This window comes from Halobaculum rubrum, assembly GCF_019880225.1.
Taxonomy (GTDB): Archaea; Halobacteriota; Halobacteria; order Halobacteriales; family Haloferacaceae; genus Halobaculum; species Halobaculum rubrum.
Genome location: NZ_CP082284.1, coordinates 2,627,275 through 2,740,459 on the forward strand (window position 1 = coordinate 2,627,275; position 113,185 = coordinate 2,740,459).

General features: G+C 67.7%; 112 protein-coding genes, 1 tRNA gene and 2 pseudogenes (2 of these 115 running past the window's edge). 50 read left to right on the forward strand and 65 right to left on the reverse strand.

Annotated elements, in window-relative coordinates:
• Positions 1-784: the 5' end (the start) of a long-chain-fatty-acid--CoA ligase gene (locus tag K6T25_RS13420; RefSeq protein ID WP_222914933.1), read on the reverse strand. 797 nt of this gene lie to the left of the window's left edge; only the first 784 of its 1,581 coding nucleotides appear in the window; the start codon lies at positions 782-784; its stop codon lies off the left edge, out of view.
• 279 nt (positions 785-1,063) lie between these two features.
• On the opposite strand from K6T25_RS13420, the gene K6T25_RS13425 reads away from it, so the two are divergent.
• Both K6T25_RS13425 and K6T25_RS13430 read left to right on the forward strand, forming a co-directional pair.
• Positions 1,064-2,230 (forward strand): thiolase C-terminal domain-containing protein, encoded by a 1,167-nt coding sequence (locus K6T25_RS13425; protein WP_222914934.1) that lies wholly within the window; start codon positions 1,064-1,066, stop codon positions 2,228-2,230.
• Positions 2,231-2,250: 20 nt separating this feature from the next.
• Positions 2,251-2,721 carry a Zn-ribbon domain-containing OB-fold protein gene (locus K6T25_RS13430; protein WP_222914936.1) on the forward strand — a complete coding sequence of 157 codons (471 nt, stop codon included), beginning with the start codon at positions 2,251-2,253 and terminating at the stop codon, positions 2,719-2,721.
• Positions 2,722-3,082: 361 nt separating this feature from the next.
• Here K6T25_RS13430 and K6T25_RS13435 read toward each other — a convergent pair whose 3' ends face one another.
• Together K6T25_RS13435 and K6T25_RS15820 are read right to left on the reverse strand one after the other, a co-directional pair.
• The gene (locus tag K6T25_RS13435) at positions 3,083-3,577 is read right to left on the reverse strand and encodes a hypothetical protein (RefSeq protein ID WP_222918097.1); all 495 of its coding nucleotides are present in this window, start codon (positions 3,575-3,577) and stop codon (positions 3,083-3,085) included.
• Complete coding sequence (locus K6T25_RS15820) at positions 3,528-3,767, reverse strand: redoxin domain-containing protein (protein WP_225917750.1); 240 nt, start codon at positions 3,765-3,767, stop codon at positions 3,528-3,530. The genes K6T25_RS13435 and K6T25_RS15820 overlap by 50 nt, the downstream gene beginning before the upstream one ends.
• A gap of 1,207 nt (positions 3,768-4,974) precedes the next feature.
• On the opposite strand from K6T25_RS15820, the gene K6T25_RS15825 reads away from it, so the two are divergent.
• Entirely contained in the window at positions 4,975-5,124 is a 150-nt protein-coding gene (locus K6T25_RS15825) for a DUF7563 family protein (protein WP_425600872.1), read from the forward strand.
• 10 nt (positions 5,125-5,134) lie between these two features.
• Here K6T25_RS15825 and K6T25_RS13445 read toward each other — a convergent pair whose 3' ends face one another.
• The gene (locus tag K6T25_RS13445; protein ID WP_225917751.1) at positions 5,135-5,791 is read right to left on the reverse strand and encodes a helix-turn-helix domain-containing protein; all 657 of its coding nucleotides are present in this window, start codon (positions 5,789-5,791) and stop codon (positions 5,135-5,137) included.
• A 218-nt stretch (positions 5,792-6,009) separates the two neighbouring features.
• Here K6T25_RS13445 and K6T25_RS13450 point away from each other — a divergent pair, with 218 nt between their 5' ends.
• Together K6T25_RS13450 and K6T25_RS15830 are read left to right on the forward strand one after the other, a co-directional pair.
• Complete coding sequence (locus K6T25_RS13450) at positions 6,010-6,189, forward strand: hypothetical protein (RefSeq protein WP_222914942.1); 180 nt, start codon at positions 6,010-6,012, stop codon at positions 6,187-6,189.
• A 247-nt stretch (positions 6,190-6,436) separates the two neighbouring features.
• On the forward strand, positions 6,437-6,649 hold the full coding sequence (locus K6T25_RS15830) for a HalOD1 output domain-containing protein (RefSeq protein WP_222914944.1): 213 nt from the start codon (positions 6,437-6,439) through the stop codon (positions 6,647-6,649).
• 445 nt (positions 6,650-7,094) lie between these two features.
• Here K6T25_RS15830 and K6T25_RS13460 read toward each other — a convergent pair whose 3' ends face one another.
• From K6T25_RS13460 to K6T25_RS13495, 8 genes are all read right to left on the reverse strand, one after another.
• Entirely contained in the window at positions 7,095-8,150 is a 1,056-nt protein-coding gene (locus K6T25_RS13460; RefSeq protein ID WP_222914945.1) for a two-component system sensor histidine kinase NtrB, read from the reverse strand.
• A gap of 365 nt (positions 8,151-8,515) precedes the next feature.
• A complete protein-coding gene (locus K6T25_RS13465; RefSeq protein WP_225917752.1) occupies positions 8,516-9,178 on the reverse strand; it encodes a cytochrome c biogenesis CcdA family protein in 663 nt (220 codons plus the stop codon).
• A gap of 1 nt (position 9,179) precedes the next feature.
• Positions 9,180-9,707 (reverse strand): TlpA family protein disulfide reductase, encoded by a 528-nt coding sequence (locus tag K6T25_RS13470; RefSeq protein ID WP_222914947.1) that lies wholly within the window; start codon positions 9,705-9,707, stop codon positions 9,180-9,182.
• A complete protein-coding gene (locus K6T25_RS13475; protein ID WP_222914949.1) occupies positions 9,704-10,381 on the reverse strand; it encodes an SCO family protein in 678 nt (225 codons plus the stop codon). Before K6T25_RS13475 ends, K6T25_RS13470 begins: the two co-directional genes overlap by 4 nt.
• Positions 10,382-10,462: 81 nt before the next feature.
• Positions 10,463-10,708 carry a DUF7970 domain-containing protein gene (locus tag K6T25_RS13480; protein WP_222914951.1) on the reverse strand — a complete coding sequence of 82 codons (246 nt, stop codon included), beginning with the start codon at positions 10,706-10,708 and terminating at the stop codon, positions 10,463-10,465.
• A 233-nt stretch (positions 10,709-10,941) separates the two neighbouring features.
• On the reverse strand, positions 10,942-11,832 hold the full coding sequence (locus K6T25_RS13485; RefSeq protein ID WP_222914953.1) for a ParA family protein: 891 nt from the start codon (positions 11,830-11,832) through the stop codon (positions 10,942-10,944).
• Between the two features lie 1,035 nt (positions 11,833-12,867).
• Entirely contained in the window at positions 12,868-13,257 is a 390-nt protein-coding gene (locus K6T25_RS13490; protein ID WP_222914955.1) for a molybdopterin-dependent oxidoreductase, read from the reverse strand.
• Positions 13,258-13,417: 160 nt separating this feature from the next.
• A complete protein-coding gene (locus K6T25_RS13495; RefSeq protein ID WP_222914957.1) occupies positions 13,418-13,678 on the reverse strand; it encodes a glutathione S-transferase N-terminal domain-containing protein in 261 nt (86 codons plus the stop codon).
• A 370-nt stretch (positions 13,679-14,048) separates the two neighbouring features.
• Here K6T25_RS13495 and K6T25_RS13500 point away from each other — a divergent pair, with 370 nt between their 5' ends.
• Complete coding sequence (locus K6T25_RS13500; protein ID WP_222914958.1) at positions 14,049-14,402, forward strand: helix-turn-helix domain-containing protein; 354 nt, start codon at positions 14,049-14,051, stop codon at positions 14,400-14,402.
• A 534-nt stretch (positions 14,403-14,936) separates the two neighbouring features.
• Here K6T25_RS13500 and K6T25_RS13505 read toward each other — a convergent pair.
• Together K6T25_RS13505 and K6T25_RS13510 are read right to left on the reverse strand one after the other, a co-directional pair.
• Positions 14,937-15,521: an NAD(P)/FAD-dependent oxidoreductase gene (locus tag K6T25_RS13505; protein WP_222914960.1), complete on the reverse strand. Its 585-nt coding sequence runs from the start codon at positions 15,519-15,521 to the stop codon at positions 14,937-14,939.
• A gap of 75 nt (positions 15,522-15,596) precedes the next feature.
• Positions 15,597-15,911 carry a hypothetical protein gene (locus tag K6T25_RS13510; protein ID WP_222914961.1) on the reverse strand — a complete coding sequence of 105 codons (315 nt, stop codon included), beginning with the start codon at positions 15,909-15,911 and terminating at the stop codon, positions 15,597-15,599.
• A 573-nt stretch (positions 15,912-16,484) separates the two neighbouring features.
• Between K6T25_RS13510 and K6T25_RS13515 the strand changes: the two genes are divergently transcribed.
• Positions 16,485-17,045, forward strand: coding sequence for a TRAM domain-containing protein (locus K6T25_RS13515; protein ID WP_222914963.1), 561 nt, complete (start codon positions 16,485-16,487; stop codon positions 17,043-17,045).
• A gap of 550 nt (positions 17,046-17,595) precedes the next feature.
• Positions 17,596-18,141 carry a PAS domain-containing protein gene (locus tag K6T25_RS13520; RefSeq protein WP_225917860.1) on the forward strand — a complete coding sequence of 182 codons (546 nt, stop codon included), beginning with the start codon at positions 17,596-17,598 and terminating at the stop codon, positions 18,139-18,141.
• A gap of 32 nt (positions 18,142-18,173) precedes the next feature.
• Here the strand turns inward: K6T25_RS13520 and K6T25_RS13525 are convergent, their stop codons facing one another.
• Together K6T25_RS13525 and K6T25_RS13530 are read right to left on the reverse strand one after the other, a co-directional pair.
• Positions 18,174-19,256, reverse strand: coding sequence for a sugar ABC transporter permease (locus tag K6T25_RS13525; protein WP_222914966.1), 1,083 nt, complete (start codon positions 19,254-19,256; stop codon positions 18,174-18,176).
• Positions 19,253-20,209: a carbohydrate ABC transporter permease gene (locus K6T25_RS13530; protein ID WP_222914968.1), complete on the reverse strand. Its 957-nt coding sequence runs from the start codon at positions 20,207-20,209 to the stop codon at positions 19,253-19,255. Before K6T25_RS13530 ends, K6T25_RS13525 begins: the two co-directional genes overlap by 4 nt.
• Here K6T25_RS13530 and K6T25_RS13535 point away from each other — a divergent pair.
• Complete coding sequence (locus K6T25_RS13535) at positions 20,208-20,735, forward strand: TOBE domain-containing protein (protein WP_222914969.1); 528 nt, start codon at positions 20,208-20,210, stop codon at positions 20,733-20,735. The genes K6T25_RS13530 and K6T25_RS13535 overlap by 2 nt on opposite strands.
• A gap of 172 nt (positions 20,736-20,907) precedes the next feature.
• Complete coding sequence (locus tag K6T25_RS13540) at positions 20,908-21,564, forward strand: lactate utilization protein (RefSeq protein ID WP_222914971.1); 657 nt, start codon at positions 20,908-20,910, stop codon at positions 21,562-21,564.
• 72 nt (positions 21,565-21,636) lie between these two features.
• On the opposite strand, the gene K6T25_RS13545 is transcribed toward K6T25_RS13540, so the two are convergent.
• Positions 21,637-23,763 (reverse strand): DUF7997 domain-containing protein, encoded by a 2,127-nt coding sequence (locus K6T25_RS13545; RefSeq protein WP_222914974.1) that lies wholly within the window; start codon positions 23,761-23,763, stop codon positions 21,637-21,639.
• Between the two features lie 102 nt (positions 23,764-23,865).
• Between K6T25_RS13545 and K6T25_RS13550 the strand changes: the two genes are divergently transcribed.
• From K6T25_RS13550 to K6T25_RS15770, 4 genes are all read left to right on the forward strand, one after another.
• A complete protein-coding gene (locus K6T25_RS13550; protein ID WP_222914976.1) occupies positions 23,866-26,223 on the forward strand; it encodes an alpha-amylase family glycosyl hydrolase in 2,358 nt (785 codons plus the stop codon).
• Between the two features lie 102 nt (positions 26,224-26,325).
• Positions 26,326-26,922, forward strand: a complete 597-nt coding sequence (locus tag K6T25_RS13555; protein WP_222914978.1) for a hypothetical protein — start codon at positions 26,326-26,328, stop codon at positions 26,920-26,922.
• Between the two features lie 142 nt (positions 26,923-27,064).
• A complete protein-coding gene (locus K6T25_RS13560) occupies positions 27,065-28,165 on the forward strand; it encodes a TrmB family transcriptional regulator (RefSeq protein ID WP_222914980.1) in 1,101 nt (366 codons plus the stop codon).
• A gap of 189 nt (positions 28,166-28,354) precedes the next feature.
• The gene (locus tag K6T25_RS15770; protein WP_345778238.1) at positions 28,355-28,792 is read left to right on the forward strand and encodes a pyridoxamine 5'-phosphate oxidase family protein; all 438 of its coding nucleotides are present in this window, start codon (positions 28,355-28,357) and stop codon (positions 28,790-28,792) included.
• Here K6T25_RS15770 and K6T25_RS13570 read toward each other — a convergent pair.
• Both K6T25_RS13570 and K6T25_RS13575 read right to left on the reverse strand, forming a co-directional pair.
• Positions 28,717-29,016 (reverse strand): DUF7521 family protein, encoded by a 300-nt coding sequence (locus K6T25_RS13570; protein WP_225917753.1) that lies wholly within the window; start codon positions 29,014-29,016, stop codon positions 28,717-28,719. The two genes, K6T25_RS15770 and K6T25_RS13570, sit on opposite strands and share 76 nt — an antisense overlap.
• The gene (locus tag K6T25_RS13575; protein WP_222914983.1) at positions 29,013-29,399 is read right to left on the reverse strand and encodes a winged helix-turn-helix domain-containing protein; all 387 of its coding nucleotides are present in this window, start codon (positions 29,397-29,399) and stop codon (positions 29,013-29,015) included. Before K6T25_RS13575 ends, K6T25_RS13570 begins: the two co-directional genes overlap by 4 nt.
• A 110-nt stretch (positions 29,400-29,509) precedes the next feature.
• Between K6T25_RS13575 and K6T25_RS13580 the strand changes: the two genes are divergently transcribed.
• The 3 genes from K6T25_RS13580 to K6T25_RS13590 all read left to right on the forward strand — a co-directional run bounded on the left by K6T25_RS13580 (position 29,510) and on the right by K6T25_RS13590 (position 34,602).
• The gene (locus tag K6T25_RS13580) at positions 29,510-30,661 is read left to right on the forward strand and encodes a multicopper oxidase domain-containing protein (RefSeq protein WP_222914985.1); all 1,152 of its coding nucleotides are present in this window, start codon (positions 29,510-29,512) and stop codon (positions 30,659-30,661) included.
• 221 nt (positions 30,662-30,882) lie between these two features.
• Positions 30,883-32,217: a hemolysin family protein gene (locus K6T25_RS13585; protein WP_222914988.1), complete on the forward strand. Its 1,335-nt coding sequence runs from the start codon at positions 30,883-30,885 to the stop codon at positions 32,215-32,217.
• A 564-nt stretch (positions 32,218-32,781) separates the two neighbouring features.
• Positions 32,782-34,602, forward strand: coding sequence for a formate/nitrite transporter family protein (locus tag K6T25_RS13590; RefSeq protein WP_222914990.1), 1,821 nt, complete (start codon positions 32,782-32,784; stop codon positions 34,600-34,602).
• 30 nt (positions 34,603-34,632) lie between these two features.
• On the opposite strand, the gene K6T25_RS13595 is transcribed toward K6T25_RS13590, so the two are convergent.
• Both K6T25_RS13595 and K6T25_RS13600 read right to left on the reverse strand, forming a co-directional pair.
• Positions 34,633-35,718, reverse strand: coding sequence for a TIGR04053 family radical SAM/SPASM domain-containing protein (locus tag K6T25_RS13595; RefSeq protein WP_222914991.1), 1,086 nt, complete (start codon positions 35,716-35,718; stop codon positions 34,633-34,635).
• 48 nt (positions 35,719-35,766) lie between these two features.
• Entirely contained in the window at positions 35,767-36,300 is a 534-nt protein-coding gene (locus K6T25_RS13600) for a halocyanin domain-containing protein (protein ID WP_222914993.1), read from the reverse strand.
• A gap of 101 nt (positions 36,301-36,401) precedes the next feature.
• Here K6T25_RS13600 and K6T25_RS13605 point away from each other — a divergent pair, with 101 nt between their 5' ends.
• The 5 genes from K6T25_RS13605 (at position 36,402) to nirK (ending at position 42,138) form a co-directional block, all read left to right on the forward strand.
• Positions 36,402-36,707: an Htur_1727 family rSAM-partnered candidate RiPP gene (locus K6T25_RS13605; protein WP_222914995.1), complete on the forward strand. Its 306-nt coding sequence runs from the start codon at positions 36,402-36,404 to the stop codon at positions 36,705-36,707.
• A complete protein-coding gene (locus K6T25_RS13610; RefSeq protein ID WP_222914997.1) occupies positions 36,704-37,918 on the forward strand; it encodes a TIGR04347 family pseudo-SAM/SPASM protein in 1,215 nt (404 codons plus the stop codon). The genes K6T25_RS13605 and K6T25_RS13610 overlap by 4 nt, the downstream gene beginning before the upstream one ends.
• Positions 37,919-37,998: 80 nt before the next feature.
• The gene (locus tag K6T25_RS13615; RefSeq protein WP_222914999.1) at positions 37,999-38,406 is read left to right on the forward strand and encodes a MoaD/ThiS family protein; all 408 of its coding nucleotides are present in this window, start codon (positions 37,999-38,001) and stop codon (positions 38,404-38,406) included.
• A gap of 164 nt (positions 38,407-38,570) precedes the next feature.
• Positions 38,571-40,865 (forward strand): nitric-oxide reductase large subunit, encoded by a 2,295-nt coding sequence (locus tag K6T25_RS13620; RefSeq protein ID WP_222915001.1) that lies wholly within the window; start codon positions 38,571-38,573, stop codon positions 40,863-40,865.
• A gap of 205 nt (positions 40,866-41,070) precedes the next feature.
• On the forward strand, positions 41,071-42,138 hold the full coding sequence (gene nirK / locus K6T25_RS13625) for a copper-containing nitrite reductase (protein ID WP_345778224.1): 1,068 nt from the start codon (positions 41,071-41,073) through the stop codon (positions 42,136-42,138).
• Between the two features lie 18 nt (positions 42,139-42,156).
• Here nirK and K6T25_RS13630 read toward each other — a convergent pair whose 3' ends face one another.
• From K6T25_RS13630 to K6T25_RS15720, 3 genes are all read right to left on the reverse strand, one after another.
• Positions 42,157-43,263: a sensor histidine kinase gene (locus tag K6T25_RS13630; RefSeq protein ID WP_222915003.1), complete on the reverse strand. Its 1,107-nt coding sequence runs from the start codon at positions 43,261-43,263 to the stop codon at positions 42,157-42,159.
• Positions 43,264-43,458: 195 nt separating this feature from the next.
• Entirely contained in the window at positions 43,459-44,136 is a 678-nt protein-coding gene (locus tag K6T25_RS13635; RefSeq protein ID WP_222915005.1) for a helix-turn-helix domain-containing protein, read from the reverse strand.
• Between the two features lie 6 nt (positions 44,137-44,142).
• Positions 44,143-44,946 carry a halocyanin domain-containing protein gene (locus K6T25_RS15720; protein WP_222915006.1) on the reverse strand — a complete coding sequence of 268 codons (804 nt, stop codon included), beginning with the start codon at positions 44,944-44,946 and terminating at the stop codon, positions 44,143-44,145.
• Between the two features lie 266 nt (positions 44,947-45,212).
• Between K6T25_RS15720 and K6T25_RS13645 the strand changes: the two genes are divergently transcribed.
• The 3 genes from K6T25_RS13645 to K6T25_RS13655 are packed head-to-tail and all read left to right on the forward strand — an operon-like array spanning position 45,213 to position 47,956.
• On the forward strand, positions 45,213-46,025 hold the full coding sequence (locus K6T25_RS13645; RefSeq protein WP_222915008.1) for a DUF445 family protein: 813 nt from the start codon (positions 45,213-45,215) through the stop codon (positions 46,023-46,025).
• Positions 46,026-46,073: 48 nt separating this feature from the next.
• Positions 46,074-47,204: an inorganic phosphate transporter gene (locus K6T25_RS13650; RefSeq protein ID WP_222915010.1), complete on the forward strand. Its 1,131-nt coding sequence runs from the start codon at positions 46,074-46,076 to the stop codon at positions 47,202-47,204.
• A gap of 53 nt (positions 47,205-47,257) precedes the next feature.
• The gene (locus K6T25_RS13655; RefSeq protein WP_222915012.1) at positions 47,258-47,956 is read left to right on the forward strand and encodes a dolichyl-phosphate hexose transferase; all 699 of its coding nucleotides are present in this window, start codon (positions 47,258-47,260) and stop codon (positions 47,954-47,956) included.
• A 61-nt stretch (positions 47,957-48,017) separates the two neighbouring features.
• Here the strand turns inward: K6T25_RS13655 and K6T25_RS13660 are convergent, their stop codons facing one another.
• The 9 genes from K6T25_RS13660 to K6T25_RS13700 form a co-directional block, all read right to left on the reverse strand.
• On the reverse strand, positions 48,018-50,267 hold the full coding sequence (locus K6T25_RS13660) for an ArnT family glycosyltransferase (protein ID WP_222915014.1): 2,250 nt from the start codon (positions 50,265-50,267) through the stop codon (positions 48,018-48,020).
• A complete protein-coding gene (locus K6T25_RS13665) occupies positions 50,268-51,545 on the reverse strand; it encodes an ABC transporter ATP-binding protein (protein WP_225917754.1) in 1,278 nt (425 codons plus the stop codon). It abuts the gene before it with no gap.
• The gene (locus K6T25_RS13670) at positions 51,538-53,196 is read right to left on the reverse strand and encodes an ABC transporter permease (RefSeq protein WP_222915016.1); all 1,659 of its coding nucleotides are present in this window, start codon (positions 53,194-53,196) and stop codon (positions 51,538-51,540) included. The genes K6T25_RS13665 and K6T25_RS13670 overlap by 8 nt, the downstream gene beginning before the upstream one ends.
• A gap of 18 nt (positions 53,197-53,214) precedes the next feature.
• Entirely contained in the window at positions 53,215-54,447 is a 1,233-nt protein-coding gene (locus tag K6T25_RS13675) for an extracellular solute-binding protein (RefSeq protein ID WP_225917755.1), read from the reverse strand.
• On the reverse strand, positions 54,440-55,621 hold the full coding sequence (locus tag K6T25_RS13680) for an alpha-1 4-glucan-protein synthase (protein ID WP_222915017.1): 1,182 nt from the start codon (positions 55,619-55,621) through the stop codon (positions 54,440-54,442). Before K6T25_RS13680 ends, K6T25_RS13675 begins: the two co-directional genes overlap by 8 nt.
• 118 nt (positions 55,622-55,739) lie before the next feature.
• The gene (locus K6T25_RS13685) at positions 55,740-58,181 is read right to left on the reverse strand and encodes a helix-turn-helix transcriptional regulator (RefSeq protein ID WP_222915018.1); all 2,442 of its coding nucleotides are present in this window, start codon (positions 58,179-58,181) and stop codon (positions 55,740-55,742) included.
• 137 nt (positions 58,182-58,318) lie between these two features.
• Positions 58,319-59,935, reverse strand: coding sequence for a GMC family oxidoreductase (locus tag K6T25_RS13690; RefSeq protein ID WP_222915019.1), 1,617 nt, complete (start codon positions 59,933-59,935; stop codon positions 58,319-58,321).
• Entirely contained in the window at positions 59,932-60,504 is a 573-nt protein-coding gene (locus K6T25_RS13695; protein WP_222915020.1) for a gluconate 2-dehydrogenase subunit 3 family protein, read from the reverse strand. Before K6T25_RS13695 ends, K6T25_RS13690 begins: the two co-directional genes overlap by 4 nt.
• A gap of 88 nt (positions 60,505-60,592) precedes the next feature.
• The gene (locus K6T25_RS13700) at positions 60,593-61,078 is read right to left on the reverse strand and encodes an Lrp/AsnC family transcriptional regulator (RefSeq protein ID WP_222915021.1); all 486 of its coding nucleotides are present in this window, start codon (positions 61,076-61,078) and stop codon (positions 60,593-60,595) included.
• A gap of 200 nt (positions 61,079-61,278) precedes the next feature.
• On the opposite strand from K6T25_RS13700, the gene K6T25_RS13705 reads away from it, so the two are divergent.
• On the forward strand, positions 61,279-62,187 hold the full coding sequence (locus tag K6T25_RS13705) for a DMT family transporter (protein ID WP_225917756.1): 909 nt from the start codon (positions 61,279-61,281) through the stop codon (positions 62,185-62,187).
• A 31-nt stretch (positions 62,188-62,218) separates the two neighbouring features.
• Positions 62,219-62,578, forward strand: a pseudogene (locus K6T25_RS15775) (alkaline phosphatase family protein); the annotation flags it as partial.
• 263 nt (positions 62,579-62,841) lie between these two features.
• Here K6T25_RS15775 and K6T25_RS15835 read toward each other — a convergent pair.
• A pseudogene (locus tag K6T25_RS15835) lies at positions 62,842-63,039 on the reverse strand (hypothetical protein); the annotation flags it as partial.
• 115 nt (positions 63,040-63,154) lie between these two features.
• Here K6T25_RS15835 and K6T25_RS13715 point away from each other — a divergent pair.
• Complete coding sequence (locus tag K6T25_RS13715) at positions 63,155-63,304, forward strand: hypothetical protein (protein ID WP_222915026.1); 150 nt, start codon at positions 63,155-63,157, stop codon at positions 63,302-63,304.
• Positions 63,305-63,326: 22 nt separating this feature from the next.
• Here the strand turns inward: K6T25_RS13715 and fer are convergent, their stop codons facing one another.
• From fer to K6T25_RS13780, 13 genes are all read right to left on the reverse strand, one after another.
• Complete coding sequence (gene fer / locus K6T25_RS13720) at positions 63,327-64,064, reverse strand: ferredoxin Fer (protein ID WP_222915028.1); 738 nt, start codon at positions 64,062-64,064, stop codon at positions 63,327-63,329.
• 317 nt (positions 64,065-64,381) lie between these two features.
• On the reverse strand, positions 64,382-65,005 hold the full coding sequence (locus K6T25_RS13725; protein ID WP_222915029.1) for an adenylyltransferase/cytidyltransferase family protein: 624 nt from the start codon (positions 65,003-65,005) through the stop codon (positions 64,382-64,384).
• Positions 65,002-66,444: a hypothetical protein gene (locus K6T25_RS13730; protein ID WP_222915031.1), complete on the reverse strand. Its 1,443-nt coding sequence runs from the start codon at positions 66,442-66,444 to the stop codon at positions 65,002-65,004. Before K6T25_RS13730 ends, K6T25_RS13725 begins: the two co-directional genes overlap by 4 nt.
• A complete protein-coding gene (locus K6T25_RS13735) occupies positions 66,426-67,721 on the reverse strand; it encodes an alkaline phosphatase family protein (protein WP_222915033.1) in 1,296 nt (431 codons plus the stop codon). The genes K6T25_RS13730 and K6T25_RS13735 overlap by 19 nt, the downstream gene beginning before the upstream one ends.
• The gene (locus tag K6T25_RS13740; RefSeq protein WP_222915035.1) at positions 67,721-68,989 is read right to left on the reverse strand and encodes an acyl-CoA dehydrogenase family protein; all 1,269 of its coding nucleotides are present in this window, start codon (positions 68,987-68,989) and stop codon (positions 67,721-67,723) included. The genes K6T25_RS13735 and K6T25_RS13740 overlap by 1 nt, the downstream gene beginning before the upstream one ends.
• Positions 68,990-69,176: 187 nt before the next feature.
• Positions 69,177-70,370, reverse strand: a complete 1,194-nt coding sequence (locus tag K6T25_RS13745; RefSeq protein WP_222915037.1) for an outer membrane protein assembly factor BamB family protein — start codon at positions 70,368-70,370, stop codon at positions 69,177-69,179.
• A gap of 124 nt (positions 70,371-70,494) precedes the next feature.
• Positions 70,495-71,523 carry a 3-oxoacyl-ACP synthase gene (locus K6T25_RS13750; RefSeq protein WP_222915039.1) on the reverse strand — a complete coding sequence of 343 codons (1,029 nt, stop codon included), beginning with the start codon at positions 71,521-71,523 and terminating at the stop codon, positions 70,495-70,497.
• Positions 71,516-72,685, reverse strand: coding sequence for a branched-chain amino acid ABC transporter permease (locus tag K6T25_RS13755; protein WP_345778239.1), 1,170 nt, complete (start codon positions 72,683-72,685; stop codon positions 71,516-71,518). The genes K6T25_RS13750 and K6T25_RS13755 overlap by 8 nt, the downstream gene beginning before the upstream one ends.
• Before the next feature lie 202 nt (positions 72,686-72,887).
• Complete coding sequence (locus K6T25_RS13760; RefSeq protein WP_222918060.1) at positions 72,888-73,916, reverse strand: branched-chain amino acid ABC transporter permease; 1,029 nt, start codon at positions 73,914-73,916, stop codon at positions 72,888-72,890.
• 32 nt (positions 73,917-73,948) lie between these two features.
• Positions 73,949-74,638, reverse strand: coding sequence for an ABC transporter ATP-binding protein (locus K6T25_RS13765; RefSeq protein ID WP_222918062.1), 690 nt, complete (start codon positions 74,636-74,638; stop codon positions 73,949-73,951).
• A gap of 128 nt (positions 74,639-74,766) precedes the next feature.
• A complete protein-coding gene (locus tag K6T25_RS13770) occupies positions 74,767-75,636 on the reverse strand; it encodes an ABC transporter ATP-binding protein (RefSeq protein WP_222915041.1) in 870 nt (289 codons plus the stop codon).
• Positions 75,637-76,920, reverse strand: a complete 1,284-nt coding sequence (locus K6T25_RS13775) for an ABC transporter substrate-binding protein (RefSeq protein WP_425600883.1) — start codon at positions 76,918-76,920, stop codon at positions 75,637-75,639. It abuts the gene before it with no gap.
• Positions 76,921-77,690: 770 nt separating this feature from the next.
• Positions 77,691-78,068 (reverse strand): rhodanese-like domain-containing protein, encoded by a 378-nt coding sequence (locus tag K6T25_RS13780; RefSeq protein WP_222915045.1) that lies wholly within the window; start codon positions 78,066-78,068, stop codon positions 77,691-77,693.
• Between the two features lie 373 nt (positions 78,069-78,441).
• On the opposite strand from K6T25_RS13780, the gene K6T25_RS13785 reads away from it, so the two are divergent.
• Positions 78,442-78,687, forward strand: coding sequence for an AbrB/MazE/SpoVT family DNA-binding domain-containing protein (locus K6T25_RS13785; RefSeq protein ID WP_222915047.1), 246 nt, complete (start codon positions 78,442-78,444; stop codon positions 78,685-78,687).
• Positions 78,684-79,070: a PIN domain-containing protein gene (locus K6T25_RS13790; protein ID WP_222915049.1), complete on the forward strand. Its 387-nt coding sequence runs from the start codon at positions 78,684-78,686 to the stop codon at positions 79,068-79,070. The genes K6T25_RS13785 and K6T25_RS13790 overlap by 4 nt, the downstream gene beginning before the upstream one ends.
• A gap of 191 nt (positions 79,071-79,261) precedes the next feature.
• On the opposite strand, the gene K6T25_RS13795 is transcribed toward K6T25_RS13790, so the two are convergent.
• Positions 79,262-79,573, reverse strand: a complete 312-nt coding sequence (locus tag K6T25_RS13795) for a chorismate mutase (protein ID WP_222915051.1) — start codon at positions 79,571-79,573, stop codon at positions 79,262-79,264.
• 28 nt (positions 79,574-79,601) lie between these two features.
• Positions 79,602-80,477 carry a shikimate kinase gene (locus K6T25_RS13800; protein WP_222915053.1) on the reverse strand — a complete coding sequence of 292 codons (876 nt, stop codon included), beginning with the start codon at positions 80,475-80,477 and terminating at the stop codon, positions 79,602-79,604.
• Between the two features lie 445 nt (positions 80,478-80,922).
• Here K6T25_RS13800 and K6T25_RS13805 point away from each other — a divergent pair, with 445 nt between their 5' ends.
• From K6T25_RS13805 to K6T25_RS13815, 3 genes are all read left to right on the forward strand, one after another.
• Positions 80,923-81,480 carry a diadenylate cyclase gene (locus K6T25_RS13805; RefSeq protein WP_222915055.1) on the forward strand — a complete coding sequence of 186 codons (558 nt, stop codon included), beginning with the start codon at positions 80,923-80,925 and terminating at the stop codon, positions 81,478-81,480.
• Between the two features lie 321 nt (positions 81,481-81,801).
• Complete coding sequence (locus tag K6T25_RS13810) at positions 81,802-82,290, forward strand: DUF5796 family protein (RefSeq protein ID WP_222915057.1); 489 nt, start codon at positions 81,802-81,804, stop codon at positions 82,288-82,290.
• 1 nt (position 82,291) lies between these two features.
• A complete protein-coding gene (locus K6T25_RS13815) occupies positions 82,292-82,525 on the forward strand; it encodes a DUF7508 domain-containing protein (protein WP_222915060.1) in 234 nt (77 codons plus the stop codon).
• Between the two features lie 43 nt (positions 82,526-82,568).
• Here the strand turns inward: K6T25_RS13815 and K6T25_RS15705 are convergent, their stop codons facing one another.
• Positions 82,569-82,703 carry a DUF7128 family protein gene (locus tag K6T25_RS15705; RefSeq protein ID WP_275671157.1) on the reverse strand — a complete coding sequence of 45 codons (135 nt, stop codon included), beginning with the start codon at positions 82,701-82,703 and terminating at the stop codon, positions 82,569-82,571.
• Positions 82,704-82,783: 80 nt separating this feature from the next.
• The gene (locus K6T25_RS13820) at positions 82,784-83,236 is read right to left on the reverse strand and encodes a DUF7992 family protein (RefSeq protein WP_222915061.1); all 453 of its coding nucleotides are present in this window, start codon (positions 83,234-83,236) and stop codon (positions 82,784-82,786) included.
• A gap of 131 nt (positions 83,237-83,367) precedes the next feature.
• Here K6T25_RS13820 and K6T25_RS13825 point away from each other — a divergent pair, with 131 nt between their 5' ends.
• Entirely contained in the window at positions 83,368-84,474 is a 1,107-nt protein-coding gene (locus K6T25_RS13825; protein WP_222915063.1) for a S1C family serine protease, read from the forward strand.
• 67 nt (positions 84,475-84,541) lie between these two features.
• On the opposite strand, the gene K6T25_RS13830 is transcribed toward K6T25_RS13825, so the two are convergent.
• Positions 84,542-86,983 (reverse strand): methyl-accepting chemotaxis protein, encoded by a 2,442-nt coding sequence (locus K6T25_RS13830; RefSeq protein ID WP_222915066.1) that lies wholly within the window; start codon positions 86,981-86,983, stop codon positions 84,542-84,544.
• A gap of 145 nt (positions 86,984-87,128) precedes the next feature.
• Positions 87,129-87,569, reverse strand: coding sequence for an acyl-CoA thioesterase (locus K6T25_RS13835; protein WP_225917862.1), 441 nt, complete (start codon positions 87,567-87,569; stop codon positions 87,129-87,131).
• A 210-nt stretch (positions 87,570-87,779) separates the two neighbouring features.
• On the opposite strand from K6T25_RS13835, the gene K6T25_RS13840 reads away from it, so the two are divergent.
• Positions 87,780-87,959 (forward strand): hypothetical protein, encoded by a 180-nt coding sequence (locus tag K6T25_RS13840; protein WP_222915070.1) that lies wholly within the window; start codon positions 87,780-87,782, stop codon positions 87,957-87,959.
• A gap of 12 nt (positions 87,960-87,971) precedes the next feature.
• Here the strand turns inward: K6T25_RS13840 and K6T25_RS13845 are convergent, their stop codons facing one another.
• Complete coding sequence (locus K6T25_RS13845) at positions 87,972-88,502, reverse strand: bifunctional nuclease family protein (protein ID WP_222915072.1); 531 nt, start codon at positions 88,500-88,502, stop codon at positions 87,972-87,974.
• Positions 88,503-88,718: 216 nt separating this feature from the next.
• Between K6T25_RS13845 and K6T25_RS13850 the strand changes: the two genes are divergently transcribed.
• The 3 genes from K6T25_RS13850 (at position 88,719) to purM (ending at position 92,537) form a co-directional block, all read left to right on the forward strand.
• Positions 88,719-90,497 (forward strand): TraB/GumN family protein, encoded by a 1,779-nt coding sequence (locus K6T25_RS13850; RefSeq protein WP_222918064.1) that lies wholly within the window; start codon positions 88,719-88,721, stop codon positions 90,495-90,497.
• A 65-nt stretch (positions 90,498-90,562) separates the two neighbouring features.
• Positions 90,563-91,198, forward strand: a complete 636-nt coding sequence (locus tag K6T25_RS13855) for a zinc metalloprotease (RefSeq protein ID WP_222918066.1) — start codon at positions 90,563-90,565, stop codon at positions 91,196-91,198.
• A gap of 340 nt (positions 91,199-91,538) precedes the next feature.
• Positions 91,539-92,537, forward strand: a complete 999-nt coding sequence (purM, locus tag K6T25_RS13860; RefSeq protein ID WP_222915074.1) for a phosphoribosylformylglycinamidine cyclo-ligase — start codon at positions 91,539-91,541, stop codon at positions 92,535-92,537.
• 1 nt (position 92,538) lies between these two features.
• Here purM and K6T25_RS13865 read toward each other — a convergent pair whose 3' ends face one another.
• Positions 92,539-92,892: a DUF5615 family PIN-like protein gene (locus K6T25_RS13865; protein WP_222915077.1), complete on the reverse strand. Its 354-nt coding sequence runs from the start codon at positions 92,890-92,892 to the stop codon at positions 92,539-92,541.
• A complete protein-coding gene (locus K6T25_RS13870; protein WP_240009220.1) occupies positions 92,889-93,101 on the reverse strand; it encodes a hypothetical protein in 213 nt (70 codons plus the stop codon). Before K6T25_RS13870 ends, K6T25_RS13865 begins: the two co-directional genes overlap by 4 nt.
• Positions 93,102-93,357: 256 nt before the next feature.
• Between K6T25_RS13870 and K6T25_RS13875 the strand changes: the two genes are divergently transcribed.
• Complete coding sequence (locus K6T25_RS13875) at positions 93,358-94,122, forward strand: AMP-binding protein (protein WP_222915081.1); 765 nt, start codon at positions 93,358-93,360, stop codon at positions 94,120-94,122.
• On the opposite strand, the gene K6T25_RS13880 is transcribed toward K6T25_RS13875, so the two are convergent.
• Positions 94,119-96,194 (reverse strand): AMP-binding protein, encoded by a 2,076-nt coding sequence (locus tag K6T25_RS13880; RefSeq protein WP_222915083.1) that lies wholly within the window; start codon positions 96,192-96,194, stop codon positions 94,119-94,121. The genes K6T25_RS13875 and K6T25_RS13880 overlap by 4 nt on opposite strands.
• 104 nt (positions 96,195-96,298) lie before the next feature.
• Between K6T25_RS13880 and K6T25_RS13885 the strand changes: the two genes are divergently transcribed.
• Positions 96,299-97,096 (forward strand): SDR family NAD(P)-dependent oxidoreductase, encoded by a 798-nt coding sequence (locus K6T25_RS13885; protein WP_222915085.1) that lies wholly within the window; start codon positions 96,299-96,301, stop codon positions 97,094-97,096.
• A gap of 81 nt (positions 97,097-97,177) precedes the next feature.
• Positions 97,178-97,765, forward strand: a complete 588-nt coding sequence (locus tag K6T25_RS13890; RefSeq protein ID WP_222915086.1) for a GNAT family N-acetyltransferase — start codon at positions 97,178-97,180, stop codon at positions 97,763-97,765.
• Between the two features lie 32 nt (positions 97,766-97,797).
• Here the strand turns inward: K6T25_RS13890 and K6T25_RS13895 are convergent, their stop codons facing one another.
• A complete protein-coding gene (locus K6T25_RS13895; protein WP_222918098.1) occupies positions 97,798-98,058 on the reverse strand; it encodes a DUF8142 family protein in 261 nt (86 codons plus the stop codon).
• A gap of 82 nt (positions 98,059-98,140) precedes the next feature.
• Positions 98,141-98,494 (reverse strand): DUF7520 family protein, encoded by a 354-nt coding sequence (locus K6T25_RS13900; RefSeq protein ID WP_222915088.1) that lies wholly within the window; start codon positions 98,492-98,494, stop codon positions 98,141-98,143.
• A gap of 113 nt (positions 98,495-98,607) precedes the next feature.
• On the opposite strand from K6T25_RS13900, the gene cdd reads away from it, so the two are divergent.
• Positions 98,608-99,039, forward strand: coding sequence for a cytidine deaminase (cdd, locus tag K6T25_RS13905; protein ID WP_222915090.1), 432 nt, complete (start codon positions 98,608-98,610; stop codon positions 99,037-99,039).
• Between the two features lie 181 nt (positions 99,040-99,220).
• Here cdd and sod read toward each other — a convergent pair whose 3' ends face one another.
• Positions 99,221-99,820, reverse strand: a complete 600-nt coding sequence (sod, locus tag K6T25_RS13910) for a superoxide dismutase (protein ID WP_222915092.1) — start codon at positions 99,818-99,820, stop codon at positions 99,221-99,223.
• Between the two features lie 149 nt (positions 99,821-99,969).
• Here sod and K6T25_RS13915 point away from each other — a divergent pair, with 149 nt between their 5' ends.
• A complete protein-coding gene (locus K6T25_RS13915) occupies positions 99,970-101,127 on the forward strand; it encodes an MFS transporter (protein WP_222915094.1) in 1,158 nt (385 codons plus the stop codon).
• Positions 101,128-101,155: 28 nt separating this feature from the next.
• Here K6T25_RS13915 and K6T25_RS13920 read toward each other — a convergent pair whose 3' ends face one another.
• From K6T25_RS13920 to folP, 4 genes are all read right to left on the reverse strand, one after another.
• On the reverse strand, positions 101,156-101,779 hold the full coding sequence (locus K6T25_RS13920) for a DJ-1/PfpI family protein (RefSeq protein WP_222915096.1): 624 nt from the start codon (positions 101,777-101,779) through the stop codon (positions 101,156-101,158).
• A gap of 77 nt (positions 101,780-101,856) precedes the next feature.
• Positions 101,857-103,341 carry a cryptochrome/photolyase family protein gene (locus tag K6T25_RS13925; RefSeq protein ID WP_222915098.1) on the reverse strand — a complete coding sequence of 495 codons (1,485 nt, stop codon included), beginning with the start codon at positions 103,339-103,341 and terminating at the stop codon, positions 101,857-101,859.
• Positions 103,342-103,425: 84 nt separating this feature from the next.
• Complete coding sequence (locus K6T25_RS13930) at positions 103,426-104,100, reverse strand: 6-hydroxymethylpterin diphosphokinase MptE-like protein (RefSeq protein WP_222915100.1); 675 nt, start codon at positions 104,098-104,100, stop codon at positions 103,426-103,428.
• A 128-nt stretch (positions 104,101-104,228) separates the two neighbouring features.
• Positions 104,229-105,374 carry a dihydropteroate synthase gene (folP, locus tag K6T25_RS13935; protein ID WP_222915101.1) on the reverse strand — a complete coding sequence of 382 codons (1,146 nt, stop codon included), beginning with the start codon at positions 105,372-105,374 and terminating at the stop codon, positions 104,229-104,231.
• A gap of 174 nt (positions 105,375-105,548) precedes the next feature.
• On the opposite strand from folP, the gene K6T25_RS13940 reads away from it, so the two are divergent.
• A complete protein-coding gene (locus K6T25_RS13940) occupies positions 105,549-106,187 on the forward strand; it encodes a DUF8114 family protein (protein ID WP_222915103.1) in 639 nt (212 codons plus the stop codon).
• The gene (locus tag K6T25_RS13945; protein WP_222915105.1) at positions 106,184-107,008 is read left to right on the forward strand and encodes an RNA methyltransferase; all 825 of its coding nucleotides are present in this window, start codon (positions 106,184-106,186) and stop codon (positions 107,006-107,008) included. Before K6T25_RS13940 ends, K6T25_RS13945 begins: the two co-directional genes overlap by 4 nt.
• Positions 107,009-107,051: 43 nt before the next feature.
• Here the strand turns inward: K6T25_RS13945 and K6T25_RS13950 are convergent, their stop codons facing one another.
• Positions 107,052-107,498: a MaoC family dehydratase gene (locus tag K6T25_RS13950; protein ID WP_222915107.1), complete on the reverse strand. Its 447-nt coding sequence runs from the start codon at positions 107,496-107,498 to the stop codon at positions 107,052-107,054.
• Between the two features lie 331 nt (positions 107,499-107,829).
• Here K6T25_RS13950 and K6T25_RS13955 point away from each other — a divergent pair, with 331 nt between their 5' ends.
• The 5 genes from K6T25_RS13955 to K6T25_RS13975 all read left to right on the forward strand — a co-directional run.
• Complete coding sequence (locus K6T25_RS13955) at positions 107,830-109,626, forward strand: glutamate--tRNA ligase (protein ID WP_222915108.1); 1,797 nt, start codon at positions 107,830-107,832, stop codon at positions 109,624-109,626.
• A gap of 101 nt (positions 109,627-109,727) precedes the next feature.
• Complete coding sequence (locus K6T25_RS13960; protein ID WP_222915110.1) at positions 109,728-111,197, forward strand: CoA-acylating methylmalonate-semialdehyde dehydrogenase; 1,470 nt, start codon at positions 109,728-109,730, stop codon at positions 111,195-111,197.
• 104 nt (positions 111,198-111,301) lie between these two features.
• Positions 111,302-112,837, forward strand: coding sequence for a sensor histidine kinase (locus K6T25_RS13965; protein ID WP_222915112.1), 1,536 nt, complete (start codon positions 111,302-111,304; stop codon positions 112,835-112,837).
• Between the two features lie 228 nt (positions 112,838-113,065).
• Positions 113,066-113,149, forward strand: a tRNA-Ser gene (locus K6T25_RS13970).
• 18 nt (positions 113,150-113,167) lie between these two features.
• Positions 113,168-113,185 carry the beginning of a 30S ribosomal protein S13 gene (locus tag K6T25_RS13975; RefSeq protein ID WP_222915113.1) on the forward strand. Its footprint extends 522 nt past the window's final position, so the window shows 18 of its 540 coding nt (coding positions 1-18); the start codon lies at positions 113,168-113,170; its stop codon lies beyond the right edge, outside the window.

The following is a 113,185-nucleotide window of genomic DNA, read 5'->3' on the forward strand; positions in this document are numbered from 1 at the left end:
CCGTCGGCGCGCCACAGAGGTACGTCACGTCGTGGTCGTGGATGCGCTCGAATGCGCCCTCGCCGTCGAAGTGACGCTGGCAGACGTGTGTACCGCCGACGCCGGTGATGGTGTACGGATAGCCCCACCCGTTGACGTGGAACATCGGGAGCGTCCAGAGGTAGGCGTCGTCGTCGCTGATCTCGGTGTGGTGGGCGGCGATCAGCGCGTGGTAGTGCTCGGTACGGTGAGTTCGGACCACGCCCTTCGGGTCGCCGGTTGTCCCGCTCGTGTAGTTGATCGTCGCGGGGTCGTCCTCGGAGATGTCGGGGCGCTCGACGTCTCCGGGGTCGGCCGCCTCCAGGAGTGACTCGTAGTCGCGCCAGTCGCCGTCGACGCGATCGGCCGGGTTCGCAACGAACGCCGCGGCGGGGACTCGGTCGCGGATCGACTCGACCTTCCCGGCGTACTCGTGGTCGGCGATGACCGCTCGGGCCCCGCAGTCGGAAAGGATGTACTCGTAGTCCTCGGCGAGGAGCCGATAGTTGAGGGGAGCCGAGATGGCCCCGAGGGCGTTGATCGCGAACAGCGTCTCCAGGAACCAGTGCGTGTTCGGGGAGAGCAGTGCCACACGGTCGCCCTTCCCGATACCGAGCTCAGAGAGCGCCGCCGCCGCGCGGTCGACTCGCTCGCCGAACTCGGCGTAGGTGTACTCGGTACCGTCGTGAGCGATCACGCCGACTGCGTCGCCGTAGACGTCGACGCCTCTATCGAGGAAGTCGAGCGTCGTCATCTCTCGATGCATGCTATGCCAACACGTAACGGCATAATATAAAATTCTTTCTCACCGGTGGGGTGGAATCGATCACGTGTTCACGGCCGGACGCGGGCGGACTCCCCCGATCGATCCGGTTCGCAAGCGGGTCCCCGTCGAGACCAATCCCGGTGTGTCGACCTGACCGGACTCGTCCGAGCACGGCACCCGCCGTCACCGCGGTTCCACTGGCGCTTCAGAGGTGTTCGAACCGGATATATAAACATGCAGACATAATATTTATTACTAACTGTTAGCGAACGCTAGAGGATGTCAGGAGCACACATCATAGCGGTCGGTGCCTCTCCGCTGGGCAAGACAGATCTGCCCGGCCGCGACCTGTTCTCGAGGGCGCTGGCCGAGGCGTTCGAGGGATTGCCCGATCCGGCCGAGGTCGTCGACGGGCTGTACGTCGGCGCCCAGTCCGAACGGTACGAGAATCAGATCATGCAGGGCACACTCATGGCCGAATGGGCAGGTCTGCGGAACGTCCCCGCAGAGCGTGTCGAGGCGTGTGCGGCCGCCGGTGCACTCGCGCTCAAGAACGCAGTCCGAGACGTTCGGGCGGGCGTCCACGACGCGGTGCTGGCCTGTGGCGTGGAGAAGATGACCGCCGGCGGGACCGAAGGTGCCACGAACGCGCTCGGTGCCGCCTTCGAGCGGGCGTTAGAACAGCGCTCCGGGATCACCGCGCCCGCCACGTACGCCCTGCTCGCACGGCGATATCTCCACGAAACGGACGCGACGGAACGAGACCTGGGGAAGATCGCCGTAAAGAACCACGGGAACGCGGCGGACAACCCACGGGCGATGTTCCAGCAAGCAGTCGATATCGAGACGGTCATGGACGCTCCCGCCGTCGCTCCGCCACTCAAACTGTACGACTGTGCGCCGGTTACCGACGGTGCCGCGGCCGTCGTCGTCGCGAACGACGAGGTGGCGGCCGACCTGCGAAGCCGTTCCGACGCGATCCACGTGGCTGGCGTCGGATCCGCGGCCAACAACCTCGCGGTCGCGGAGCGGGACCTGACGTTCGTCGAGGGCGCGAACGTCGCCGCCTCGACCGCATACGAGGACGCCGGTGTGGACGCCGCGGATATCGACGTCGCGGAAGTCCACGACGCCTTCACCGTCTGTGAGGCACTGCTGGCCGAGGCTGCCGAGTTCGCTCCCGAGGGTCGCGGAATCGAGACCGTCGAGGAACCCGAGGACCGGTCGGCGGGCTGGACCGACGTCCGGATCAACACCAGCGGCGGACTGAAGGCCCGTGGGCACCCGATCGGGGCGACCGGACTGTTGCAGGCGGTCGAAGCCTACGAACAACTCACCGGACGAGCCGGAGAGCGCCAGGTGGCCGACGCCGACACCGCGCTGCTCATCAACGAGGGTGGCGTCGCAGATGCACATACCGTGGCCCACGTCCTGACTGCACAATGACCGAAGAGAGCAATTCACCGATGACAGACACCGATTCCACCACGACGGGACCGCTCGTACCGGAAGACATCACCGCCGACTCGCCGTTCACGCTCCCCGGCTTCTTCGACGAGCTAACTGAGGGCCGGTTGATTGCCGCCCGCTGTACGGAGTGTGATACACACCTGCTGCCGCCTCGCCCCGCCTGTTACAACTGTGGTAGCAGGGCAGTCACGCTATCGGAACAGCCCCGGACCGGCGATGTGGTCTCGTACACATCGGTCAACCGTCCCCCGTCCGCGTTCGAACAGTTGGCGCCGATCACCGTCGCAGTGGTCGAACTTGACTCTTCGGCTCGGCTTACGGGCCGCGTCGCCGCTCCGCTCGAGGAGGTCGCCATCGGGGACCGCGTCGAGTTCCGAGTCCTCGATCGCGAGTCAGTCGATATCGATCCCGACCTGGATCTGTCCTACGAGGAGGAGTGGCCGATGCACGTCTTCGAACCGATTTGACATCCTCCTCCGCCTGAAGTCACATAGAACTATTCACGGGTAGTTGCTTTCACCGCAGGCCAGTGAGGATACTCCGCGAAGTGAGATTGCGAACCGACTACTGTGGGTCGGCAGGGGTCCAGCACGAGGGTTATCGAGGAGATTGGATTGTCAGTTGCTCTATCACCAGTTCCCAATCTGGCATATCTCGATTCCGCACCGCGATTCTCGTGTCCGCCACTGGCACACCATTTTCGTATGCTCGGCGCAGGACAGTTGCTAAGGCCCGCTCAAGTTCGGGTTCCGTTGTCGGGTCGAGTTGAGCCATATATCAGGGAACCCGTTCTCTCGGATATTTCCTCGGCGTTACCAACCAACCTATTTATGAGGACTCTCGTTTCGGCGAGCCGCCTTCCGAAGTAAGGACCGAAACGATCCACCGATCGGGCTCGTACTCGGGGCAGCTTGAGAGAACTGTTCGTTCGATCTGCGTCTCAAGGGAGCCTTCTCCGTAGAGTGGTATTTGCTGATCAGGGGTATGCGGGACCCACTCCGACATATCGACTACGGTGTTGTACTTGGTACTACTGTGGAGTGACACTACGCGCGCTCCGAACCGACCGTCATCGGTCAGTACCAGCGGTAGCATAACTCTTTCCAGTTGTTCGGAGTGGTGTTGAAGGCAGACTGAACTACCCTCCGCGGCCGTGAGATCAAAGAGAACATCTCTTATCCAGCGTTGTGATATCTGAGAGTCATTTCTGGGTCCGCATGTCTCGTGTGACTCATTGAGTGTCACGAGCGGCCGGTTTGAAACTCCCGAGCGGTTATCCAACTCTTCGTGCACGAGATCGAACTGTTCGATGATCTCGGCCACAGTATCGGTCAGACGTGGACGAGATCTCGTACTCCTGAATGAACCGTTTGTGAGCGGAACACGGATCCCGGGAAATCCCGAGGGCTCCGACCACGTCCGTCACAGAGAGCCATTCGGCATCCCGGAACCGACGGAGGACGTCGGGACAGACGGGACTGAAGTCGAAGGGATACCACACGAGTACGACCACCCGTTACCGGTGTGGCCTTTCAGTCGGTGTTTTCCGATCTCGGTGCCGTTCGTACCCGACAACGTAGAATCGAGATCGGACTTCGTTTGCTGCATCACGTGGTTCTCTATCGTTCAACAACCGAATACCGATACGGTTTGGTCAACAATTTCGTTTGTGCGATACTATGAAATCAGAACGAAATTAACGCTCAACGCACCGGGATGCCTCGGCGTGAACACGGAGGGTGTGTCAGTACGAGGTGATCTCGTTCCACGTCACATGAGTCTCCCCACTGGACTAGACGCACCGACGCGGGTGCAAGGCTGACTCTCACTCTGAATCTACCCTGTCCGGAGAATTCGCTGGTCGATAGATCGACTGCGGCGGTAGGGTACAGAGTTAGGACACTAGAGGGTACTGCTACGTCGGTGTGTGAACACGATTCTACTTCAGCACCTTGGTTGACAAAGCCGAAATTCGAAGTGAACGCTAGACAAGACATCGACCGTGACTGAATCAGATCCCGACCCGTCTATGGCGACGCGACACGTCCGCCAGGACTGTGGAGAGCGGTTCGACGACCTCCTGAACTCGACCGAATTTCCCCCGTGCCGTGGGTCACCGAGGAGCACGGCTCTCACCCAGAACTGAATGGAGTACTCCGATCTAAGGCAGTTGATCGATCAATCGATCGAGTTTCCGATCGCACACGATAGCCTGATCGACCGATTAGGAGCGGTAGAACTGACGGCTCCCACCGGCGATTCCGTTCTCATCAGCGACATCCTGACAGACACCGGTGAAGCCACGTACTACTCGGTCGAGATGCTTTACACGACGATCATTGGAAACCTCGACGATTCGTTCGTCGGACGTAAATACTATCACGATCGGGGAGGCGTGGAAACGAGTCTGGATCCGAGACGCTCTACAGAACGATCGCTGTAATACTTCTATCCGATGTACTTACCACGCCAACCCAAGTGTACCAGTGGGTCTCCGACTCCCTATATTGAGCGTCAAGATCTCTCGGTGGACGCCCGGCAGCCCGGACACACGGCCGAGCGCGACCCTTGCGGCGAGAGAATCCACTCGAAGTGGCTGTCGCAAATACCTCCGAGGAGCCAGACGGGTGATGGTACGTTGATGTCTCCGGTGGGTAGAGATGCCAGGGGCACTGCTATCAACGGGAGAGGCTATCACGGGGTCTCACACGGTTGCTACCATGCCTGAATGTCAAAACTGTGAGGCTCACGTTACTGAGCGATACGTCCGGGTGTTCGCACCGAATGACCTTGACAACCCACGGGTATGCCCGAGCTGTGAGGACAAGACCCGGGGGAATCATGGGAAGATTCGGGCAAAGCGGAACTAACGACCCAGTCTCAGTCGTTTTCCGGATCGACCAATAGGGTATTCGACACCAACGTAGAGATCCCCCGGCGGAGCCGTTCGGTGGCTGCTTGGTCCGAAATATCGAAATGTTCCCCGAGGTCCTGCGTCGATACTTCTCGCGGCAACGAATAGTATCCTGACTCCACTGCGTATGTGAGCGTTTCGCGCTGTAGTGGCGTCAACCCGAACCAAGGGCCGGCGTCAGGCCTCGTGGGATTGTATATATGCTTGATCGATACCTGGATGTTCTGTTCGATGTAGTGAGCTTGGAACTCCGAGAGCGCCTCGTGTGTCGGGAATCTGAATTCGAAACTCCACGTCTCGGCGGTGCCGGTCGCGTTCAACAAGACTCCCCTCAGATCGAGAACTGTCTGCAACAGTGAGTCCTTCGACAGCTCCCAGTCTAGTGCGTACAGCAGTTCTCCCTCGTGTGAGTTGATCAGTTGAATCTTGTTAACCGACGGGTGCTCTCGAACCGCGCCTTCGAACTCGTCTCGAGTGCCGTTGTGAATTCGAACAAACGGTATCGGTCTCCCCCCTAACGGGACCATCGTTTCAACCGTGATTTCGGTTGATCCTTCCACCTGAAGGATCTGCCCCAACTCGAATACATCGGCTGGAATAGTCAACTCAACGATAACTGCCACGGATAACAGACAGTTCGGCCGCAACCCGGATAAAGGCACCGTAGAGACGGTGTACCGTAGAATGCTTCGCATGGTGTATCATGCTCATCGGAGCTACTAACCGGCCAGCGGACATATCGATAGCTGTAGAAAGAAACGACTGTGCACCCCTCCGAACGCGTAGTGACTGATCACACGCTACGTCACCAATGGACCACAGTCAGAGTGTGATTCCCCATATGACATCCGACTTCACATCAGATGACGAAGTGCCGGGAACAGAGGAGTTCGAGGCAGCACTCGGTCGAGTAGTTCTTACCGCCCTCGAGAACGATATCGATCTGCGAGGGACGTGGGAATACCGCACCGACGAGGAGACACCCGACGTAGAGGTCATGATCGTCGAGCTCGCGCAGTGACGCTCGGATGCCCGCCCGAACCGGGCGTAAAAGTAAACCCCCTGGTAAGCCAGCCTGAAAGAATTTCCAACCGGAAACTGCCGTCTCCACGAGAAATCCCTCCGAGAGCGGAAGGGTTTCGTCACACTATCATGAGCGATGATACTCGGTCGACCGGAGATCGTCCGCATCGACCACACCCGGAAGCGCGGATACATACTCGATCGTTCATACCCGGATAAAAGCAGTTAGCAAGACACTCATAGCCGTGATCTGCCACGTCGACGAACGAAACAAGATCGAGCTTCCACCATTCAATAATACGATACATGCTGACGGGCTTGATCTCGTTTTTTCCTCCCGCCACAACGGGGAGAATCGGGATACTGGTCTCACGATACCATTTTGTTACGCCAGATGCGAAGTGATAGTTAGTTCCGAGGGGACGCTGACTCTCATAGAACTGACGGACGAGAAGTAAGCGTACTCTCAGTGTTGAGCGTTCGAACGTGATGGAGTATTGCCGGGATGGATGATCAACCGCGGGAACTCGATGAACTAGCAAACCTTCTCGAGTAGATACTGGCCAGCGAGGTCGTCCCGATCGGATGTCAGCCCCACGCGGCCATCGGAGTGTATGCTCAGTCAGTCGAGGTAGCCGTTTACTACCAGGTGCGTACTGGCACGTCTTTCAGATCCATATTTCGATCTATCACCTTCTGCACCCCGATACCGAGAAATCGGAAACTGGCCTCTCATCATCCCTCCCCGTCGGTATACCGTGGACCGGTGAATACTCATTTGGGCTGGTCAGCAAAGGGGTTTATACCACGTATTTTCGAAATCGAATATATCTCTCAATATCAGTAAGGCGAAGCTGTTCCGGGACATCCCTATCGCGCGTCACCGGCTTCCCGAGACACGAGTCAACCGAGCAGGTCGATCCCGGTGATCTCGAATCGCACACCACCGGTTCGTGCGTCGGTGGCGATGATGTCCCAGCCGTGGGCGTTGATGATCGTCCGAACGACTGAGAGACCGTATCCGTGACCGTCATCGCTCGTGGTGAAGCCATGATCGAAGACTTGGTCCTTGTGGTCGTCGGCTATTCCGGGGCCGTCATCCTCGACGAAAAAGCCCGTGTCGAGCGGACCGACGTGAACCGTCACGTCGCTGCCGCCGTGGTCGACGGCGTTCCGAAAGAGGTTTGCGAACACTTCACGGAGCCTGTCGGGGTCGCTGCTCACCGAGCGGACGGACTCGTACTGGAGGGTCGCGTCAGAATCGGCGTTCATACTTTGCCACGCCGTCTCGATAACGTCGCCGATGTCGACAGGTTCGGGGTCCGTAACAACGTTTCCTTGTCGTGCGACTCTCAGGAGATCGTCGACGAGTCGAACCATTCTGTCGATCGTCTCGTCGATCGTTTCAAGGCGGTCCTCGTCGCCGGTTTCTCGATACATGGTCAAGTTACCGTCGATAACGTTCAGCGGGTTCCGCAGATCGTGCGCGAGGATATCGGTGAACTCTTTCAGGCGGTCGTTTTGGCGTTCCAGCATTCGCTCGTACTCCTTCGTGGTCGTCGTATCCTGACTGATCGCCGCGTACCCGTGAACAGTGTCGTTTCCCAGCGGCGACAGTGTCAGCGTTCCCCAGAACACGGAGCCGTCCGCTCGCCGATGCCAGTGTTCGAGTTCGATCGATTGGGTCTTCGGTTCCGCAAAGAACCGCTCGGACAGTGAATCGGATTGTGCGTCGTTCTCGTCGTCCGCGATCAGCACGCTCACGTGTTGGCCAAGGACCGCTTCATCGTCGTGTCCGTAGAGTGCTTCCGCCGGGGCGGGCCAGGTGGTGATGACCCCGTCGACATCCAGCACGAAAATCGCATGAGTAGAGATGCCTTCGAGAATACGACGAGCGGTTGTCTCTCCCGATTCAGGCCGATCGACTGATGAATCGGTTTCGCCGAAGGCATTTGCCATACAAAATACTGAGACACTATTTGCTAACCAGTTCGGGATGGCCTATCATGGCATTCAAACCTACCCGATAACTGTGATCATCTGATCCGCCAATATCCCAGTTACAAAACGATACTCACAGGTATGAGAGGGTCGAACATAGTGTGATAGCCGGCCATCCGATACCATCCAAGTCGGTCGATCAGCGCTCTCGGATCACAACGGAGCCGGAGTGCCACGTGCCTCCGATCTCTTCTCGGGTCACACTCCCGCTGTGAGTTGGTCGGCTACGGACTCGAGTTCGTCCGCGTTGTCCGTTCCGGTTCGTACCGACGTTCCCTCCCGAAGTATCGACTATCCGGCGATGAGTGATGGCGTCGAAGAGGTCAAATCCACACACCTAACTCGAACACTGCGAGGTAGACCTGCCCACAACCGGCTAGTATCATCACTCCGGCCGCAATCTGTTGTATCCGTTGCGAGTAGTTGCCCAGCGAGCGCCAAGAGTCGACGCCGACTCCGGCGAGGAGCGTCACTCCGACCAGCGGAAGCGTCACCCCGAGGGCGTACACTGTCAAGACAAGGACACGCAATCGGGGCGAGACAGTGAGCGCTTGCGTTACCACGCCCAAAAACAGTGGCACCACGCACCCCGCTGCGGCGACTGCGTACACAGCGCCGAAGACACCGAATCCAGTTACCGATGTGGGTCGCTTCGGGAAGGCGACGCGAAGCTCCGGTCCCCGATCGAAAAGCGTCACGACACCGAACGCGATCAACCCGAGCCCGACGACCGGTTCGAGTGCCGGGAGCGCAGCCGTTACCGGTCGGCCACCCGCGATAACGAGCGCGGCGATGAGTGTAAGCGTCCCGAGAGACCCGCCGGCAGCAGCGAGCGCCGGCGGAAGCATCCCCGTCTCCGGGTCGTTCTCGCGCAGGTAATACCCGACGTAACCTGGAAGAAGCGGAAACGCACAGGGTGCGAAGAACGTCGCGACGCCGGCGCTCGCGGCGAAGCCGAGTGCTCCGAGCGCGGGGGTTCCGATCACGTTACACCAACGGATCGAGCTGATCCCGAAGCGTCTCTGTTCCGGCGAGCCCGCTGTGGCCGAACTCGATCGCTCCGTGCTCGTCGACGATGGCGATGTAGGGGAGCCCTCCGGCTCCGAACGCCGCTAACAGCTCGCTTCCGGGGTCCAGCCCGACAGTCCAAGCACCCCCATTGCGATTCCACCACGCGGCGATGTCAGCCCTGGTGAACGTCTCGCTCGGGCGTTCGTTCGTCACAGAGATGAACGAGACGTCGTCGTACTCGGAGCGGATCGCGCGCAACACTTCGAGCTGGTCGTCGCAGGGGGCACACCACGTCGCGAAGAGATCGACGACCGTGACGGTTCCAGGCGTCGGCACGAGTGTCTCACCTGCCGTCGATCCGCGTGCATCGAGAGTCTCTACACGGAGGGGAAGCTCAGTGTCGCTTCGAGACGTCATACCGGGAAGCCCGGTTTGTGCGACCCAGAGACTCCCCCCAGTCAACCCGAGTCCAGCAATCGCAGCGACGGTCTGTCTGCGGTTCATGCAGTTCTCACCGTCTGTAGATCGGCGAGTATCGTCCCTTCGTTCGGCGATTTCGAACGATACGCCCGCTCGACGAACCCGTCCGCGTTGACGAGTAGCGTGAGCGCCGCATGCGTGAACATGTACATATCCATGTCCTCCGGGTCGGTGCGCTGGAAGGCAACGCCGAACTGGTCTTGTACGACGGCTTTCGCTCGCTGTTTCGATGCAGGTCGGAGGAAGTGCCAGTTCTCTGAATCCGCGTCGACGTTCATCTCTTCGGCGTACGTTCGAAGGCGCTGGGCTGTGTCACGAGCAGGATCGAACGTCATCGGGAAGAATGAGACGGCATCACCGTATCCATTGTTTTTCGCGTGGGCCTGGATGTTCCGCTGCGTTGAGATGAGAACGGGACACACTGTTTGACAGTGGCTATAGAAAAACGTGAGAAGTGATGGAGTCTCGATATCACGGAGGCGAACGTCGCGAGAATCGAGCGGCGCAGGGACGGTTGTATCCGGAACGGGTTCCCCCCACGCGGGGTACGGGACGTCGCTGCTTTCGAATCGTCGTTCGGGCTCCTCGAGAACGACGTCGGGATTCGAATCGCCGATTCCGACGCTCCCGAGACACCCAGCGAGTCCGGTGACCGCTCCGCACGCTCCGGCCGACCTGAGAAACGACCGCCGTTGCATACACGACGATCACGGACTGACGTATTTGGGCTGTCTGGTGCACTTCTCGAAAGTGCGGACGGGTCACCTGGAGGAGTCGTATCAGGTGTCGGTAGCGTCCGGGCTGATCCCCCGAGCTTCGAGCACCTTGTCGGCGACCTCGTCGGCGTGGTCGGCGAGCACTCGCAGCGCCGCGTCGTGGAGTTCTCGCTTCGACGCGTCCCTGACCTCGTGTCGACGCAACGTTGGCTCGACGTCGATCGCGAGCGCGTCCTCGAACGCGTCCCACGCACGCTGTCGTGCGTACAACGGTCGCTGTTTCGCTTCCTCGAACCCGAAGGCTGGCACGGACGTTTCCGGTGTGTCTCCCGCAGTAGTGTCGGAAGCTGCTGCAGGAGAGCCCTCGACATCCTCCGAGGGGGCGCCTCCGGAGCGCGGACGCGGATCCGTGTCGGAATCGCCACTTCCGGATACCGCACTGTCATCCGACGCATCGGGCACAGTGTGCCCGCCAGTTCCCTCCGATTCCCCCGAGGTGTCGTGCTCGGCTTGTTCCGCCTGGTCGAGGTCGTCGAACGCCATCAGGCCATCACCTCGCGTTCGCGGACGACACCGCCGGTTTCCACGATCGCTGCCAGCTCGCCGTAACAGGAGAGCTGGTCGCAGCTGTCGTCGTAATCGCGCAGCGGAAGTCCCGCGTCGTTGGCGTCGTCGATCGCCGAGCGGTAGCGGATCCCGGGCAGCGGTCCGTCGTAGGTCCCGTCGTCGATGGCCGCCCAGTCGTCGTCGGAGATCCGACAGAAGTTCGGAACGACGGAGTCCGCGATCCCCATCGAGTTGATCTCCTCTAAGAGTGCGCGGTCGCGTCGGTCCTGGTCCAGTCGCTGTGACAGTCCGGAGGGGACGACCGCGAGAATGTCCAGCTCGAAGTACTGGCGGGCCTCCTTCACCAGTCGGTTGACGGTGTTGTGGATCCCGGAATCGTAGCCGGTCTCCGGGCGCACGGGAATGATCAGGTTGTTCGTCGCGTACAGGGCGTTCTCGTTGAGCTTGCCTTGGTTCGCCGGGCAGTCGACGACGATATAGTCGTACTCGTCGCCGAGCAGTGGCTCGACAACGCGAGCGTTCAGTCGCGTCGAGCCGCCCATCGCGTTTTTCAGCTGCGTCTGGACGTCCTCGAGGTCCCTGTGTGCGGGCAACAGATCCATCCCATCCACCACGGAGACGATTCCCTCGCTTGGGTCCCCATCCTCGAGGAGCACCTCGTGGACGTGGTTCGTTTCGGCCTCGTACTGCGCGGTGAAGCCGAGGTTCTGCGTCATGTGTCCGTTGTCGTCGAGGTCGATAACGAGCGCGGACTCGTTTCTGTGTGCCAGCTCGCGCGCGAGGTTGATCGCCGTCGTCGTCTTCGCGAAGCCGCCCTTGAGAACGCCGACCGCGACGGCGCGCGGTTGTGTGGTGTGTTCAGACATGGTATCGCCTTCGTCGGTCCCCGGGGGACGACGTCGTGGTGAGACAGGTAACTGAGCAAGTAATTGCACCTTGTTTACGGTAGGTACCTATTGTACGGTAGGAGCTCATATTCACTGTCGTACGACGGGTCCAGAGATCGACGGAACGTGTCGATCGTGCCGGTTACCGTTATTGTACCCGTGTATATCGACCCATCGTATAAGAAGGTACGCAAGACACCTGAACCAGACAACAAAGCCGAGGTACCTTAGTCACCTGCCTTAGCTAAGGTAGGTGTGGTAGGTGAGATATTGACGAGTGGTCGGGTAGGAACGGTAACGAAGCGAAGTTTGGAGGGCGATACAAGTTTGGATAGATGGAATAGATAGGATATGTAAGGTAGCTACCCAGCATACATCGACGATTGCAACTATCGTAGTTATTGTACGTATTGTCCAGCCCCAGGGGCAACGACTATCATGTGGAGCTCGCCGTTTCGGAGACTCGACGGTAGCCGAGACGGACCCTCGGCGGCGTTCGAACGTCCACCGAGGAGCAACCGCCCAGCCGGATCACTGGTGGCATCCGGATGCGACCGTCCACGTCCTATAGAAAGATCGACGGAGCCCGTTCGAGGGTCCGACGGTATGGTCCGTTAGTGTACCACCAACACTGCGATCCCGGTCAACGAGAACATGATGCCACGCACGAACTCACACCGCTGATCCGACTGCGTGATAGCTTCGACCGAAGAAACCAGTCGACCAGTCGCGGCAGGTATTGGCCGGGACGGTACGCATCCCCGAACGCAGGATCGTGATCGTGAATTCTGTGTGAGAAAAGTATACTGTATATCGATATATCATCGCAGCGATGACGGAGGCTCCACTATCGATGGCCACGACCATCCGGGCGCCTCAGAACTTGTCACGGATATTTGACGTCGATGGAGACTGGATCCGGTCACTCAGGAGGGTCAGAAACTCGGTCCAACGCGATGCATTTTGCCGTATCGCGTTCTGTCGGGGGTTCGTTGAGTACCTCGATTTTGACACTTATTTGATGCTCTCCCAGCAGTCGGCATCGCCTTCGGCCGGAACCAAGCTGACTGGCCCCCAAGGTTCGATTGAAAGCGGTTCGCCGTCGAGTTCGAACGCTAGCAGTGCCTCGCGTGCGCGCTCGATCGGAACCGAACCCGCGTAGTCGCCGTCCATCGCATGGACGGGCACGTACTCGACGTCGGCTGCCGGTGACGGCTGCGACAACCCGACCTCGACATGGATCCCGTGCCATGAGAGATCTCGGGCACGCCACTCCTCGACACAGGTGAGATCGTCGGAGAAGCTCCCGTCAGGGAGGGAGCCGCAAGTCGTTCCGTGTGAGCAACAGCGGTTATGAGACGGCACCTGTGACGTGGAGTTGGCATCCGCGTCGGTCGATGTCATCCGGGATCGGATACGAGTTCGTCTAGGGAGAGAAGGGTGACCAGTGGTCAGTTGTCCGGTTCGGTACTAGACGGTGACTCGGCAGAACCGTGATCGTGTCCGCGAACAAGTTCGAGTAGATGACGCGCTTCGATACGGGTACTGTCGCGTCGGCGCTGCCTTACTCGTAGTACTGTTCGAGGTGGTTGATGATATCGTCGCTGTCGTACACCGTACCGCCGTAGTCGCTGTCGACGAGGTACGGGATCTGGTCGTTTCCCCCGGCCACCAGCTCGTCGTGTGTGAGTTCATTGGTTACGTCGCCGCCCTGGTCTCCGGGGAGCCGCGGGTTGTGAATAACATACGAGACGCCGAGTTCGGAGAGTTTCTCGCGGACCTTGCCGGAATGCGGACAGCCTTCGGACTGATAGAGTTCGAGCACCGAGTGGAGATATTACTGCGAGCATGCTAACCGTTGGCTCTCGATGGGACTAGTACAGTCCGTATCGATGGCGGAACGTCGATCTACCTGTGGGCGCGGAATCGAGATACCTCCCATGGGATGGAGTAGTGCGTCCATTTCACACCTCTCGACCGAGAGTAGAACGCACTCATCGAATGTCCGGGGGTGTGAGGGAGTGCTTTCGCGGTCGCCAGTCGGTCACGATACTCGTCTCGTGTTGTCGGTGGTGACATCGATGTAACTGGGTGACATGGACGCCCGGAAACGGATTAAGTCACTTCGCGCCGTACCGTCGCTCGAGACCACAGATACATTCGCTATTCGGTATGGATGGCGGACTCCCGAAACTATGACTGGAACCCACGAGACGCAATCGACGACCGAATCGACCGAGAACCGAACGACGACGCCGGAGGCGAGTACTGACAGTTCTCCTCCAGAGTCCGAACGCTTCGCGGATCTCCCGCCGAGTGCGAAGCTCGTTCACTTCGTTCTCAACCGCGACGATGAACGGACCCAAACGCAGCTCGTCGAGGAAACCGCACTGTCGGCACGGACCGTTCGAACGGCACTCGGTCGCCTCGAAAACGCGGGGTTGGTGAGCGAGTCGATCTGTCTGCGCGATGCGCGAAAGCGCGTGTACGCTCTGACCGACGACGGGGTGAGAGCCGGCGACGCGACGGAAGTCGAAATGGAGGTGTGACATCCTCCCACGCCTAAACGCGCGGGCCTCCCACCCGGTGTTGGCCGGGCAGGTCAATCCTGAAGCTTGGGAGTCTATGGTTTGCTGGACAGTCAGCCAGTGGCTCTGCCACGAAGCCGGTACTCGTCCCCCGTAGAGGGCTTCGAGTTACCTGATTGGTTAACGACTGTCGGCGTGGTCGGCTTACTTTTTGATTTCGGCGATGAACCGTGGCGAACACCGAGTCAACCGCCAGTTCTCCACGCACACGTCTCGATACGATTGGTTGTGAGTTGAATTGTCGGATTCATCTGGTGGCTAAACCCACCAGTATCCTCCTCGAATCTATATAAGCTCCAAGGACAGCCGGCTTCGTGTAGCTCGTCTCGCCGCTCCCTGACAGCGCGCGGAGCGATCGACTCGTGGTATCCCAGTACCTCTCAGCTTTCCCAGTCACGGAGGGGAAGCCAACCAAGCAACCGTGCAGTCGACGAATAGGGTCGAAGTCCGTACAGATGAAAACCGGAACACTGGGGGACGGTCCTGGTCGGGTGACTACTCCTCGTCGGCCATACCGCCGAAGACGGCGTCCGCGTCGCTCGGGACGTCAAAGTCGTGGTAGTGTTCACCCTTCTCCTCGGAGAGGATGTTGAGTGCCGCGGCGGCACCGTCGCCGGCCGAGATGACCGCCTGCCACTCTTCGGCACGGACCATCGCACCCGTCGCGTAGGCTCCGCCGACGCTCGTTTCCATGGTTACGTCGACGTCGACGATGTCGCCATCGAACGCGCAGCCGAGCGACTCGGCGAGGTCACGGTTGGCACCCGTCGCGAGCACGAGGTAACGTCCCTCAACGCCGTCTCCGTCGGTGTCGACGCGGAAGCCGTCGTCGGTTTGCTGGACGTCAGTCGCTTCAGTGCCCTGAAGCCGATCGGCCCCGAACGAGTCGACCTGCCGTCGAATCGTCTCCATGTAAGCAGAACCGTCGATCGAGCCGATCCCGGGGTAGTTGAACAGGTGAGCCTTGTGCATCCACGTCCCGTCCGTGTCGAGGACAGTGGCCTCGAGTCCGTTCTTTTGTGCGAACAGTGCCGCAGTCAGGCCGGCGGGGCCGCCGCCGACGATAACAACGTCAGTCACACGTTCACGATCGGTTCGTATAGTAATAACAGTGGTTCAACCGGAGGACGGAGCGCTTTAGCCGACAATCGGGCGTTAGTCGTCCGAGTCCTCGGGTATCGTCGACCGACCGACGCCGTCCTCATCGGGGGTGGGAAGCGACTCGTGATGGAGGTGGAACCACTCCGCCAGCGTGCCGCGCGTCCCTTTCGTTTCGACGGTAACTGACCCATCGAACCCCCACTCGGCGCGGTCCGCGTCCTCCCCGAAGGCGAGCGGCACCTCCACGCGAAGGTCTTCCGCCGAGAGCTTGATGCCGCCTTCTCGTTCGATTCCCTCGTCGATCATCTGTTCGAGGAGCGTGAGCCACTGCTCCGGAACCCGGCGCGATCGGGGCGTGTCGTCGTTCATATCACCCCTTTGGAGCTCCTGGTACCTGTTGGTTTCCGTGGACGGACGATACGACCCCGCTCCGAACACGGAGACGAACTTACACCACAGTGTCCGCAGTAAGATCACATCTGTGCGTACGGTCACTGTACGCGTACATTCCGGCCGGCGGCGGACGGCGACACCACGATGTCCGCTACTCGAACTCACACCACGATGTCCGCCGTTCTATCCGGATCTGGTTGACCGTCTCGCAGATCCATCCGTCTCACAGACCGATCTGTCTCACAGACCGATCCAGTGTCCATCCGAATCGTGAGTGTCCGGCGGGATGATCGAAACGGAGGGCTGATCGGGTTCATCGCGGAGCCTGGTCGGAACCGCGAACATGGTGGTGTTCCCGTGGCGTAGGCTCGCCCCCGATCGCTCGGGTCGGCGTGCAGCATGGATCAGCCGTTACAGCGGACATGGTGGTGTGGGTGCGGCACCCCGATAGTGGGATCCGTTCCCCGTGTTTTTCACGTCGTTGCGGCGATGAGTTTCCGCTTCTGGAACACGTAGGGTTAACATAACTGCAGTGAGAATCCCAACCGAATGGAGATATCAGAGGATCTACGCTGTGTATTCAGTGCCGAGGTGGAACGACGGGACGGGACATACGTGATCGAAGTGCCGGAACGGGAAGTCGAACTGGACACGCTTCACTCCGACCGCGTGTATCGCGTCGCACTTCTCGGACGACACGAGGCGGACGAGGAGACAGCTACTGCCGAAACTGCACAACTGTCGACCGATGCCGGACGGAACGGGAGCGATAGCTCGGCGGCGACGGAAACTGGCCGATCGGATCCCGTAGATACCGCGTCGTCACCTCGAAGCAACGCCGAACAGTCGGGAGACTCCTCCGACAACACGGCCGGTACAGCCGGAACAACCGAGCCGGAACCACCGGTCGATCGGGGTGACGAGGTAACCGTCGACATCGAGGGAATCGGTGACCAGGGCGACGGGATCGCCCGTGTCGACCGCGGGTACGTGATCATCGTCCCCGACACGGAGAAGGGCGAGCGGGTCAAGATCAGAGTCACGAGCGTAAAACAGAACGTGGCGTTCGCGGAGGTCGTCGAACGCGTTGAACGGCACCATTACGAGTAGGGAGGGAATACGGCGCTACGATTCAGATCAAGGGTTCGACCCGCTCGTTGAGTCAGGTAACGGCGATCAATCGCCGGGGTCATCCTCTCGGCGATCAACTTCCCGACCGAGTTTTCCGAGATTCGGGACGGTCGCCTCTTCAGGCTCGAGCCGGGACGCCCGGTCACGGAGGTGCACGCGTACCTCGAGCGGACTCCCGGCGGGGGCGACGGTGCTGGGATCCCGCCCGTGGAGGCTGCATCGTCGCTCATCAGTCGGACCGGCTGGGACGCGATACTCGCTGGCATCGTCACCATGCCGATCCACAGCGACGTCCAGTCTGAGATGCTCGAACTGACACACCGTGCCGCCGGCCTCATCGTGTCAGTCGTACTGACCGCCCGGAACCGTCGGACGGCCTCGGCGACGCGTGAGCAGGTTGCGCCGGCCGGCGCCTCGTCGACGGGACCAACCGAGGCCATAAGTCCGGCCCCTTCTCCGTTCCGGTCGCTCGGACCCGCTGTCGACAGACGTTTGTCCATCGGCGACCCGATCCGGATCGACAGCCGTGATGCTCCCGCGCGAGGACCTCGCGGACCTGATACGGTTCGACCACGACCGCTTCCGCACCCGCGTTCCCGCGGTCCTGGACGACGACGAGTACGACACCGAGCGCCTCGACCGACTGCACGAGCCCGTTCCCGGCGGCGACACGGTCGTGGAGGGAGACTCCGGCTCGCTCGCGGCCCACGAGGGGGCCTACGTGGAACGGATCCGCGTCCTCGACGACGCGCCGGTGGGTATCACGCTCGCCGGGCCGGCGTACGCGGACAACCCGGTGGTGTACGCCAACCGGACGCTCCGTGATCTGACGGGCTACTCCCTCGACGACCTCCGGGGGGAGAACCTCCGACTGCTACAGGGTCCGGAGACGGAGCCCGACCCGGTGTCGGAGCTCCGCGAAGCGCTGTCGACCTGGAACCGGGTGACCACGACGCTGACGAACTACCGGGCGGACGGGTCGACGTTCCGGAACCGCGTGACGCTCGTCCCCGTCACCGACCGGGGCGGAACCGTCGTGAACTGGCTCGGGTTCCAGGCGGCCGTCGAGGAGTGAGCGAAAGGGGGACTCGGGGGTGCTCCCCGACCCTAGCCCTCCATCCCGGAGAAGGAGAGTCCGCCCTCGATGTACCGTTGAGCGAAGAGGTACACGAGCATGACGGGCGACGCGAACGTGAGCGCGAACGCCGAGAAGCGCGCCCACGGGATCGAGTACTCGTCGATCAGGGCGAACAGCCCGACAGGCAGCGTGAACTTGTCCGCCGACAGCATCGTCTGCGCGACGACGAACTCCATCCATCCGGTGAGGAAGGTGAAGATCGTGACCGTCGCCAGTCCGGCCGCCGACAGCGGCAGGATGACCTCCGTGACGACGCGCCACGGCGGCGCGCCGTCGACGAGGGCAGCCTCCTCGTAGCTGACGGGGATCCCGTCCATGTACGTCTTCAGCAGCCACGTGTTGAACGGCACCGCCGTCGCCGCGTAGTAGGCGGCGAGCGCGAGCCGGTTGTTGTTCAGCCCCACCTGCACGAACATCGCGTACAGGGCGATGAGCGAGGCGATCCCGAGGCCGCCGCCCACCTGGGTGAACAGCACGTATCCGAACAGCACCTTCCGGCGCATGATGAACTCCCGGCGCGACAGCGCGTACGCGGCCGGGACGATGACGCACATCGCGAGGATGAGCGTCGGCACCGACACGATGACGCTGTTCAGGAAGTACTGCTTGAAGTCCGAGGGGTTGTCGACGCCGTGGTCGCTGGCGTCGAGAAACACGATCTCGGGCGTGTTGAACACGATCGCCAGTTCCGAGAACGGGACGTTCAGCGAGATAGCCAACGGCGGCACGATCAGGTCCCCCAGAACCCACACGAACGGCTGTACCGAGGGGTTCTCGGGGAAGAAACTGAACCCGCCGGCGGCGTAGACGCTGCCGCCGGTGCCGGAGATGGCCGACATCGCGATCCAGTAGATGGGGAACAACAGGAGCGCGACGAGGAGTACCGCGAACGCCGTCGCTCCCGCGGTCCGCCCGAGTTGGAGCGCCGAGAGTTCTCCCCGGCGATACGCCTTGACGGCGTAGCGGGCTTCGACGGCGAGTTCGCGCGGCGTGTTCGCGACGTTGCGAACGTCGTCGGCGATCTTCTCGGCGACGAGCGAGACGAGACTCACGCGTCGTCCACCCCGTCGGCGAGTCGGCCCTTCTTCACGTTCAGCCACATGAACGCGCCGATGAACGCGACGGCGACGAGCATGATCGCGGCGCCTTGCCCGTACTGGCTGAACTGGAACGCCTCGCGGTAGCCGTAAACGATGATCAGTTCGTTCAGTCGCGCGGGGCCGCCCTCGTTGAACGCGTACGGAATGAGGAACTGCTGGAACGACGCCGCAGCGGTCAGGATCGACGCGAACAGTACCGGCCGCTTCACGCTCGGCAGCGTCACGTGGAAGAAACGCGCGAAGTAGCCCGCGCCGTCGACCATCGCCGCCTCGTGGAGCTCCTTCGGCACGTCCTGCAGCGCGCTCACGGTGATGATCACCATGAACGGATACGCAAGCCACATCTCGGTGACGTTGTACGCGAAGAAGGCCGCCCATCGTTCGTTGAGCCACGCGACGGTGCCGGCGCCGAGCCAGCTCAGCAGCTGATTCGCGAGCCCGAACTGCGCCGAGCTAAATATCCCGCGCCAGATGGTGATCGTGAAGATCGCCGGGAGCCCCATCGGAACGATGAGCAGCGACCGGAGGAACCGCGCCCCACGAACCCGCTGGTTCGTGACAACGAGCGCCACGCCGAGCCCGAGCCCGATCTTCAACACGAGGCTCGTGGCGACGAACAGCCACGTCGTCCCGAGGGAGTTCCAGAACTTCCCGTCCGAGAGCACGGCCGCGTAGTTCTGTAGCCCGACGAACGTCGCCTCGCCGAACGTGAGAAGCCCACCGCCGGCGAAGAGATTCGAGGGCCGGGCGTTCGTGAACGATATCCCGAGCAGGTACAGCATCGGGAAGAACATGAACGCCGCGAAGATGAACAGCCCCGGAAGGACGAGGAGCAGCGCTACGTCCTCGCGTTCGATGGCCGGGATCGCGGCCGCCCGGTCGGCGATTCGGCTTGTGGTGCTCATGGCCTACTCCCAGTTGCTCCGGATCGTCCCTTCGGCCTCGACCATGGCGTCCTTCACCAACGAGTTCGTCGGCGGCTTCGTCGGCTCGCCGTCGATGAACGTGCTCGACGCCGTCGTCGACACCACCGAGTCCGGCGTCACGCTCCGTGGAGCTTCCACCGACTTCGCCTACGACCTCTCCCCGGTGTTTTCGGACGTCCTCGAGGGCGTCGAAGAGGTTCGCATGGGTATCCGTCCGGAGGACGTCCGCGTCGCGGACGCCGGCGACCCAAGCATCGCCACGACCGTCGACGTGGTCGAGCCGATCGGCTCCGACAACTACCTCTACCTCGATCTGGGACCGGAGTTCATCGCCCGCGTGAACAGCGGGATCACGCCCGACGCGGGCGCGGGGATCGAGATCACGTTCGACGAGAGGGACGTCCACCTCTTCGACCCGCGGACGGGGGAGTCGCTCACACACGGTGTCGCCGTCGCGGGCTCGGATGCCAGCACTCCCGCCGAGGCCGAGCCGACGGCGGACTGACGGTCCCGGCTGTTCAGACGCTGCTGCCGGTGTCTCGTGGACAGCGACGCGACTCTCCTCTATCGACCGGTCGGACGATCGGGGGAGTGACACCGGAGTAACCGCCTGACATCGGTGTCCGCGAGCGCTTATCCGGGTCTCGACGCTACACGTATCCACCCGAACATCGACCATGTCTCAACAAAAATCCGACTACGCAGACGACACCGACATCGAGGCGACGCTCGACGACCTCCCGGACGAGGAGACGATCGAGGAAACGGCCGACAGCCTCCGAGAAAACGGGTTCGAGGTCGTCGTCGTCGATTCGGCCGACGAGGCCCTCGAGGCGATCCAGTCACAGATCCCGGCCGGCGCCTCGGTGATGAACGGTCACTCGACGACGCTCGAGGAGGTCGGCTTCGCCGAGTACCTCTCGGAGGGCGACCACGAGTGGGAGAGCCTCCCGGACGAGATCTGGGGGATCGACGACGACGAGGAGCGGCAGGCCGCGCGACGGGAGTCCCAGACGGCCGACTACTTCCTGGGCGGAATCAACGCCATCGCCCGGACCGGCGAACTCGTCGCGGCCGACCGCTCCGGCAGCCGGATCGGCGCGTACCCGTTCGCCGCGGGGAACGTCCTCATCGTCAGCGGCGTCAACAAGATCGTGGCGTCGCTCGATGACGCGCTCGACCGATTGGAGTCCGTCGCGTACCCGCTGGAGAACGAACGCGCCAAGGAGGCGTACGGCGTCGAGTCCGCGATCGCCAAGCAGCTCATCTTCCGGCAGGAACTCGAGGAGGGTCGGACGACCGTGGTGCTCGTCCGCGAGCAGCTCGGGTACTGAACCGGACGTCCACCCGACTCGAATCCTGGCTCCGTTCTGAGAGGCGCGGTCCGATCTCCACCGACGGCCGTCTCAGTCGTCGGCAGGAACCGGGTCCTCGTCGCCGTCCGCGAACGCGCCGAGATCGTCCAGCAGCGCCGTCGACGCCAGCCTGATGGCGTGAGGCCACCCCAGCGGGGTCGCGCTGTCGGGGGTCCCGTCGTCGAAGAACTGCTCGGGGAGGAACCCGCCGGAGACGGTAAGCGGGCCGTCCGGCCCGACGAAGTCCAGCAGTTCGCACGAGCGCCGGGTGAACTCCGCTGCGCGCGCGTCGCCGGCCTCGGCGAGAAGCGCGGCGACCTCCGCGGCGGCGTTCGCCCCCCACGCCGTCGAGACGGTCCAGATCTTCTCGTGGTCCTGGCCGCGCTGTCGCCAGCCGTCGCCCTCGTAGCGGACCAACCCGACGACGTCGCTCGCGTCGGGATCGTGGAGCAGCCCGTTGATCGTCGCCTCGACGTGGGAGACGAGCCGGTCGAGACGAACACCGTCCACCTCGCCGATCGCGGCGTACGCGCGGTGGGCGTCGGCGAGGGCGAACGTCGCCGAGTCGAGCCGCCGGTCGAGCGTGCCGTCGTCGTGCTCGCGAACCGCGAACGCCCCTCGATCGGGAACCCACAGGTCGTCGAGCGCGTCGTACAGCAGGGCCGCGCGGTCGGTCGCCTCGACTGCCCGCTCGAACCGCGTCGGATCGAGCGCGGCGACCGCCGAGAACGCGTCGAGGAATCTCGCGGCGGTGTGGGTGAACCGGCCGCCGGCGTCCTCCCAGGCGTTCTGGCACGCGATCGGGCGACTGTCGTCGCCAAGCGACGCGATCAGTCCGTCGAGGCCGCCGTCGATCGCGGCGGTGACCTCCTCGGCGAGCGGATCGTCCTCCGGCAGCCGGTCGAGCAGCCGCGCGAGGAACGCGACGACGCTCGCGGTCTGATCGGCCTGATACTCGACGTCGTCCCCGGCCTCCATCCTGGCGTTCGCCCACCCCGGCGCGAGCGCGCCGTTGCGGGGCCACACGCGGTGGGGCCAGGTCCCGTCCGGGAGCTGGGTGTCGAGATACGAGCGCGCGCTGCGGCGGTGCCAGTCCTCGAGACCCAGGTCGAATCTCGTGTCGGCGCCAAGCAGGAACCCCGATATCTCCGCGTCGTCGCGGAACCAGGTGTAGCCGTACCCGCCCGAGTGGACGTAGTGCGGGTCGAAGTCCGGCCCGGCCATCCGCATCCCGGTCGGCGCGGACAACAGCGACAGCACGCGGAGGTCGTCGACGGCGGCGTCGGGCCGCGGTACCCCTGATTGGGACGACACGGCGGCGCTACCGGCGGCGGCGAGATCGCGCAGCGCCTGCGCGTCGGCGGCGTCGGCGAGCAGGTCGTCGACGGCGTCGAGCGCGGCCCCGCGATCGGTCTCCTCGCGGTCGGTGAGCAGGGTTACGACCGCAGCGACGCCGTCGTCGAACCCCGTCGAGGCGACGACGTGGCCGCCGAGGTGGTCCTCCTCGCGTCGGTCGCCGAGCGCGTCGGCGCCGCGTTCGTGAGGTTCGGGGTCGAGCACGGCGTCGGGGCCGGCCGGGAGTCCGCCGCCGATAACGTGGAGGTCGGCGGCCGCGAGGAAGTCGCGCTCGCGGTCGTGGAACACCTCTATCGCGCGAGCGTGGTGGAGCTGGCCGACCCGCGCGTCGCGGCCCTCGGGCGCGAACGTACAGCCGACGAGCAGCGACGCGTCGAGGGGGGCCGCGCGGTCGGCGTCGTCGAACGCGACGCGCGTCACGTGGGCCTCGCCCGCGTCGGTCTCGACCGCGAGATCGAGCCGACGGACGCGACCGACCGGCGTTTCGTAGTCGGTTTCGACCAGTGCGGTCGCCTCGTGATACGACTGGTCGCCGTCGCGAAGTTCGATCACGGCGGTCCCGTCGTCGGTACGGCGGACCGCGTCGTCCGGGTCGAGTTCAGCGGGCGGGTCGTCGATCCGCAGCGCGAACCGGGAGTCGGCCAGGCCGGAGCGACCGGAGAGCGGGTAGCCGAAGTCGCGCAGCGTGCCGTCGGGGGCGACGTGGAGCAGGCGACCGCCAGCTCCCGAGAACAGCCCGGCGGTGGTGCGGCGCTCGCCGGGGAACCGGGTCGGGTGATCCCGGTTCCGTTTGTGGTCGTCGAGTGCGTCACGGAGTCGCATGTCTCGATCGGAACGGCCACGAGACATAATTCTTGTTGTAATCGTATTTCACTCGTTCACGAATCCGGAACGCTCAAGCACCGCGGGAAAGCGCACTCCCCCATGACCGAACCCGCGGACGCCGGCGCACGCGACGGGGGTCGTCCGCTCACCGATCCCGACGATCCGACGCATCACCCCGGACCGCCGCGCACGACCAGCGTGGGCGAGTCGATCGAACTCGCGCCGCGGAACCTCGACGCCGTCGTCGACGTGGGTCCGGACGGCGCGGCGACCGAGCACGACGGGCACGGCCGGTTCTCGTGGGCTATCGCCGACGTGCCGACCGACAGCGACGCGTCGCTCGAACCCGGTGACACGCCCGGTACCGACGCCGGCGATGACAGCGCTATCGTCCACTTCGCGCCGGACGTTCCCGGCACGTACCGGCTCGAGTTGACCGCCCCCGACGGCGTCCACACACAGACGGTCCGCGCGTACCCGGACGAGCGCGCGGACGCGACGCTGCGCGTCCCGAAGGCGGACTTCGACGTGCCGACGGCGCGGGTGAGTCCCGACCGAGTCTCCGTGGCCGGGCCGTTCAACGACTGGAGCGTCGCGCAGCTGCGGCCGTCCGACGACGGCGAGGTCCTGACGCTCGACGTACGCCTCCCGCCCGGAGAACACAGCTACTCGTTCGCGCTCGACGACCGCCTCGCGGAGGGCGTGATGGGCGAACACGTCGTCCCCGGTCCCGGCCGCCCCAGACTCCACCTCGATGCCGCGGTCGAGGGCGAGGAGGTCGTCGTCACGGCGGACGCGGAGGCGGCGCCCGCGGGTCCGGACCCCGACTCGACCCCGGCGGGCGAGCCGCCGGACGTCGAGTGGCTGTTCGACGGCCGTGACGACCTCTCGGCGGATCGCGAGGCGGTCACGCTCGACGGCGACACGCTGCGCGTGGACCGGAGTGCGGTCCCCGCCGACGGCGTCGCGCGGGTCCACGCGGTTCCCGTGGCCGACCGCCACGGCGTGATGGACACCGTCGAACTCTCCGCTGCGGACGCCGGATCGGACGTGGACGACGCGGCGACGGCGGTCCGCCCGAACGACCCGCCCGCGTGGGCGGCGTCGCCGACGGTCTACGAGGTGTTCGTCCGGTCGTTCGCGGGCGAGACGCCCGACACGACGTTCCGGGAGATCGAGCGACGCGTCCCCTACATCGATTCCCTTCACGTCGACGTGCTGTGGCTCACCCCGGTGTTGCAGAGCCCGACGACACACGGCTATCACATCACCGATTTCTCGCGGACGGCCGACGACCTGGGTACGCGCGAGGCGTTCGAGTCGCTGGTCGAGACGTGCCACGACCACGACATTCGCGTCGTGTTCGACCTCGTGATAAACCACACCTCGCGGGATCACCCCGCGTTCCAACTGCACTCGGCCGGCGTGGACGCGTTCGCCGAGCAGTACCCTCGCCGCCCGGCCGCCGAGAACCCCTCCGACGTGGAGTGGGCCGGGGAGGGAACGCCCTCGTTCCGCTTCAACTGGGAGCGCATCCCCGACGTGAACTACGACTCGCCGACCGTCCGCGCGTGGATGCTGTCTGTCGTCGACGAGTGGGCCGACGTGGTCGACGGCTTCCGCTGTGACGTGGCGTGGGGCGTCCCGCACGGCTTCTGGAAGGAAGTTGCCGAGCGGCTCCGCCGGCGCACCCCCGAGTTCCTCCTGCTCGACGAGACGATCCCGCGGGACCCGTTCATGCACGAGGCGGAGTTCGACATGCACTACGACACGACGCTGTACGACACCCTCCGCAGCGTCGGCTCGGGCGACGCCGACGCGGACGCCGTCCTCGATGCGGTCGACGCCTCCGCGGTGCAGGGGTTCCCCCGCGCGGCCGTTCAGATGCGATACGTCGAGAACCACGACGAGGACCGCTATCGCGCGGAGTGTGGGACCGAGGCGCTCCGGGCGGCAGCGGCGGCGACGTTCACGCTCCCGGGTGCTCCGATGGTGTACTACGGGCAAGAGCGGGGCATGACCGACTACCGCGGCGAGATGCGCTGGCACGACGGGGACTCCGAGCTCACCGACTACCACCGCAGGCTGGCGGCCGCTCGCCGTGAGCACGACGCGCTTCGTACCGGTTCGGTCACCCGGATCGGCTATGCGGTTCACGGCGGAGCCGACGGTGCCGGGATCGGGAGCGGCGGCGGCCTCGGGATCGTCGGCGGAAGCGACGGCGGGGGAGGCGGAACCGCCGGCGCCGGCGCGGTCACCGCGTACGTTCGCGAGTCGGGCGACGAGCGACTGGCAGTCGTGATCAACTTCGGCGCCGGGGAGGCGACCGTCGAACTCGCGGAGCCGGTTGATTCGACCGACCTCCTGACGGGACACGAGGTAGGCGCCGAGAGCGATACCGGCGACTCGACGCGTTCGGTCCGCGTCGGCGACGCGGTCGTGTGTCGGCTCCGCTGAGTCTCGGTCCCGGCGACATCGGGTACACGCTCTCGGGAGTACCGGGCGGATCGCGGTGCCCCGATCGAACCTGCTTTTCCCCGTCGGTTCCGAGTCGACTGTATGAACGACGCCGCGGACGACGACGCAGGATCCGACGCCGGCGATGCCGCGGGCGACCGAGCCGACGCGACGGGTCCCGCGGTCGAGGAACTCGCCGAGTACTGCCGTCTCCAGGCGGGGCTGCTCGCGGGCCGCGTCGAGACGATGGCCGAGGAGGCGACCGATCGGATCGACGAGATCGACGAAGGGATCGCGGCCCTCCGTTCCGATCTCGACGCGGCCGACGGAGCTGATCCGGACGCAGCCGGCGGGGCTGATCCGGACGCGGCCGACGGGGAGGACCTCGGGCACGGGAGCGAGGCCGGCTCCGACGCCGGCGACGAGGCGGCGGCGCTGGCGGACGCGGAGTCGGACCTCCAGCGCAAACAGGCGATGGTCGAGGCGACCCAGTCGCGGATGCGGCTGTTTCAGGAGCTGTCGGCCGGCTACCTCGAGCTGGCCGACGACCTGATCGCGACGCTGGAGTCGGGAGACGCCGACCCGAACGACGCGGTCTCGCGGGTCGTCGACTTCGAGGCCGAGCACGACGCTCCCGCGTACTTCGAGGAACGCGAGACGCTCGTCGAGGTCGCTGCCGGATCGAACGCCGAGGAGTGAGTCGCTTCGGGGACCCGTGAGGGTCCGCGGTCGCGTCCGCCACCGCCGGCGACGGTCGCGAGACCGGAGTTCGTGACGCCGACCGGTGTCGCGACGGGACCACACCGGGAGCTATACGGTCCCCCGTCGGCCTGTGTGTGCCATGACCACGGGCCCCGACGACCCCCCGGGCGCCGCCGCGACCGGCGACGTCGACGTGGAGGGGCTGTTGCAGCGATTCGGCCTCTCGGACAAGGAGATCGACACGTATCTGACGCTCCTCGAGCACGGCGAGGCCAAAGCCAGCACCGTCGCGGAGGCCGCCGGCGTCTCCAAGCGGTACGTGTACAGCGCAAGCGAGGAACTGGAGGCGCGCGGGTTCGTCACCGTCAACGATCACGTCACGCCCACGACGATCCGCGCCAACCCGCCGGGGGAGGTCGTCGACCGCCTCGCGAACGACGCCCAGTCGATGCGGCCGGCGCTGGAGGCCAGGTTCTCGCGTGCGGAGACGGCGACCGAGCCGTTCGAGGTGGTGAAATCACGCGTTACGGTCGTCAAGCGGATCCGTCGGGCCGTCGGGGAGGCGACCGAGGAGGTGACGCTGTCGTTCCCGCTGGACCGCCTCGACGACGTCGCCGCCGACCTCCGAGCGGCCGTCGACCGCGGCGTCCTCGTCCTCCTGTTGCTCACGGGCGTCGACGAGTTCACGGCCGACTTCGAGGAGCAGTATCCCGGTGTCGCCACCGCCGTGCGAACGTGGGGCCAGCCGATGCCGTCGATGCTCACCGTCGACGGACGGACGGGTGCCGTCGCCCCGGCGGAGATGGTCGCGCGCACCAACAGCGGCGCACAGGCGATCGTGTTCTCCCAGCAGCAACTCGGCCCCGTCATCGTCGGGTCGTTCCTCGGGAACTACTGGCCGGCAGCGGCCGAGGCGATGCTGTCGGATCCGGCGCCGTTGCCGGCGACGTACACGAACTTCAGACACGCGGTGCTGCAGGCCGAGTTGCACCGCCGCTCGGCGGACACCGTCGCCGCGCACGTCACCGGCCGCCGGACCGACACCGGCGAGCCGGTCGAGCTGACCGGAGAGGTCGTCGAAATCAGGCAGGGTCTCGTCGAACCGGCCAACAACGAGTTCCCCGTCCAGCACACGCTGACGCTGGACGTCGACGGAGAGGGCGTCACCGTCGGCGGCAAGGGAGCGTTCGTCGAGGACATCGAGGCCGACGAGGTCGAGTTGACGACGACGATAGCGTAAGTTGACGACGACGATAGCTAATCAGTTTCCGCGCGCGGCCGGACCCGTTCCTCGACTGACCGCTATCAACTCCCGAAGAACCGTCACCGTCTCCGTCGCTCCGGACGGAGGGGCGTGACCTATCGGGTGTACACGGCGGGCATACCCGACGGGGAGGGAGACGAGTGCCTCCGGGAGTGTGAGACGGGCGTGTTGTCGCTCACGCGCGACGGCGACGCGTACGCCGTTCCGGTGGCGTACCGCTACGATGGAACGACGCTTCGGTTTCGACTCGCGGACGACGGCACCAGCACCAAGTCGGCGTTCGCGGACGCGACCGAGACGGCGAGTTTCATCGCGTACGGGTACGAGTCGGCGGACGACTCCTGGAGTATCATCGCGACCGGCCCGATACGACGGCTTCCCGAGGAGGCGTGGGAGGACGACCGCGGCCGAACCCGACGAGTGGTTCGTTCCGACCAGAGTGTTCGACGAGGCGATCGAGGAAACGGAGCTGATCGGCTACGAGCTTGCTGTCGTCGCGATCGCCGGGCAGCTGACGGTTCGGTAACTCACTCCCGGTACAGGGAATACGTGATGAAGCCGAACCCGAGCATCGTGAGGGTACTCTGGACGAACACGCCGTAGAGAATGACCGGCTCGGGCCCACCGATCGGGAGCAGATCTCCCACGAGGTCGATCCCGCCACCCAGTATGCTTCCGAGGGTAACGATGGCGAACCCGAGCGCGAGCGAGCGGAGCTCCGCGGCGTCCGTCCGGCGATAGGCGGTCCACGAGAGATACGTGATCGTCGCGCCGAAGACGAACGTCAGCGTCTTGGTCGCCGCGATCGCGATAGTGATGTGACTCATTGGTCCGTCCCTCTGCGGACCTCTCCCCACATGGTCGCGAGGCGGTCGGCGGCGTCCGCCGTCGGCCGTTCGATCTCGACGTCGAGGGTTCTGTCCTCGGCGATAGCGACGATCACCTCGTCGAAGTCGGTTCGGTAGCGGGTCGCGTGGTGGCCGTCCTGCCTGACCTCCACGCCCTCAGCTAACAACTGTGCCTCAGAGAGCAGGTCCAGCTTTCGGTATGTCGTCGACATAGGGATCTCACACTCCTCGGACACCTCCCCCGCCGTCAAGGGCTCCTCCAGGTGCTTGATGATGGTCCGACAGTCCTCGTCGTCGAGCGCGTCGAGGACCGGCTGGAGGCTCGGCCCGGGATCGGCCCCCGGCCGGGAGTCACGCACCATACGGAATCGTACCGCGCTCCGAGGTATATGTTCCGCGGTTCGGCCCGGAGGTCTCGGCGACTGGGAATCAGTGTGGTCCCTAACCTAGTCCCCGCCTATCGTCGAAGTGCATGACGAATATCGGCGCTCCCGGATCCGAGATGAGTCGACGCGAGTTCCTAGCGGCCACCGGCGCGACAGGCGCGACGGCGGCGTTTGCGGGGTGTAACGCCCCGGCAGGCGCGGGCGGACGGACTGCGGTCGGGACCGACGGGGCGCCCCCGCAGACTGACTCCTCGCTACCGACCACCTCGCCCCCCGAGATCGTCAACGTCGACGAGCAGGGCGGCTCGGTGACGATGAAGACCCTCCCGGCCCGGCACGATGTCCACCCCGGCGAGGCGATGGGCGGCCCCATCGAGCTCCCCCAGGTATGGGCGTTCCAGGCGGACGACCGCGACCCCTCGGTTCCCGGACCGATCCTCCGCACGACCGAGGGTGAGGACATGACGGTCGTCCTCGACAACACCGACGGCAAGCGTCCGCACACGATCCACTTCCATGGTGCCCAGAAGACGTGGGAGAACGACGGCGTCCCGACCACGACCGGGATCACGGTCAACCCCGGCGAGAAACACGAGTACGAGATCCCCGCCAACACGCCGGGCACCCACGTCTACCACTGCCACTACCAGACCCAGCGGCACATCGACATGGGGATGTACGGCATCTTCCGCGTCGACCCCGAGGGGTACGAGCCCGCCGACAAGGAGTACTTCATGACGGTGAAGGAATGGGACTCGGACCTCCACAAGATGATGGCCGGACAGGACGCCAGCTACTCGCCGCGCTCGCGCACGCCGGACGTGTTCACCGTCAACGGGAAGGCGGCGCCGCGGACGCTTCACCCCGAACAGGGGTCGCCGATGATCGTCTCCCAGGGCGACACGGTCCGCGTCCACTACCTGAACGGCGGCTACATGAACCACCCGTTGCACATCCACAACCACCGCTTCGAACTGGTGGAGAAGGACGGCGGCACCATCCCCGAGGCGGCTCGCCACGAGATGGACATCACCGACATCGCGCCCGCCGAGCGCCACACGATCGAGTTCACCGCCGACGCCGACCCGGGTATCTACCTGATGCACTGCCACAAGGTGAAACACGTGATGAACGGTACCAGCTACCCCGGCGGGATGCTCTCCGGGATCGTCTACGAGGAGGCGATGGACACCGACATCTTCGCGTCGCTGATGGAGTACGCCGGCTACGAGGGCTAACGCCTCGTCGCTGTCCCACCGTAGGCGTATCCTCGGTCGGCGGTTCACGCTCGGTTTCACCCTCCGTTCGGGTCCCGGATCCCCGTCCCGGCTCCGCTCTCCGATACTGCGCCGTGGCGTCGGTCGAGTAATTAAGTACCCCGACGGAGGTATACCTGTATGTCAGTTCGTCGGCCCGTCCTCGCGGGCACGCATAGGTTCCGACGCCACCGGGGTGGCGAATGGTAGATTTCGTCTTCGCCGCCGGTCGCCTCCTGATCGCGCTGGTGCTCGTGGTGTTGAACGGCTTCTTCGTCGCCGCGGAGTTCGCCCTCGTCCGCGTCCGATCCACCTCCGTCGACCAGCTCGTCGAGGAGGGGCGTCCCGGCTCGGACACGCTTCAGGAGGCGATGGGGTCGCTCGACGACTACCTCGCGGTGACCCAGCTCGGGATCACCCTCGCCTCGCTCGGACTGGGGTGGGCGGGCGAGCCCGCGGTGGCGTCGCTCGTCGAGCCGGTGCTCGGGCCGTTGCTTCCGCCCGATATCCTCCACATCGTGACGTTCGGGCTCGCGTTCGGCTTCATCACCTTCCTGCACGTGGTCTTCGGCGAGCTCGCGCCGAAGACGATCGCGATCGCCCGCGCAGAGCGGATCGCCCTCCTCGTCGCGCCGCCGCTCAAGCTGTTCTACTACGTGTTCTACCCGGGCCTCGTCGTGTTCAACGGGACGGCGAACGCCTTCACCAGCCTGATCGGCGTCCCGCCGGCGTCCGAGACGGACGAGACGCTGGAGGAACGGGAGATCCTCATGGTGCTGTCTCAGGCGGGCGACGAGGGTAACGTCGACGCCCGCGAGGTCGAGATGATAGAGCGGGTGTTCGACCTCGACGACACCGTCGTCAGGGAGGTGATGGTGCCGCGTCCCGACGTGGTCGCCGTCCCCACCGACGCGACGCTGTCGGCGATCAGATCGACGGCGCTGTCGGCCGAGCACACCCGCTATCCCGTCGTCGACGCCGACGACGCCGACCAGATCGTCGGCTTCCTCGACCTCAAGGACGTGCTTCGCGCGGGCGAGTCCGCGACGGCGGCCGACACCACCGCCGCCGATATCGCGCGCGACGTGCTCGTCGTCCCGGAGACGATGCCGATCGACGACCTCCTGATACAGTTCCGCGACGAGCGCCAGCAGATGGCGGCGGTCGTCGACGAGTGGGGGAGTCTCGAGGGGATCGCGACCCTCGAGGACGTCGTCGAGGCGGTCGTCGGCGACATCCGCGACCAGTTCGACGCCGACGAGCGCGAGGCCTCGATCCGGCGCCGCGCCGACGGCGGGTACGAGGCCGACGGCGGCGCCCCCCTGCGAACGGTCAACGACGTCCTCGGTACGTCGTTCCACAGCGACGAGTTCGAGACGCTCGCGGGGTTGGTGCTGGGTCGACTCGACAGGGTCCCGGAAGTGGGCGACTCGCTCGAGGTGGAGGACCACACCGTCGAGGTCACTGCGATGGACGACAGCCGGATCGACACGCTCTCGATCCGTCCGCCCTCCCCGCCCGCCGAAGAGGAGACTTGACATCCTCCCCGCGCTGAAAGGGCGAGGATTCCCACGGTACCGCACCGCTGGGTTGGGATGGTTACGGTTTGTAGCCATCCCGACGGACAGCTACTGGCTGTGCCACCCAGCCGGTACTCCTATCCCGGCGTGGGATTCGGAGATACGTTTGCTGACTGCACCCCGTGTTCCGGGCAGAAGGAGGTGCCTTCTGCGTGGAATCAGGGAATCCCGATACTGTCCGATTAAGCGGGCGGGCAGGCCGCCTCGGTTGGCTGTTGGTAGGGTGATGAGTTAGTTAAACCATCGGTTTGGGTAGTTCGGTCGGTATTTCGGGAGAGATGTCGGATTCATCCCCGCGTTAAAACACGGGGCTTTCTCCTCGTACTTCCGTAACCGCGATCGTCGGCACGGAACCGGAACCGCGATCGTCGGCACGGAACCGTGAGAACGGTGCCCTGAACGGGAGCTGTTCGGCGGCGAGGCCCGCCACACGATCGTGATTGTGCGACGGCCCTCCACGTCTCGGATGCTGACCGTCCGGTGAAACCAAGCTTCTTTGTGTAGGTGGGGGTGGTACGGACAATGGCTGCTCCGCACGACGACTCGCCCCCCGACGGCGGCGGCGATCGCGAACACACGGACAACGGCGTCCCGGAGTCGGGATCGGTCATTCCGGACCGCTTCTCATCGGACGAGGTGTTTCAGCGGATCGTCGCCGACGCGGACCACGAGATCACCTCCGGCGCGCGCGAGTTGTTCTTCGCGGCGCTGGCGGGCGGGTTCGCGATCACGATCACGCTGTTGGTGTACGCCTCGATGTACCCGCAGACGGACAGCAGCGTCGTCGCGGCGCTGCTGTACCCGATCGGCTTCATCTACATCATCATCGGCGGCTATCAGCTGTACACCGAGAACACCCTCCCGCCGGTCGCGTTGACGCTGGAACGGCTGGCGTCGGTGCCGGCGCTGTTGCGTCACTGGACGATCGTGGCGCTCGGAAACTTCACGGGCGGCGCGATCGGCGCGGTCGTGCTCGCGTACGGCGGCGTGTTCTCTCCCGAGGCGGCGGCCGTGGCCGCGGATCTGGCGGCGACGGGCGTGTACGAGACCACTCCCTGGGAGCTGTTCTTCAAGGGGGCCTTCGCCGGGCTGATCGTCGCGGGCGTCGTCTGGATGAACTTCGCCGCACAGGACACCATCTCCCGGCTCGTCGTCGTCTATCTCGCCTTTCTCACTATCCCGCTGGGGAACCTCTATCACAGCGTCGTCTCGTTCACCGAGGCGGTGTACCTCATGCTCGTCGGCGACCTGGGGTTCCTGCTGGCGATGACCGACTTCGTGATCCCGGTGTTGGTCGGCAACACCGTCGGCGGGGTGGTGCTGGTCACGATCGTCAACTACTATCAGACCACCGAACAGCGCCTCGAGACGGCCCGCTTCGAGGACGTTCGCAGACTGTCGATCCGCGAAACGCTGCTCGGGAGTCTCGCCGGGCGCTCGTACGTGCCGCTGTTCGACACGGTCGAGGAGTTCGTCCGCGACCCTGACTCCTATCGGATCCTCGTCCCGATCACGAACCCTCGAACCGAATCCCGGCTCGTCGAGATGGCGTGCGCGCTCGCGTCGACCCGGGAGAAGGGTGTCGTTCACGTGGTTCACGTCGTGCAGATCCCGTCCGGATCGAACCCCGGCGGACGCGGCCCCGACCACGACCGAATCGTCGACGAGTCGAACAAGCTGCTGACGGACGTTCGCACCATCGGCGAGCGATACGAGACGAAGATGGAGACCTCGACGCTGGTCACCCATCGCTCGTTCGAGGACGTGTTCGACCGCGCGAACCGTACCCGTCCCGACCTGGTGATGATGGGTTGGGCCGACGACGGGGTGTGGGCGTCGGCCCGCGCCGAGCGCCCCATCGACGAGCTGACCAACCGCCTGCCGTGTGACTTCCTCGTCGTCAAGGACCGCGGACTCGACTGCTCGCGCGTGCTCCTCCCCACGGCGGGCGGTCCCAACTCCGTGTTGAGCGCGGAGGTCGCCCGCGGGCTCCGCGAGGCCCTCGGCGCGGAGATCTCGCTGCTCCACGTCGCCGACGGTTCCGGGGACCGCGACCGCGGCGAGGCGTTCCTCGCGGAGTGGGCGGCCGAGAACGACCTCGAGGACGCCGACCGCATCGTCGACGAGTCCGGCGACGTGGAGGACTCGATCGAACGGGCGGCGGCGGACAACACGCTCGTCCTCATCGGTGCCACCGAGCAGGGGCTGCTCTCGCGGCTCGTCAGCGACTCGCTCCACATGAACATCGCCGACGACGTGGAGGCGTCGCTGCTGTTGGCCGAACGTCCCTCGGACCGGCCACTGTTGAAGCGCCTCATCGGGGCCGGTCGACGCAACAAGTAGTCCGGGGACAGTCCGCCGGGGGGCGCCGGCTCAGGCGTCGCCCACGCGGTCCGGAACCGGACCGTCGTACCCCTCGGGAACGTACGGGCACAGCGGGTCCGAGGCGAGCGGGTCGCCCGTGGCGGCGTACGCCCGCGAGCGCGACCCGCCGCAGACGTCGCGGAACTCGCAGGCGCCGCATCTCCCCGTGAGCGCGTCGCGGTCGCGCAGCCGCTCGAACAGGTTCGCGTTCCGATACAGGTCCACCAGGTCGTCCTCGCGGACGTTGCCCGCCGGCTCCGGAAGAAAGCCGGATGGCGTCACGTCGCCGACGTGGTTGACGAACGCGAAGCCGTCGCCGGCGCGGACGTTCGGACGCGTCGCGGGTGCGCCCGATCCGGGGGCCAGCTCGGCCGGACCGACGCCGCGCCGTTCGAGGCCGATGCGGGTGTGGTGGGGGGCCTCGGTCGTCTTGACCGCGAAGGAGGCGTCCTCGTCGACGCTGTGGAGCCAGTCCATGACCGCGTCCGCCCGTTCCGGCGAGACGGGGTCGAGCATCGCCCCCCGTCCGACCGGAACGAGGAAGAACACGCTCCAGCGCACCGCGTCGAGGTTGCCGACCAGTTCGCGGACGGCGGGGAGCTCGTCGACGGTGCGCGCACAGACGGTCGTGTTGATCTGCAGCCCGAGGTCGGACTCACGGATCCATCGCGCCGCCCGCAGCGTTTCCTCGAAGACGCCCGGCTCGCCGCGGTAGCCGTCGTGGACCGCGGGATCGCCGGCGTCGATGCTGAGCGCGACTCGCCGGAGGCCGGCGTCCGCGAGCCGCTCGATGCGCTCGCGCGTCAGCGACGCGGTCCCGCTCGGCGTGAGCGCCATCCGGAGGCCTCTCTCGTCGCCGTGGGCGATCAGCTCCGCGAGGTCGTCGCGCTTGAGCGGGTCGCCGCCCGAGAGGACGACCACCTGCCCGTCGCCGAACTCGCGGGCCGACTCCAGGAGACGCTTGCCCTCCGCGGTCGTCAGCTCGTCCGGGTGTCGCCCGGGTGTCGCCTCCGCTCGGCAGTGATCACAGGCGAGTTCGCACGCGCGCGAGGCCTCCCACACGAGGACGATCGGGCGCTGGCTCGTGTCGAACATTGTGGGTGTCGTGGGCGTCGTGGCTGTCGTGTGTGCTCGGTCCCTGGATCACTCGACGACGACGACACCTTTCATGCCCAGCGTTTCGTGGGGGACACAGACGTACTTCGACGTTCCGGCGGACTCGAACGTGTGGGTGAACGTGTGCCCTTCCTCCGCGACGAGTTCGGACTCGAAGGAGCCGTCCTCCGCGACGACGTTGTGGCTCGCCCCCTGTCCGGTCCACTCCCAGGTGACGGTCGTCCCGGCGGACACGCGCACCGCGGCGGGTCCGAAGCCGTAGTAACCGCCGTTCGCCTCCGTGCCGACCTCGACGGTCACCGCGTCCGAGCCCGTCTCGTCGACGACGCCGTCGTAGTTGTCCACGTTGTCGAACCAGCCGTCGAAGGAAGCGCTCCCGGACCCGCCGGAGTCGCCGCCGCTCTCGGTCGGCGTCGGTGTCGGCTCCTCGGTCTCCATGCCGTCTCCGGATCCGCCGCCGGAGCCCCCCCCGGAACAGCCGGCTAGCCCGGTGAGGCCGCCGACAGCCGCCAGTCCGGTCGCGCGCAGTACCGTTCGCCGGTCGAGTGATCGATCGGTCATCACTCCCCCGTAGCGTCGGTGTGAATAAGCGGAGCCTCTCGATTCCCACTCGCTGGGAGTCGTCGTGAACGCCGTAGGGCTTCCCGCCGGTGTCGGGAGTGATGGCAGACTCCGACCAGCGCACGCCGGTACGCCAGCCACGGGCGGACGACGTCCCGGAGTGGGAGGTGTTCCTCCGCGAGTCGTCGGGCGACCCGCTCCGACACGCGGGCAGCGTCACCGCCCCCTCGGCGGACGTGGCACACGAACAGGCGAGCACGCTGTTCCCAGACGCGTCGACGCAGTGGTTGGCACGCAGCGACCGGGTCGCCCGGTTCAGCGACCGTGACCTCGGCGCCGAGTACGAACCGCCCGCGACAGTCGACGTCGATGGCGACACGGACAGTGAGGGGGGTGTCGAGCCGTGATCTCCGTCAGCAAACTGCTGTACAACCTCGACGCCGAGGGCGACGGGCTCCGGTACGGCGACGCGGACTCCACGGCCGAACAGATCCGCGAGCGGAAACAGGAGCGCCCGGTCGTCGTCTGGAACGGGACCAAGCGGTGCAACCTCTCGTGTGCCCACTGTTATGCCGGCGCCGACGTGGGGGCGGCTCCCGGGGAGCTCTCGACGGCCGAGGCGAAGGGAATGCTCGACGAACTCGCCGACTACGGCGTCCCGGTCGTGTTGTTCTCGGGCGGCGAACCCCTCGTGCGCGAGGACATCCCCGAACTCGTCTCGCACGCCCGCGACGCCGGGATCCGCCCGGTACTGTCGACCAACGGAACGTTGATCACCCGCGACCGCGCGCGCGAACTCCGCGACGCCGGCCTCGCGTACGCGGGCATCTCGGTCGACGGCCGTCGGGAGGTGAACGACGCCTTCCGCGGCCAGGAGGGCGCGTTCGACGCCGCCGTCGACGGCATCGAGGCGTGCCTCGACGTGGGACTGAAGACCGGGCTGCGTTACACCGTCACCGAGGACACCGTGCCGGACATGGAGAAGGTGGTCGACCTGCTCACCGACGTGGGCGTCGATCGGTTCTGCTTCTATCACCTCGCGTACGGCGGACGGGGCGTTCCAGACGCCGATATCACGCCCGACACGCGCCGCGACGCGGTCCGGCGTCTCGTCGACCTCACGCGCGAGTACTACGAGGACGGCGAGGAGATCGAGACGCTGCTGGTCGGCAACTACTGTGACGCCGCCTATCTCGTCGAGTACGCGCGCCGCGAGTTCGGCCCCGAGCGCGCCGAGCGCGTCCGCCGGTACCTCGAGGTCAACGGCGGCGACCCCGCCGGCGAACGCGTCGCCGACATCGACTACCAGGGGAACGTCCACGCGACGCAGTTCTGGCAGTCGTACTCGCTGGGGAACGTCCGGGATCGCCCGTTCGGCGACATCTGGGAGGACGAATCGAACTCCCTCCTCGCCCGGCTACGCGATCGCCCGGACAGCCTCGGCGAGGAGTGTCGCTCCTGTTCGTATCGGGACATCTGTCGAGGGGCGTCGCGACTGCGCGCACTCACCGTCGAGGGGGAGTTCGGCGCGCGCGACCCGCAGTGTTACCTCACGTCCGCGGAGCGCGCGGGCGAGAGCGCGGTCGGGGAAGGGGCGCCGCCGTCTCACGCCGACTGAGGTATCCCTCGGGAATCACCCGGACCGTTACGAACATGTTCGGGGCGTCGTTGAGGGACGCAGGCCCCTGATATAGCTCCATGAGTACCGTCGATACCGAGGGAGTCGAGCGTGAGGACGAGCGAACCGCCACTACCGTCGAAGTGAAGGGGACCGGACGGCTGTACGACGCCCTGCCGGAACACCGGTTCGAATACACCTTCGAGGGGACGACGCTCCGTGCGTTCCTGGAAGCGTTCCTCGAGGAGCACGACGTGGCCGAGTTCCTCATCGCCGAAACGCCGGAGGAGGAGGTCGCTCACGGCTGGGCGCCCGAACCGGATGAGCTCCCCGACGATTTCACGGCGAATCACGAGGGTGATCGCACGCGGGCGTACGCGCGGATCGCCATCAACGGTCGGTTCAACGAGCACCTCGGCGGGTTCGATACCGAGTTGGCGGACGGGGACCGCGTCGCGCTGATGTATCCGTTCATGTACTGCTGTTGAAACCACCGCGTATACTCTCGTTCACCGTTCACCGAACGGACACTCCTCACGGCGGCCGAGGCGGCCATCCTGTCAGGGACGGACATTGAATATATTCGCCGCCGTCCCCGGGCGATCGGAACGGAGGGTGGAGTAAACCACACGACTCGAGTACTGCCGACCGCATGCGAGTAACGAGACGCACGCTGGCGAAGGCGCTCGTCGTGGCGTTCGTCGTGAACCTCGTCGTGATGGGCGCCGGCGCCGCGTTGGCGTACGAGAAGGCGCCGCCCGTCCCCGACCGCGTGGTCGGTCCCGACGGCGAGACGATCGCGACCGGCGACGACGTCCAGGCAGGGAAGGTCGCCTTCCAGCAGGACGGGTTGATGAATCACGGGTCGATCCTCGGCAACGGGGCGTACTTCGGCCCCGACTACACCGCCGACGCGCTCGATCTCAAGACCGAGGCGATGCGCGACTACTACGCCGAGGAGCGCTACGGCGACGCCTACGGCGACCTCCCCGCCGAGGAGCAAGCCGCCGTCGACTCGCTCGTGAAGTCGGACCTCGACGACGGAACGCCCGGCGACGGGGTCATCGAGTACTCCGCCGCCGAGGCGTACGCCCACGAGCAGGTCAGAGAGGAGTACGTCGAGCGGTACCACGAGGGCTCGGACGCCCGCGGCGTCCCCGTCGACATGATCGACTCCGAGGAGGACGCGCGGCGCTTCGCCGACTTCGCGCTGTGGACCGCGTGGTTCTCACACACCGACCGCCCGGGCGCCGACCACAGCTACACGAACGACTGGCCGCCCGCGCCCGCCGCCGGCAACACCCCCGGCGCGTCCGCGATGACCTGGAGCGTCATCGCGATGGTGCTGCTCGTCGCCGGCGCCGGCGTGGGGATCTGGCTGTACTCGTCGGTCGACCTCCCTGAGCCCTCTGCGGAGGGGGTCGACGTGCCGCATCCGGACGACATCGACCTCCTCCCGAGCCAGTCGGCCGCGCTGTGGTTCGTTCCCGTCGCGGCGTTGCTGTTCCTCGTACAGACACTGCTCGGGGGGCTGCTCGCACACTACTACATCGAACGACACGCGTTCTTCGGCCTGGAGACGATCCCCGGCTTGGGAATCGATGTCCTCCAGCTGCTGCCGTTCGCAATGGCGAAGACGTGGCACATCGACCTGGGGATCCTCTGGATCGCCACGCTGTGGCTGGGCGCGGGACTGTTCCTCCCGCCGCTGTTGACTGGGTACGAGCCCGACAACCAGGCGCGGTACGTGAAGGGCCTCCTCGTCGCGTTGGTCGTCGTCGTGGCGGGCGGGCTCACCGGCATCTGGCTCGGTGCCCACGGGTACTTCGACGGCGACCTGTGGTGGATCCTCGGCAACGAGGGCCTGGAGTACTTGGAGGTCGGAAAGCTTTGGCAGGCCGGCCTGCTCGTGGGCTTCCTCGCGTGGGCCGCCCTCGCCGCACGCGGGCTGAAACCGCTGTTGAAGCGCGAGCCGCCGTACGGGCTCGCGCACATGATCCTCTACGCCGGCGGCTCCATCGCGCTGCTGTTCACCGCGGGGTTCCTGTTCACCCCGAAGACGAACATCGCGGTGACCGAGTTCTGGCGCTGGTGGGTCGTCCACATGTGGGTCGAGGGCGCCTTCGAGTTCTTCATCGTCGCCGTCGTCGCGATGACCTTGGTGTCGATGAACCTCCTGCGGCGCCGCTCGGCCGAGAAGGCCGTCCTGCTGGAGGCGCTGCTCGTGATGGGCACCGGCGTCATCGGCGTCAGCCACCACTACTGGTGGATCGGGATGCCGGACGTCTGGGTCCCGCTCGGGAGCGTGTTCTCCACGCTGGAGCTGATCCCGCTGGTGTTCATCCTCTTCGAGGCGATCAACGAGTACCGCGCGCTCGCGAACAGCGGCGAGGCGTTCCCGTACACGCTGCCGTTCATGTTCATCATCGCCTCGGGAGTGTGGAACTTCGTCGGGGCCGGCGTGCTCGGCTTCTTCATCAATCTCCCGCTGATCAACTACTACGAGCACGGCACCTACCTCACGGTCGGCCACGCCCACGCCGCCATGTTCGGCGCGTTCGGCTTCCTCGCTATCGGCATGGCGATCTACGTGCTCCGGTTCACCGTCTCGAACTGGAGCGGGCGGCGCCTCCGGTGGGCGTTCTGGCTGTGGAACGTCGGCCTCGCGCTGATGGTGTTCGTCAGCGTCCTCCCGGTCGGGTTCATCCAGCTTGAGGTGTCGTTCACGCAGGGGTACGACGCCGCGCGCTCGCTGGCGTTCTACAACCGGCCGCTGATCCAGTCGCTGTTCTGGGCGCGGCTCCCCGGCGACACGCTGATCATCCTCGGGACGGCGCTGTTCACCTACGACGTGGCCGCGAAGCTGACCGCCCGCCGCGTCGCCGACGACCCCGACCGCGTCCCCGCCGGCGGTGCGGTTCGGCCGTTCCTCGAGGACGACGACTGACCGGGAGCGGATCCCCCCGGGACGCCCGCCGTCGTCGTTCTTCCTGCTTTCTGGCCATCGGATCTCGATCGATCGGTCCCCCGACGGCCACCGACTTCCGTTCACCCGGCACGCGAACTTGTTCGGCCGGGTCCCGCGCAGTCGGGAACCACGAACTCGGTTGATAGGGTGTCAGCCCATACGTGCAACTGCGAGGTACCCACTGATGCCCACAACACGACGTACGACGCTGAAAGCGCTCGGAACCGGTGCGGGCGGGGCCGCCCTCGCCGGGTGTTCCGCGAACGCGCCGACCGACACCCAGACCGAGACCGCACGAAAGACCACCGAGAAGAAAAGCGGCAAGCCGACGAGGAAGCGCGTCGCCGCGGACCCGACTGACGTCCCGGACCCGATCGACCGTGACACGTCGGAGACCGTCGAAGTCGACATGGTCGCTCGCGAGGTGCGCGCGGAGATCGAGGACGGCGTGGTCTACGACTACATGACGTTCGACGGGCAGATCCCGGGCCCGATGGTCCGCGTCCGCCGCGGCGACACCGTCCGGGTGACCCTGACGAACGCCGAGGAGAACGCGATGCCGCACAACGTCGACTTCCACGCCTGCTACGGGCCCGGCGGCGGCGCCGAGGACACGACAGTCGCGCCCGGCGAGTCGGCAACGATCCAGTTCCGTGCGGAGTACCCCGGCGCCTTCATCTACCACTGTGCCGTCCCGAACCTGGACTACCACATCGCCTCGGGGATGTTCGGGATGATCCTCGTCGAGCCGGAGGACGGACTCCCTGAGGTCGACCGCGAGTTCTACGTCGGCCAACACGAGATCTACACGGACAAGCCCGCCGGCGAGAAGGGGCGTCACAGCTTCGACCTGGAGTCGATGAAGGCGGAGGACCCGACGTACGTCGTGCTCAACGGGCAGAAGTACGGGCTCACGCCCGACCGCTTCGGCGCGTTGAGCGCCGAGACCGGCGAGACCGCCCGCATGTTCATGGTCGACGGTGGTCCGAACCTGAACAGCAACTTCCACCCCATCGGCAACGTCTGGACCGAGGCCTACCGCGACGGGGCGCTCGCGAGCAACCCCGAACGGTTCGTCCAGACGATGAACGTCCCGCCGGGAAGCTGCATGGTCGGAACCATGGACTTCCCCGTGCCGGAGGACATCAAACTCGTCGACCACGCGCTCTCGCGTGTCGCGCGCAAGGGGATGCTCGGAATCCTCTCGGTCGACGGCGAGGAGAACCCGGACGTGTTCGATCCCTCGCCGTAGCGTCGGACGATCCGAGCGCTACGAACTCTTCGAGCCCGCAGCGACCGGCAGTCTCACCGTCGCCTCGCTGTCCCCGCGTTCGTTCGTCCCGATCGTCAACGACCCGCCGTAGAACTCGATCACCCACTTCGAGAGCCACAGCCCCATGCCGCTGCTGTGGCGCAGTTGCGTCTCGGCCTCGTCGTCGTTGATCAGCGCGCGCTCGTCGGCCGGGAACCCGTCGCCGTCGTCGACGACGCGGATCTCGACCTCGTCGCCGACCCGCCGTTCTCGGACCCGGACGTCCACGGGGTCGCCGCCGTGCTCCAGCGCGTTCTCGACCAGCTCGACGACCGCGGTCACGACGTGGTCGCCGCCGCGGACCGCGGGGGTGCCGTCCGAGTCGATCCGAAGCGAGGCGTCGGGATGCCCGTCGGTCAGCGAACTGCGGCGCTCCTCGATCGAGTCGCTCACCACTACGGACGCGCGGGTGTCCGGATCGCCCTCGAGCAGTTCGTCGATGACTTTGACGCGCGATTGCGTCTCGTTCAACTGCCGGGCGATCGACACGATCTTCGCCGCGACGTCGGTGTTCGCGCCGTCGCCCCCGTCGGTAGCTTCCTCGGCGTCGTCGCCGCCCGACCCGTTCGGGATCCGGTCGCTGTAGCCGATCAGCATCTGTGCCGCGTGACGGAGATCGTGACGGACGAACCGATTCACCACGGCCGCCTTTCGCCGCTGGTCGGCGACCGTCCGAGCCCGGATCCGTCTGACGTCGTTGACACCGATCAGCACGTGTGCGAAGGCGCTGACGCCGACGATCACCGCTCCCGAGAGCAGGGGAGCGGCGACGCGCCCCCCATCGGCCGCCTGGAACGTTCCGACGAGCGCGAGGACCGCGACCGTCACGACGACGCCGAGCGTGTTCCACCCGGCGACCCGAAGGAGGTGGTCGGACGTGACGGTACTCCGGTACAGCATCGGCCCCGCGATCGCGAACGCCCCGCCGAGCACGAGTACGGCGCCGACGATGATCCCACCCGGGAGGCCGGGAACGCCGCTCGACAGGGACGACACAGCGACACCGGCCAGTCCTAGGCCGGTGACGCTGACGATCGCTGTCGCCATCAACCGTCGTAGATCCATTGGCGAGGCCACTCATCGAGAACAAAAAACGGCGTTGGTTCGGGTACCCTGGGCGTGGACGGACGAACTCGACCGACGGAGATCGACCCGATCGACGTGGGGGTCACCGATCGGGAGCACCGACACGGAACCGAAGTGATCGCCGGGATGGATCGGTCCACCCCACACGGCCGACGCGCCAGTCGGGAGAGTGCGTCAGTCGTTCGTCGGCGCGAGCGGCGACCGGTCCGACTCGACGTCGAGCGCGTCGTCCGCGAACCGCTTGATCACCTTTCCCTCGGCGCGGTGGAGCCGTTCGCTCGCAGTCGACTTGGCGATCCCATGCTGGTCCGCGAGTTGGGTCAGCGTGGTCTCGCGCGGGGTGTCGTAGTAGCCGGTCCGTATCGCCGATGCGAGCAACTCCCGCTGCCCGTCGGTGAGGAGGTCCTCGGCGTCGATCGCGTCGTGAACGTAGTCGACGACGTAGTCCATCCCCATCGTCTCCAGCGCGGTCGCGAACGCCGAGAGCCGATCGCGCGAGCCGGCGACCGTGAGCTTGGCCGTCCCCCTCGCCACCTCGACCGGATACTCGACGGGAAGTCGCGAGTCGAGCAGCGGCAACAGCAGCCTGGCGTCCGTCGTCTCGACCCGAATGATCGCCTCGCGAACGTCCTCGGCCGCTCGCTGGAGTTCGACCTCGTCAACGCCGTCGGCGGCATCGATGTCGCGGACCACCGACGGCGCGTCGTCGCCACGCAGCGCGACGAGCGCAACCCCGCCGCGTTCGGTCGGCAGCACCGACAGCACCGACAGCGTCGCGTCCGGATGTGACCGGGTTACCTCCCCGACCCACACGTCCTCCGGGAGCGTCACCTCGAGTCGCGCGCGAGCCACGGCCGGTCACCTCGCCCCGTCGTCTGCGGCACCCGCCGACCGGCTCCCGCCGTCGGTTCTGTATCCGGGATCGGCGCCTCCCTGTCCATCGTCGTCGTCACCGAACAGGAGCATGAACAGCCCGAACACGAGCGGCGACAGTACCGCGCCGATGCCGCCGCCGAGCAACAGCAGCGCCGGGGCATCCCCGGCGCCACCGCCGTCGCCACCGGACCCGCCGTCCGCGCCGCCGCCGGCTGACTCGTTCGTCCCACCGGCGGGTTCGGTCGTAGACGACGTTTCAGTGCCGCTGCTGCTGGTTCCGTCGGATCCACCGCCGTCGCCCGACCCGCCGACCGCGGCGTCGCCGACGACGACGGCGCCTTTCATCCCGAGGGCCTTGTGCGGCGTGCAGGCGTACCGGTAGACGCCCGCCGCCTCGAACGTGTGCTCGAACGTGTGGCCGGCGTCGCCGACGAGCTCCGACTCGAAGGAGGCGTCACCCTCGGCGGCGACGTTGTGCGAGCCGCCGTTCCCCGTCCACTCCCACGTGACGGTCGCTCCGGGGTCGACGCGGACCGCCGCGGGCCCGAAGCCGTACCCACCGCCGTTCGCCTGCGTGCCGACCTCGACGGTCACCGAGTCCGCGCCGGTCTCGTCGACGACGCCGTCGTAGTTGCTCACGTCGGAGAACCACTCCTCGAGCCCGCCGGACGACTGTGCGGCCGCCGGCGCTGCGGCGGCCCCGCCGCCGGCCGCCGCGACGCCGCCCGCCAGCGCCGTTCGAAGCACGTCCCGCCGCGACACCGATGATGTTCTCGGATCTCTCATACATGTTCGGCTTATGGACCGGTACTAAAGTGGGACCGCGGTGGATCCCAACGATTGGGAACGACCGGGACCGCGCGTTACCTCACCGGTCGAGCCCCTCCCGGCATCCCGTCGTCGGGCGAACGTGCGGAGCCAGCGGTCGACACGCGAGTTTAAGCCCTTCGAGCCACCAAAATCGGTATGCACGTATCTCGCTCCGAGCGACGGGGCCGAACGGCGGGGCGCACGGACGGTAGTAACGGATCCGGGGTTTCGGGGTGCCACCGGTGAATCCGCAACGCGTCGACTCCATCGTCGACCTGACGTACGGCCTCCTGATCGCGTTGGCGGTCGGGCTGATACTCGTGCTCGGCACGTCGGTCGGGGTCGCGTTCGGGCTGGGTGTCATCGTCTCGTTCGTCATCCACATCGGCTGGAAGATGGCCCGGTTCGACCCCCAGTGGATGACCACAGAGGTCCAGCAGACGGTCGAGGAAACGGTCGAGGAAACGGTCGAGGAAACGGTCGCGGACACCGTCGACGAGTCCGTCGGTGAGACGGTGGAGAAGACGGTCGCGGACACGGTGGACAAGACCGTGGAGGAGACGGTGGGGGCGACGGTGGAGAAGACGGTCGACGAGACGGTGGGCGAGACGGTAGAGGAGAAGATGGAGAAGACGGTGGGCGAGACGGTAGAAGCGAAGGTAGGCGAGACGGTCGACGAGACGGTGGAGAAGACGGTCGACGAGACGGTGGGCGAGACGGTAGAAGCGAAGGTGGGCGAGACGGTCGACGAGACGGTGGAGAAGACGGTCGACGAGACGGTCGACAGGACGATGGAGGAGAAGGTGGGCGACACTGTGGAGAAGGCGGTGGAGGAGACGGTAGAGCAGACGGTCGGCGACACTGTGGAGAAGGCGGTGGAGGAGACGGTGGAGGAAAAGGTGGGCGCGGCGGTGAAACAGTCTATCGACGAAAAGCTCGGCGACGGTGACGACCCGGACAGCGACGCGAACGGGGACGCCGACGCCGGCGCCGACAGCGATCCGTCGGGCGAGGCTGACGACTCTTCCGACGCTGATCGATCGACTGACACGTGATCCTGAGAAAGCAAGACCTTAGCGGATACGCCCAGAAATACCGGTAATATGGTTGAGCTACTCCTTCTCGTCGGCGTGCTCGTTTCGATGTTCGTCGGCTACAACATCGGCGGATCGACGACCGGTCCCGCGTTCGGGCCCGCGGTGGGGGCCGGTGCAGTGTCGAAGTCGACCGCGGCGGCGTTGATGACGACGTTCTTCTTCGTCGGTGCGTGGACGATCGGCAGACGCGTCGTCGACACGCTCGGCTCGGAACTGGTTACGGCATCCGGCGTGTTCACCTTGGAGACGAGTATCGGGGTGTTGTTTTTCATCGGATTGGCGCTGTTCGTCGGCAACGTCTTCGGCGTGCCCGCCTCGACGTCGATGACCGCCGTCGGCGCCATCGCCGGGCTGGGCGTCGCGAACGACGCGCTCGACTGGGAGATCATGGGCGGGATCGTGATCTGGTGGGTTGTCGCCCCGGTCATCGGCTTTTGGGTGTCGCTCATCATCGGCCGCTACTTCTACGATCGACTCGACGGCCTGCTCGCGATGCAAGAGACCGACGGCGTGGTGTTCGACATCGATCGGTCCGACGGGATCGTGCCGAGCGTCTCGATCCACGACGACGCGAGCGGGCGCGAGGCGATCGGCGTCGCCGCCGTGATCGCGATCGGCTGTCTGATGGCGTTCAGCTCCGGCACGTCCAACATCGCGAACGCCATCGCGCCGCTGGTCGGCGCCGGTGCACTAGAAATGAATCCGGGTATCCTCATCGGCGGGCTCGCCGTCGGGATCGGCTCGTTCACCATCGCCCGTCGAACGCTGGAGACGATGGGGAGCGACATCACCGAACTCCCGCTGACGGCCGCGATCGTCGTCGCGTCGATCTCCGCGGCGCTCGTGGTGTTCCTCTCGTTCATCGGGATCCCCGCCAGCTTCGTCGTCATCGCCACGATGTCGATCGTCGGCCTCGGATGGGGGCGTGCTACCCGCCCGATCGCCGTCTCGGAGGCCGTCCGCGGCGAGACGGAGGAAACGCCGTCCGGTGACGCGGCGGAGGCCGCCGACATCCCGACGCCGGGCGAACTGTTCGACCCCGCGACGACCGCCCGCGTCGTCGTGATGCAGAACGTCGTCCCCCTCATCTCGACGGTCGGTGCCTTCCTCACCTTCCGGTACGCGCCGTTCTTCTGACCGGTATCGCCTACTTTCGGCAAGCCTAAAAACCTCCGACGAGAGCGACTGGTATGGACCAACGGTCGTACGACCTCGACGACGTAAGCGTCGTCATGGGGGCGTACAACGAGGCGGAGGCGATCGGACCGGTGCTCGACGACATCGAAGCGGCGACGGACGGCCGCGCCGAGGTCGTCGTGGTCGACAGCTCCGACGACGGCACGGCTGACATCGCTCGCGAGCGCGGTGCCCGGGTCGTGGACCAGCCGCCCAGCGGCTACGGCGCGGCGGTCCGCCGCGCGCTGTACGAGGCGAGCAACCCGGTCCGGATCACCACCGACTGTGACGGCACTTATCCGATGGACCGAATTCCTGACTTCCTCTCGCTAGTCAACGACGGGTACGACGTGGTCAGCGGGGACCGGCTGTACCACGGCGCCGACACGATGCCGGCGATGAACCGGCTCGGGAACCGGGCGTTCGCGGCCGTCGCGAGCGTCCTCTGCGGCCACACCATTCACGACGTGACGACCGGGATGCGCGCGTACCACGTGGACGCGATCGAGTCGATCCGGTGGACCGAGAACACCGGCCTGTCCGCGGAACTGCTCGTTCGACCGGCGATGCGCGGCTATCGGATCCGCCAGGAGCCGATCGAGTACGACGAACGACTCGGCGAGACGAAGCTCGACCCGTTCTCCGGCGGCGCGGAGATCGGCAAGTCGATCCTGAAGTGCTGCCTCGAGGAGCGAGTCCGGCAGCTTCGGTAGCGCGGACGGACGGGAGCGGCTCGCGCCGTCGTGACATCGCCGTCGGCGCCGGACGGTCGACTCACGTCGACGCCGACAGCGTCACCTCGGCCCCGCGGTCGACCGGTCGCTCGCCGACGCCGACCGGGACGCAGCGGGTCGGGACCGGGCACCGCTCGACGGTCGCCGTCAGCGCTCGGGCCGTCCCGTCGATCCGCTCGTACGGGAACGACAGCCGGTAGCTGTACCCGCTCGCCGGTCCGGTGGAGACGAACACCTCCACGTCGATCTCGTCGCCGTCGTCGAGCGGGAGGACCGCACTCTCGCCGCCGCCCTCCCCGCCACCACTCACGACGAGGTCCTCCCCGGCTATCCGGAGTTCGCCGTCCTCGACGACCATCGACAACGACAGCGGGCCGCCGGCGTCGGTCGCCACGAGGTACGTCGACCCGCGGTCGCCGGTGACGCGGACGGTCGTTCCCTCCGCCGACTCGGGACGCTCGAGCGTCGCGTTCAGATAGATCCGGTCGCCGGCGACGCGCTCGACCTCCCGGATCCCGCCGCGGACCGTGGAGTCGTCGGTCGGCACCCACGAACCGGCGTACACGTAGCGGTAGAGGTCGCGGTCGGGGTACGCGCGGGCGACCGCCAGTTCCCGCGTGTCCGTCAGCGCGTACACTCGGGGACCGTCGTGGCCGGGATCGTTGCGCAGCGCCTGGAACGGGTGGTTGAGCCACGGGCCGTACGGCGCGGGGAGGAACACGACCGAGCCCTCGGGGATCGCCGCACCGGGATCGCCGCCGTCACTGAGCGGTCCGTATCCGGCGCGTAGCTCCTCGGTCACCCCCTCGTTGCGCTCGACCGTCTCGTCGACGGCGCCGACGGCGACGCCGCCCGCGGCTCCGCCGGCGACGAGGAGGACGACTGTCGCGACCACGCGGGCGTGACGCGGGTCGACATCGTCAGTGCGCTCCGCGAGGGACGGTGCGGCCGCGCGCAGGAAGTCCGCGGCGGCGACGCACGCGACCGCCGCGAACACCGCCGTCGGGACGATCAGGTCGTAGTGGTAGTACGGACCGAGGTAGTAGATCAGGCCGTCCGTGCGCACCTCCAGCGCGCCGAGGACGTTGTAGTTGCCCCAAAAGGCGACGTTGCCGGCGGCGACGGTGGCGAACGTGGCCGCGAGCAACCCACGACGGACACGCCCACCGGTCGCGCCACCGTCGCCACTGTCGCTGTCACCGCCGCCGTTACCGTCGCCCGGGATCCCTCGACCGGCGAGCGCGAGCACGACGCCGGCCGCGGCGACGGCCGCGCCGAGCGACCCCGCGACGACCCAGTCGGCGAACAGCGCCTCCAGCACCAGCCGGTTCGCTTCGACCCCGAGTTCCGGCGTGTAATCCACCACGTGCCCGAGGATGGCACGCTCGCCGAACCCGATGCCGTCCTCGGGAGCGAACGCGAGGTACGGGAACACGAACGCGTCGCCGGTGACGACCACGTTGTAGCCGAGCGCGGCGACCACGCCCGCGCTGCCTAGCGTCGCGGTGACGGCACGGCGGACGAACAGGCCACGCTTGCGGTCCTCGTTGCTGCGGTCGTCGAACCCGTCGAGGTCGTCCCCGTCGCCGACTTCCTCACTGACGACTCCCGCGGCTGCGAGCGGGATCCGCCACGCCCCCGATCGGACGAGCGTCACGACCGCGTGGGCGACGAACGGGAGCGCGAACAGCACTGCCGTGTACGGCCGCGCGAAGAAGGCGAGGCCGACAGCGACGCCCGCCAGCGCCGCGTCGCGGCGGCTCGCCCGGCGCTCACCGCGGAGATACGAGACCGCGAACGCGACGTTCAGCGCCGTCGTCAGCGCGTACGGAAGGAACAGTCCGCCGTGGACGACGAACAGCGGCGTCGCGATCAGGAGCACGCCGGCGAGGGCGCCGACGCGCGCGTCGAACAGTTCCCGACCGAGCGCGACGGTGCCGGCGACGAGCCCGGCGGCGATCCCCGCGAGCGCGACAGTATAGCCGCCCAGCAGCTTCCCGAGCGCGAACACCGTCGCCGGAACCGGCGCGTACTTGGAGTACAGCCCGCGTTCGCTCTCGACGAAGAACCACGGACGAAACGCGTCTTCGACCGGGGGCCGGAGGAACAGCTGTCCGGACAGCAGCATGTCGGCTTGTTGGAGGTACACGCCCTCGTCGTGGTTGAGCGAGCGGTACGGGAACACGTCGAGGGCGACCGCGACGGCGACGACAGCGCCGACCGCGGCGAGCACGAGAGCGGCGACGCGACCGGCGTCGAGTCCGTCGCTGACGCCGGACGTGTCCGTCATCTACTGGGCGGGGTACCACGCGAGTTCGTGGTCCGCGACGAGCGTCACCGCGACCGGCTCGCCCACGTCGAACTCTTCGGTGTGGTTGTGGAGACATCGCAGGACGGTGCCATCGTCGAGTTGCACGTGGTACACGAACGATGGGCCGGTGTACTGCCGACGGATCACCTCGCCGTCGGCGTCGCCCGCGGCGACCGGCGTGGCGCGGAGGTCGTCCGGGCGTACCAGCACGTCGACGTGGCTCCCGACGTAGCCGTCGCCCAGCCCCTTCAACAGCTTGCTGTCGTACGATCCGACGCTCGTTTCGATCTCGCGCTCGCCGACCCTCGCGGGAAGGAAGCTCGCCTGCCCGAGGAAGGAGGCGACGAACCGGGAGGTCGGGTGCTCGAACACGTCCCCGGGGTCGCCGACCTGCTCGACCGTGCCGTCGTTGACGACGGCCACGCGGTCGGAGATGGACAGCGCCTCCTCCTGGTCGTGGGTGACCGAGACGGCCGTGACGCCCGCCTCGTCGAGGATGCGCTTCACCTCCTCGCGCATCCGCACGCGGAGGCTCACGTCGAGGTTCGAGAACGGCTCGTCGAGCAGGAGGACGTCGGGCTCGGGGGCCAGCGACCGCGCGAGCGCGACGCGTTGGCGCTGCCCGCCCGACAGGTCCGTCACCGAGCGGTCGCCGTAGTCGCCGAGGCCGACTAACTCCAACAGCTCGGACACACGGGCGGCCGCCGCCGCGGAGTCCGGGTCGTCGAGTCCGAAGGCGACGTTCTCGGCGACCGTGAGATGCGGAAACAGCGCGAACTCCTGGAACACCAGCCCGACATCGCGCTCCTCGGGCGGCGTCACCGCACCCTCGCCCGCGACCACGTCGCCGCCGACGGAGATGCTGCCGTCGGAGGGCGTCTCGAGCCCCGCGATCAGCCGCAGCGTCGTCGTCTTCCCGCAGCCGGAGGGGCCGAGCAGGGTGACGAGTTCGCCCTCGTGAACGGTGAGGTCCAGCCCCGAGACGGCCGTCTCCGAGCCGTATCGCTTGACGACGTCCTCCAGTTGTAACACGGGATCGCCCGTCGGCCCGTCCGCGTCATCGATATCGACGACGACCGGCTCCGCCGAGTCCGCGTCGACGGACTCCGCCTCGGCCCGCTCCGCCGCCGGGTCGCCCGACGCGTTGACGGCGGTTCCACCGTCGGTTGCCGTCCCCGCGGCGGCCGACCCCTGGCCGTCGTCGGCGTCGGCTCGCTCGGGTCGGCTGGCGTCGGGGTGGGGTGTATCGTCACGCATCGTCGGATCCTTTGAGCAGCGGCACCATCGAGAGGCCGGAGACGGCCACTAACACGAGCGCCGGCAGGGCGGCGCGACCGTAGTACCCGGCCTCCTGAACACGCCAGATGTAGGTCACTATCGTTGTAAACCCTGTCGGATGCAGAATGAGCGTCGTGTCCAACTCCTTCATCGTCGTGAGGAACACGAGCGCCGCCCCCGCGAGCAGCCCCGGCGAGATGAGCGGCAGCGTCACGCGACGGAACGCCCCGGACGGCCTCTCCCCGAGCAGGCGGGCGGCGCCCACGAGGTCCCGGTCGACGCCGAGCACCGACGACCGGGTCGACCCGACCGCCTGCGGGAGGAACCGCACGACGTACGCGAACACGAGCAGCGGGAGCGACTGATAGACGAGCTGGGCCGCCCCGGCGCCGAAGGATTCGAGGAGCCATTGGCTGGAGAAGTACACCAGCGCCAGCCCGAGCACGACCCCGGGCATCGCGTACCCCAGGTACGTCGCGCGGTCGACCGCCTTCGCGAGCAGCGAGTCCGACCGGCCCGCGTAGTAGGCGACCGGGAGCGCGAACAGCACGGTCGCGGCCGCGGTCACCACGGCGACGTACGCCGAGTTCGTCGCGAACTCCGGGCGGAAGGCGAGTCCGCCGCCGCTGTACCCCGGCCCCGAGCGCACCAGCCACATCGTGAGAATGCCGACCGGGAGCGCCAGCGTGAACACGCTGACGAACGCGGGGACCACGGCCGCCACCCACCGGAACGGTCCCAGCGACACCACCGTCTTCACCGACGAGGGGGTCCCGTACCCGGCGGCGGTGTCGCCGCTGACGCGCGATTCGAGCGCGAGGATCACCGCGGTGACGGCGAGCAACTGGATCGACAGCAGCGTCGCGTTCGCCCGCCCGACGCCGAAGCTGTTCAACTCGACGTAGATGACCCGCGTGAACACGTCGAAGCGCATGATCGCGGGCGTCCCGAAGTCCGAGAGGGTGTACAGCGCGACCAGCAGCGCGCCCGCGGTGACGCCCGGCGCGATCTGCGGGAGGATCACCCGCCGGAACGCCTGCGGGTAGCTGTGATTCAGCGTCCGCGCCGCCTCCAACTGGGTCGTGTCGAACGACAGCAACGAGGCGCGGGTGGTGAGGAACACGTACGGGTAGGTGAACAGCGTCAACACGAGCGCGGTTCCGCCGAGCCCGTACACCGTCGGTATGTACGCGTTCACGAACTCGAGCCCGTAGTCGGCCAACAGATCCGGCAGCGCGCCGCTGGGCCCGAAGGCGGAAACGTACGCGAACGCGCCGATGTAGCTGGGGACAACGAGCGGGAGCGCGGCGAGCACGGTCCACAGCCGCCGGAACGGGAGGTCCGTCTGGACGGTCAACACCGCGAGCGGGACCCCGAGGGCGATCGACGCACCCGTGACGAGCGCGACGAGCAGGAGGCTGTTGACGAGCACCTCCGTCGTCGTTCCCGACGCCAACAGCCCGGCGGCATCGGCGACGGACAGCTCCGAGGCGCTGACGAGCAGCCACAGTAGCGGCGAGAGCACGGCGGCCGCGACGCCAGCAGCCAGCAGGACGATCGCCACGCTCGGCTGGTCGTCGTCGCTCGCGAGCAGTCCGCGGATCCGACCGAAGCCCTCTCGGGGCGCCATCTCAGACCGCCTCCCCCATCACAGCACCCCGACGTCGCGCATCAACTGGAGCGTCGGCTGGATGTTGGACAGCTCGCGCAGGTCGATGCTCGGGGGATCCAGCTCCGACACCGGCGGCAGCCCGCCGACGGGCGGGATGTCGCCGACCATCGGGTAGCCGTACGTCCGAGTGGCGAAGAACTCCTGTGCCTCCGCCGACAGCAGGTGCCGGACGAAGTCGAACGCGAGCTCCTGGTTCTGACTCGCCGACAGCACCGACGCGCCGGCGACGTTGATGAGTCCGCCGGCGTCGCCGCTGGTGAACGCGAGGTCGATCGGCGCGTCCGGCCGGGCCGCCTGCACGCGCAGCGCGTAGTAGTGGTTCGCGAACCCGCCGTTGAGCGCGCCGTCGGCGACGGCGTTGGACACGAGGAACTCGTTGTTGTACTCGGTGACGCCCGCGTCGATCATCCCCTGGAGCCACTCCCGGGTGGCGTCCTCGCCCTCGAGCAGCCGCATCGCGGTGACGAACGACTGGAAGGCGCCGTAGGTGGGCGCCCAGCCGATCGCGTCCCGGAAGCCCTCGACCTCGGGGAACTCCATCACGCTGTCCGGGATGTCGTCGTCGGACAGTTCCTCGGTGTTGTACGGGACCGCGCGGGCACGCCCGGCGGTGCCGACCCACGTGTCGTCGGGATGGAACTCTTCTGGAACGGGGTCGACGACTTCCGAGGGAAGCTCTGCGGAGAGCCCCTCGGCGGAGACCGCCGCAAGCGACCCGGCGTCGACCGACCAGAACACGTCAGCCGGGGTCGCCGCGCCCTCGTTGATGATCGTGTTCGCGGCGTCGGACGTCCCCGACTCGCGCGGCGTCGCGCTGAAGTCGGGGTAGATCCGCTCGAACTTCGCGAGCAGATCGCGATACAGGCCGCCCTCGCCGCCGCCGAGGTAGATGGTCAACTCGCCGCTGAGGTTCGGGAGCTCGGCGATGCGCGTACCGCCGATGTCGGACCGCCCCTGTGCCAGCGGGCCGGAGCCGCGGAAGTCGTCGAACGCGGCGCCGATCGCGTCGTCGCCCGATCCGCCGCCGCCGCCACCGACGCCGCCTCCGCCACCGCTACTTTCGCCGTCGTCGCCGCCGAGACCGCCACAGCCGGCCAGGCCCGCGGCGCCGGCCGCGCCCAGTCCTGCCAGCACCTTCCGCCGCCGATACGTCCGCCGTCCGTTCGTGGTGTCGTCGGTCATGTCGTCGTGAGTCGTGTCGTCAGTCATCGGCAGGCACCCTCGCAGCGTCCGCAGCCGCCGCACGCGTTCCCGCGCCCTCGACGCGGTCGAGGCAGTCGAGCCAGTCGCGCATGTACTCTCCACAGTGGGTGAGGAACGCCCCGTTGTTCCATTCGTCGAAGTCACCCGCCGCGAGCGCGTCCGCCATCTCGGCGAACGCCGCCTCGAAGGAGTCGGCGTCGTCGGCGACGCCGTCGAGCACCTCCCAGACGTGTTCGTTCAGTTCGAGGCCGGCGACCTCGTTCGCGAGGTCGTCGAACGTCGAGCGCGGGGCCTTGTTGTGTTCACACAGCGGACCGCCGTTGTACACCTGCTTGCCGAGTTCGTCCGCGGCGCGCTTGAGGAACAGCCCCGACCAGATGTCGTCGAACCGGCCGACATCCCACTCGTTGTCGTCCATCGGGAGCTGATAGAACGCCGGGACGACCTCGCGGCGGAACGCGAGGTTCATCGAGCAGACGGTGAGGTACTGCCCCTCGGCGGCGACGAAGTCGCGCTCGAAGTCGCTCGCCTCGGTGAGCGTCTGTGCCTGTCCGTTCAGGTCGCCGTCCATGAGGATGCGGACGGCGTCGAGGTCGGGGACGTTCGTCCACAGTCCCTGCGAGGCGACGACCTCGTCGACGCGTTCGGTGTCGGTCTCGACTGATTCGTCCATCGCCGCGTAGGGGTACCCGCGCGGGTAGAGGTCGGTGTCCGACTGGTAGAGGACGTTCACCCACGACTCGTCGGAGCTGACGGACTCGATCTCGCCCTCGTACGCGAGGTTGCGCATGTGGGTGCCGAAGAAGTCCTCCTCGGGGTGGGGGAGCGTGTCGTCGTCGATGAAGACGCCGTACTCGAACCGCTCGTGGGCCCACAGGTACAACAGTCCGAAGGAGGTCTGTGCGTGACTCGCCGCGGGGATCAGGTGCGAGAACTCGCCGGCGTCGTGGTCGGCGAACCACGCCTCGCGGGCGGTGCCGTCGAAGACGGCGCCCTCGACGCCCTCCTCGTCGAGCATGGTCTCCATCGCGTCGGTGTCACAGAAGTCCTCGGTGACGAGGACGAAGAACAGCCGGTCGGTGTCGAAGCCGTGCTTCCGTGCGTTCGCGACGTACTCGCGAACGCACTCGTACTCCCGAATCGTCGGGATGACGACACAGATGTCCTGCGGTGTACTCATTCGTTCTCGACTACTGATTAGGTTGGCCTAAAGAGTGTCGATTTTTTGGACGGCCGAAAATACCTGTTCGTGTCGCACCCACCGCACCGTCCTGAGAGTACTCAGGTCGTGTAGATCCTCACTGCGGCGGCTGAAGTGCGGCGTCGACGAGTCCCTCCAGTTCCGCGTGGCGACGCTGTAGGACCGCCTCACCCTCGGTCGTTGTGACGTATCTGTCACTGCGCCCGGCGCTGACCTTGTTGACCAGGCCGGCGTCCCGGAGCGTGTCGAGGTCGGGGTACAACTGGCCGTGGTTGAGTTCCGTGCCGATCTGTTCCTCGTACCGATCGGTCAGCGCCAGTCCGTGTGCCTCGTCGAGGGTGTCAACGAAGTACAGCAGCAGCAGTTGACGCTCGGTGAGGTCCACAGCGGTGGGATCCGATCGGCCGTCGTCTAACGGATCTGTCGATTTCGACGGTGCGGCGGGCTGGGGCTCCGACGATTCGTCGGTGCTCGCTGACCCGCCGAATCCGATGCTTGCAAGTCCCAGCGTGACTCCGGCGAAGACGAGTACGGGACCGCCCAGCGCGACGCTGTACGGCACATACTGCAGGAGAAGCGTCGGATCGACGACGAGTGTGACGACCAGCAGTCCGAGGTAGCCGGCGGTTGCGCCGACGCCGCCGGTGTGGGCGACCGCAGCGACCCGATCGAGGAACGTCGGCGCCGGCGACGGATCGGGGTCCGGAAGCCGGTCGGTGAACGCGTGGCCGTCCAACTCCGACGGCCTCGCGTCGAGCGTGTCGGCGATGAACGTCCGACGCTGTGACGACGCGTGTGACAGCCGAACGGACTCGTACGCGAGCCGACCGGCGACGCGGTCCGCCCAGAACGCGACCGCCGCCGCAACGACGACCACGCGCAGGAGGGGTGATCCGACCGCCGAGACGACCGCTACCGCTGCTAGGACCACGCCGACCGCCGGGGCGAGCAGCCCCGCACCGTTCGCAGCCGTCGCGATCCGCCGCGATGGACGCCTCCTTGAGGCGTACAGGACGCCGCCGACGACCGGCAGCGCGATGCCGATTGTGTCGGTGATCGACGATCCGAGTGGGAGCGCAGCGAGGAGGAAGCTTCCGACGACGGTGATCACTGCAGCGATGCCCGCGACGACGCCGACGGTCACGACGCTGCCCACGAACTGCCGAGGGCCAGCCTTGATCGTCTCGGCGAGCGTCCGGTCGTCGTCGTACTCGAAGAACCCGTCCTCGACGGCCGACTCGACCTGTTCACGCAGCGCCGCCGTGGGTTTGGGGGCGTCGTCGTACCGGACGTCGCCGTCGATCTGGAACACGACGAACTCGTTTCCGCCGTGTCGGTACCGGACGCGTGTGACGGGTATCTCGTCCACGGTCGTCTCCTCGCGGTACAGTCCGCCATCGGTTTCGGGGTCACGTCGCTCTCGCTCCGCTTCCCACCCGTCGTGCCCGGTGACGTGATCCGTGGGGACTGCCGTCGCATTTAGGTTGACCACGGTGTCCGTCTTGAACGACAGCGTCCCTTCGTGCGCCTCGACCAGTTCGCCGTGGCCCTCGCACGTGTCACACGTGACGCGGCCGTCCTCGCACACGTCACACTCGACGTTCCCGGACTCGTCGCAGACGGTGCACCTGATCTCTCCCGTCTCGTCGCAGGTAGTACAGCGAACCTCTTCCGAGCCGTGGCACCTCGAACAGCGTATCTGCCCCTCGCCGCCACACGTGTCGCAGTCCCGTTCGGCGGTCCCGCCGCACGCCTCACAGTCGTTGGACCCGTCCCCGCTGCACTCCGGGCAGTCGCGTTCGACGTCTTCGACCCCCTCGCCGTCACACCGTGGGCAGTCGACGACCACCTCGCCGTCGCAGCCGTCACACTCGTCGTCGTCGCCGTCGCAGTCGGGGCACTTGATCGCGCTCCGCCCGTCACAACGGGGGCACTGGTGTTCCGACGTGAGCGTCCCGGTCGAGTCGCAGTTCTGGCACTCCTCGGTCCCGGTCCCGTCACAGACGTCGCACCCGAGGGTGCCACTCGTGCACTCGGGACACTCCTCGATGGCGTCGCCGTCGCACTCGGGACACGTCTTCCTCGTCTCCCCGTCGCACTCCGGGCAGGTTCGCTCCTTGTCCCCGCCGCAGGTGCGACACGTGTGTTTCTCCGTTCCGTTGCACCGGTTGCAGGTCTCCCGCCCGCTCCCGGTACATCGTCCACACTCGCGTGCCGGCCGTCCGTGCTCGACGTACGGAACCTCGGCGTCCGTGAATCCGGTGGGTGCGTCGTCGTACCTGGATTCGAACCCACGCCGAGAGGCGACGAGTCCCTCGTACTTCGGCGCCGGGAACGACGACCGATTCGCGGCGTCCGGGTCGTTCGCCGTCAGCGTCCGCCTCACGCGCCGTTCGACGAGTTCGCTCTCGCTTTCGATCACCGTCGCCGCGGAGACGCCGGAGTCGACGTCGGGGTCGCTCGCCAGTTCCGTAAGCACCGACTGGGGCTCCGGGAAGCCGTCCCAGTCGCGCTCGTCGTCGAACAGGTCCTCACTCACGGCCCTGCGCACCCCCGTCGAACGTCCCCGATCCTTTCATCTTGTATACCACCGATCGGTCAACCGACTTAAACTAACCCTCTGCGTTCAGGTCCGGAGCATCACTGTACGGGACGGCCCCTCGACGCCGCACGCGGTTACAACCGCTCGGCGACGTGGTCGGCCGCCTTCAGCGACAGCGCCGCGATGGTGAGCGTCGGGTTCATCGCGCCGCCCGTCACGAACACCGAACTCCCGGCGAGCGTGAGGTTCGCGAGGTCGTGCGTCCGCAACTGCGGATTCACGACGCTCTCGGCGGGGTCGGTGCCCATCCGTGTCGTCCCCATGTGATGGTAGGCGGGTCCTGTGTTCTCGGGACCGACCGTCCACCCGATGTCGACGCCCAACTGCACCAGCACCGCACGCTGGATCTCGTTGGCGCGCTCGATGGTCCGCCTGGTCGTCCCGTCGACTCCCCACACCACGTCCGGAACCGGGTTCCCGTGATCGTCCGTCCGCGAGCGGTCCAGCCGGATCCGGTTCTCCCGCCGGGGAAGCTGCTCGACGAGCGCGCCCATCGCGACGTGGGTTCCGTACCCCTCGCGGATCTCCGCGAGCAACTCGTCGCCGAAGCTGTCCGCGGTGAGGGCGATGTCCGCCGGGGCCGGCCCCGCGTAGTTGAGGAACTCCAGCTTGATCGCGGTGCGGGAGTCGTCCGGCCGGTCGTAGAACTGGTGGCTCTCGGTGGTGTTGAAGCCGACGTGCTTCTGGCGCGTGGGCTCCTCGAGGGTGCCGCCCATCCCCGCGAACAGGTGGTCCATGAAGTACCGGCCGACCAGCCCCGAGGAGTTCGCGAGGCCGTTCGGGTACGCCTCGCTCTCGGAGAGCAAGAGCAGTCGCGGCGTCTCCACGCCGCCGGCGGCGACGACGAACTCGCGGGCCTCCTGTCGGTGTTCCTCGCCGTCGGGCGTCGCGTACACCGCTGCGGTGACGTGGTCGCCGTCGTGGTCGAGTCGCTGGACGGGGACCCGGTCGAGGACGCGCGCCCCGTTCGCCTCCGCGATGTCGATGTGGCGGGTCGCGTCGTACTTCGCGCCGGAGGGGCAGACCGGCTTACAGGTGCCGTAGCCGACGCACGCACTCGCCTCGCCGGTCGGCTCGGAGTTGCGCGCGTTCGGCACCGAGTGGGTGGCGAGGCCGACGGCCTCGCACGCCTCCGCGAACAGCGAGTCCGAGTACGACGGCGGGAACGCCGGCAACGGGTGTGGTTCCTCCCTGGGCGGCGCGAACGGATCGTCCGAGGCGCCCGAGACTGACAGTTCGTCCTCGGCGGCGGCGTAGTACGGCCTGAGGTCGTCGTAGTCGATGGGCCAGTCGTCGCCCAGTCCGACCGACGAGCGGAGCTCGAAGTCCTGCTCGTGCATTCGCATCACCATCCCCTGCCAGTGGAGCGTGGTCCCGCCGATCCCTTTCACGCGGGCGGCGTTGAGGGGATACTCCCGGTCGCCGGTGCTGCTGTAGGCGTCGCGCTCGGGGTCGGTGTCCCACACCGGCGCGTCGGTGCCCGGCCGAAGGTGTCGCTCCATGCGATCGATCCGGTCGTCGGGGTCGAACCGCGGCCCCGCGTCCAACACGACGACCTCGTGGCCCGCCGCGGACAGTTCGGCGGCGACGAGCGCGCCCGCCGGCCCCGCGCCGACGACGCAGACGTCCGCCCGCGGCGACGGCGTCCGATCGACACCCTCGTCGTCGCTGTCGGCTTCGTCGGCACTCATCGCTCGGGTCCCTCCCGGTAGGATCGGGTTCCGCCGGGATGGCCCGGCGGGTTCTCCAGCCCCGCCAGCGACGCGCCGGTCGGCGAAGCGTACAGCGCGAACAGCAGTTCGTTCACGAGGTAGTGGCGAACTCGCTGCGGCTCGGTTCCGTCGGGATCGGGGTCGACGTCGTCGACGCTCATCACGTCTAGCGCCTCCGCGCGGTCCTCGCTCGACAGGTCGACGTACTGCGTCCCGTATAACCCCACAGCGTAGTCGTCGAGCGTCGCCACCGCCTCGGAGACCTCGCGGGCGTATGCGGTATCGCCGTCGATCCGGCCGCCGGTGTAGGTGCGGACGAATTCGTCGACGCCGCCGACGGCCGACGGATACACCGCGCGTGCGACCGCGACCAGCGTCGCACGCTCGTGATCTCCCACCGCACCGTTACCTCGAGTCTCACGCTCGGGGTCGTCGGTAGCCCCGCTGTCGGTAGCGTCGCCGCCCGCGACCGGCGCACCACAGCCGGCGAGGGAGCCGACGCCCGCTGTCGACAGCGCGACCAACGCGTCGCGACGGGATAGCTCCATTCGGCCGCTGATTAGGCCAACCTAAACAAGAGGGTTGCGCTCTCCCGACGGGGCGCCAGTCGGAACCCACTCGGCGGACGTTCGAGTCTCACTCGTCGACGAGTGCGTCGACGAGCGATCCCTCCGAATACGACGACAGCGCGCGCGCGTCGTCGTACAGCGTTTCGATCACGTACGTGGAGTTCGTCCGCTCGACGGCCGGGATCCGCTCGAACTCCCGAAGCAGTCGGCCGACCGCCTCGTCGTCGGGCAGGTGTGCGATCGCGACGAAGTCAGTCTCGCCCATCGTCGACAACAGCGTCGTCACGCCCTCGATCTCGGTGATCGTCGACGCGACGTCCGCGTGTTCGCCGGCGTAGTCGGCGAGCACCTCGACGAGCACCGTCACGCCCAGTCCGAGCGCGTCGAGGTCGATATCGTACAGGTCGTTCGTGATCACGCCGGCATCCCGGAGGTTGTTCAGCCGGTAGTGCACCGTCGAGACGGGGACCCCGGTCCGCTCGCTGATCCGCTCCGGGCTGCCGGTCTCCAGGTCGGCGATCGCCTTCAGGATGCGAACGTCGCGCTCGTCCATACCGTCTCCCCCGCCGGCAAGCCTGATAGTTCCATCCGCTCCCCACGGCCGGGGCCGAGTCGATTCTCGTTCGACGACGACGATCATTTCTGAGAGATAACTCCGACAAGTGTCGGAACGAGTAGTAGCGCTTATCAACACAAACTCATCTAATTGGATTAGAAACAATGAATTTGCGATCAGCTTGGAGCCAAGTGCCGATGACTGGAATGATATTCGTTCTCCTTGCGACACTGTGGGGCGGATCGTTCGTCGCTATCGAGGCTGGGGTGAAAGAGTGGCCGCCGTTGCTGTTCGCGGCGATCAGGTACGACCTCGCCGGAGCGGTCGTGCTGGCGGTCGCCGTCGTCCGCCGCGGTCGTGTGCTCCCACGGACACGTGGGGACCTCGCGGCGGTCGCGAGCGTCGCGGTGTTCGTCATCTTCGCCCACCACGCGCTGTTGTACGTCGGACAGGGGACGGTTCCCGGTCCCGTCGCATCGGCGGTCGTCGCGCTGTCACCGGTGGTGACGGCGCTGCTCGCGCCGGCTCTGCTCGACGCCGGTCGACTCGCCCCGATCCAGTACGTGGGTGTCGCCGTCGGGTTCCTCGGTGTCGTCGCGGTGACCGATCCCGGGTCCGCGGGCGGCATCCCGGCGACCGGGACACTGCTGGTGTTCGGCGCGACCGTCGCGTTCGCCCTCGGAACGATCCTGCTGCGCCGTGTCCGGCCGACGATCTCCGCGGCCGGCCTGCAGGGATGGGGGATGGTGACGGGCGCGGTCCTGCTCCACGGCGGGAGCCTCGCGCTCGGCGAGTCACAGACGGTCGCCGTCTCGCCGATCGGGCTGGCGACGCTCGGGTTTCTGGTCGTCGGCCCCGGCGTGATCGCGTTCGTCCTGTACTTCCGACTGCTCGACTCGGTCGGGGCGACCCGGACGATGCTCGTCGGCTACCTCGAACCGATCGCGGCCGCCGGCCTCTCGTTTGCGCTGTTCGGCTACGTACCGACGGACGGCGCCGTGGTCGGCTTCCTTCTCGTGCTCGGCGGCTTCGCGCTCGTCGAGGGGCACGCCCTCCGCGCTGCCGCCGGCGGTGCAGTCGGGCAACTCCGTGCGGCACTCCCGTGAGTGGCCGAGACCAGACTGAGTTCGGACCTTCTTGATCGGGATCGACAGGGCCTCGTGGTCCGTGCTCGACCCGTTGCGTGCGGATGGAGTACTGCCGACGCTCGGCTCACTGTTCGACCGCTTTGCAGTCGGCGATCTGGAGTCACAGCTTCCCCCGTGGTCACCCAGCGCGTGGCCGTCGCTGTACACCGGTGTTAACCCCGGCAATCACGGGGTATTCGACCTCATCAGCTTCGACGGCTACGACTGGGACCTCGTCGACCGCGGCGACGTGCACGAGCACGCGATATGGGAACTGCTGGACCAGCGCGGGCTTCGAAGCGTCGAGGTGAACGTCCAGGTGACCGATCCTCCACGGCCGATCGACGGCGCGCTCGTCCCCGGCTGGACTGTCACGTTCTCCCTCACGACGGTCTCGTTGAACAGCGGCACCCCGACCGTCGTCGACCCTGCCGCACGCCTGTCATTATGCACCACCGCGGTGAACGTGATCACCTCGCGGGCGTCGACCACGGTTGCGCTCGCATCCAACCCGGTGACCGAGACGTTCGGCCGCGGCGGCGTCACGTTCACCAGGAACCGCTCGGTGCGGTCGACCTCGACCGAGTGCACGCCGGAGTCGTCGAACGTCCAGGTGAATCTGACCGTTCGGCTCTGATTCGGTTCGAGGGTGAACTGGCGGGAATCCACCCGTTCGCCGTCGATCTCGAACTCGATCGTCTTCGTCCCGGAGCCGTTTCCGACGTTTCGGACCGACGCCGTCGTGACGAGGGTGTCGCCGGTCACGAGGTCCGTGTCGCTGACGGTCACCGTCACGTTCGTGTACTCCGGCTCGGGGTCCGTCGGGGGCACATCCTCCGCGTCGTCATCGGAGGTATCGCCGGTGGTCTCACCCGACGCACCGCCCGGGCTCCCGCCGGTGGCACCACCGGCAGTCCCTCCCGAGGGCCCACCGGACGAGCCGCCGGTGTTCCCACCCGAGGAGACGACCCGCGTCAGCGAGGGCGGCCACCACGCCAGCGAGTACTCGCGACCGGTCGAAACGCTGGTCGTCAGCTTCGGGACGGAGCCGACGATGCACGGCGTCGACGCGCCGGTGCTCGAGTTGACGCTCTGACGCGGCCGTCCGCGCCGCTCCGTCAGTCGTCGGCCCGCGCCCGTTCGAACCGGTCGGCCGGGAGACGAAGGTCGTCGAGCCCCGGGAGGTGCTTGACGTTGAAGATCACCCGGAGCGTCTCGGAGATCGGACGACCGATACACGAGAGGCGAAAGCCCCGCTCCACCAGGTCATCGGTGAGCACGTTGTCGACGGTGCTGTCGAGTTCCCCCTCGACGACCGCGACGGCGCAGTTCGCACAGGCGCCGCCGCGGCAGGCGAACGGCCACGCGAACCCGCGTTGTTCGGCCGCTTCCAGCAGCGTCTCCCCCGGTTCCGCGAGGAACAGTCCGTAGTCGTCCGGATCGAGGTCGGCACTCGACGCCGCCTCGAAGAGATCGGGATCGTCGATGTCCCACCCGTGGTCGGCGACGACATCGTAGTTCAGATACTCGACGCGGGTGGTCGTCAGCGGTCGGTCACCCGTTTCCCCGCCACGCTCCCCGTCGGTCTGCCCGGTCGGGTCCGACTGTGCGTCGGCACCCGGGCTTGCCGGCGGTGATTCTCCCTGTGGGTCGGCTGCCCCATCGGCTCCCACGTCATCCGGCGCGATAGCGGCCCCCGAGATCACCGCCTCGTACGCTTCCCGAACGCGCTGAAACTCCTCGGCGGATCCGCCTCGGTCCGGGTGGGCCTCCTTCACGCTCCGCCGGTAGGCCCGTTCGATCTCCGTATCGTCGGCGTCGGCGTCGAGCCCCAGTACGTCGTACGGAGAATCCACGAACAGCCGTACGGTCGTGCGGGTTATGGCCCTTTCGTCGGCGACAACTCGGACCCGGCCGCCGACACGGAACCCGAGGTCGACCGCATACCCGTCGACAGCGGGACACTGTGGCTCGGCGACACCGACGACGACGTCGGGTTACTGCTCGACTGGTTCGTCGCCGAGGGGAGCCAGGCGTCGGAGGGCGATCGGATCGCCGAGTTCCAAGTCGAGAGGGTCGACGTGGACGTGCCTGCGCCCGCGACGGGGACGCTCGCGGGCGCGACCGAGGAGCCGGACGACTTGTTCGGGGGTGACCGGTCGGCACGAACCGATCACTCCTCGTACAGCGTTCCGACGCGGTCGACGCCATCGATTTCGTCCAGCACGGCGACGACGGCGGACGGCACCGACGACCGCCACTCGGCCCCTTCGCGGTCGGCGGACCGACCGGCCTCGCCCCCGGGTCCCGGCGGCTCGCGATCCACCGCCCCGGCCTCCGCGGCCATCGCCTCGCGGATCCCGGTCCCGCTCACCGTCCGCTCGGCCTCGATCGTGGTCACCGCCCGACCGTGTTCGCGGAGCCGGTCGGCCTTCACCTCGTGCCAGGGCTCGAGTACCCGCAGGAGGTGCAGCGCGTCCGCCGGCGCGTAGTGTTCCCACAGCTCCGGACGGTTGATCGGGAACGGGAGCACACGGACGGGAACACCCGGATCCGCGGCCGACAGCGCCGCCGTGATCATTCGGTGGCGCTCGTGATAGCGGAAGGGGTTGTTCCGCGGGTCGTCGCGATCGGGGTCGGCGGTCTCGGCGGCGACGTGCCCGGGGTCGGCGTTCGTGATCCCGACGATCAGCTCGTCGCACTCGCCGGCGGCCCACTCGCAGTACGCGAGGTGACCGTCGTGAAACGGCTGAAACCGGCCGTGAACGTGGCCGACTACGGTGTCACGGTCGGTCACCTCGAACCACCGGCCGGCGGCCACCGCGCCGCGGCCTCCACGAGCCGTGCGGACTCGCCGTCGGTCGCGTCGACGATCGGTGCGTCGCCACGGTCCAGTCGCCCGACTCGAACCGGATCGGCGCCCGAAACGTCGCGGAGCAGATCGGCCACCCGCCCGAGCGCGCTCGGGGTCGCGACAGCCGCGAACGGTCCGTTCGTCTCGACGGTCGCGTCGGGGATCGTCCACCCGTCGGCGGCCGCCTCCGCGACGGCGTCGTACACCGGGAGTCGTTCGAGTCGGAGCGATCGACCCTCGCGAGCGGCGAGCCGGCCGATCCCCGCGATCCCCTCCCCCGACACGTCTGTAACGCGGGCGACGTGACGGGCCGGGTCGAACGACTCGCCCGGCTTCGGACGACACGCCGCCAGCGCCTCGGCAACGGGGCGAGTGTCGCGAACGAGTCGGTCGCGCCCCAACTCGCGGAGTCCACGGTCACCGTCGAGCGTGCCGAGAGCGAACGCCGCCAGTCCGCCGAGCGGCCGCGTCACGAGCACCGCACAGTCGTCCGGGAGCGGCGGTTCCTGGGGTTCGACGCATCCGGCGGCGGTGACGCTCGCGCCGAGGAGCCATCCGTCCCCGCCGTGCGTCAGCACCGATGCCCGCAACACCGTCGCATCGGCGGGAAGCCCCGCGCGATACCAGTCGGTCACCTGTGGCGCCGGTGGGTCGACACCCGCGGGCGTAGCGATGACGGGCCGAACGACGCGGTCTGCAGTCGCGCCCGCCGCGGTCACGTCGTTGCAGGCGTTCAGCGCGGCGACCCGTGCCTGTTCGGGCGGTTCGAGGCCTGGAAACGCGTGGACGGCGTCGACGTTGGCTGCGAGGACGCCGTCGGTCGACTGACCCGCCGTCCGTTCGGTCGAGTCGCCGGCGTCGGTCGGTCGGAGGTGTTCCAGCCAGAGGAGCCCGCCCCGCAGTCCGGGGATCTGCACTGCGTGGCCCTTTCCGATGGTCACCGCCGGCCCGTCGAGGCCGGCGTACGCTGTCGCGAGGGCGTCGCCGAACCGCTCGGGGTCCGCGAAGTCGTCGCCGACGAACGCGCACGCGAGCGTCACCACTGGCCCGCTGTCTCCGTCGCCGTCGAACGGGACCGCCGGCCGGTCCTCGCCGAGCGCGACAACGTCGACCGTCCGCTCGACCGCGTCGGAGCCGGTCGCATCCTCGAGGATCGCCGCGTCGGTGGCGGGACCCAGTCGGACGCTCGTCCCGTCGAGTGCGTCGCGGACGCGATCGCGAGCGGGGAACACCACCCTGTCGAGCGGCGTCTTCCCGGCGCAGCCGCACCGCCGCGCGTCGGCTCCGGCGCCGGGTGCGACGGCGGGCCCCCCTGTCGACCGATCGCTGTCGCAGCCGCCGTCGGCGACGACGCGCTCGTGACTCACTCCTCGCGCGGCCACAGGGGCCTCACCTCGCTCGTCGGGTAGTCGCGGACCGCGGGGGTCCGACGCAGTCCGTCGAGCATGACCCGGTCGGCCACCGCGCGAGCAGTCTTCAGCAGCTCCCGGCCCCGAACGTCGCCGAACCCGCCGCGTGCGGCCGGCCGTTCGCCGACCGCGTCGACGTCGTCGGTGCGGACGGGCTCGGCGACCATCGTGACCGGCACCGGCTCGCCCGAGTGCACCACGTCCTCCGTGCTCGGGGTCGTGTGGTCCGCGGTAACTAGTGTAACTAGCTCGGGGTCCTCCAACGCGCGCTCGACCACCGGCGCGAGCGACGCGTCGATCGCCGCCAGCTCGTCGCGCTTCTCCGCGGGACCGGCCGCGTGTGACACCTCGTCGGGCTCCGGGTAGTGGACGTGCACGAACTCGTGATCCGCGAGCGTCTCGAGCGCCCGATCCGCCCGGGCGTCGTACCCGTCCGGCGGCTCGACGTGCGTCATCCCGAGGGTACGCGCGAGTCCGGTCAACACTGGCTTGGGCGTCACACTCGCCGCGTCCAGCCCGTGTCGGTTGCCGAACGACTGGACCCGCGTCGGGGTCGCGGCCCACTTCGAGAGCACCACGTCGGCCGGCCCCGGATCGTCCGCCAGCGCCGACCGGGTCGACCGCGTGTACCTCCGGAGCGCGTCCGCAGTTCGACGGGCTGCCGCCCGATCGGTCGCGTCGTGGGTCGGCTCGCTCGCGACGACCGGCAGCCCGGACTCGAACGGATCCACGTCCGTGACCGCCGCCGACACCACCGTGTCCGCAGTAATCGTCACCCTCCCCCGGTTCTTCCACGTGTATTCGAACTCGACGGAACAGCCGTCGACGACCGGGACGTCGACCTCGGCGACGCCGGGGCGCTCGGCGAGCGCGGGGAACTCGACGGCGTCGCTCGCGAGGTGCCGGTTCGCGACGCGGGTCCCGGTCTCGGGATCGAGCGACGCGAACGACGCCGAGCAGACCACGCTTCCCGCCGGCGGCTCGTGGCCGAACCCCCGCGCCTCGAGCACGCCCCGCCCCGGAACCTCATCGGGGTCGTAGCCGAACAGGCGGGTGTGCGCGAGATCGCTCGACAGCGGGACGCCCGGGTCGGCGACGTGCATCGTGCCGTTGATCCCCGCGGTCGCGAGTCGATCCAGGTTCGGGGTCTCGGCCGCCTCCAGCGGCGTCCGACCGTCCAACTCCGGCGCCGGTCGGTCGGCCGCGCCGTCGAGCAGCAACAGGAGGATCGAGCGGTCCGTCCCGCGCATCAGTCCAGTCCGAGCGTCTTCGCGATGGTGCGTTTCTGCACCTCGGTCGTCCCCGCGGGGATGCGGAGGTTCCGGGCGACCCGGAACACGCGCTCGACGCCGCCGGCGCGCATCAGCCCGTAGCCGCCCAGCACCTGTATCGCGCGGTCGGCCCAGTCGAACAGCCGGTCCTCGGGGTAGTACTTCAGCATCGAGAGCTTCCGGCGCGCGGTCGCCGGCTGGCTGAGGTCGTGGAGGTTCGCCTCCGCGTCGTACGCGCCAAGCAGGGAGGTTCCCATCTCGCGGACGGCGTGGATCTCGGTCGCGGTCTCGACGATCGGCCACTGTACCGCCTGGTTGCTGCCGATGGGTTCGCCGAACGACTCCCGGTCCTTCGCGTAGGTGAGCATCCGATCGAGGAGGTACCGCCCCATCCCGGCACACATTCCGGCCCGGCCGGCCCGCCGCCAGTTCACCCACGACAGCGCCAGCGGGAGGCCGTCGCCGACCTCGCCGACCAACTGGTCGCCGTCGATCCGGCAGTCGCGGAGGTGCACGTCGGAGGTTATGCCGTCCATCATGATGTTCAGGTTCGGCTCGCCGACTTCGAACCCCGGGTTGTCGGTGTCGACGAGGAACATCCCCATCGTCTCGTGGGCCGGCCCCTCGGCGCCGTCGACCTTCGCGAGGATCTGTGCCGTGTCCGCGAACGGGCCGTTCGTGATGTAGCGCTTGTCGCCGTCGAGGACCCAGCCGTCGCCGTCGCGCTCGGCGGTCGTCGAGATGGCCGTCACGTCCGAGCCGGCGCCCGGCTCGGTGATGCCGATGCAGGCCGTCTTTCGCCCCTCGACGAGCGGTCGGAGCCACTCCTCGCGCTGGTCCTCGTCGAGGTGCACCAGGGCGGGCGAGGGGCCCTCGGTCCACGCCATCATCGCGCGGGCGACGCTCGACCCGTGACCCGTTCCGTAGCGGAACACCGCCTCCTGCACGTAGAAGTGCTCGCGGTTCGAGAGGCCGCCACCGCCGACCTCCTCCGGTAGATGGAGCGCGTACAGCCCCTCGTCGGCGCTTCGCTTCCGGATCTCCTCTTGCATCGCCCGCGTCTCGGGCTTCATGAGGCCGTCCTCGTCGAGGTAGTCCAGCGGCCCGCCGACGTGCTCGGCGTGTTCCTCCTCGTACGGGAGGACCTCCTCCTCGATGAACTCGATCACTCGGTCGACGACCGGCTGCACGTCGTCGGGAACGGTGAACTCGCCGGCGAGCGCGTCGTCCTCGGGAAACGTCGTCATACGCTACCGATTCACGGACCGACGAATAAGTGTTGGCTCGACTGGAACCGTTCGCCGGTTCATCGTCCGACAGGCGGCTTTCTCCGCGTCCGATACATCGCGAGCTGCTCCGATGATATCTGCAGAGGAATCGAAGATCGAGGAGTCGGCCTGTCAAATACGGGGGGAACGTACGAACCGCGCCGGATCACTCCAGCGCGAGGATCCGCTGATCGTCGTCACCGACGGCCGCGAAGACGGCACCGTCCGCGACACTCACGCCCGAGACGGATCCGCCATCGTGCGTGTACTGCCACCGCCGCGGGTCGATCCGCGCTCCGCCGACGCCGGTCCCGCCATCGAGTTTGTACGCGAGGATACTGTCCTCCCCGCCGATGTACAGCGTGTCACCGGCGGCCGCGGGAACGCTGCTCGCGGCGTCGCCGAACGTCCAGCGTTCGCGTCCGTCATCGGTACTCAGCGTCGTGAGGCCACCGCCGTCGGCACCATGGACCCCACCCGCGGCACGAACGAGTAGCCCCTGTGCGACCGGTCCCTCCTCCGCGTGCCAGCTCACACGGCCGGCGTGAGCGGCGGTTCGTAGTTTCAGGACTCCCCCGCCGAAGGTCGCGACGTACAGCGAGTTGCCCCGTTCGGCCGTCATCGCGGTGACGCCGCCGGGGACTTTCGTGCGCCAGAGTCCCCGGCCGTCGTACACCATAAACACCTCCCCACCACTCGTCCCTGCGGTTACACCGGCAACGTTCGGAGCGACGAGCCGGGAGATCTCCCCGTACACGGATTTCGTCCACTGGACCGTCCCCGGCGGATCGGAACCCCCTCCCTCGAGTGCCACGTCGAGGAGTGTTCCTTCGATGGTCCCGACGTAGAGTTGGTTCCAGTCGTACCCCGCTACCGGCGGTGCCGAGACCCGACTGTCCGTTTCCACGCGCCATCGAACCTCGCCCGATCCCGCATCGAGCGCGACGAGACCCGATTCCGTTCCCACGTATGCAACCCCGTCGTGAACGGCCGGCGGCTGGTACTGGACGGCCGTGTCTTCCGGCTCCTCGTCCCGGAACCGCCACAGCGACTCGCCGCTGGCCGCATCGAACGCCTCGATACCGTACCACGTCGACTGGAGGACGGTTCCGCCGGCAACGATGGGTTGGCCGATGGGCGTTCCCTTGAGCGAGGCAGTAAAGCGCTCACCGGGCGCTGACCGTGGGACGGCGGCCGAGGGAACGTATCCCGACCGCATGCGATCCGCGCCGAACATCGGCCAGTCCGTGTTCGAGTCCGTCCCCGGCTTCACCGAGGATCCGGCGGTGCTCACGCACCCTGTGAGGGCGCCGACGGTTCCGCCGGCAACTCCGGCGAGTACCGCGCGTCTGGAGGGCATCGTTCCCACGTCCGTACGTGGAACAAGATCTCTTCTGCACCGTACTCCGGTCGGCGTCCACGGCAGACAGTAGAACGCGTTGCCCCCCGATCGTCACTCCGGAAGGTTCGACGGGGCCGACGAATCAGCGACCGGTCCACTCCAGCACGGTCGCCGCCCAGGTGTAGCCGGTGCCGGCCGCGAGACAGAGGACCACGTCGCCGTCGGCGACGCGGCCGCGGTCGAGCCCCTCCGCGAGCGCGAGCGCCTGATCCGCGCTCTGGACGTGACCGTAGTCGTCGAGGTAGTACTGCTCGGCGTCGTCGACCCCGAGTTCGCCGCACAGGTACTCGTGGAACGACCGCTTCATGTGGGTGAGCGCGAGGAAGTCCACGTCGTCGCGCTCGTATCCCGAGTCGGCGAGCGCCTCGTCGGCGACCGAGAGGAACGCCGGCGCGGACACGTCCGCGAGTCGTTCCTTCATGTCCTCCGGGTCCGGGACCGTCAGCGTGTGCTCGCCCGCCTCGATCGTCTCGCGGCTCGGCGGGATCGCCGATCCGCCCGCGGGCATCACTACGTCCCGCGAGAAACTGCCGTCGGTCGTCGCCGCCGACTCGCGGACGACCGCGCGGGTTCGATCGTCTGCCGGGTCGGCCTCCAGCACCGTCGCGGCCGCGCCCGAGCCGAAGTTGAACATGAAGCTCGCGTCCTCGTTGCCGTAGTCGACGAGGTCCTCCTCGCGGCTCGCGGTGACCAACAGCGCGCGGTCGACGTCGCCGACGCGGAGTTGGGCGGCCGTGTGGCGGATCGCGATCGGCGCGCCCGCACACAGGGCGTACGACTCGTGGGCGTAGGCGTCGTCGGCGCCGATGCGCTCGGCCACGTCGGCGGCGGCCGACCAGACGACGTGGTCCTTGTACTCGCTGCCGTGGTACAGGAGGAGGTCGAGGTCGGCGGCGTCGACGCCGGCATCAGCCAGCGCCTCGCGTCCGGCCGCGACGCACATGTCCGAGACGTGGTCGTCGTCGGGCGGGCAGACGCGCTTCTCGCGCATGCCCATCTTCTCGACGACGACCTCCTCGGGGATCTCACTGATCTCGGCGATCTCCTCGCCGGTGAGCACCTCGTCGGGGACGTACGTTCCGAGACCGGTGAGGGCGACGGTCCTACTCACCGAGCCACCTCCGAACCCGCCGCGGGACGGCCGTCGCCAGCGTTCCGCCCATCCGGTCGCGGACGGTACCGAGGAGCCCGTTCGGAACGTACAGCACGAACAGCACGAACAGCAGGCCGACGTACAGCGCGGCGTGCCCGTTCAGGAACGTCTCGATTGCCTCCGCGACCGTGAGCCCGTTGTACAGTTCGGTCGTGAGCGTCGCGTCGCCGACGTTCGCGCGGAGGTACGGCAGCAGTCCGCCGCCGCCGCCCTCCTTCGAGAGGAACTCCCGGACGCCCGCGTTGAACAGCTCGCCGTACAGCGGCCCGGCGAGCGTGCCGAAGCCGCCGATGATCGACACCAGGAGCGCGTCGCCGGCGACGAGGAAGTAGAAGCCGTTCTCGGGCGTCACGGAGCGTCGGAAGCCGACGAACAGCGCGCCAGCTATCCCGGCGAAGAAGCCGGAGGCGACGAACGCCCCGAGCTTGTACGCGTAGGTGTTGTAGCCGATCGCTCGGGCCCGCTCCTCGTTCTCGCGGATCGCGATCAGCGTCCGTCCGAACGGCGAGTGGACGAGCCGCTGCATCGCGAGATAACAGACGAGCACGACCGCGCCGACCGCGTAGAAGGACACCTCGGTCGGCGAGAGGTTGATGAAGCCGAACAGCCCCTCGATCGAGTCGCCGGTCAGTTGCCCGATGGCGACGTTCCACCCGTCGACGCCCGGGACACCGATCCGGAACCCCTCCAGCGTCCCCGTCACCGCAACGCCGTCGCGGGGCGCCGAGGAGACGAAGTCCCAGTTGCGGACGAACACGTACAGCACCTGCGAGAAGCCGAGCGTGATCATCGCGAAGTAGACGCCCGACAGCCGGAACGACACGCTTCCGATGGCCAGCGCCAGCACCGCGGCGGCGACCCCCGCGAACACGAGCAGCAGCATGAACGGCGTCTCCGGGCCGAGGAGGGGCAGTTTCCCGTTTGCCGCGAGCGCGACGACGTACGCGCCGGTCCCGTAGAACGCCGCGTGGCCAAAGGAGAGGTAGCCCGTGTAGCCGCTGATGAAGTCGAACGACATCGCGAACAGTCCGAAGAACAGTACGACGACGAGCGTCTCGATCCGCGGCAACAGCGCCACGGCCTCCGTCGACAGGCCGGAGTTCACGAGCAGCGCGTACACGCCGGGGTACAGCGCGAACGCGAGCACCACGACCAAGTGAACGAGGTGGTCCTCGGCGTACTGCCGGTACCAGACGGTCCCGGTGTCGCCGCCGTACCGCTCGAACGCGGTCGCGGCGTCGCCGCCGACGCTTTCTCCGCCTTCACTGTCGCCGGCGTTCGTCTCGGCCGCGGCTCCGTCGACCGAGCCGTCGTCGGGAGGGCTAATGACCCCCCACCTCCGAGACGCCGTACAGCCCCTGTGGCTTCACGATCAGCGTGATCACGAGCACGAGGAACACGACCATCTCCGGCAGGCCGGTGAAGTCGACGAAGTTCTGGAACCACCACGTCATCGACGAGTCGACGAGGCCGACGATCAGCGCCGCCACGACGGTGCCGCGGAACGTCCCGAGCCCGCCGACGATCACGACGACGAACGCCGGCAGCAGCGTCTCGGCCGCCAGCGGCACCGACGCGCCCCACGCGGGGTCCCACGCCAGCAGCACGCCGGCGGCGCCGGCGATACCGGTACCGAGCGCGAACACGACGGTGAACACGCGGTTCACGTCGACACCCAGCGCCGACAGCATCTCGCTGTCCTCGCTGCCGGCACGCACGAACAGCCCGTAGCGCGTCCGGGTGAGAAACAGGTGGACGCCGACCACGGTCGCGACGCCGAACAGGATCTGGAACAGCTCCAACCCGCTCGCCGAGACGCCGGTGACGCCGATCGAGTCGGCGAGGAACGTCGGCTTCGTTCCGAGCACGTCCTGCCACACGGTCGTCGGCTGCAACCCGTAGAACAGCACGACGATGCGCGCCAGTTCGTCGAGCACCAACGTCACGCCGAAGGTGAGCAGGATCTGATACAGCGGCGGTCGGTCGTAGATCGGCCTGACGAGGCCGACCTCTATCCCACCACCCAGCGCGGCAAGCGCGCCGAAGGCGACGACGACGGCGACGCCGAACGCGAGCAGCCGCCCGACGCCGCCGGTCGACTGCGCGACCGCGGCTACAAGCACCAGCCCGCCGAGATACGCGCCCAGCATGGTCAGCGAGCCGTGGGCGAAGTTGAGCACGCCCATCAGGCCGAACACGAGCGTCAGCCCGGCGGCGATCATGACGTACAGGCTCGCCTTGGCGATCCCGCGGACGATCACGTCCGCGAGCGTCGACGGCGAGAGGAACTCGATCAACGCGTCCGCGAACTGCAGCGGGAGCGCCGGTCCCGCGGGAGCGAGCGACGCCATCGACGCCGGTACCGCGAGGGCGAGACTCGCGCTCATGCCGACAGATACCTCCGGAGTCGCTCGCCGTCGGCGCTGACGGCGTCGGTGTCGCCCTCGTCGACGACGGTGCCGTGATCGAGCACGTAGAACCGGTCGGCGACGTCGAGCGCGAGCGGGAGGTTCTGTTCGACCAGTAGCATCGTCGTGTCGCTTGCCGCCTCGGTCAGCGCCTCCGCGACCGCCTCGACGATGAGCGGCGCCAGCCCCTCGCTGGGCTCGTCGACGAGCAGCAGGTCGTTGTCGCCGACGAGCCCGCGGGCGATCGAGAGCATCTGCTGTTGGCCGCCCGAGAGGTCGCCCGCCTTCGCGTCGCGTCGCTCCCGGAGGTCCGGGAACGTCTCGAAGGCGAGATCCAGCGCCGCGTCGCCGTCGTCGGCGTCGGGGACGGCCACGCGGACGTTCTCCTCGACGGTGAGCTGCCCGAACATCCGCCTGTCCTCCGGGATCCAGCCGAGGCCGCGGTCGGCGACCTCGTGCGTCTCGCGACCGACCAACTCCTCGCCGCGGTATCGGATCGACCCCTCGCGGGGCGGCGTGAGCTGCAACACGGAGCGCAGCGTCGTCGTCTTGCCGACGCCGTTTCGCCCCATTAGCGCGACGACTTCCCCCTCGTACACGTCGAGGTCGACGCCCTCGAGGACGTGGCTGTCGCCGTAGTACGTCTCGACGCCCGACAGCGACAGGAGCGGGTCGCCGCGCTCATCGCTCGACGGCCCGTCGTCGACGCGGTCGTCGGTCCCGGCGTTCGGGTTCGGATCGGCGTCCGGTTCGGCGCTCGCGTCGGCATTCGAGTTCGGACTCGCATCCGCGCTCACGCCGGTTCACCTCCGTCGTTCGATCCCGTGGAGCCATCGGAAGACGCGTTCTCGTCCGTGCTCCCGGGCTCGTAGCCGCCGAGGTACGCCCGCTGGACCGCGGGGTCGTCCCTGACGGCCGCGGGCTCGTCGTCCGCGATGACCGCGCCCTGATTGAGCACGACGACCCGGTCGGACACCTCCATCACGATGTCCATGTTGTGCTCGACCAGTAGCACCGCGTGGTCGGTGGCGACGTCCTCGATCAGGTCGACGACGCGGTCGACGCTCTCCGAGGAGACGCCGGCGTTGGGTTCATCCAGCAGGAGGACGTCCGGGTCGCCCGCGAGCGCCACGCCGACTTCCAGCTGACGCTTCGCCCCGTGCGACAGCGCGCTGGCGGGCTCGTCTGCGCGATCGGCGAGCTCGACGCGGTCGAGGATGGCGTACGCCTCCTCGAGATACCCCTCGAGCTGACCGGCGTTGCGCCAGAAGTTCGCGCCGTCGCCGCCGGCGGCCTGCGCGGCGACGCGCACGTTCTCCAGCACCGTCGAGTTCGGGAACACGTTCGTCACCTGGTACGACCGGTGGACGCCCAGCGAGGCGATCTCGTGTGGCGCCGCGCCGGTGATGTCGCGCCAGCCGTCGGTGTCGTCCGCGGTGTCCGTGTCTTCTCTCGATCTGTCGGCGTCGCCGTCTCCCGTCCGGAGCTCGACGGCTCCCTCGGTGGGGTCGAGCACGCCCGTCAGGAGGTTGAAGAACGTCGTCTTCCCGGCGCCGTTGGGACCGATCAGCGAGCACAGCTCGTCGTCGTCGAGCGCGAAGTCCACGTCGTCGACGGCGGTGAGCCCGCCGAACCGCTTCGTGAGGCCGGTCGTACGGAGCATCTACAGCGAGCAGCCCATGTCGTCGCTGTCGGCCGGGATCGTCGTCTCCTCGGCCGAGATGCGCGCGACCGGCTCGCTCGGCTGAACGGCCGCGCCCCAGGCGTCGCTCCACTCGTCGGCCGTCGGGACGACGTCCGCGACGGTCATCTCCGACCGGGCCTGGTTGTTGTACTCCTGGAAGGTGTACGCGTCCGTCCCCTTCGGGGAGTCCGCGACGGTCATTCCGCGCAGGGCCTCGGCGATGTCGGCGCCCTCGGTGGAGCCGCTCTCCTCGACGCCCTGCACGATCGCCGAAGCGGCCGTGAACGTCCCGGAGGTGAACAGGTCCGGAACGCGGCCGTACGCGTTCACGTAGCCGTCGACGAACGCCGAGTTGATCTCGTTGTCGTACTGGTTCCAGTGGTAGCGGGTGGTGAACGGGCCGATGCCGGCACCGTCGAGTTTCTCCTGGGTGAGCGGCTTGCCCAGTTGGTTCTGGAGGAGGCCGCCGACGACGTTGTTCGTGATCGCGGTCGCGAAGCCGCCGAACACCGTGAAGTCGTAATCCCCCTGGAGGTACGTCGTAAACAGTGACGGAAGCGTCGCGACGGTAAACCCACCGACGATGCCCTCGGCGCCCGCCTCGACGGCGTTGTCGAGCAGCCCCTCCCATTCGCTGTACCCCTGGGGAACGAAGCGCTTGCCGACGATCTCGACGCCCTCCGCTTCCAACACCGTTTCGTAGTTGTTGACGACCGCTCGGCCGAACGAGTAGTCGGCGCCGAAGAGGAACACCCGCGAGACGTCCGACTCCTGGGCGACGTACTTCCCGCCCGAGCGCGCGTCCATCGCCGTGTTCTCGGAGGCACGGAACACCATGTCACTGCACGACTCCGAGTCCGCGGTGAGCGACGCCGACGCCGCGGGCCCGGCCATGTACGGGACGCCGGCCTGCTGGGCGACGGTCGTGCTCACGCGGGTAGCGGCCCCCGATGAGGCACACCCGAACAGCATATCGACTTCTTGGTCGGTCACGAGGTTCGTCGCGAGCGTCTGGGCGGTGTCCGCGGAGAACTGGCTGTCGCGGATATACAGCTCGTAGTCCACATCGCCCACGGTGACCGTCTGACTCCCCGTCTCCGCCGTCACCGACGGTTCTCCCCCGGCTTTGTACCCGAGTCCCGAGGAAAAGCCCCACAGCGCCTGCTGTCCGTAGTACTGGAGGTCCCCGGAGATGGGCTGGAGCACGCCGATCTTCACCGTTCCGGACGCCCCGCCCGTGCCGCCGGTCGTTGTTCCGTCCATGTCGCTGCTCGTCTCCGTATCTGCCGCCATGGTATCCTCGTCGGTTTCGGTTCCGTCGCCGCCGTTCCCGCCCGAACAGCCGGCCAGCCCGGTGATGCCTGCCGCACCCAGCGCGGCCAGCGTTCGACGTCGTGTGATACGCTCACTCATACAAAGCGATACTGTGCGGTATCCGGCAAGAACTGCGTGGTTAACATGTGAACGAGGCGGCGGTTGTCGGGAGCGGCCCCCGTCGATCTCAGTAGATCTCCGCCCTCAACACCGCGGTTACGGAAGTACGAGGAGAAAGCCCCGTGCTTTAGCGGGGGGATGAATCCGACATCTCTCCCCAAATACCGACCGAACTACCCAAACCGATGGTTTAACTAGCTCATCACCCTACAAACAGCCAACCGAGGCGGCCTGCCCGCCCGCTTAATCGGACAGTATCGGGATTCCCTGATTCCACGCAGAAGGCACCTCCTTCTGCCCGGAACACGGGGTGCAGTCAGCAAACGTATCTCCGAATCCCACGCCGGGATAGGAGTACCGGCTGGGTGGCACAGCCAGTAGCTGTCCGTCGGGGTGGCTACAAACCGTAACCATCCCAACCCAGCGGTGCGGTACCGTGGGAATCCTCGCCCTTTCAGCGCGGGGAGGATGTCAAGCGGGGTCACACTGGCTGTCTTCGTTCGTCTGCTACCGCCTCACGCGCAACGAGGGTGAGATCGGAGTCCCGCAGTGAGCGGGCCCGAGCGCACGCGACGAGGGTCCGGTGAGCTACAGAGGCGCTACAGTGCCGATTTGAGGTCCCAGATCAGCGACCGGATCGTGTACCCGATCGATCCCTTCCGGTAGCCGTTCCAGCCGCTGATGCCGCCCGCGAGCGTTACGGCATCGTACCCCGCGGCGTCGAGTACGCCCGTCGCGCGTTTGGCGACGACGCCCATCTTGCAGACGACCACCACGTCCTCGCCGCGCGGGATCTCGTCGAGGTGTGCACGGAGCGCGGCGTCGTCCCCGCTCCGGAGATCGTCGTAGACGGGCACGTTGTGGCTGCCGTCGATCGCGGTCCGCTGGAAGGCCGCTTGCGGGCGGATATCCAGCACGAACGGGGCGTTGCCGCCGTCGAGTCGGTCGTCCAACTCCTCGGGACGGATGCTACTCATTGGTACGGTCTTGTCTTCCAAATTCAAATCCGTGGCGCTTTCGTGGGCGTGTCGGGTGGTCCGCGTCGGCTATCGACGCCCTCTTTGTTCGACCTCGTTCAGTTCGATACGATCCACCATATATTCAGAGAATATAAGATTCGGTGACAAACACATCCCGTTGAAAAACGGTGAACGGCGTCTTTCACTAGACAACTCATATGAGCAGAACTGCCGTCGGTAAGACGCTTCTTGAGCCTCACCGACCCTCTCTTTGCTCCACTTTGTTCAGCTCGCTAAAATCCACTATACATACTATTGAACCGATTTCGTGAGAACCATCAATTGCGTTCTGATGGTAAGAATCTTTGTCTATGGTAACTTAGTCTTCTCTATGTCAGCAGAGACGGATGCACAGGGACGGCTGTACATCCCGAAAGAGGTGCGCGAGAAGTACGGCCAGAAGTATCACATCGTCATGTACGAGGACAGAATCGAACTGATCCCGGTTGCGGACGACCCACTCGCCGCTGTCCGCGAAGCGGCGGGCGGGCTTCACGAAGCGTCCGTCGAGGAAATCAGGGAGGACATCGAGGCGGAGGCGAAAGACGAAGCTGCGGAAGCCGGTAGCGACAGATGACGGTGTACGTCGAGACAGATTTCCTGCTCGCACTCGCCAAAGATACCGATTGGTTACAAAACTCGGCAGAGGACGCCCTCGATGAGTACGACGTCGAAACGTCGCCGTTCTCGTACCTCGAACTCCTCCTCGCCCGGGAACGGTACGAGTTCGACTACGTTCCGCTGGTAGCAAACCTGCTCGAACTCGTCCCCGTGGGAAACGAGGAAGAGAAACAGGTGGTTCTGAAAGCGGTTAACTACTACGACGAGGGGATGACGTCGTTCGACGCGTTCCACGCAGCGACTGCGGAAACGCGTGGGATGAACGTGCTCTCGTCTGAGAAAGACTACGAAGAGATCGAGGTCGAACGACTCCCACTTGAACCAACTGACGAGAAATAACTTCGGACTGAAGAGAGGTACCAACTGAACGAAGCGACGTATTCGTAGCGGGTTTCGTGACCGCAAGCGCGACAGATCTGATCGAATCTTCCGGCTGCTCATCGAGTCCAAAAATCCGGGCGGTGGCACGAGATTCGACATCTCCTTCCACTAATGTGTGGACAGAAGCCCCGTAACAGCCGTTCTCCCGGCTACCGACTCTCTCTTTGTTCTACCTTGTTCAACTCGATCAGCAGTCGGAAGATCGCCTTCACGAGGTTCGCGTCCACGTCGAAGCGCTCGGCGTTCTCGCCGGCCCGGTCCATCACGGCCTGCTCTTGCGTCTCGTCGGTCGTCGGCAGGTCGCGACGCTCCTTCACGCCGGCGATGGTGTCGGCGACGTACGTACGCCGGGCGATCAGTTCGACCAACTCGCGGTCGATGTCCGCGATCTCCTCTCGCAGTTCGTCCAGGCTCATTGCCTCCAGTTCCTCGGGGGATTGAGTCGTATCGTCGTAGCTCATTGTCTGATCTCGTGTGTTCGTCGTCCGGTCACAGCGCCCGCACACCGGTCTCGCGCGTCCGAATCAGTCGCGTCTCGCCGTCGCGGGCCGCCCATCGCTCGCGCACCGTCGCCAGCGCCTCGCGGTCGCCGACGGCGACGACGCTCGGGCCGGTGCCCGACAGCGAGACGCCGTCGCAGTCGGCCATCGCCTCAACGGCGGGGTCGGTCGGGAACCCCAACGCCGCCGAGAAGGCGAGCCCGTTCACCGTCATCGCCCGCACGTAGTCGCCCTCGAGCGCCATTTCCGTCGCCAACTCCGCCATCGGCGCGACGCGCTCGCACGCTGAGACGTCCGTGTCCGCGGAGTACGCCCGCTCGGGCGGCGTCCACACGAGCGCGTGCTCGGCGAACGGGTCGTCGCTGACGAGGAGTTCGTCCGCCGTGTTGTCGGTGACGGTGACGCCGCCGAGCATCGACGCCGAGGCGTCGTCGAACGCGCCGGTGACGGTGACGCCGGCGTCGCGAGCGGCGCGGACGCCGACGCGACACGCTTCGGTCTTCGTCACGTCGGCGTCGGGGTCGTTCGCCACCTCCAGCCCGAGCGCCGACAGCGTCGCCACCACGGTCGCGTTCGCGGCCGCGCTCGAACTCTTCAGCCCCGCCGCGGTCGGCACCTCGCTTTCGGTCTCGACGGCCCCGCCCTCGCCGGTGCCGTAGCGGTCGACGACCCGCTCGACGCACCGCTCGATCAGCGTCGTGTCCCCGTCGGGCGCGCCGGCGATGGTGCCGGTGACGCCCTCGGCGTTCGGGTCGAGCGCGACCGTCGCGCTCGTCTCCAGATCCAGCGCGAACGCGGCGCCGCGGCCCGTCGCGAGCGCGTTGACGACGGTCCCGGCGCCCGGCGCGGCGGCGCGTCCTTCCATGCGTCGACGCGCGCGTTCGCCGGGGTAAAGCGTGGCGGTCGTGTCAACATCGCGGTCGCGAGTGGGGGACGGAGACGAGCGGATCCGTCCCGCCGGGTGATGACCGGAGTCAGTGATATCCGGTCCACTCCGTGCACACGGCAATATGCTGGTCGCGCTTCGCCTACGAACGACGAACAGGCGCCGGTTGGGCGGACCGTTCTCGGGTCCGACACAGGACAACCCGAGCGGATGGATGGACGGCTCGTCTACTCTGTACACTCTCGGCGTCGCGAGAGACCCAGGAACCCGTGCACGTACGCACAGAACGCACATATCAACATAAATAACAAACTGACGATCGTAACAGGAACGATGTGTGAGACCGAACTCGTGTTCAGTAGAGCAGTGAATCCGACCTGAACAGAGTTTAATAGCGGTCCGAGTGTACGGTGTTGGGAGACGAATGGAAGAACTCGACCAGGTTTTGAAAAAGTACGCCTCCAGCCAGGATCTGATGGACCGGATCCGATACGTTGCCGAGACGTTGAGTGTGGAGTTCGATAAGTGGGACGACCAGTACGTGAGTGGTCCCAGCTTGTACTTTCTGGTCGTTGCCGAAACCGATTTCGAGGAGTACACCGACCCACTCGGCGAGAACATCTGGCCGACCGATCGGTGTAAGATCGTCCTCGACTCGCTCGAGGGGTTTCGGCGGGTCGCCGAGGACGTCGCGTTCAGCCGGGACGGCGCGATCATCGTAACTGGAGACGGAACGATTCAACGACAGATGGTGCGAGTTCGGAGCCCCAATCACGCGGAAGTGTCCGCAGTCGCGGACCTCGAGTACCCCGACTGGATGGGGACCAAACACATGAGTGCCCTCGAAACATCGCTCCGAAAGAACGTCCTGTGGGCGATCACGCTCAGTGAAGAGAACGGTCGTGTCACCACGTATCTCGACGGCACATATCAGGACTATCCCCGCGAGGAGATCGGCGGCCGGTGGCGACCGGACCAGTAGTGCCGTCCTCACGGTTCCGTTGAACCGGGAGACTGCTGGGCGGCGAATACGCTATGGCGTTTCCCGGTTGGTTCGCTGGCTCGCTGTGCTCTGCTCACGGCTCACTCCGTTCGCCGTTCGCGTATTCGAGGCCTCCCTTCGTGAGACTCGCTCTCTTTGTGGGCGGCTCGCCCGCAAGGTCGCCGCCGATTCCCGCGGGGTTCGCTTCGCTCACGCCGCGCTCTGCTCACGAGGACTCCGGTCGGCCTCGCTCCGCTCACGAGGACTCCGGTCGGCCTCGCTCTCGCCGCGCTTATTCGCGTCCACCACCCATTCGGAGGCATGAGCGCCCCGCACCGCAACGACATCGCGCCCGCGAGCGTCTCGGTCGCCCTCCGCGAGGAGGGCGTCGAGGTGGAGTACCTCGACGGCCGGGTCACCTTCTACCACGGCGTCCCGCAGGTCGTCGAGGAGACTCTCACCACCTCGCCGGGCAAGGAGACGCACGTGCTCGTCACCGACCCCACCGAGACGGAGGGTGTCCTGCTGTACGTGAACGACCTGCGGACGCACGACGATATCCTCGAACAGACCGGCGTCGGTCGCGTCATCCTCGGCGAGGATGAGGATGAGGAGCTGTTTCCCGGCGTCACCGCCCGCCGGCCGGGGGGTCAACGCACCGAGATCGAGGCGGATCCCGAGGTCGCCGGCGGGCGCGTGTTCGCCTTCGTCGAAGACGACTGGGGCGAGGAGAGCTACGAGTTCGTCGCGGGCGACGACGCCGGCGACGTGGACGCCGACGCGGCCGCGGAGGGGAACGGGGGCGAGTGAGATGAGCCTCCGGAAGCCGTGGCGAGACCTGGACCGATCGGCGGCCGCCGCCGCGCCCGTCCGGCACGGCGTCTACGAGTTGGCCGACGCCGACGGGGAGCCGGTCGGACACGGAGTCGGCGTCCTCCGCGACGAGGTGAAGGAGGCGCTCGCCTACGGCGACGCTGCGAAGGTCCGGTGGCTCGTCGCGGAGTCGCGCGAGCACGCGGAACGCCTCGCGGACGACCGCTTCTGATCGGCGGTCGGACCGTCCGCGGCCCGAATTCCGGGGAACGGTCCTACTGGAGGTAGGAGGGGTCTTCCGCGTCGCAGTGCTCCTCGTGCTGTTCGGCGTCGTCGGGGTCGTCGAACAGCAGGCCGCAGGCGTCACACTGGTACCAGGTCATCTCGTCACGCTCCGTTGCCGTGACCATAGGTAGCATTCGGCGGGCCGAGGGTAAATCGCTACCGGCGCCGCGCGGCCGTCCCCGTCGCCGGCGGCGCGGTCGCCGAGTCAGAAGTCCGGGAGATCGTCAGGCGCCTCGAACTCGCTTTCCCAGTCGACGTACTCCGCCTTCAGCACCTCGCAGACGACCTGCCCGAACTCGGTCAACGCGGCGTTGATCGCCGACACCTGCTCCCAGCTCCGGAGGTCCGGGTGGAGGTCCCGCTCCTTCCAGTCTTCGGGGATCCCGGGGGCGTGGTAGCCGACGCGGTCGGCGAAGTCGTCCCAGAAGAAGTCGAACCGTCCGAACAGCTCCAGTTCGCCGGCGATGCGCCACGTGTCGGCGTCGATATCGGCGTCCGCGGCCCACCGGTCGAACGCTCCCTCCCACGCGCCCTCCCGGAGGAACGCTTCCAGCTCCTCGCGATGGTACTCGTCGCCGGCGACCTCCGTGTCGTCGTACTGGCTCGGGTCGACCGTCGAGAGGGTCGGCGTCGGGGGGATGTCGGCGTCGAGGCTCATGTCCGTTCGTACCCACGGACGCGGCAAATGCCTGCCGGACCGGGCGGTCCAGCGCGGCTCCCCCGAACCGCCCGACCACGTGGGACACCGAGAGCGCCGGAGTTATTCGGACCAGGACCCTACCGTGGTTCATGCCAACACGACGCGACGTTCTGGCGGGGCTCGCGAGCGCGGGCGCCGTCGGCGCCGCCGGCTGCGTGCAGGTGGGCTCTTCCGACGCCGCCCCGCAGGCGGCCGACTCGAACGAAAGCGCGGGCACCGACGCCGGAGGACACGAGGCCGCGTCGTCGGCGACCGAGACCGACGTGTACCGGTCGACGATCCAGTCGGTCGTCGGCGTCCTCAACTACGGCCGGAACGGTCCCCAGGGAAGCGGGTCCGGCTTCGTCGCGGGCGACGGCTACGTCGTCACGAACCAGCACGTCGTCGCCGGCGCGACCGAGGTGAAGCTCCGGTTTCAGGGCAACACGTGGCGCGACGCCGAGATCGTCGGCACCGACGCCTACTCGGATCTCGCGGTGTTGCGCGCCGAGAACCGCCCCGAGTTCGCGACGCCGCTGTCGTGGGTCGACACCGACCCCGAGCCGCCGGTCGGGACCCCGGTGATGGCGATCGGCTCGCCGTACGGCTTCAGCGGCTCGGCCTCCACCGGCGTCATCTCCGGTGTCGACCGAGTGCTGTCGGCGCCGAACAACTTCACCGTCGCCGACTCGGTGCAGACCGACGCCGCGCTCAACCCCGGGAACTCGGGCGGCCCCGTCGTCACCTTCGGCGGGGACGTCGCGGCGGTCGCCGCCCGCGGCGGCGGCGACAACCTCGGCTTCGGCGTCTCGGCCGAGCTGTCGAAGCAGGTCGTCCCCGCGCTCGCGACTGACGGCGAGTACGACCACTCCTTCATGGGCGTTCGCCTCCTCGAGGTGACTCCCCTCATCGCGGAGGCGTACGACCTTGACGACGTGGGCGGCGTGCTCATCGTCGAGGTGCTCGATGACGGACCCGCCGCCGGCACCCTCCGGGGAACCGACGACGAGCGGATCGTCGACGGCGTCAGCGTCCCCACCGGCGGCGACGTGGTCGTCGGGATCGGCGGCACCGACGTGGAGGTGCAGGCCGACCTCTCGAACTACCTCGCTTTGGAGACCGATCCCGGCGACGCCGTGGAGTTTATAGTGCTCCGTGACGGGTCCGAGACGACTGTCTCGTTCGAACTCGGGGAGCGACCCGACCCCGGAATCTGAGTCTCGGTCGATCCTCGGCGTCGCAGTCCGTTTTCCTCCCCTCCCGATCCGTCTCGGTCCGTTCCGTTCAGTTCCCGCGGCTCTCGGTCCCGTTCGCGTCGCGGTCCGTCACGCCTGGCTCTCCGCCGTCGGCGACCGCCCCGTCGTCGCCGAACTCGAAGTCGCCGCGGTCGTCGACTCCGCGGTCGCTCGGACGGGCCTCGACGCCGCCCTCGGCTGCCGCATCCTCCCCCGTCTCGAAGCTCCCCGCCAGCTCCCGCAGGTCGGCCGCCCGCCCCGCGAGTCGCTCGACCTCGCCGCTCACCTGGTTCAGCGACGCGGACTGTTCGGCGGCCGCCGCCGACACGCTGTCGGCCTCCGCGGCGGCCTCCTCGCTCACGCTCGCGACCTCGTCGGCCATGGCGACGACCTCCTCGGCGCTCGCGGCCTGATCGTCGGCCGCGGTGGAGATGGACTGGACGCCGTCGTTGGCCTCCTCGACGGCCTCGACCACGTCGCCGAGCGCGTCCAGTCCCGTCTCGATCGTCTCGGCGCCATCCTCGACGCGCTCGCTGGTCTCCTCGATGTCCTCGACGGCGTCGGCGGTCGACGACTGCACCGCCTCGATCCGGTCGGCGATCCGGCCGGTCGCCTCGCGGGTCTCCGTCGCCAGAGTCTTGACCTCCTCGGCGACGACGGCGAAGCCGTCGCCCTCGGCGCCCGCATGGGCGGCCTCGATGGAGGCGTTGAGCGCCAGCGTGTTCGTCTGCTCGGCGATGTCGTCGATCAGGTCGACGATGTCGCCGATCGCCGTCACCTCGGACTCGAGGCCGCGAACGACCTCGGCGGTCGACTGCGTGTGTTCCTCGATGGCGGCCATCTCCTCGACGGCCTCGTCCGCCAGATCGGCGCCGCGGTCGCCGCGCTCGGCGGCCTCCTCGCTCATGTTCGCGACCTGATCGGCGGTCGCAGCGACCTCCTCGACGGCCGCCGACAGGTCGGACATCTCGGCGGTCACCTCCTGGAGGTGGCTCACCTGCTTGTCGACGCCCGCGGCGATCTCGTCGGTCGAGTCGGCCACCTCGCCGGCGGCGCGCTCGGCCTCGGCGACGCCGGCGTCCGCCTCCTCGCTGGCGGCCGCGACCGCGGCGGCGGCGCGGTCGACCTCCCCGACGGTCGCCGCCAGCTCGTCCATCATCTCGTTGAACTCCGCGGCGATCCGCGCCATCGACTCGTCGTCCACGTCGGCGTCCATCCGGGCGGTGAGGTCGCCCTCGGCCGCCCGCTCCATGGTCTCGCCGTACGACTCGGCGGCGGTCGCGAGCGCCTCGTTGGTCGCGCGCATCTCCTCGATCAGCGACTCGAGTTCGTCGCGCATCTCCGTGAGGGCCTCGCCGAGTTCGCCGGGGACGGTCCGATCGAGCACCGGCGCGTCGAACTCGCCGTCGGCGACGGCCGTCGCTTGCGCGGTCGCGGTCGCGAGGTAGCGTCGGACCTCCCCGAACGACTCCTGGACTGCGCCGACCTCGTCGATCCGATCGTCGGGCTCGGCGGCGGCCGAGTCGGTGTCACCGGCCGCGAGCGCCTCGGCGCGGGTCGCGAGGTCCCGCAGCGTCCGCGAGGTCGACCGACCCAGAGTCACACCGATGACGAGAAAGCCCAGCGCGGCGATACCGATGACGGCACCCAGGGCGAGCCGAACCTGCGTCACCAGCGCGTACGCGGCCGACTGCGGCATCGACCGGATGACGACCCAGTCGGTTCCGTCGACCGGCGCGTACGCCATCACGGTGTTCGTCCCCGCCATGTCGTGGGCGCCAGCCGTCTCTTGGCCGTGGGTGAGCGCGTGGGAGTCGAGGCCGCCGGCGAACTGTTGGCCCAGCACCTCGGCGTCCGAGCTGAACAGGACCGTGGCGCTCCCGGCGTCGACGACCCGGGTATCGCCCTCAGATCCTGTCGTCGCGTCACCCGCAACGGCGGCGGCGTCGACGGTCATCACGAGCGCGCGATCGGTTCCGGGAACGCCGCTCGCGAACGCCATCCAGTGGGCGCCGTTGCGCTCGTACGTCGACGAGACGACCGCTTCGGTCGGCTTGACCGCCGAGAGGTCCGTCGCCCCGGACTCCCAGTCGATCCCGGTCAGCGTCGTGCCGACGGCGTTGTCGGTCGTGCTGCGCTCGACCGCCATCGAGTTCACGTCGACGTAGTGGAGGGCGATGACACGGCCCGACAGCCGCTCGAACTCGTGTTCGATCGTCGTCTGCACCGCCCCGCCGTCGCCTGCGTCTCTCTCCAGCTGTTGAGAGACGAGCCTGACCGACTGTTCGTTGTTGTCGACCCAGCTCGACACCTCGCTGGCGGTCGTCTCCGCGTTCGAGCTGAGATCGTCGTGCGTCTGGTCGGTCAGCGTCGCGGCGACCTGCCCTTGCAGCGCGAACCCGGCGGCCGTGACGACCAGCAGCGTCGCCAGCGTGAGCGCCGTGAACTTCCTGAGGTACGTTCTCCTCAGGGCGTCTGGAATGCGACTCATGCTCCCCATTTCGGCGAGAGATACTTACGACCAATCCTCCAGATATCAGCCCGGAGAACTACCTCGTTCGGCGCGCGCTACCGCAACCGCCGAAATCGACGGGGTGCGTCGGCGCGGAACCGGCACCGAACGCCGGCCGCGGACCTCATCCCAGCCGTTCGCTCACGTCGGTCAACTGCGCCCGCCGTTCCTCGGTCGCCTCCTCGCGCAACGCCGCTTCCTCCGGGGTCGGACACTCGAGGTCCGGCACGGGCGTCGGCGTACCGTCCTCGTCGAGCGCGACGAACGTGAGAAACGAGGTGGTCGTCCGCCGCTCCTCGCCGGTTCTGGGGTTCTCGGCGCGAACGTCGACCTTCACGTCGACGCTTGTGCGGCCGGTGTTGAACACGTACGCTTCGATCACGGCCACCTCGCCCAAGTCGATGGGTGCGATGAAGTCGACGTGGTCCATCGACGCCGTGACGCACTGGCGCCGCGAGAAGCGCATCGCCGCGATGGCGCCGCAGATGTCCATCCAGTGGAGGACCGCGCCACCCAACGCCCGCCCGAGGTTGTTCGTGTCGTTGGGAAGCAACAATTCCGTCATCTCCGTGTACGAGGCGGCGAGCGTTCCCTCCTCGTCGTCGCGGGCGTCTCCGTCGGCTGCTCCGTCGACGGCGTCGTTGTCGTCGGTCATAGCGGGTCCTTCCGGTGGCGTGGGTCTCAACTCCTGCGGTGTCGCTCCCGACAGTTTCGAGGAACGAGACGCGCGGTCGCCGTCCGAACCGTTATGCGGGGATCGACCGAACGGTGGCACGTGATAACGAACCGTGATATCACGTCGCGGGAACTCCTCGACGAGGCCCTCGACGAGTTGGTCGACTCCGCCCGCGCGAACGGTGTCTCCGACGACGAGACCGCGGAGGCGCTACGTGTTCGGGCGGCCGGAATCGCGGGCGGAGCGGACGGAGAGACCGAAACGGGGTCCGAAGCCTGACCGCGACGCCGCTCAGCGGGAGCGGAACTCGTCGTCCGGGTCCGACTCCGAGCGGCTGCTCTCTCGATCTCGGGGACCGGAACCCCGGGGTCCTGGGTCGTCGCTGTCGGCGTCCACGTCGAACGACTTCGGCGGCTGCCCGGCGGTGTCGATCACCTCGTCGCTCACGCGGATCGGACACTCGAGCCGGGCGGCGATGGCGATAGCGTCGCTGGGGCGGGCGTCGAAGACGAACCGGTCCGGCTCGCCGTCGACGTAGCGCTCGGCGGTGAGTTTGCCGTAGAAGGTGCCGTCGACGATGTCGTCGATCCGGACGGAGTCGACCGCGCCGCCGAACTCCGTCACCATCTCGACGAGCAGGTCGTGGGTGAGCGGTCGATCGAACGGCTCGCCCGCGAGCGCGTCGCGGATCGAGCGCGCCTGATCCGGGGTCACGAAGATCGGGAGATACTCCCCGCGGGTGCGGAGCACGACCGCGGGAACCTCCTCGCCGTCCGGCCCCGCCCCCACGCCGATGCCGGCGACCTCGGCCTCGTGGTCCATACGCACACCATGCGGGCCGGGCATGAATACCTACCGTGCCGTCCCGAGCCGAGCACCCGTCGGTCCGGAACCCGTCCGCGACGCGAGACGTGAGACTCCGACAGGCGTATACGGACCGGACGGAAAAACCCGGCCAATGAGTACCGGAACCGGATCGCGCGCGGGGTCGCGACCGTGAGCCGCGATCCCGACGCCGCGGATACGCCCACCTCTGACGTGGTCGGCGACCGCACTGCCGACACAGGTGAGGCCCCTGCGTCCGCCTCGTCGGCCGCCGACGGCCCAGCCTCCGCCACCGGACCGCAACCCTCCAACGAGCGTGGCGAGGGGAGCGTCCGCGTCGTCGGCACGGCCCACGTCTCGGAGGCGTCCGTCCGCGAGGTCGAGGAGACGGTCGCCGAGGAGCGTCCCGACGTCGTCGCCGTCGAACTCGACGAGGGGCGCTACCGGCAGATGAAGGGAGAGACGCCCGACGACCTCGACCCCGGCGACCTGCTTCGGGGCAACACCGTCTTCCAGTTCCTCGCGTACTGGATGCTCTCGTACGTCCAGACGCGGATGGGCGACCGGTTCGACATCGACCCCGGGGCGGAGCTGCTGGCGGCGGTCGAGACCGCCGAGGACCTCGAGATCTCGGTGGCGCTCGTCGACCGCGACATCCAGACGACGATCCAGCGCTTCTGGGCGCGGCTCTCGCTGATCGAGAAGCTGCGCATGGTCGGCGCGCTCGCGTTCGGCGTCACCGATCCCCGCGTCGCGGGGGTCACGTTCGGCCTGCTCGTGGGCGTCCTGCTCGGCCCGGCGATCGGGCTGTTCGGCGGCGCAGTCGGGATCACCGACGCCGTGCTTACGCGCGTCGGCGTCGGCGCGCTCGTCGGCGCCGTCGCGGGGTATCTCGGCTACCGCGCCGCGTCGCCGACGCTGGGCGGCGACGACGCGGATGGGTCCGGAGGCGTGACCGCGCTCGGCGTCGGTGCGATCGTCGCGGTCGCGGTCGCCGCCGCGGTGACGGTCACCGGCGCCGGTGTCGACGCGGTCGCCGGGCTGCTCTCGGGCACCCTCGTGCGCGCGGCCGGGAGCCTGGCGCTTGGACTCGTCGCGGGGGTGTTCGTCGGCGCGCTCGCGGCCGTGGCCATCGACGCGCTCGACCTCGCGCCCGCCGCCGACGGCGACGACCTCGAGGGGTTCGACCCGGACGATCTGACCGACACCGACGTGGTGACGGCGATGATGGAGGAGTTCCGGGAGTTCTCCCCCGGCGGCGCCGAGGCGCTCATCGACGAGCGCGACGCGTACATCGCCCACCAGCTCGTGGGACTCCGGAACGAGGGGTACGACGTGGTCGCGGTCGTCGGCGCGGGTCACCGCGCCGGCATCGAGTCGTACCTCGCGAACCCCGAGTCGTTGCCACCGATGGACTCGCTCGTCGGCTCCGCATCGAAGGGGGGGATCCCGTGGGGGAAGATCGCCGCGTTCGGCATCTCGGCGGCGTTCATCGGCTTCTTCGTCCTGCTGGCGATGGCCGGCGTGCGCAACGAGCAGCTACTTACGCTGTTCGCCGCGTGGTTCGTGATCAACGGCGTGTTCGCGGCCGGGCTGGCGAAGCTCGCGGGCGCCCGCTGGCGCTCGGCGGGCGTCGGCGGCGCCGTCGCGTGGATGACCTCCGTCAATCCGCTGCTTGCGCCGGGGTGGTTCACGGGGTACATGGAGCTGCGCCACCTCACCGTGAACGTCTCCGACATCGGCACGCTGAACGAGCTGCTGTCGGACGAGTCGCGGCCGATCCGCGCCATCGCCTCGGACATGCTCGACGTGCCGCTGTTCCGGCTGATCGTCGTTGTCGCGGCGACGAACATCGGGAGTCTCGTCGCCTCGCTGCTGTTCGCGGCGTACGTCGTCCCGGTGTTCGCCGGGTCGCTCGACGCGAGCATCACCGACCTGATGGTTCAGGGCGCTCGCGAATCCGCACGGGTCATCTGGGGGGCCGTCGCGTGACCCGCGCCGGCGACGGGGGGAGGAGGAGCGGGGCGTCGAGTTCGTCCGGCGGTGTCGCCGCGTCGATCGCGGGGCTCTCGTTTTCGAGTCGGGAACTCCGGGATCTCTCGCTGGCGTGGGTCGCGCTGTCGGTCGCGTTCGCGGTGTTCTTCGCCGGCGGCGGCACCGCCGTGATCAACACGCTCGCGGCGGGCGCCGTCGGATCGCTTGGCGGACTGCTCATCGTGAGTCTCGTCACCGCCGGCATCGCGTTCCTGTTGCACGAACTGGGACACAAGGTCGTCGCGGTGCGGTACGGCCAGCGGGCGGCCTTTCGCGCGGACTACGGCATGCTGTTTCTCGCGGTTGTCGCCGCCACCGCGGGCTTTCTGTTCGCCGCTCCCGGCGCGGTCCACCACGTCGGTCGGATCACCAAGCGCCAGAACGGCCTCATCGCGCTCGCGGGACCCGTCGTGAACCTCGTGCTCGCGGCCCTGTTCGCGCCGCTGCTGCTGGTCGGGGTTGCGGGGGTCTCGTCGCTGGCGCTGACAGTCGGGACCTACGGCGTCGCGGTGAACCTCCTGCTCGCGGCGTTCAACCTGATCCCGTTCGGGCCGCTCGACGGCGCGACGGTGCGCGCGTGGTCGACGCCGGTGTGGCTCGCGGCGTTCCTCCCGAGCGCGGCGCTGGCGGTCGGGTTCGCCCTGTTCGTCCTGTTCTGACGCGCCACAGTCGGAGCAGTCTCGCGGTCCCGCCTCGATCGCGGGCGAGACGTTCGCCGCGTTCCGCGGCCTCGCTCCGCTCGGCCGCGCTGTGTTCGGGGACGGCTCGGCACGATGACCTCGCCGCCGCGTGCCGCGGCCTCGCTCCGCTCGGCCGCGCTGTATTCGGGGACGGCTCGGCACGATGACCTCGCCGCCGCGTGCCGCGGCCTCGCTCCGCTCGGCCGCGCTGTGTTCGGGGACGGCTCGGCACGATGACCTCGCCGCCGCGTGCCGCGGCCTCGCTCCGCTCGGCCGCGCTGTCGGTGCGCTTTTGCTCCCACCCGAACCCCTCACGAGCATGACCGACGACACGGACGCCGCCGACACCGACGAGGAACTCACCTATGCCGACGCGGGGGTCGACATCGACGCCAGCGAGGCCGCGACCGCCGCGCTCGTGTCCGCAGTCGGCGACGCCGGCGCCGAAGGGAGCGACTACGCCGGCCTGCTCGACATCGGCGATCGGTACCTCGCGCTGGCCACCGACGGCGTCGGGACGAAGCTCATCGTCGCCGAGGCGCTGGGGGACTACTCGACGGTCGGCATCGACTGCATCGCGATGAACGCCAACGACCTCGTCGCCGCCGGCGTCGACCCGGTCGCGTTCGTCGACTACCTCGCGGTCGACGAGCCCGACGAGACGTTCTCCGAGCAGGTGGGCGCGGGCCTCCGCGAGGGCGCCGAGCGCGCCGGCGTCGCGCTCGTCGGCGGCGAGACCGCGGTGATGCCCGAGGTGATCAAGGGACTGGATCTGGCGGGAACCTGCGCCGGCCTCGTCGCCAAGGACGCCGTCTTCGACGGCCACGCCGAACCGGGCGACGCGCTCGTCGGCTGGGAATCGTCGGGCATCCACTCGAACGGCCTCACGCTCGCCCGTGAGGCCGCTACTCGAGAACACGAGTACGCCGACCCGTGCCCGTTCGAGGGGTACGACACCGTCGGCGAGGCGCTGCTGGAGCCGACGCGTATCTACGCGGGCCTCCTGGAGCCGATGCGCGAGCACGGTGTCCGCGGTGCCGCGCACGTCACCGGCGGCGGCTGGACCAACCTGGAGCGACTGGGTGAGAACCGCTACGAGATCACCGACCCGTGGCCCGCCCCGCCCGTCTTCGAGTTCGTGCAGGAGGCCGGCAACGTCGCCGACGAGGAGATGCACCGCACGTTCAACATGGGCACCGGCTTCGTCGCCGCGGTCGACTCCGAACGGGCCGAGTCGCTGGCGGCCGAGACCGACGGCCGCGTGATCGGCACGGTCGAGGCGGGCGAGGGAGTCGCCATCCGCGGCTTGGTGCTGTAACCTACAGCCAGGCGTCCAACTTCTCCATCACGAACTGGTCTCGGTCCCTGTAGGACTCGATGATGTCGAGAACGGCGTTCGAAACGTCGTAAGCCGAGGTGCGCTGCATGTCGAGCAGCATCACTCCACAGTGTTCTGACGGGCGCAGCGGCGCGAAGTCCTTCACGTCCGCCGTGATAACGATCCGATCGTTGGCGACAGCGTACGGAAGAACATCGGGTTCGTCCTTCACACCTTTTCCGAGCACGTTCTGCACGTGTTCAGCGTCGTATCCCTCCGTTTCGAGTATCGCCGCGATCTTCGGCTCCTGGTTCTCATCGACAAGAAACGCCCACTCACGCCCCGACACGCTCACTCGGGGTTGACACTTTCGGGACGGTCGATCCGCGTCTCGACCTCCTCCATCGCCTCCGAGCGCTCGCGACGGACCTCCTCCATCTGGCGGGGATGCTCGTGGTAGTACGCGAGCGCCCGATACACGTCGGCCACGTCCAGATTAAGCCGGTCCGCAACGGTCTGCGGTTCGAGACCACGTCCCTCGACTCGCTCGTAGATCGTCAGCACACCGACCCTCGTTCCGTCTATTCGAGGCTCTCCCCCCAGTACGTCTCTAGTCTCCACGATTCGAGCGGAGGTTCCCCCGTTCGACGACGTGGTCTCACTCATACGACGTGATACGTGCAGTATCATAGAAAGAGCTTCGCCCCGTGTGCTCTCGACCCGGCTACACCCCGAGTCGGTACGATCAGCCGATCGTTCCGGCCGCGATCGCACGGCGCTCGCCGGACCCCTCTTGGTCGCCCCGCTCTAACGCCCTCGCATGACCGAGGAGTTCACGCTCGTCGGCGACCTCGTCGCCCGCGACCGACGCAGCGAGCGGCCCGCACTCCACGCCGCGGAACTCGACCGCACGTACAGCTACTTCGATCTGTGCAACACCGCCTACAAGGCCGGCAACGTCCTCAGCCACATCGGCGTCCGCGAGGGCGACCGCGTCGTCATCGACGCCGACCCACACCCGCAGGCGGTGTTCACGTTCCTCGGCGCCGCCCTTCTCGGCGCGGTGACGGAGTTCGCGTCGGATATCGACCCCGAGTCCGACGCCCGCGCGGTGGTCGTCCCGGCCCAGCGCGAACACGAGTTCGACCTCCCGGGCGGCTCGAAGCTCGTCGCCTTCGGCGGCGACCCCGAGCGGCCGGACACGACCCATTGGGAGGAGGAGGTGTGGAGCGAGAACCCCGCGTTCCCGCCGACGTTCCACGACACCGAAGATCTCGTGCTTCGGGACGCCGACACCGACCGCACGTACTCACACGCCGACCTCCTCGATGCGGCGCGAGAGACCGCGGACGAACTCGCGCTCGATGCGGAGTCACGGGTCGCGGTGCGCGCGCCGCTGTCGGACCCGCGGACGGTCGCCGCCGGCGTCGTCGCGCCGCTCGCCGCGGGCGGGGCGGTCGCGCTCCCGGATGGCGACGCCTCTCTCGACGCGACGACCGCCGTCGTCGCGGACGGTCGCGCGGCGCCGGAGGACCTGACGCTCGGGCTCGACGCGGTGTCGCTCTCGTCGCCCACCCCGCGTTAGCTCGCCTCCCGAAGCGCCTCCAGCGCCTCGGGGTTCTCCATCGAGGAGAGGTCGCCGGGGTCCTCGTCCTGATGGACGGCCGAGATCGCCCGCCGGATGATCTTCCCCGACTGCGTCTTCGGGAACTCCCCGACGAACAGGATCTCGCGGGGGCGGAACGGCTTCCCGTGCTCCTCGCCGACGAGCGCCCGAAGCTCCTCCCGGAGGTCGTCGCTCGACTCAGCACCCGGTTCGAGGACCACGTACGCGGCGACCGCGGTGCCGGTGGTCTCGTCGTCGACGCCGACGGCCGCCGCCTGGTTGACGGCCTCGTGGTCGATCAGAACCCCCTCGATCTCGGCGGGGCCGACCTTCCGGCCGGCGACGTTGAGCGCGTCGTCGGCGCGGCCGTGGAGGTACCAGAAGCCGTCTTCGTCCTTCTGGGCCCAGTCGCCGTGGTTCCACATGGGGGGGTCCGTGAACCGTGACCAGTACTCCGCGAGGTAGCGCTCGTCGCCCGACCAGAGGCTCTTGGTCATCGACGGACAGGAGTCGCGCGCGACCAGGTACCCCCGCTCGTTGGAGTCTGCGACGCTCTCGCCGTCCTCGTCGACGATGTCGATGTCCATTCCCAGTCCGGGACCGCCGAGCGTGCACGGCTTGAGGGGCTGATCCGGCATCGGCATGAGGAAGCAGCCGCAGATCTCCGTGCCGCCGGAGATGTTGATTATCGGCACCTCGCCGCCGCCGACGTGTTCGTGAAACCACAGCCACGACTCGGGGTCCCACGGTTCGCCGGTCGACCCGAGGATCCGCAGGCTGGAGAGGTCGTGGCCCTCGATGTGCTCGTCGCCGTGCTTGCGCAGCGCGCGGATCGCCGTCGGCGAGATCCCGAACTGGGTCACGTCGTGTCGGTCGATGGTCTCCCAGAAACGGTCCGGACCGGGGTGGTCCGGCGCGCCCTCGTACATCAGGATCGTCCCGCCGAAGGTGTGATTCCCGATCAGCATCCACGGCCCCATCATCCAGCCGATGTCCGATACCCACCAGAACACGTCGTCGGGCTTCTGATCGAAGCCGAAGTGGATCTCCTTGGCGCACTGCATCTGCACACCGGCGTGGGTGTGAACGATCCCCTTCGGTGTCCCCGTCGTCCCGGAGGAGTACAGCAGCATCGACTCCTGACCGCTGGGCAGCGACTTCGTCTCGTACTCCGGGGACGCCTCGGCGACCGAGTCGCTCCACCACTCGTCGCGGTCGTCGTTCCAGGGGATCTCGGTGTCGCTCCCGTCGTCGCTCCGCTCGCGGGTCGCTTCGCTCCCCCCTCGCGTGTTCGAGGCGCTTCGCGCCTCGCTACCCAGCCGGTCGTACACCACTACCTCCTCGACGTGACCGGCCTCCTCGATCGCCTCGTCGGCGGTGTCCTTCAGCAGCACCTCGCTGCCGCGGCGGTAGAAGCCGTCGCCGGTGAACAGCACCGAACACTCGGAGTCGTCGATCCGGGTCGCGGTCGCGTCGACGCCGAAGCCGGAGAAGATCGGCACCGCGATCGCGCCGATCTTGAAACAGCCGTAGAGGATGCTCATCACCTCGGGAACCATCGCCATGTAGAGGCCGACGGTGTCGCCCGTCTCGACGCCCCGCGATTCGAGGTAGTTGGCGACGCGGTTCGACTGATCGTGGAGGTCGCCGAACGTCACCTCGCGCACGTCGCCGGGTTCGCCCTCCCACACGCAGGCCACGTCGTCGCGGGCGTCGCCTTCGGCGTGGCGGTCGAGGACGTTGTGCGCGAGGTTGATCTCGCCGCCGGGATACCAGTCGGTGAACTGCGGCCCGTCCGTGTCGTCACGGACCTCGTCGTACGCCTCGGAGAAGTCGATCCCGAGGTAGTCGACGAGTTCGTCCCAGAACCAGTCGACGCCGGAGTCCGGTTCCCCCGGCAGGTCGGTCGTGGTGCGCTCGATGAGGTCCTCGTACCCGTCGATGCCGTACTCGCGCATGAACGCGCGGACGTTCGTCGCCTCGGCGAACGCCTCCTCGGGTTCGTGGACGATCTCGTCTGTGTCGACGGCGGCGTCCGGGTCGTTGCTCATGAGCGGCCGTTTTTGCGGAGACGGCAAGTAATTTTACACGATGGACAGCCCCGCCCGGGGCACACGAGCCAAGAGCGAAGTGCCATCGGGGAGTGGTCGGGCTCATGACCGACGACTCCGCGGGCGAGTTCGATCCGACGACCGCCCTCGACCTCTCCGACCGCGTCGCCGTCGTCACCGGCGGCACTCGGGGGATCGGTCGCGCGATCGCGCTCGGCCTGGCGAACGCGGGCGCCGACGTGGTGCCGACGAGCCGCACCGCCGCGGACGTCAAGGAGGCGGTCGCCGCGGTCGAGTCCCGCGGCATCGACTCGCTAGCGTGTCCGACCGACGTGACCGATACGGACGACGTGACCGCGTTGATGGCGACCGTTCGCGAGGAGCTCGGCGGCCCGGACATCGTCGTCAACAACGCCGGCGTCAACCCCGACGGCGCGCTCGGACCGCCGGAGGCGACGACCGAGGACGCCGAGGAGTTCGTGCTCGACGTGAACCTCCGCGGCGCGCTCCGCTGTGCCCGCGCGGCCGCGGAGGCGCTGCACGCGAGCGACGGCGGGAGTCTGATCAACGTCGCCTCGGTGGGCGGGCTGGTCGGACTCCCCCGACAGCACCCGTACGTCGCCTCGAAGCACGGACTCGTCGGCGTAACGAAGTCGATGGCGCTCGACTGGGCGCCCGAGGTGCGCGTGAACGCGGTCGCGCCCGGCTACGTCCTCACCGACCTCACGGCCGACATCGAGGGGAACGAGCGCCTGATGGACTCGATCCGCGACCGCACGCCGCTGGATCGATTCGCCGACCCCGCGGAGGTCGCCGGCCCCGTCGTGTTCCTCGCGAGTGACGCCGCAGGCTACGTGACGGGCGCGTGCCTCTCGGTCGACGGCGGGTGGACCGCGCGGTGAGGCGGCCGTCCTCCCCCGGACCGCGTCGCCGGCGGCGGATCCTCCACAACTGGTAACACACCGGCCCGCGTACTGTCGCTCATGTACGTCCGCGACGCCAAGAACCGGGACGAGGCGTGGCTGCTCGAGCACATCGAGGAGATGGGGCTCGATGAGCGAGCGTTCCGGTCGCGCGACTACGTAGTCGCGGTCGAGGAGGGGTCGAACGCCCGCGCCGGGTTCGGCCGCCTGCGGGTCCACAAAACCGACGACGGCGAGTTCGTCGAACTGACCGGGATCGGGGTGCTGGAGTCGTGGCGCGGGCAGGGGATCGGCGCGCACGTCGTCGAGCGGTTGGTCGAGAAGGCCGGCGACCAGGAGTTCGACGAGGTGTACTGCTTCACGCCGACGGCGACGTACCTCGAACAGTTCGGCTTCGAGATGCTCGACGACGACGGAGTTCCCGACCCGCTCGCCGACCGGCTCGAACAGGTCCGCGCCGACGAGGGCGAGAACGCGACGCCGCTGCGGCTCGACCGCGAGGAGTTCATGTTACCCGAGCGGTTCCGCGAGCGGTTCAAGGCCGCCCCCGCCGACGGGGACGACGCCGAACCGGAGGTTCAGGAGACCGCCGAGGACTTCGGTATCGACCCCGACGAGGCGACCTACAAGTACGACACCGGGAGGTGATGGCGGCCCGCCGAGCGGACTGCTGCCGGCGATCAGGTCCGACCTTCGAGGAAGTCCGTGGAGAACACGAGGTACGCGAGCATCGAACAGAACAGGATCGGCGGGAGGATCGCGAAGCCCCACAGCGGATCGATTCCCCAGATCAACAGCAACACCACGTCTCCGAGCCCGATCGCGAGGAACGGCAACACCGCGAGTGCGGCCCAGAGCCGTCCGCGACCCGCCTTCTCATCCGGCGCGTCGTCGGGATCCGAACCGGGCACGTCGGCCGATTCTGTCGCGCTCGTCGCCATACCTCTGCTGGTCGCCGCTGGCACAAAAGCACCCCGCTCGCCGCACGGTCAGAGCCGGCTCCGGAGCATCCGATAGGTCGGGTCAGTTGATCGCGTCCTCGTCGAACCGCGAGGCGACCGTGACGAGTCCGAACAGGACACCGAGCACGAGCGCCGACAGCACCGCCCCGTACGCCGCCATCGTCGCCGGAGACCCCGAGAGCGTGACGAGGCCGAACACAGTCACGGCGTCCACGACGTTGTTCGCGGCGACGACGTAGCCCGCGGCGGCCGCGAACAGCGTCACGACTACGGCCGCCCCGAGCAGGTACGGTCGACCGGACACCTCGACGGCGCTCGCCTCCCCTTCGATCGCGTTCTCCCGGTCCCCGACTCGGTCGTCACCAGGTCTGTCGTCCTCGTCGTCGACGCCGTCGGCGCCCGCTCGGTCGCTCACGGCCCCGCTTGGGTCGCCGGCGGCAAGGCGCTGTCGGGTCCGGTACGCCGGATTCCCGGAAGCCGCCCACGCGACGACACATCGTTAAGTGCGAGCGGCCGGTCGGCTGGGACATGACAGCAGACCCCGCCGACGACCCGCTGGTCGCGGCCGCCCGCGACGCCTTCGCCGACGCGTACGTTCCCTACTCGGAGTACCCGGTCGGCGCGGCGCTCCGAACCGCGGACGGCACCGTCTACGTCGGCTGTAACATCGAGAACGCCAACTACTCCAACTCCCTGCACGCCGAGGAGGTCGCGATCGCGGAGGCGGTGAAGCACGGCCACGCCGAGTTCGACCGCCTCGCGGTCGCCTCCGACGCCGCCGACGGCGTCACTCCCTGCGGGATGTGCCGCCAGACGCTCGCGGAGTTCTGTGATTCCGACCTGGAGGTCGTCTGCGACGAGGGCGACGGCGTCACGACCTACACGCTCGGGGAACTGCTGCCGGACACCATCAGCCTCGAGACACTCACCGACGCCGCGGAACGCCGCCGGCAACGATAGCTGCTCGGCGCTCCGCCGGCAGGTCGGATCGCCGCGATCGATCGGGGCCAGGTTCGCAAAGATCGAGGAGTTCGTCGTCCGTACCGCCCCCGGCGACGACGGCCGTGCCCACGGTCGCGTCGTCTGTTCGCCGGGTACGAGTCGGTCCGGTCGGCGGCGCTGCTGCCGCTCGAAGGCGGACCTACTCGAAGAGCTGGACGGCCTGCTGGTAGCGGGTGGCGGGCTCGTCCCAGTCGACGACCTCGAAGAACGCGGAGACGAAGTCGCCGCGGGCGGGGCCGTAGTCGTAGTAGTAGGAGTGTTCCCACACGTCCAGCGCGAGGATCGGGTGGCCGCCCCAGATCGCGCCCTGGTCGTGTTTGTCGACCACGACGTTGCGGAGCTGGTTCGAGAACGTGTCGTACACGAGCAGGGCCCAGCCCGAGGCGTTGCCCGCCGCGGCCTCGAACTCGCCCTTCCAGGCCTCATACGAGCCGAAGTCCTCGGCGATGCGGTCGGCGAGCGCGCCCTCAGGCTCGTCGCCGCCCTCGGGACTCATGTTCTGCCAGAACAGGTCGTGCAGAATGTGGCCCGACGAGTTGTGCGTCACGTCGCGAATGGCACCGGCCGAGGACGAGAAGTCGCCCTCCTCGCGATTCGCTTCGAGCGTCTCCTCCGCAGAGTTCCAGCCGTTGACATACCCCTGGTGATGGGTGTCGTGATGCCACGTCAGCACCTGCTCGGAAATGTGCGGTTCCAGTGCGTCGTAGTCGTACGGCAGCGGATCGAGTTCGTAGCTCATAATTGAATCCTCCGGCTACTACAACGGCGTAATAGCTGTTAAAGATTGAGAAGGTGACTGGTACCACGTGGCAGGGATCGCGCCCCGGAGTCGCGGTCCACCTCGCCGGTACCGACGGAGGAAGGCCCCCGGGACGACGACGAAACGGCGTGCGCGAGTGGCGCGGCGTCGGGCTGGTCGGCGGCTGGCAGGTGTCGGCGAGCGTCTGCTTTTATGCGGTGTTCGCGACGACGGCGTTCCTCCGCGCGGACTTCGACCTCACACGCTTCCGGACGGGACTCGCCGTGACGGCGGTGATCGCGGGCTACACGCTGTCGCTGTTCGCGGCGGGGGCGGTCGTCGACGCCTACGGCGAACGGCTCCCGATGGTCGGCGGCCTCCTCGCGATGGGTGTCGCCTGCGTTGCCGTCGCGGTTGCGCCCTCCTACCCGCTCGTGCTCGCGTCGCTCGTGCTGCTCGGGGTTGCGTACGCGACGGCGATGCCGGCGACCAACCGTGCGGTGCTGGTCGTCGCCCCGGAGGGTCGTCGCAACCTCGCGATGAACGTGAAACAGGTCGGCGTGACCGTCGGCTCCGGACTCTCGGCGGGGCTGATCACCGTCGCCGGCGCCGGCGGCGACTGGGAGATGGGCTTCCTCGTCGCCGCCGCGGTCGCGGTCGCCGTCGCGCTGGCGTTCGCCCGCGACTACGAGGGCCGCGCGGGGTCTGGCACCCTCTCGACGCCCGACGTGCGGGGCCTGCTCTCGGGTCGGGGGTACCGCGGCCTGCTCGTCGCGGGGTTCTTCCTCGGCGCGGCGGTGTTCACCACCACCGGCTACGTCGTGCTCCACATGACCGACGCCGTGCTCGCCTCCGCCGCCGTCGCCGGGGGGACGCTCGCCGCCGTGCAGGTGACGGGGAGCCTCGGACGCCTCGGCGGGGGCGCCGTCGCCGACCGCCTCCCGCTGTCCGCCTCGGTCGCGAACGCACGCGTGCTGGTCGTGCAGGCGGTCGTCAGCGTCGGGGGGTTCGTCGGCGTCACGCTCGTCGGCGGACCGCTCGTCGCCGCCGCGGCGTTCGCGCTGTTGGGCTTCTTCGTGCTCGGGTTCCCCGGGATGTACTACGGCTGTCTCACCGCGCTCGTCGACGACGACGAGGTGGGCGCGGCCACCGCGGGGGGCCAGACGGCGATCAACCTCGGCGGGCTCGTCGCGCCTCCCGCCTTCGGCTATCTCGCCGACACCGCGGGCTACGCGCTCGGCTGGTACGCGTTGGCGGGCTGTGCGGCGCTGGCGGCGGTCGCGCTCGTGCCGCTCGTCCGAGAGTAGGGCGCGGGACTGCGAATCGTAACCGGCCCTACTCCACGCCGGCGATCGCGCCCGGCTCGTAGGCGTCGTGCTGTCTGGTGTACTCCATCGTGGTCGCGACCGACTCGGCGATCTCCGCGCCGGCCTCCCGCTCGACGATGTGCAACGCGAGGTCGATCCCCGAGGTGACGCCACCCGCCGAAAGCACGTCGCCGTCGTCGACGACGCGCTCGTCGCGGACCTCCGCGGCTGTGTCCCGGAGGTCGTCCAGCGCGCCGGCGTGAGTAACGGCGGGTCGGCCGTCGAAGAGGCCGGCCTTCGAGAGGAGCATCCCTCCGGTGCAGACGGACGCGACCGTCGTTCCGGCGTCGTGGTGGGCCGCGACCGCGTCGGGGATCGCGCCGCGGTCGTACTCGGCGTGCGCGCCCGCCTCGCTGCGATCGTTCCAGCCGCCGCCCGGAACCACGAGCAGGTCCACCCCGCCCGGTTCGGGCAGTTCCGCCTCGGCCTCGACACGCATTCCGTGGCTCGCGGTGACGAGCCCGGGCCCGTCGAGCGCCACGAGTTCGGTGTCGAAGTCGGCGCCGGCGCCCTCGGCGTTCTCGAACACCTCGAACGGACCGACCGCGTCCAGTTCGTCGAACCCCTCGTACAGCAGCACGGCGATGTCCATACCCGACACTGGAGCGCCGGGGGCAAAGTCGTATCGCGGGCGGCAAGGTCGTCGGCCACGGCGGCGACGGCGCCGTCTCAGTCCGCGCTCGCCTCCTCCTCGTCATCGCCGCGGGCGCGCTTGTACATCGAGAGGGCCCGCTCGCGCATCTCGGAGTGGTCGATCACCGGATCGGGATACGTCGGCGCGAGCTGTCGCCGTCGGCCGACGGACAGCTCGTGCCACGAGTGGACGTTGTCGGCCGAGACGCTCGCGAGTTCGGGTACGTACTCCGAGATGTACTCCGCGTCGGGGTCGTATCGCTCTCCCTGCGTCATGGGGTTGAAGATCCGGAAGTACGGCTGGGCGTCCGTCCCGGTCGAGGCGGCCCACTGCCACCCGCCGGTGTCGTTGGCGGTGTCGTGGTCCGCGAGGTGCTCCCGGAAGTGCTCGTAGCCGTGGCGCCAGTCGATCAGGAGGTCCTTCGTGAGGAACGACGCGACGATCATCCGCACGCGGTTGTGCATGTACGCCTCCTCCCGGAGCTGGCGCATGCCAGCGTCGACGATCGGATACCCGGTCTCGCCGTCCTTCCACGCCCGGAGGTCGGCCATCGCTTCCTCGTCCTCGCGCCACTCGATGTCGCGCTCGTACTCCTTGTAGTTGCGCGTCACCACCTCGGGGTTCGCCCACAGCACCTGCGTGTAGAACTCCCGCCACGCGAGTTGGGACCGGAACTCCTCGACGGACGCGACGGCGTCGTGTTCCTCCGCGGCGACGCCGTCGTCGTCGGCCATCGCCTCCGCCTCGGCCATCGCTTCCTCGGTGGCGGCGTACACTTCCCGTACGCCGATCGTCCCCCACTTGAGATCCGTCGAGAGCCGGGAGGTCGCCTCCTTCGCCGGATAGTCGCGGTCGTCGTCGTAGCGGAGGACGGCGTCCTCACAGAACGCCGTGAGCCGGTCGCGGGCGGCGGCGGTGCCGGCGGACTGCACGTCGGCCGTCGGCTCCTCGAAGCCGAGGTCCGCGACGGTCGGGAGATCGTTCGCGTCGACGGCGTCGGCGTCGACGAGGGCGTCATCGGCGGGTGCCTCGTAGGGATCTGCCTTCTCTCGGTCCTGCCACTTCCGCCCGAAGTAGGTGAACACCGAGTACGGGTCCCCGGCGTTGGTCGTGATCGTCCCGGGCTCGTGGTGGACGGCGTCGTGGTAGCTCTTGCGGGCGACGCCGGCGTCGTCGAGCGCCATCCGGACGCGGGCATCGCGCTCGCGAGCGAGCCCGGAGTAGTCCTCGTTCCAGACGACCGCCTCGGCGTCGTGGTCCGCCGCGAGGGTCGGGAGCACCTCCGCGGGGTCGCCGCGGGCGACGACGAGGTCCGAGCCGCGCTCGCGGTAGTCGTCGCGCAGTTCCGCGAGCGCGTCGAGCATGAACCGCACACGCGGGCTCGCGGCGTGATCCAACACGTCGTCGTCGAGGACGAACACCGGAACGACCGCGTCGCCGTCGGCGGTCGCATCGGCCGCGGCCGCGAGCCCGCGGTTGTCGGCGACTCGCAGGTCCCGCCGGTGCCAGAACAGGCGCATGAAACCGGACACGGGCGCGACGGTAGTAACGTTAGTGGCGAAACGCGGCTGCTCCCGGCTGCGGCAACGCGAACGACCACACCGTCAGAGTGGTTCGATCCCGTCACGCCTCCCGTCGAGGACGGCGAACCGTTCCCCGCGGCGCCGCTCCAGCAGGTGCAGCAGGCGTTCGCCCCAGTCGAGCTTTCGAGCCTTCATGCCGTCCACGTCGGGATCGTCGAAGTCCCAGCCCGGGAAGACGAGCCGCTCGGCGCCGCAGCGGTCCGCGAGGAACGCCGCCCGGTCGCCGTCGGTGAAGCCGCCGTAGTTGGCGACCGCGTCGACCGGGGCGGCCTGCGTCGTGACGAGCGTGTGCGCGGCGTCGTAGCGGGGGAGCCACTCGTCGACCAGATCGCCGTTGTCGCCGTGGGCGTGCGCGACGACGACCGCGCCGCGTTCGGTTCGTGCGAGGCCCGTCCCGGGGTTCTTGTCCAGGTCCGTCACCATCGCGTCGACGCCGACGCCATCGGTGGCGAGGCGGTCGGCGGCGGTCGACGCCGCGAACACGAGGTCCGCGTCGCGTGCGAGATCCGCGTCGGCCTCCAGCGACGGCCCCGCGCCCGCGACGGCGACGGTCGCGCCCGCGCAGTCCAGTCGGCCGAGGTCGAACGGCTCGGCGTGGGCCGCGGCACGGTCCCTGACCGCCTCGTCGGCGGCGCGGTCGAACCCGAAGTCGGCGAGGATCGCCCCGTAGATCGGCTCCCAGTCGGTGAATTTCATGGCGGCGACTACCGGTGTGGCGGTTGGCAGTAATACGGGATCGGGCCGAAAGCGCACCAGAGTACCCCTACCCGCGGTGCCCTTCCGGCGTCCACCGTCCGCTATCGACCGATCGGGTATAAGTTTTCTTACTCTGTCGGGCGTGTGACGACGGACAGCGCGGCGTCCAACGCCTCCGTAGCCCCGCTCGCGGTCGCTGCGGCCGCCGCAGTTTCGGCGACCGTCCCCACCAACAGCGCGGACGACTCCGTCCCGTCGGGGACCAGTACCGCGGACGTATCAGCGGTCGCCGCGCGCAGCGCCCCCAATTCCTCGGCGTCGAGTCCGTCGAACTCGTACACGCGCGCGACGGCGTCGGCGGCGACGGCGGGGTCGCCGCCGACACGGTCGACGTGTCGACGGGCGTCCCCGGTCGTCGCCACGTCGAGCTCCTCGACGGCGACCTCGCCGCCTCGACGCGTCCGGTCGCGGGCGAACTCCGCCCCGATGAGCGCAGCGTCGCGCGTCTCGGCCACGTCGTGCGTACGGACGATGTGGGCGCCGCGTTCGACGGCCATCGAGGTGGCCGCCAGCGAGACGGGCAGCGCCCCCTCGGTGTCGCGACCGGCGACGCTCCGGAGGAAGTTCTTCCGGTTGATCGACACGAGGATCGGCCGGCCGTAGCCGCGGAACTCCCGGAGCCGGTGGAACGTCTCGCGGTCGTCCTCCAGGGTCTTCTCCTCGGACCAGCCCCCGAACGCGGGGTCGACGATGGTCTTGTCGGTGAAGCCGTTGCGCGAGAGCGACTCGTAGATGTCGTCGACCTCCTCGACTGCGCCCGGGCGCTCCAGATCCGGCGGCGACGCCATCTTCGCGACGGCGACGTCGTGTGCTGCACAGACCCGGGGCATCTCCGGGTCGGCGAAGCCGCAGATGTCGTTCACCATGTCGAAGCCCCGGTTCAGCGCCGCCTCGGCGACCTCGTGGTACCGCGTCTCGATGGAGAAGACGGCGTCGCCGGAGACGCTCTCGATCGTCTCGATCGCGGTGTCGAGCCGTTCCAGTTCCTCCTCGGCCGAGAGCACCTCGAAGCGCTTGTTCGCCGACTCCAGCCCCACGTCGACGATGTCGGCGCCCTCACCGATGAGTTCCTCGTCGACGTACGCCGCCGCGTCCCCGGGGTCGTCGTACACGCTGGGGTCGTACGGCGACTCCTTCGAGACGTTCAACACGCCCATGATCCGCGGCGGGTGATCGTCGCCGATCTGGAGGCCCGCGGCGTCGACAGTTCGCATGAACCACTGCAGGGGCGGGCCGCGCTTCGGTGTTGTGATCGCGGAGGCGACGCCGCGGATCGAGGACGGACGGACACTCCGATCGACGACAGACACTCCGATCGGCGACGGACGGTCGGGTCGCCGGCCGCCAGAGCGCGCCGCTTATCCCCGCCGCGCGGCAAGACGGGGCAAATGGGTAAGGTGAGCATCGGCCTGCGCGGCTGGCGCTTCGACGAGGACGAGATCTTCACCGACGCCGGCGGCTGGAGGCCGCTGGAGGAGATCCCGAAGGAGCCCCGCCACCGGCTCGTGCGGCTCCAGGTCGTGATGAACAAGCCCTGCGACGCCTGCTACCTGATCCACGGCGAGGAGAACAAACGACAGTGTCGGGTTTCGAGCATCGTCTACGGCGAACCGCTCGACGAGGTGCTGCTGTGTGACGAACACGAGGCGGACTTCCTGTTCTGGTTCCGCGAACGCGGCGGCGCCTCGATCGCCGGCGAGGAGACGTTCCGCGACGCGTTCCACGAGTGGTTCGACGACGGCGGCCGCGCGCCCGACGGCTACGGCGGGATGGAGCACGTCGAGGAGGCGCCCGAGGACCTCCCCGACCTTCGTGACCCCGAGGACCTGTACGAGGGCGAAGACCTCCTCGCGGACGAGCGGCCGGACTTCGAGGCGGAGTCGGACGACACCGGCGCGGTCGCCGACGCGGACGACGGATCCGCGGAGGACGCCGACGGCGACGACGTCGACGCGGACACAGCCACGGACGCGGACGACGACCTCTCGGTCGACGACCTCGATCTCGATCGGGAGTACCCGACATGAGCGAGGAGGCGGCCGCGGACGCCGGCCACGAGGACCGCGAGTTCGTCGTCGTCGTCGTGGAGCCGGAGACGCCCGGCAACGTCGGCACCATCGCGCGGGCGATGAAGAACTTCGGACTCACGGACCTGAAGCTGGTCGACCCGCCCGAGATCGACCCCGACGGCGAGGCGTACGGGTTCGCCGGCCACGCCCGCGAGGACGTGCTCCCGAACGCCGAGACGGTGGCATTGGAGGAGATAGTCGAGAACTACCACACCGTCGGCACCACCGCGATCACCGGCGAGGACGCCCGGCGCCACGTTCGGTACCCGTTCAAGACGCCGGCCGAGCTGCGCGAGTCGCTGGCGACCGTCGACACCGACACCGCGCTGGTGTTCGGCCGCGAGGGAACCGGCCTGAACAACGAGGAGCTCGAACGGCTGGACGAGCTCGTCTCGATCCCCGCCAATCCCGACTATCCGGTGATGAATCTCGGGCAGGCGGCGACCGTGACGCTGTACGAGCTTCGCTCGCTGTTCCTCGACGAGTACCAGCTTCCGGACGTGGACCACGAGCGCGCCGACGAGCCGGAGATCGAACGGTTCTACGAGCAGTTCCGCGCGTTCCTCGCGCAGGCGGAGTCGCGCGACCACAAACGCGAGCGCAGCGAGCGCCTGATCCGCCGACTGGTCGGGCGCGCGCATCCGACGAGCAAGGAAGCGACGACGCTGACGGGCGTGGTCCGGCGGGCGACGGATCTCATGGAACACGCCGACCACAGCGAGCGCGAGCGCGACGGCGACCGCAACGACGACCGCGACACCGAACGACGGGCCCGCTGACGGCGGCCGGCACGCTCGCTGACGTGGGCTCCGTACCCGTCGCCTACTCGTCGTTTCGCCGGAGGTACATCACGTTCCCGATCATCGAAAACACCCGCTCGTCGTCCTGATTGAACGTCCGCGTCCGTGCTCGGACCAGCCCACGCTCGGGCCGTTCCGGGACCGTCTCCAGCACTTCGTTCTCGATGCGGAGGGTGTCCCCCGGTCGCACCGGCACCGGCCACCGGAGTTCGTCGACTCCTTTCGCGCCGACGGTCGCAGCGTCGGCAAGCGTTCCCTCGACGAGCAGGCGCATCGTCATCGCGGCGGTGTGCCAGCCGGAGGCGATCACGCCGCCGTAGGGCGACTCCTCGGCCGCGCGGTCGGGGTCGGTGTGGAACCACTGCGGATCGTACCGCTCGGCGAACGACAGCACTTCCTCGCGGGTCACCTCGTAGTCGCCGTGCGTCTCGACCGCGCCGACCTCGACGTCCTCGTAGTAGACTGGCATGGCTGGCGATCCAGGTGCGAGCACATGAAACCCGGTGTGGAACCGGTGGTACGTGTCGACTACCGGTCGCTCGTCGGACGGCGCCGGCGTGAAACGACGTGAACGGTCGACGCGCCTATACCGGTGAGCGACGTGTGCTCGAACGCCCCTACCCGGGTGTGCCACTCGCACACCGCTGGTCGCGCCGACGGAGCATGGACCCGCTGTCGCGTTGCTCCGACGGTGCGGCCGGGTTTCACCGCCCCGAAGCCGCCGCCACGGCAGTCGTCGCGTGGTCCGCCCGCGAGCGCGATCCGGACCGGTTTTGGGCGCGCGGAGCGAATCCCGACGCATGAACGACGACCTCACGGAGCGCGTGCGCGCCGAGGCGGAGACGCACGCCCTCTACAACGCCCTGAAGCACGGTTCCGACCCCGAGGTGGGCGCGATCATGGGCCCGCTGATGGGCGAGAACCCCGACTTCCGACCGCACGGCGACGAGGTGCCCGGCGTCGTCGCGCCGGTGATCGCGGAGATATCCGGGCTGGACGACGACGAGCGCCGCGAGCGCCTGCTCGATCTGGCGCCGGACCTGGTCGAGGAGTTGGAGGCCGAAGACGAGGAGGACGACCAGGTGCTTCCCGATCTCCCGAACGCGGACGCGTACGACGAGATCCGGATGCGACTCGCGCCGAACCCGAACGGTCCGTGGCACCTCGGCTCCGCCCGCATGCCAGCGGTCATCGGGACGTACAAGGAGATCTACGACGGCTGGATGATCTGCCGGTTCGACGACACCGATCCCGAGACCAAGCGTCCGGACCTGGACGCGTACGGCGAGATCCTCGACGCCATCGGCTACCTCGGCTTCGAGCCCGACGAGGTGCTGAAGGCGAGCGACCGCGTCGAGACGTACTACGACCACGCGCGCGACCTCATCGAGAAGGGCGGCGCCTACACCTGCTCGTGCCCGGCCGAGCACTTCCGGGGGCTGAAGGCCGACGCCGAGCCCTGCGACCACCGCGACAAGGACGTCGGGACGGTTCGCGAGGAGTTCGAGGCGATGGTCGACGGCGAGTACGCCGCCGGCGAGATGGTCCTCCGTGTGAAAACCGATATCGAGCACAAGAACCCCGCGATGCGCGACTTCGTCGCCTTCCGGATGGTCGACACGCCCCATCCGCGCGAGGAGGCGGCCGACTACCGCGCGTGGCCGATGCTCGACTTCCAGTCGGGCATCGACGACCACCTCACGGGCGTCACGCACATTATCCGTGGTATCGACCTCCAGGACTCCGCCAAGCGCCAGCGCTTCGTTTACGACTACTTCGGCTGGGAGTACCCCGAGGTGGTCCACTGGGGGCACGTCCAGATCGACGCCTACGACGTGCCGATGTCCACCTCGACGATCAAAGAGCGGGTCGACAGCGGCGAGCTGACCGGCTGGGACGACCCACGCGCGCCGACGCTCGCGTCGGTGGAGCGCCGCGGCATCCGCGGGCAGGCCATCGTCGACGCGATGGTCGAGTTGGGCGTCTCCACGAGCAACGTGGATCTGGCGATGTCGAGCATCTACGCGACCAACCGCGACCTGATCGACGACGACACCGACCGCCGGTTCCTCGTCCGCGACGGCGTCGCCTCCGACGCGGCCGACCGCGACCGCCTCCCCGCGTGCGCCGCCGAGGCGTTCGACCTCGCCGGCGACGTGCCCGACGCGGGCCACCCGCCGCTGCATCCCAACCACGAGGACCGCGGCGACCGCACTGTGCCCGCGAGCGACGCCGTCCTGCTGGAGTCGGAGGACGTGCCCGCCGACGCCGAGCGCGTCTGGCTCAAGGGGCTCGGCTGTCTCCGCCGCGACGGCGACGAACTCGCGTGGGTCGGCACCGACATCGACCTCGTGCGCGAGGAGGACGTTCCGGTGATCCACTGGGTCGGCGCCGGCGACGACGAACACGTCCGCGTCCGCATGCGGACGATGGACGGCGACGTGATCGGCTACGCCGAACCCGGCTACGCCGACTACGACGTCGACGATCTGGTGCAGTTCGAGCGCGTCGGCTTCGCTCGGTTCGACGCCGCGGCCGACGACGACGCCGAGGAAGCGGAGCCCGGCGAGCACCTCGCCTTCTACGCGCACCCGTAGGCGACCGGGACGACGCTGACCCCGTCCGCTCTCTCCTCGATGTAGGAACAGAGACTACCGGCAACGGTACCTCTTTCCCAGGACGTGCGTGATCGATCGTCATGGTAGATCCGATCGAGGACGGCGAAGTCGCGCACAACTACGTGGCCGGCGAGTGGCGCGAGGCCTCGGGCGACGAGTCGCTGGACGTGGAGAACCCCGCGACCGGCGACCGGCTCGGGTCGATCGCCTTCTCGTCGGCCGACGACGAGGACGAGGCGGTCGCGCTGGCCAACGAGGCGTTCGAGGAGTGGTCCACGACGGCCGTCGAGGAACGCATCCAACCGCTGTTCCGCTTCAAGCAGCTGCTGGAGGACCACCAGGAGTCGCTGGCGGAGGTGCTCGTTACCGAACACGGGAAGACGAAGGCGGAGGCGATGGGCGAGATCCGACGCGGGATCGAGAACGTGGAGGTCGCCTGCGGCATCCCGACGATGATGCAGGCGGGCCACCTCCCGCACGCTGCGCCGAACATCGACGAGACGGCCGTTCGCCAGCCGCTCGGGACGGTCGTCGCGGTGACGCCGTTCAACTTCCCCGCGATGATCCCGCTGTGGTTCCTCCCGTACGCGGTCGCGACGGGCAACACGTTCGTCCTGAAGCCGAGCGAGCGCGACCCGTTCACCGCGAACCGGATCGCCAGTCTCGTCGACGAGGCGGGCTTCCCCGACGGCGTCGTCAACGTCGTCCACGGCGGCCCCGACACCGTGAACCGGCTCATCACCCACGACGGTATCGAGGCGGTCTCGTTCGTCGGGTCGACGCCGATCGCACAGCACGTGTACGAGACCGCCGCCGGTGCCGGCAAGCGCGTGCAGGCGCAGGGCGGCGCGAAGAACCACGTCATCGTCTCGGCGAACGCGGACCTGCAGTTCGCCGCCGAACAGACCTGCTCGTCGGCGTTCGCCAACGCCGGCCAGCGCTGTCTCGCGAACCCCGTCGCCGTCGTCGAGGACGAGGTGTACGACGAGTTCGCCGAGCTGCTCGTCGAGGAAGCGAAGGCGATGGAGGTCGGTCCCGGACTGGAGGAGGGCACCGACATGGGGCCGCTCGTGTCCGGCCCGCACCGCGACTCGGTGCTGGAGTACGTCGAGACTGGCGTCGAGGAGGGGGCCGAACTCCTCCTCGACGGCCGCGAGCAGGCGGTGCCGGAGGCGGGGTATCACCTCGGCGCGTCCGTCTTCGGCGACGTGGACCCCGACGCGACGATCGCCCGCGAGGAGATCTTCGGGCCGGTGCTGGCGCTGATCCGCGCGGAGGACTTCGACGACGCCGTGTCGCTGGTGAACCGCTCGCAGTTCGGCAACGCGGCGTCGCTGTTCACGAGCGACGGCGGCGAGGCGCGGCAGTTCCGCCTGGAGGTCGACGCCGGCAACGTCGGCGTCAACGTCGGCACCGCCGCCGCGATGGCGTTCTTCCACTTCGGCGGCGACAAGGACTCGTTCTTCGGCGACCTGCACGCCCAGGGGGACGACGCCGTCCGGTTCTACACCGACGAGACGGTGTACATCGAGCGCTGGCCCGACAACTGATCGGTCCGACAACCGACGGCCACCTCGCGGCATCGGCGCCGGCAGACCGCGGTCGACGAGTCCGTCGCCGAACTTTTATCATCGCTCGCCCCGGCTCTGAGACAATGACAGACAACGAGGAGCCGTCACCGCCCCGATCCGGTTCGGCCGGGACGGACGAAGGGTCGTTCCTCGACCCGGCGCTCCTCGACCGGATGACGGACGCCTTCTTCGCGCTGGACGACGAGTGGCGGTTCACGTTCCTCAACGGCCGGGGCGAGGCGATCGTCCGGGACGCGGCCGAGGAACCGGTCGACGGCGAACTGGTCGGCCGGAACATCTGGGAACTGATCCCGAACGCCGTCGATACGACGTTTCACGACAACTACGTCGAGGCGATGGAGACCCAGTCGGTCGTCGAGTTCGAGGCGTATTACGACCCGCTGGAGGCGTGGCTCGACGTCCGGACGTACCCGTCGGAGTCGGGCCTGTCGGTGTTCTTCCGGGACGTGAGCGACGAGCACGAGCGCCGCGAGCAGCTCCGATCGCACGAGGAGGCGCTGGCCGCGATCACCGAGACGCTCGCGGAGCCCGATCAGACGTTCGAGGAGCGCGTCTCCGAGCTGCTTCGGGTCGGGGTCGACATGCTCGACACCGAGTACGGCACGCTCTCGCGGGTCCGCGACGACCGGTACGTGTTCGAGATCGTGCACGCCCCCGACGACAGCGTCGCCGCCGGCGACACCGTCGATCTGTCGACGACCAACTGCGAGCGGGTCGTCCTCACCGAGCAGTCGCTCGCGCTCAGCGACGTGAGCGACCACCCGGAACTGGCCGACCGCGCCGGCAACGCCGACTGGGGGATCTCCTGTTACCTCGGGGCGCCGGTCCGGGTGAACGGATCGGTGTACGGGACGTTCTGCTTCTACGATCGCGACCCGCGCGGCGAGGGGTTCGACGAGTGGCAGGTGACGCTCGTCGAGCTGATGGCCGAATGGGTGTCCGCCGAACTGGAGCGGCAGGTGATCCAGGAGGACCTCCGGCGGCAAAACGACCGACTCGAGGAGTTCGCGACGATCGTGAGCCACGACCTCCGCAACCCGCTCGCCGTGGCGAAGGGCCAGACCGAACTGGCCGCCGAGGAGTGCGACAGCGAGGCGCTGGAGAAGGCGATGCGGGCGCAAGATCGGATGGAGCGGATCATCTCCGACGTGCTGACGATGGCGCAGTCGGGGACCGCCGTCGAATCCCCCGAGCAGGTCGATCTCTCGACGGTCGCCCGCGACGCGTGGGGGACCGTCGACACCGCCGACGCGACGCTGTCGGCCGAGGACGCGCCGACGCTGACGGCCGACAGGAGTCGGCTGATCCAGCTGCTCGAGAACCTCTTCCGCAACGCCGTCGAGCACGGCGGCGACGACGTGCACGTCGCCGTCGAGGCGATCTCGGGCGGGTTCGCCGTCGCCGATGACGGTCCCGGGATCCCCGAGGCCGACCGCGAGGCGGTGTTCGACCACGGGTACTCCTCGCGTGCGGACGGAACCGGCTTCGGGCTGAGCATCGTCCGCGAGATCGCCGAGGCCCACGGCTGGTCGGTGACGGCGATCGAGTCGGAGCAGGGCGGCGCGCGGTTCGAGTTCGTCGACGCCGGGAGCGTCTGAGCCGCCGAACGCGACGACGCGATCGGCCGTCCGGGCGTGTCCGCCGGCGGGGCGACGGCACGCCGTGTCCGTCGTTCACACGGTCGTGACGGGGTCGCACGGTCGTTCTCCCTTTCGTGACGCTTAAGTACGGCCTCCGAGTTACATCGAACGCAGACACTGTAGGGGCATCGGGTCCCGAGTCCGGAGCCGCGGTGGCTCGCGAGGCGACGATACAGCACACAGGGTGTTGCGGTAGCCAAGCCTGGCCCAAGGCGCTGGGTTGCTAACTCAGTGGCGCAAGCCTCCGGGGTTCGAATCCCCGCCGCAACGCTGACCACACACCAAGACATGAGTGCAGAAGAACCA

Coding starts and splice junctions, on each gene's coding strand:
- K6T25_RS13960 (WP_222915110.1), top strand. CDS start 109,728: ATGGTAGATCCGATCGAGGACGGCGAAGTCGCGCACAACTACGTGGCC.
- folP (WP_222915101.1), bottom strand. CDS start 105,374: ATGCGAACTGTCGACGCCGCGGGCCTCCAGATCGGCGACGATCACCCG.
- K6T25_RS13615 (WP_222914999.1), top strand. CDS start 37,999: ATGAGTACCGTCGATACCGAGGGAGTCGAGCGTGAGGACGAGCGAACC.
- K6T25_RS13430 (WP_222914936.1), top strand. CDS start 2,251: ATGACAGACACCGATTCCACCACGACGGGACCGCTCGTACCGGAAGAC.
- K6T25_RS13655 (WP_222915012.1), top strand. CDS start 47,258: ATGGACCAACGGTCGTACGACCTCGACGACGTAAGCGTCGTCATGGGG.
- K6T25_RS13825 (WP_222915063.1), top strand. CDS start 83,368: ATGCCAACACGACGCGACGTTCTGGCGGGGCTCGCGAGCGCGGGCGCC.
- K6T25_RS15825 (WP_425600872.1), top strand. CDS start 4,975: ATGCCTGAATGTCAAAACTGTGAGGCTCACGTTACTGAGCGATACGTC.
- K6T25_RS13500 (WP_222914958.1), top strand. CDS start 14,049: ATGACTGGAACCCACGAGACGCAATCGACGACCGAATCGACCGAGAAC.
- K6T25_RS13705 (WP_225917756.1), top strand. CDS start 61,279: ATGACTGGAATGATATTCGTTCTCCTTGCGACACTGTGGGGCGGATCG.
- K6T25_RS13945 (WP_222915105.1), top strand. CDS start 106,184: ATGAGCGAGGAGGCGGCCGCGGACGCCGGCCACGAGGACCGCGAGTTC.
- K6T25_RS13880 (WP_222915083.1), bottom strand. CDS start 96,194: ATGAGCAACGACCCGGACGCCGCCGTCGACACAGACGAGATCGTCCAC.
- K6T25_RS13680 (WP_222915017.1), bottom strand. CDS start 55,621: ATGAGTACACCGCAGGACATCTGTGTCGTCATCCCGACGATTCGGGAG.
- K6T25_RS13485 (WP_222914953.1), bottom strand. CDS start 11,832: ATGTCTGAACACACCACACAACCGCGCGCCGTCGCGGTCGGCGTTCTC.
- K6T25_RS13770 (WP_222915041.1), bottom strand. CDS start 75,636: ATGCTCCGTACGACCGGCCTCACGAAGCGGTTCGGCGGGCTCACCGCC.
- K6T25_RS13580 (WP_222914985.1), top strand. CDS start 29,510: ATGACGAATATCGGCGCTCCCGGATCCGAGATGAGTCGACGCGAGTTC.
- purM (WP_222915074.1), top strand. CDS start 91,539: ATGACCGACGACACGGACGCCGCCGACACCGACGAGGAACTCACCTAT.
- K6T25_RS13515 (WP_222914963.1), top strand. CDS start 16,485: ATGGAGATATCAGAGGATCTACGCTGTGTATTCAGTGCCGAGGTGGAA.
- K6T25_RS13810 (WP_222915057.1), top strand. CDS start 81,802: ATGAGCGCCCCGCACCGCAACGACATCGCGCCCGCGAGCGTCTCGGTC.
- K6T25_RS13740 (WP_222915035.1), bottom strand. CDS start 68,989: ATGACGACGTTTCCCGAGGACGACGCGCTCGCCGGCGAGTTCACCGTT.
- K6T25_RS13815 (WP_222915060.1), top strand. CDS start 82,292: ATGAGCCTCCGGAAGCCGTGGCGAGACCTGGACCGATCGGCGGCCGCC.
- K6T25_RS13630 (WP_222915003.1), bottom strand. CDS start 43,263: ATGGATCTACGACGGTTGATGGCGACAGCGATCGTCAGCGTCACCGGC.
- K6T25_RS13820 (WP_222915061.1), bottom strand. CDS start 83,236: ATGAGCCTCGACGCCGACATCCCCCCGACGCCGACCCTCTCGACGGTC.
- K6T25_RS13470 (WP_222914947.1), bottom strand. CDS start 9,707: ATGAACCGCAGACAGACCGTCGCTGCGATTGCTGGACTCGGGTTGACT.
- K6T25_RS13735 (WP_222915033.1), bottom strand. CDS start 67,721: ATGCGCGGGACGGACCGCTCGATCCTCCTGTTGCTGCTCGACGGCGCG.
- K6T25_RS13965 (WP_222915112.1), top strand. CDS start 111,302: ATGACAGACAACGAGGAGCCGTCACCGCCCCGATCCGGTTCGGCCGGG.
- K6T25_RS13595 (WP_222914991.1), bottom strand. CDS start 35,718: ATGTTCGACACGAGCCAGCGCCCGATCGTCCTCGTGTGGGAGGCCTCG.
- K6T25_RS13585 (WP_222914988.1), top strand. CDS start 30,883: ATGGTAGATTTCGTCTTCGCCGCCGGTCGCCTCCTGATCGCGCTGGTG.
- K6T25_RS13520 (WP_225917860.1), top strand. CDS start 17,596: ATGCTCCCGCGCGAGGACCTCGCGGACCTGATACGGTTCGACCACGAC.
- K6T25_RS13875 (WP_222915081.1), top strand. CDS start 93,358: ATGACCGAGGAGTTCACGCTCGTCGGCGACCTCGTCGCCCGCGACCGA.
- K6T25_RS13690 (WP_222915019.1), bottom strand. CDS start 59,935: ATGAGTGCCGACGAAGCCGACAGCGACGACGAGGGTGTCGATCGGACG.
- K6T25_RS13560 (WP_222914980.1), top strand. CDS start 27,065: ATGACCACGGGCCCCGACGACCCCCCGGGCGCCGCCGCGACCGGCGAC.
- K6T25_RS13925 (WP_222915098.1), bottom strand. CDS start 103,341: ATGCGCCTGTTCTGGCACCGGCGGGACCTGCGAGTCGCCGACAACCGC.
- K6T25_RS15720 (WP_222915006.1), bottom strand. CDS start 44,946: ATGAGAGATCCGAGAACATCATCGGTGTCGCGGCGGGACGTGCTTCGA.
- K6T25_RS15705 (WP_275671157.1), bottom strand. CDS start 82,703: ATGGTCACGGCAACGGAGCGTGACGAGATGACCTGGTACCAGTGTGAC.
- K6T25_RS13675 (WP_225917755.1), bottom strand. CDS start 54,447: ATGACTGACGACACGACTCACGACGACATGACCGACGACACCACGAAC.
- K6T25_RS13475 (WP_222914949.1), bottom strand. CDS start 10,381: ATGCAACGGCGGTCGTTTCTCAGGTCGGCCGGAGCGTGCGGAGCGGTC.
- K6T25_RS13775 (WP_425600883.1), bottom strand. CDS start 76,920: ATGGACGGAACAACGACCGGCGGCACGGGCGGGGCGTCCGGAACGGTG.
- K6T25_RS13795 (WP_222915051.1), bottom strand. CDS start 79,573: ATGAGCTACGACGATACGACTCAATCCCCCGAGGAACTGGAGGCAATG.
- K6T25_RS13785 (WP_222915047.1), top strand. CDS start 78,442: ATGTCAGCAGAGACGGATGCACAGGGACGGCTGTACATCCCGAAAGAG.
- K6T25_RS13930 (WP_222915100.1), bottom strand. CDS start 104,100: ATGAAATTCACCGACTGGGAGCCGATCTACGGGGCGATCCTCGCCGAC.
- K6T25_RS13700 (WP_222915021.1), bottom strand. CDS start 61,078: ATGGACGAGCGCGACGTTCGCATCCTGAAGGCGATCGCCGACCTGGAG.
- sod (WP_222915092.1), bottom strand. CDS start 99,820: ATGAGCTACGAACTCGATCCGCTGCCGTACGACTACGACGCACTGGAA.
- K6T25_RS13895 (WP_222918098.1), bottom strand. CDS start 98,058: ATGGCGACGAGCGCGACAGAATCGGCCGACGTGCCCGGTTCGGATCCC.
- K6T25_RS13950 (WP_222915107.1), bottom strand. CDS start 107,498: ATGCCAGTCTACTACGAGGACGTCGAGGTCGGCGCGGTCGAGACGCAC.
- K6T25_RS13780 (WP_222915045.1), bottom strand. CDS start 78,068: ATGAGTAGCATCCGTCCCGAGGAGTTGGACGACCGACTCGACGGCGGC.
- K6T25_RS13885 (WP_222915085.1), top strand. CDS start 96,299: ATGACCGACGACTCCGCGGGCGAGTTCGATCCGACGACCGCCCTCGAC.
- K6T25_RS13575 (WP_222914983.1), bottom strand. CDS start 29,399: ATGGTGCGTGACTCCCGGCCGGGGGCCGATCCCGGGCCGAGCCTCCAG.
- K6T25_RS13530 (WP_222914968.1), bottom strand. CDS start 20,209: ATGAGCACCACAAGCCGAATCGCCGACCGGGCGGCCGCGATCCCGGCC.
- K6T25_RS13510 (WP_222914961.1), bottom strand. CDS start 15,911: ATGAACGACGACACGCCCCGATCGCGCCGGGTTCCGGAGCAGTGGCTC.
- K6T25_RS13745 (WP_222915037.1), bottom strand. CDS start 70,370: ATGCCCTCCAGACGCGCGGTACTCGCCGGAGTTGCCGGCGGAACCGTC.
- K6T25_RS13760 (WP_222918060.1), bottom strand. CDS start 73,916: ATGGCGTCGCTCGCTCCCGCGGGACCGGCGCTCCCGCTGCAGTTCGCG.
- cdd (WP_222915090.1), top strand. CDS start 98,608: ATGACAGCAGACCCCGCCGACGACCCGCTGGTCGCGGCCGCCCGCGAC.
- K6T25_RS13830 (WP_222915066.1), bottom strand. CDS start 86,983: ATGAGTCGCATTCCAGACGCCCTGAGGAGAACGTACCTCAGGAAGTTC.
- K6T25_RS13790 (WP_222915049.1), top strand. CDS start 78,684: ATGACGGTGTACGTCGAGACAGATTTCCTGCTCGCACTCGCCAAAGAT.
- K6T25_RS13805 (WP_222915055.1), top strand. CDS start 80,923: ATGGAAGAACTCGACCAGGTTTTGAAAAAGTACGCCTCCAGCCAGGAT.
- K6T25_RS13650 (WP_222915010.1), top strand. CDS start 46,074: ATGGTTGAGCTACTCCTTCTCGTCGGCGTGCTCGTTTCGATGTTCGTC.
- nirK (WP_345778224.1), top strand. CDS start 41,071: ATGCCCACAACACGACGTACGACGCTGAAAGCGCTCGGAACCGGTGCG.
- K6T25_RS13665 (WP_225917754.1), bottom strand. CDS start 51,545: ATGCGTGACGATACACCCCACCCCGACGCCAGCCGACCCGAGCGAGCC.
- K6T25_RS13660 (WP_222915014.1), bottom strand. CDS start 50,267: ATGACGGACACGTCCGGCGTCAGCGACGGACTCGACGCCGGTCGCGTC.
- K6T25_RS13550 (WP_222914976.1), top strand. CDS start 23,866: ATGACCGAACCCGCGGACGCCGGCGCACGCGACGGGGGTCGTCCGCTC.
- K6T25_RS13490 (WP_222914955.1), bottom strand. CDS start 13,257: ATGACATCGACCGACGCGGATGCCAACTCCACGTCACAGGTGCCGTCT.
- K6T25_RS13845 (WP_222915072.1), bottom strand. CDS start 88,502: ATGGACCACGAGGCCGAGGTCGCCGGCATCGGCGTGGGGGCGGGGCCG.
- K6T25_RS13940 (WP_222915103.1), top strand. CDS start 105,549: ATGGGTAAGGTGAGCATCGGCCTGCGCGGCTGGCGCTTCGACGAGGAC.
- K6T25_RS13460 (WP_222914945.1), bottom strand. CDS start 8,150: ATGGCAAATGCCTTCGGCGAAACCGATTCATCAGTCGATCGGCCTGAA.
- K6T25_RS13555 (WP_222914978.1), top strand. CDS start 26,326: ATGAACGACGCCGCGGACGACGACGCAGGATCCGACGCCGGCGATGCC.
- K6T25_RS13590 (WP_222914990.1), top strand. CDS start 32,782: ATGGCTGCTCCGCACGACGACTCGCCCCCCGACGGCGGCGGCGATCGC.
- K6T25_RS13540 (WP_222914971.1), top strand. CDS start 20,908: ATGTCTCAACAAAAATCCGACTACGCAGACGACACCGACATCGAGGCG.
- K6T25_RS13450 (WP_222914942.1), top strand. CDS start 6,010: ATGACATCCGACTTCACATCAGATGACGAAGTGCCGGGAACAGAGGAG.
- K6T25_RS13570 (WP_225917753.1), bottom strand. CDS start 29,016: ATGAGTCACATCACTATCGCGATCGCGGCGACCAAGACGCTGACGTTC.
- K6T25_RS13620 (WP_222915001.1), top strand. CDS start 38,571: ATGCGAGTAACGAGACGCACGCTGGCGAAGGCGCTCGTCGTGGCGTTC.
- K6T25_RS13425 (WP_222914934.1), top strand. CDS start 1,064: ATGTCAGGAGCACACATCATAGCGGTCGGTGCCTCTCCGCTGGGCAAG.
- K6T25_RS13920 (WP_222915096.1), bottom strand. CDS start 101,779: ATGGACATCGCCGTGCTGCTGTACGAGGGGTTCGACGAACTGGACGCG.
- K6T25_RS13535 (WP_222914969.1), top strand. CDS start 20,208: ATGGCCTACTCCCAGTTGCTCCGGATCGTCCCTTCGGCCTCGACCATG.
- K6T25_RS13605 (WP_222914995.1), top strand. CDS start 36,402: ATGGCAGACTCCGACCAGCGCACGCCGGTACGCCAGCCACGGGCGGAC.
- K6T25_RS13670 (WP_222915016.1), bottom strand. CDS start 53,196: ATGGCGCCCCGAGAGGGCTTCGGTCGGATCCGCGGACTGCTCGCGAGC.
- K6T25_RS13545 (WP_222914974.1), bottom strand. CDS start 23,763: ATGCGACTCCGTGACGCACTCGACGACCACAAACGGAACCGGGATCAC.
- K6T25_RS13955 (WP_222915108.1), top strand. CDS start 107,830: ATGAACGACGACCTCACGGAGCGCGTGCGCGCCGAGGCGGAGACGCAC.
- K6T25_RS13695 (WP_222915020.1), bottom strand. CDS start 60,504: ATGGAGCTATCCCGTCGCGACGCGTTGGTCGCGCTGTCGACAGCGGGC.
- K6T25_RS13800 (WP_222915053.1), bottom strand. CDS start 80,477: ATGGAAGGACGCGCCGCCGCGCCGGGCGCCGGGACCGTCGTCAACGCG.
- K6T25_RS13835 (WP_225917862.1), bottom strand. CDS start 87,569: ATGACGGAATTGTTGCTTCCCAACGACACGAACAACCTCGGGCGGGCG.
- K6T25_RS13600 (WP_222914993.1), bottom strand. CDS start 36,300: ATGACCGATCGATCACTCGACCGGCGAACGGTACTGCGCGCGACCGGA.
- K6T25_RS13890 (WP_222915086.1), top strand. CDS start 97,178: ATGTACGTCCGCGACGCCAAGAACCGGGACGAGGCGTGGCTGCTCGAG.